This window comes from Kitasatospora sp. NPDC001540 (assembly GCF_042894345.1).
Lineage (GTDB): Bacteria > Actinomycetota > Actinomycetes > Streptomycetales > Streptomycetaceae > Kitasatospora > Kitasatospora phosalacinea_C.
The window spans coordinates 1-112,441 of the sequence record NZ_JBIAVO010000009.1 but is presented as its reverse complement, the minus strand read 5'-3'; the positions used below and the strand labels follow the sequence as shown (position 1 = coordinate 112,441).

Below are 112,441 nucleotides of genomic sequence, written 5' to 3'. Positions count from 1 at the left end.
GCGCGGGGCCCGACCGGTGCGGTTGCCGGTCGGGCCCGATCCGCTCGCCGCACGGGTGGGTTCAGGGGCTCCAGGTGCGGTGGCGGACGGTGAAGGGGCGGTCGGTGTCGGCGGCGACCGCGGCGCGGAACGGGCCCGGCACCGGGACGTCGGCCAGCCAGAGCGGGCCGGGTCCGAGCGGGGCGGCGTCGGCCAGGCGCAGCGGGGAGGGACCGGCCAGCGGGAGGCCGAGGCCCTGGGCGAGCCGTCCGCCGTGGACCTTGACGCAGGCCTCGCGGCGGCACCACAGGCGGGTGAAGCGGTCGGCGCCGTCGGCGGGGGTGGGCGCCTGGAGGACGAGCGCGGCGTCGGCGGCCGGGAAGTGGCGGCGGGCGATCCGCGCGCCGACCTCGGGGCGGGCGAGCTGTTCGACGTCCGCGCCGACCCGGCGTCCGACGGCGAGGGCCAGCAGGGCGAGCGCCCCCGAGCCGGACCAGTTGACCTGGAGCGGGACGGCGGCGGCGGGGAGGACGGGTTCGGGCTTGCCGTGCGGGCCGTAGCGCCACACCAGCTCGGCGGGGGCGAGGCCGAGCCGTTCGGCGACGAGCAGCCGGACGGCGCCGCGGGCCACCGCGAAGCGTCCGCCCTCGGCCGGGTCGTGGGCGCGGTCGGCCCGGTCGCGTTCCACGGGGTCGAGCAGGGCGTGGAGGCGGCGCACGACGTGCGGGGGCTGGTCGGTGGGGATGCTCCAGGCGTCGATGACGTCGGTGGGGCCACCGGTGCGGTGCGGGGTGTCGGGGGTGTTCACGGCAGGGTCAGCGTACTGAGTCGGCCCAGGCGCCGGTCGTGGTCGGCGACCAGCAGCGGGCGGCGGGCGGGGAGGTGGTCGGCCAGCAGGGTCCAGACGCCGGTGAAGGGCTGTCCGGGGCGGGCCGCCTCGGCGCCGTCGGGGACGCCGTGGCCGGCCAGTCCGGCGGAGAGCAACAGCCTTGCGCCGTCGCCGAGTCGGCGGTGCTCGTCGCGGGCGGTGCGCAGGGCCGGGGCGGCGTCCGGCCGGTCGTGCCGGCGCACCCGCATCCCCTCCCCCGCGGCCTCCTCGCAGACCAGCACGACGGCGCGGTGCTCGGCGGGCAGTTCCACCGGTTCGGGGGTCTCGTGGTGCAGGGCGCTCTGCTCGGCGAGCACGATCACGGCCCGGCGGCAGCCGCCGGTGCGGTGGTGGACGGCGGCCAGCCGCAGGGCGGTGAAGGCGGCGGCGCTGCCCTGGTCGCAGACGGCGAAGGCGGTCGGCTGCCCGGGGCAGTGGCGGCTGAGCCGGAGCGAGGCGGGGGCGGCGGGCCGGACGTCCGGGGAGGAGAAGGCGAGGATCAGCAGGTCCGCGGGTTCGCCCCCGGGCAGGGCGCGTTCCAGCAGCGCGGCGCCCATCTCCGCGTAGTCGTGCCCGGCGCCCGCGCTCAGCAGGTCCTCGCGCAGCGGCAGGCCGTACGGGCGGACCAGGTCGCCGGTGAAGGTGCGCAGGTCGGGGTGGAGCGCGGCGGCGGCGTGGCCGTCGAACCCGGCGGCGACCGCCCTGGTCACGCGCAGGCCTCGGATCTGGGCGGGCACCGGGTCAGTCCTCGTCGGTGTGGTGCCCGACGACGTAGTCGGTGAGGCGGTCGACGGTGCGGATGTCGTCGATGGCGAGGTATTCGACGTCGACCTGGATGGCGAGCGTCTCCTCGATGTCCAGGACGAGTTCGACGATGCCGGAGGAGGTGAGGCCGTAGTCGTCGAAGAAGCAGGCGTTCTCGGGGACGTCGGCGAGCGGGACGCCCAGCACGCGCGGCAGGACCTCCTCGATGCCGCGCCGGATGCGGTCGCGCACCTCGGGGTCGGTGGTGGCCGTCTCGCTTGCGGGCAGGGCGGATTCAGGCATGGGTGGACCGTCCGGTGGTGGGTGGATGGGTGTGGGGCAGGGGCGTCAGTGCTGCAGGACCATGGCCGCGAAGGTGGCGCCGATGCCGGCCGCGGCGATCAGGTAGGGGTCGCCGGGGCGGAGCGCTCCGCGGGTGGTGGCGGTGTGGAGGTTGACGAAGGCGTCCGCGGCGAAGCTGTGTCCGACCGCGGGGACGTTCTCCAGGAGCACCCGCTCGACGGGGAAGGCGAGTTCGCGGCAGGTCGCCCGCCAGGAGGCCTGGTTGACGTTGTGCGGGAGCAGCAGGGCGAGGTCGGCGAGGTCGAGGCCCGCCCGGTCGAGCGCGGCCCGAACGGTCTCGACCATGGTGGGCTGGTACTCCCGCTGGTAGCGGGTCATCAGTTCCGGGTCGTCGACCGGTCGGCCGTGGAACTCGGGGCGTTGGCGCACCGCGTAGGAGAGCACGCGGTTGCGCTCGCCGTCGGCGCTGACCAGGCAGGCCGTCGCGGCCTCGGCGAAGATCGTGGTGTCGGGCAGGAGTTGGGCGTCCCGGGTGAAGGTCTTCTCCCCCGCCACCACCAGGGCCAGCGCCGCCGGGTCGCCGTCGTCCGCGAGCAGTCGGCCGGCCAGGTCGACGGCCAACAGGGAGGAGGCGCAGGCCTGTTGGGTGACGGTGAACGCGTCGGCGCGGGTGAGGCCGAGGCGTTCGCCGAGCTGGTGCAGGGGGTTGATCGGGTAGGGCGCGGCGACCGGTGTGCTGCGGGCGTGCAGCAGGTACCGGACGCGGTGTTCGTTGCCGCGCAGTTCGGGCAGCGCCCGGACGGCGGGTTCCAGCAGGTCGAGCAGCGTCCCGTCCGGGTCCAGGCGCACCTGGTCCAGGCCGTGGAAGCGGCGGAAGATTCGGAGTTGACGTGGGGTAAGGCCGATCCGGGCGCCCACGTCCTCGATCGGTTCGAGTCGCGGGGGGAGGTGGACGGCCACTGCCTCCAGTGCGGTCACCCCGGTTAGTATTCCCACGCCCTGCGGGTCGCACAAGCGATCACCGCCCCGGGGCCCCCTCCCTCACCCCGTTGCCGTCGAGCCGGTGGAGCCTTCCGATGACCGATTTCCCGCCTTCCTTCGCATGCCCAGGAACCGCTTCCGAGCTGGGCTGCGCGCCGCCGCCCGGACCACCCGCCGCCCTGGACCCGGAGTTGCTGGCCGCGCTGGCCGAGGCCGCCGACGCTCTGCCCGAATGGGCACGGTCGCTGGCCCCAACGGACCGACTCGACGCCGATCTGGCCCTGGACGAGAGCGAGTTGACCGTCCTGGACGCGCTGCTGCGGGAGCGCTTCGGCGTCGACCTGGGCGCGCTGCGGGCCGGTCTCGACCTGGACGGCCTGGCCGCGCTGACCGTCGGCGACCTGGCGGAGCTGGTGCGCCGGTGAGCCGCTTCCTGCTGGTGGTGCCGCCGCTGGCCGGGCACGTCAACCCGGCGGCCGGGATCGCGGACGAGCTGGTCGCCCGCGGCCACGAGGTGGCCTGGACCGGCACCGAGTCCATGCTGCGGCCGCTGCTGGGCCCCGGCGCCCGGGTCCTCGGCACCGGCAACCGGATGTTCCGGCCGATGGGCGGCCACGGCCTGGCCTCGCTGCGCTCGCTGTGGGAGGGCTTCGTCGTCCCGTACGCCAGGTTCACCCTGAAGCCGTTGGACGCGGTGGTGCGGGAGTTCCGGCCGGACGCGCTGCTGGTGGACCAGCACACCCCGGCGGGCGCGCTGGTCGCGCACCGGTACGGGCTGCCGTGGGCGACGCTGGCGCCGGGGGCGATGGAGCTGGGCCGCCCGTACCGGCACCTGCCGCGGGTCGAGGCCTGGACGACGGGCCTGCTGGCGGGGCTGTGGGAGCGGGCCGGGCTGCCCGCCGGGGAGTTCACCGACCCGCGCCGCTCGCCGTACCTGGTGCTGGCCACCTCGGGCCGGGCGCTGCTCGGCGAGCTGCCGGAGCTGCCGCAACTCGCCCTGGTGGGGCCGGTGCTGACCGCGCGACCGGCGGACCGGGCGTTCCCGTGGGAGCGGTTGGCGGCCGGTCGGCGCACCGTGCTGGTCACCATGGGGACGATGTCGGACGCGGTCGGCGCGGACTTCCTGCACCGGACCGCGGCGGCGCTGGCGCTGCTCGCCGGGGAGGGCGTGCGGGCGGTGGTCGCCGCGCCCCGCGGGGCACTTCCGGCTGCCCTTCCGGACTCCGTGCTGGTGGTCGATCGGGCACCGGTGCTGGAGCTGCTGTCCGGCGGCCGCTTGGACGCGGTGCTCTGCCATGGTGGGATGAACACCGTGGTCGAGTCGCTGGCGCACGGGGTTCCCGTGCTGGCGGCGCCGATCCGCAACGACCAGCCGTTCGTGGCGCGGCGGGTCGCCCGGGCCGGGGCGGGCCTGCGGGTCCCGTTCGCCCGGGCCGGTGCGCCGGTGATCGCCGAGCGGCTGCGGCGGGTGCTGGACGATCCCTCGTACCGGGCGGCCGCCGAGCTGACGGGTCGTCAACTGCTTTCCGGCGGCGGCGCGTCGGTCGCCGCCGACCGGATGGCGGCGCTGGCCGCCCCCTGATACCGCCTCGCGCCCGCCGACTGCCGTCCCATGAGCGGTGGTCGGCGGGCGCGCGGCCCCGTACCCCACTCCAGCACGGGAGTTCTGGTTGATCGAGACCAAGGGACTGCGCAAGTCCTATCCGTCCAAGCGCGGCCGGGCCGTCGTCGACGCCGTCCGCGGCATCGACCTGGACGTCCGGGCGGGCGAGATCTTCGGATTCCTCGGCCCGAACGGCGCCGGGAAGACCACCACGCTGCGCATGCTCGCCACCCTGATCCGCCCGGACGGCGGCGCGGCCCTGGTCGCCGGGGCCGACCTGCTGGCCGACCCGGCCGGGGTCCGCCGCCGGATCGGCTACGTCGCCCAGGGCGGCGGCACCGCCGACGCGGTCACCGGGCGGGAGGAGCTGGTCCTGCAGGCCAGGATGTACGGCAGCCGCAAGGCCGAGGCCCAGCAGCAGGCCGCGGACGCCCTGAAGGCCTTCGACCTCGGCGAGTTCGCCGACCGCCCCTGCAGCACCTACTCCGGCGGCCAGCGCCGCCGGATCGACATCGCGCTCGGGGTGATCCACGCCCCGAAGGTGCTGTTCCTGGACGAGCCGACGGTCGGCCTCGACCCGGCCAGCCGCGGCCAGGTGTGGGCCGAGATCCAGCGGCTGCGCACCGAGGGCATGACGGTCGTGGTCACCACCCACTACCTGGACGAGGCCGACGCGCTCTGCGACCGGGTCGCGATCGTCGACCACGGCCGGGTCGTGGTGGAGGGCACGCCCGAGGCGCTCAAGCGCGAGATCTCCGGCGACGTCGTGCTGCTCGGCCTCGCCGCCGGGCAGGCCGCAACCGCCGCCGAGGCCCTGCGCGGGCAGCCCTCGCTGCACCGGCTGGAGCCGGGCGAGGAGGGTCTGCGGCTCTACCTGGACGACGGCGCGGCGGCGATCCCGCGCCTGCTGAGCGTCCTGAACGGGGCGGGCATCGTCCCCGGGACGCTCCAGCTCCAGCGGCCGAGCCTGGACGACGTGTTCCTGGCCCGCACCGGCCGCTCCATCGAACAGTCCTGACGAGAAACCCCTGGGGTCCCTTCCGTGAAGCTCGCCCGTGACACCTGGCTGGTCCTCCAGCGGCAAGTGCTGCTGATGTGGCGCACCCCGATCTGGATCGTGGTCGGCATCACCCAGCCGGTCTTCTACCTGCTGCTGTTCGCCCCGCTGCTGAAGAAGGTGCTGGCGCCGATGGGCGCCACCAGCTACGCCGAGGCGTACCAGATCTACGTCCCCGGCCTGCTGGCGGTGCTCTGCATCTTCGGCGGCCTCTACACCGGTTTCAGCCTGCTCGGCGAACTGAAGGCCGGCATCATCGAACGCTCCCGGGTGACCCCGGTCAGCCGGCTCGCCCTGCTGCTGGGGCGGGCGCTGCGCGAGATGCTCGGACTGGTCGTGCAGGCGGTGATCATCATGCTGGTCGCGCTGCCGTTCGGCCTGCGGGTCGAGCCGCTGAGCCTGCTGCTGGCCTTCGTGCTGCTGGCCCTGCTGGCGCTGATGGCCTCGGCCCTCTCGTACGGCATCGCCCTGGCGCTGCCGAACGACGCCGCGATGGCGCCGGTGGTGAACACCATCGCGCAGCCGATCGGCCTGCTCTCCGGGGTGCTGCTGCCGCTGGCGCTGGCGCCGGTGTGGCTGCAGCAGGTCGCGAAGTGGAACCCCTTCTACTGGGCGGTGGAGGGCATGCGGGCGCTGTTCTCCGGGCACCCCGGGGACGGCGTGGTCTGGCAGGGGCTGCTGATCGTCGTGGTGATGACGACCGCGGCGGTGGTCTGCTCGGCCCGGCTGTTCTCGGCCCGGATCCGGTAGCCGCGCACGACGGAGGGGAGGGGCCGCGGCCCCTCCCCTCCGTCGTGTCTCAGTGCGCGCTCGTGCTCCGGTTCGCGGCGGCGTCCCGGTCCGCGGCGGCGTCCCGGTTCGCGGCGGTCCGGACGAAGTCGGCCAGCCGGGCGACGCCCGTCTCGATCTGCCGGGCGCTCAGGGCGCTGATCGACAGCCGCAGCCGGCGTTCGCCGCCGCCCGCCGGGTAGAACGGGGCCATCGGCGTCCAGAGCACCCCGTGGTCGCGGGCGCAGCGCTCCATCGCCGCCTCGTCGGCGGTGAACGGCACCTCCAGCACGGCGAAGAAGCCGCCCTCCGGCTCGTTCCAGGACACGCCCAGCCGGTCCCGCTCGGCCGCCGGGAAGTGCCGCTCCAACTCCCGTAGCAGCACGGCCAGGTTGGCCGCGTAGTGGGCGCGGGCGGGGGCGTTGGCGGCGCGCAGGCGGCAGTCGTGGCGCAGCAGCATGCCGCCGATCACGGCCTGGCTGAGCGCCGGGGTGTTGACCGTCGTCATGCTCTTGAGCTTGGCGAGTTCGTCGGCGAGCAGTGTGGTGCGGCCGTCCGGGGCCAGCACCCGCTGGTCGGCGAGCACGTAGCCGAGCCGGGCGCCGGGGAAGCAGGTCTTGGCGAACGAGCCGAGGTGGACGACCTGGTGGCGGCGGTCCAGGGCCTTCAGGGTGGGGCGGTCGCCCTCCTCCCGGGAGAAGAAGCCGTACGGGTTGTCCTCGATCACCAGCAGCCCCTCCTCGGCCGCCGCCTCGAGCAGCCCGGACCGGGCCCGCAGCGGCATGCTGGTGCCGGACGGGTTGGCGAAGTCCGGGACGACGTAGAGCGCCCGCGGGCGGCGGCCGGAGGCCCGGACGGCGCGGGCCGCGGCGCGCACGGCCGCCGGGTCCGGCCCGCCGTCGGTCCCCTCCGGGACGGGGACGGTCGCCAGGTCGAGCAGCCGGGCCGCGCCGGTGACGCCCACGTAGCAGGGCGAGCTGACCAGCAGCACGTCCTCGGGCGTGGCGCACAGCGCGCGCAGCACCAGCAGCATGCCCTCCTGCGCGCCGACGGTCAGCACCAGCGCCGCGGGGTCGGCGTCGATGCCCTCGTCGTTGGCCAGGGTGCGGGCCACCAGGTCGGCGACGATGCCCTTGGTCGGCCCGTACTGGAACAGCGCGGTGCGCACGGCGCTGCGGCTCAGGCCGCGCTCGGCGAGGTGGGTGAGGTAGGTGTCCAGGTGGGTGTGGACGTCCTCGGGTTCGAAGAAGCCCTCGTGCGGACGGCCGGGGGCGAAGGAGAGCGCGTCCGGGTGGCGCTCGGTGACCTCGTTGAGGAAGGTCATCGCGTCCAGCAGCGGGTCGGCGAGGCTGGCGTGCAGGTCCGCCAGCGGGAGCGTGCGGGGGGCGGTGGTCATCGGAGGGCCTCGCGCAGTCGGTCGGCGGCGTACTGCTGGGCGGCTCGGCCGTCGTCGAGGACGCCGGACATCGCGAAGAAGCCGTGCGGCATGCCGTCGTAGCGGCGCAGTTCGACGGGGACGCCCGCGGCGCGCAGGGCTTCGGCGTACAGCTCGCCCTCGTCGCGCAGCGGGTCGTACTCGGCGGTGATCACGGTCGCGGGCGGCAGGCCGGCCAGCGAGGGGGCGCGCAGCGGGGAGGCCAGCGGGTGCGCGCCGTCGGCCGGGTCGGCCAGGTAGTGGCCCCAGTACCAGGCCACCGAGCGGCGGTTGAACAGCAGCGGGTCGTCGTGCTCGCGGACGGACGGGGTGTCCGCGGCGTGGTCGGTGTTCGGGTACACCAGCAGTTGGTGCCGCAGCGCGGGGCCGCCGCGTTCGCGGGCGAGCAGGGTGAGGGCGGCGGCCAGGTTGCCGCCCGCGCTGTCCCCGCCGACCGCGATCCGCCCGGGGTCGGCGCCCAGGTCGGCGGCGTGGGCGACGACCCGGTCGGCGGCGGCGAGCACGTCGTGGACGGCGGCCGGGAAGGGGTGCTCGGGAGCGAGCCGGTAGCCGACCGAGACGGTGACGCAGCCGACCGCGTTGGTCAGGCGGCGGCAGATCGCGTCACCGGTGTCGAGCGAGCCGAGCACCCAGCCGCCGCCGAACAGGTAGATCAGCAGCGGCAGTTGCTCGGCCGCCTCACCGGCCGGCCGGTAGACCCGCAGCGGCAGCGGGCCGCCGGGGCCGTCGACGGTGAGCTCCGCGACGGAGCCGACCGGCTCCGGGTTCCCGGCGGCGGCCCGGATCTCGGCGAGGTCCGCGGCCCGGGCCTCGGCGAGGGTGCGGGTGTACAGCGGGGGCGTACCGGCCGCGGCGCGCTGCCGGCGCAGGGCCTCGGCCTGGGGATGCAGTGGCAAGGGACGTTCCTGGGGTCGGGCCGCCGGTCGGCGGCGGAGTGGCGCGGTGGGGTGGTGCGGCGGCGGAGTGGCGCGGCGGGCGCGCGGTGCGGGGGCCGCGTCCGGTCAGGTGGGGGTGACGGCGGTGGGGTCGAGGTCGGTGAGGCGGGGGCGGCCGAGCAGGGCGAGGGTGTGGTCGAGTTCGGCCTTCAGGAGCTCGAGGACCCGGGCGACGCCGTTCTCGCCGTCGGCGGCGAGGCCCCAGAGGGCGGGGCGGCCGATCAGGACGGCGCGGGCGCCGAGGGCGATCGCGAGGGCAGCGTCCGTGCCCGTTCGGACACCGCCGTCCAGGAGCACGGGCAGGTTCGGCGGGAGGGCGGCGGCCACTTCGGGCAGGGCGGCGAGGGTCGATGGGGCACCGTCGAGTTGGCGGCCGCCGTGGTTGGAGACCAGGACGGCGTCGACGCCGTGTTCGGCGGCGAGGCGGGCGTCCTCGGCGGTGAGGATGCCCTTGAGGACGATCGGCAGGGTGCTGCGTTCGCGCAGCCAGGCCAGGTCGGCCCAGGTCAGGGTGGGGTCGAACTGTTCCCGGGCGTGGTCGGCGATGCCCGAACTTCCTTGTCCCGCACGGTGACTGGCGGCCGTCAGGGCCGGGTCGAGGTTGACGGCGCGGACGTGCGCGGGGATCGCGAAGCCGTTGCGGGCGTCGCGCAGGCGGCGGCCGATCCGGGGGGCGTCGACGGTGAGCACCAGGGCGCGGTACCCGGCGTCCTCGGCGCGGGCGATCAGGGCGGCGAGGGCGTCGCGGTGGCGCAGCCAGTAGAGCTGGAGCCAGAGCGGGCCGGTGGCGGCCCCGGCGATGGACTCCAGGGTGCGGCTGGCGAAGATCCCGGCGACCAGGAGCGCTCCGGCGCGGCCCGCCGCGCGGGCGGTGGCGACCTCGCCCTCGGGGTGGAACAGCTGGTGGTAGGCCATCGGGGCGATGCCGATCGGGGTCTCCAGGGGGCTGCCGAGCAGGGTGAGGCGCTGGTCGGTGGTGGAGACGTCGACCATGGTGCGCGGGCGCAGGCGGCACTGCGCGAACTGGGCGCGGTTGGCGGCGAGGGTGCGTTCGGCGCCGCTGCCGCCCTGGAGGAAGTCCCAGGTTTCGGTCGGGAGTTCGGCGCGGGCGGCGCGTTCGACGTCGGAGAGTTCCAGGGCGTCCAAGGGTCTGCCTTTCCGGGCAGGCCCCGGTCGGGCCCGCTCCGGCCCGGCAGCGTAGGAGGCGACGCCCCCAATGGTCTAGACCTTGCTTCGGCTCGAACGGCTGTGTCATGGTCGGGAGGCCGAACCGACCCCGCCGGTCGTGACCGGCGTCCTTCCAACCTCCCCTTCGTGGAGTGGTGTTGACCGGATCTCCCTCTCTCCCCGCCCTGCCCTGCGGTGCCCCGCACGACTGGGTGGACCGCTTCCTGCTGGCCGGACCTGCCGACCAGGAGTGCCTGCGCTTCGGCGCCCCCGTGGACCGCGCCGCGCTGCGCGACCTGGTCGCCGAGCAGGCCGCGCGGCTCACCGCCGCGGGCCTGGCGCGCGGCGGCACGGCCGCGCTGCGGCTGGCGCCCTCGCTCGGCTACGCCGCCGCGCTGCTGGCCTGCTGGCAACTGGGCGCCCAGGCCGTCCTGTTCGACCACCGGCTCACCGACCACGAGGTCGCGCTGGCCGTCGAACGGCTGGCGCCCCAGGTGCTGGTGGAGTCGGCGCACGGCCCCGCCGCGGCGATGCGCGGCTTCGCCGAGACCGACCCGGTGCCGGTCGCCCTGCCGGGCGGCCGACCGGCCGCGACCGGCCACGCGCTGGTGCAGCTGAGCTCGGGCTCGACCGGTCCGGCCAAGGTGATCGCCCGCACCGCCGCCGACTTGCTGCGCGAACTCGACTGCTACGCACGGCTGGTGGCGTTCCCGAAGGCCGGGGAGCGGGTCGTCCTGCTCTCCTCCGTGGTGCACGTCCTGGGCTTGGTCGGCGGGCTGCTGAACAGCCTGCACGCCCGGGCGCCGCTGACCGTCCCCGCGCGGACGACCACGGCGGGCATCCTGGCCGCGATCGCCGAGGACGACCGGCCGACCACCGTGATCGGCGTGCCGTTCCACGCCGAGCTGCTGGCCGGTGCGGCCGCTCCCCCGCCGCTGCCACAGCTGCGCCGGATGATCGTCGCCGGCGAGCTGCTCCGCCCCGGGCTGCCCGCCGCCTTCACCGCCCGGTACGGGGTGCCGCTGGGCACCATGTACGGGATGACCGAGCGCGGCGTCATCGCCACCGACCTCGACGGCACCCTGCACCCCGAGGCCGTGCCCGTCCACGGCACGGAGCTGCGCGAGGACGGCGGCGAGCTGCACCTCGCGATGGCCGCCTCCCCGTACCCCGGCCTGACCGACCCCGCCCGCTGGTCGGACGGCTGGCTGCACACCCGCGACGCGGGCCGGGTCGACCCGGCGACCGGCCGGGTCACCGTGCTGGGGCGGCGCGACTCGCAGGTCTCCGTCGGCGGCCTCAAGGTCGACCTCAACGAGGTCGAGCACACCCTCGCGGGCCTGCCCGGGGTCCGCGAGGCCGTGGTGGTCTTCGCGGACGGCGCCATCGAGGCGTACCTGGCCACCGAGGACGCCGGGAGCACCGGGGACGCCGGGACTGACGGGGCCGCCGGGGCCGCCGTCCGGACCGACACCGACCGGGCCGACGCCGTCCGGGAGGTGCTGGCCCGCGAGCTGGCCGCCTTCAAGCGGCCCCGGCAGCTCGCCTTCCTCCCGGCGCTGCCCCGCACCGCCACCGGCAAGCTCGTCCGCGACGCCGCCGCGCTGCGCGCCGCCGCCACCCCCTGACCGACCGCACACCGCACCGAACCCCGACCACCCCGTACGAGGAGCACAGCATGCAGGAGCGCATCCAGGAGTTCGTCCTCGCGACGCTCACCGAGATGAACTACGACGTCGCCGAGGTCACCGGCGACACCGACCTCGGCCCGGCCGGGCTCGACCTCGAATCGCTGGCGCTGGCCGAGCTCTCGGTCCAGGTCGAGGACGAGTTCGGGATCAAGTTCGACATGGACGAGCTGGAGACCACCGCGCTGATGACGCTCGACCAGTTCACCGCCGACGTGGCCCGCCGGGTCGCCGCCGCGACCGCCGGGACCGCTGCGACCGCCGGGACCGCCGCGTGAACACGCCCGCACCCGCGCTGCCGGACCGGGCCGCGGTGGTGGCGATGCTCGCGGCGTTCGGACAGCGGGCCGCGGAGAGCGTGCCCGAGCACCTCGGTTCGCTCGAACTCACCTGGCTGACGGCCGAGTTCGAGCAGCGCTACGGAATCGAGCTGGAGCTCTCGGACGGACAGTTCGCTGCGGTCCGAACGGTGGACGACGCCGTCACCGTGCTGTGCGCGGCCGTCCTCGCCGCCACCACCGCCGCCCCCTCCCCCGGTGGGGTCGCCCGGTCATGAGCAGCAGCGCACCGTCGGCCGGACGGCCGGTGTTCACCGGCCTCGGGGTGCTCAGCGCCTTCGGCGCCGGGCCCGCCCCGCTGGCCGCCGCGACCGCCGGGGGCTCCACCGCCGGGTTCGCCGCGGTGACCCGCTTCGACGTCGCCCGGCGCGGCACCCGGCGGGCGGCCCTGCTGGCCGATCCGCCGCCGCTCGCCGAGGCGGTGCTCGGCGCCGTCGCCGACGCCTGCGCACAGGCCGAACTCCCCTGCAGTGCACCGCTGTTGCTCGCCCTGCACAGCGACCTGCGGACCCGCGAGGTGGCCGCGGAGGTGGCGCGGGGCACCGCTGTCCTCGGCCTGGCCGGGGTGGCCCGGGTCTACACCGGCGCCTGCGTGGCGGCCGCCACCGCCGTGGCCGACGCCGCCGCGATGGTCGGCTCCGGCCGCCACCCCCGGGTGGTGGTCGCGGCCGGGCACCTGGTGGAGCCGGGCGTCTTCGCGGCCTTCGACGCGGGCCGGGCGCTGGCCCGCGACGGCGAGCTGCGGCCGTTCAGCAGCGGACGCAGCGGCACCCTGCTCGGGGACGGCGCGGCGGCCGTGGTCGTCGAGGCGGACACCGCCGCCGCCGCGCGCGGTGTCCGCCCGCTGGCCCGGCTGGCGGGCTGGGGCCGCTCGGGGGACGCCCACCACGTGTGCCGTCCGCGGCCAGACGGGGCGGGCGTGGCCCGGGCCGTCCGGTCCGCGCTGGCCCGGGCGGGGGTCGCCCCGTCCGAGGTGGGCTACGTCAACGCCAACGGCACCGGTTCGCCGATGTCGGACCTGGCGGAGGCGCGGGCGCTGCGCGAGGTGTTCGGCGCGGCGCTGGGCGAACTGCCGGTCAGCTCCAGCAAATCCGTGCACGGGCACGCCCTTGAGGCCTCCGCTCTGCTCGAACTCGCCGTCACCATCGGCGCGTTGGGCAGCGGGCGGCTGCCGGTCAACGCGAGCTGGCTGGGACCGGATCCGGAGATCGGGCTGAACCTGGTCCTGACCGGGCCCCGGCAGGAGGTCCGTCCGCGCTACGCGCTGAGCCTCAACTCGGCGTTCGGCGGCGCCAACACCGCGCTCCTGGTGGCCGCCGCGTGAACCGCCTGCGCACCCTCGCCACCGCCCGCTGGCCCGACGGCGAGCCGCCGCCCCCGCTGCCCGGCTTCTCGGCCTCGACCTTCAACCCGCTGGTCGCGGCCGTCGCCGAGCGCTGCCTGGCCGCGCACTACGGCGAGCCCGGGCCACCGCGCCGCACCGGCCTGCTGCTCGCCAGCGCCGGGGGCGACCGGGCCACCGCGCTGGCCATCGACACCGCCGCCGCGGGGCACCGGATGCCGCCGCTGCTGTTCTTCCAGTCCAACCCGAACGCCGTCCTCGGACACGTCGCCGCCCGCTGGCAGCTGACCGGCCCGGTCCTCGCGATCAGCCCGCCGGAGGCCGCCGCGCCCGGTGAAGTCCCACCGGACGCACTGGAGTTGGCCGAACTGCTACTAGCCGACGGTGACGCCGACCACGTCCTGGTGATCGCCGCCGAGCAGGCCGAGCGCACCGGGCACGCCGAGCACGCAGGGTACGCCGACCGGGCCGCCGCCGTCCTGGTCGCCGCCGCCCCCTGACCCACCCCGTCCGCACGCGTCCGTCCCCGGACGCCGCACCGCACCCGCACGGCCAGCGCCGTGGCCCATGGGAGGGACCCACACCGTGAGCACCCGCAGTATCCGCAGCCTCCTGGCGAACGACCCGGACGTCGGCGCCGGGAACGTGCTGACCAGCAGGATCGCCCTGGGCACCGGCCTCGACGACCCACTGCTGAGCTTCGACACCCCCGTGGACGGCCGCGCCGCCGGGGAGGCGTTCACCCTGCGCGGGGCCGACCGCGCCGTCCGGGCCCGGGCCGCCGCGCTGCACGCCCTGGGGATCGGTCGGCGGGACGTGGTGGTGGTGTACGCGTCCGCCGCCGCCGACCAGGTGCTGTCCTTCCTGGCGCTGGCCCGGCTCGGCGCGATCCCGGCGCTGCTCAACCCCGGGGTGGAGGGCGAGCGCGCGGCCCGCTACATCGCCCGCCTCGGCGCCGTCGGCATCCTCACCGACCCCGCGCACCGGGCCGAGCTGGCCGGGCACGACCCGGCGGCGCCCGTCCTCGCCGACGCCGCCCGACTCGCCGACGGCGACCCGGAGTCGGCGCCCGCCCCGTACCGGCACCACCCGGACGACCCGGTGGCGATCACCCACTCCTCCGGCACCACCGGGATGCCCAAGGCCGTGGTGCACTCGCACGCCAGCCTGTACGCGGCGATCCGGCACCGCGCCGCGCTTCCCCGTCCGCAGGGCATCGACCGGGTGCTGAGCGCACTGCCCGCCGCGCACGCCGCGACGCTGATCGCGCTCAATCTGGCGCTCAGCTTCCACTCCCGGCTGCACCTGATCTCGCAGCAGACCGGCCCGGCGGTGCTGGAGGCGATCGAGCGCTGGCAGCCGCAGAGCGTGTTCGGCTTCGCCACCACCTGGGCCGACCTGGCCCGGCAGGACCTCTCCGCCCGCGACCTGTCCTCGGTGGGCCTGTGGTGGAACACCGGCGACTGCGCGCACGAGGCGCACATCCGCCGCCTGATCGCGCAGGGCTCGCGCGAGACCGTCACCCGCGAGGGCCGCGGCCGTCTGCCGGGCTCGGTGTTCGTCGACGGCCTCGGCTCGACCGAGATGGGCCACTCGCACTTCCACATCACCCACGCCCCGGGCACCGAGAAGTACGGCCGCTGCGTGGGCCGTCCGCACGCCTTCGTCGACTGCGAGGTGGTCGGCCCGGACGGCGAGCCGCTCGGCCCCGGCGAGGTCGGTGAACTCGCCACCGCCTCACCGACGTTGGCGCCCGGCTACTGGAACGACTCGGTCACCACCTACCGCACCCGGCTGCGCGGGCGCTTCCTCACCGGCGACCTGATGTACCGGGACGAGGACGGCTACTACTACCACGTCGACCGGCTGGTCGACTCGGTCGACCTCGGCGGCGGCCGACGGCTGTACACCGCGATGTCCGAGGAGCGGGTGCTGGCCGACGTCCCCGGTGTGCAGGACTGCACGGTCGTCGCGGTCAAGGACGGCGGGCGGGTGGTCACCGACGTGCTGCTGCTCCTCGCGGACGGCGCCGACCGGGCCGCGGACCGCACCGCGGAGGTGCTGGCCGCGCTCGACGGGCCCACCGCCGCGACCGTCCGCTCGGTGCTGGTGGTCGACGACGCGGACATCCCGCTCGGCCCGACCGGCAAGGTCCGCAAGGTGCTGCTGCGCGAGCGCCACCTCGCCGCGTCGGCCCCTGCCGCCACGACCGCCCCCGGCGGCGCCCGGTGACCCGGGCCGGACGGCCCGGCGCCGTCGTCACCGGCATCGGGATGGTCACCTCGCTGGGCCGCGCGCCCGAGGAGGTGTTCGCCGCGCTGGCCGCCGGGCGCAGCGGCATCACCGCCGTGCCGGAGGGCCACGTCGCGCACGGCTGGCTGCCCGCCGCCGGGATCGCCCCGCACGTGGACGGCCGGGAGGTGCTGCCGCCGACCGAGACCCGCTGCGTCGACCGCTTCGTGCTGCTGGCGATGGCCGCCGCGGACGACGCGCTGGCCGACGCCGCGCTGGTGGTCGGCCGCGACGTGGACGCACGGCGCACCGCCGTGGTGCTGGGCACCGGTGGCGGCGGTCTGGAGACGTACGAGCAGCAGGCGGGCCGCCGCCGGGAGCGCGGCCGTCCCGGTGTCAGCCCGTACCTGCTGCCCGGGATGCTCTCCAACATGGCGACCGCCCGGATCGCGATCAAGCACGGCGTCCGCGGCTTCAGCACCGCGATCGTGACGGCCTGCGCGGCCGGGGCCCAGGCGGTGGCCGAGGGGCTGCGGCTGATCCGGGCCGGTGACGCGGACGTGGTGGTGTGCGGCGGGACGGACGCCTCGCTGCACCCGACGATCGTCTCCGCCTTCGCCAACGCCCGTGCGCTGGCCCAGGGTTGGGGCGACCCGGCGCAGGCGTCCCGGCCGTTCGACGCCCGCCGCAACGGCTTCGTGCTGGGCGACGGCAGCGCCGTCCTGGTGCTGGAGAGCGCCGAGCACGCCGAGGCCCGCGGCGCGGCCGGGTACGCCGAGCTGATCGGCTGGGGCGCCAGCACCGACGCCCACCACCCGACCATGCCCCGCCCCGACGGCGAGGGCGCCGCCGACGCGATGCGCGCCGCGATCGCCGACGCCGGGCTGGCCGCGTCCGAGATCGGCTACGTCAACGCGCACGGCACCGGCACCAGGCTCGGCGACCTGGCCGAATCGGCGGCGCTGCAGGCGGTGTTCGGTGCGCACCGGCCCGCCGTCAGCTCCACCAAGGGCGCCACCGGCCACCTGCTGGGCGCGGCCGGGGCGGTGGAGGCCGCCGTGACCGCGCTGGCGGTGGCCCGCGGGCTGCTGCCGCCGACCCTCAACCTGGACGAGCCCGACCCGGCGTGCGACCTGGACCACGTCCGCGGCGCCGCCCGCCCCGCCGTACTGCGGGCCGCGCTGAGCAACGCCTTCGCGTTCGGCGGCCACAACACCAGCCTGGTCTTCGGGCCGACGCCCACCCGTACCGCCCGGCGGGCCGCCACGGCCCGCCCCCTCGCCCTCGACTCCCGCTTCCAGGAGCCCAGTTGACCATCCGGACGATCACCCACGTCGAGTACCACTGCGCGGACGCCGCACGGAGCGCCACCGAGTGGCAGACCTCCTTCGGCTTCCGGCGCGACGCCGAGCAGCCGGTGTGGCGGCCCGGGGTGCAGGCCGTGCACCTGCGGCAGGGCGGCATCCGGCTGCGGCTGCTCTCCAGCGCGATCAGCGACCACCCGGTGGCCCGCTACGTCGCGCGGCACGGCGAGGGGGTGGCCGTGCTGGCGCTCGGCTGCGCCGACCCGCGGGCCGCGCTGGAGCGGGCCGAGCGGCACGGCGCCGAGGTGCTGGACCGGGACGGCGCGCTGGTCGCGGGCTTCGGCGACACCGCGCTGCGCTTCGTCGCCCTGCCGGACGACGCCGCGGGCGACGCACCGGGCGACACCCCGGACGACACCGCGGAGACCGTCGACGGCGAGCTGCTGGACGCCCTGGACCACGTCGCGATCTGCGTGCCCGCCGGGCAGTTGGCGCAGGCCGTGCTGTTCTGCGAGGCCGCGCTCGGCATGCACCGGATCTTCGGCGAGTACATCGCGGTCGGCGAGCAGGGCATGGACTCCAGCGTGGTGCAGAGCCCCTCCGGGGACGTCACCTTCACCCTGATCGAGCCGGACACCGGCCGCCGGGCCGGGCAGATCGACACCTTCCTGGCCGACCACGACGGCGCGGGCGTCCAGCACCTGGCCTTCCGCACCGGCGACATCGCCACCGCCGTCCGCACCGCCCGGGCCCGCGGCGTGGAGTTCCTGACCACCCCCGGCACCTACTACGACGCGCTGGCCGAGCGGCTCGGCGGCACCGCGATCCCGGTGGGGACGCTGCGCGAGCTGGACGTCCTGGTCGACCAGGACCACGGCGGCCAGCTGTTCCAGATCTTCGCCCGCTCCACCCACCCCCGGCGGACCTTCTTCCTGGAGCTGATCGAGCGGCAGGGCGCGGGCACCTTCGGCACCGCCAACATCAAGGCCCTGTACGAGGCCGTCGAGCGCCAGCGCGCCACCGCCACCGCCTGACCCGCCACCGCCTGACCCGCCACCGCCTGACCCGCCACCGCCTGACCCGCCACCGCCTGATCCGCCACCCGACCACCCTCCGAGGAGGCCCACCCCGTGACCACCGTGACCGAGTTCGAGCTGACCGCGGCCGAGCGCGCCCTGCTGCCCACCCCCGAGGAGGTGGCCGGCTACCGCGAGCACGGCTGGTACCTCTCCGGGAAGCTGTTCACCGACGCCGAGGTCGACGCCCTCCAGGCCGCCGCCGACGCGTACTACGCGGGCCACCGCGACCGCACCCTGGCCGTCCGGCCGCCGAACCTGGCCGCCTGGGAGCCCGCGCACGGGCCGGTGCAGCGGCACAACGACTACGTGCACCACGAGAGCGACGCGATCGGCGCGCTCCTGCGCAAGCCGCTGGTCGGCGCGGTCGCCGCGCTGCTCGCCGGGGCGGAGGAGATCCGGGTCTTCCAGTCGACGCTGATCCTCAAGCCGCCGGTGCCCGAGGAGCCGTCCAACCAGGTGCCGTGGCACTTCGACAAGCACTACTGGCACACCTCGACCTCGGAGGAGATGCTGACCGCCTTCATCCCGTTCCACGACTGCGGGGTGGAGAACGGCACCATCACCATGGTCGACGGCAGCAACCGCTGGCGGGAACTGCCCTCCGGGGAGGACGCCACCCGGCACTTCGCCCAGCGCGACCGCTCCGAGCTGGAGTCGATCCTGGCCGCCAACGCCGCCCACAACGGCGCGGAGGTCCGCAAGGTGCCGGTGGTCATCCCGCGCGGGCACGTGTCCTTCCACCACTGCCGCACCTACCACGGCAGCGGCGCCAACCTGGCCGACTTCCCGCGCCGGGCGATCTCGCTGCACCTGCAGGACGGCGCCAACGAGTACCGGCACGCCACCCGCCCGGACGGCTCCCCCGCCGCGTACAACCACGACGTGCTGGTGCGGCGCACCGCCGACGGGCGGCCCGACTACGCCGATCCCGAGATCTGCCCGGTGATCTGGCGGGGAGCCCGGTGACCCAGCACGGACCGGCCGACCTGAACCCGGCCGCCCCGGGCTCGACCGCCCCGGGCCCGACCGCCCCGGACCCGGCCGACCTGGGCTCGGCCGCCGGGCGCTACCGGATGCTGCGGCTGGTCCGCGGCTTCGAGGAGCTCGCGCTCGGTCTGGTGCGCTCCGGGGAGATCACCGGCGGCATCCACCCGTACGTCGGGCAGGAGGCGGTCGCGGTCGGCGTCTGCGCGGCGCTGCGCCCGCAGGACCGGATCACCTCCACCCACCGGGGCCACGGCCACGTGCTCGCCAAGGGCGCGGACCCGGGTCGGCTGCTGGCCGAACTCCTGGGCCGCACCGGCGGGTTGAACCGGGGTCGGGGCGGCTCGATGCACGCCGCGGACTTCTCGCTGGGCATCCTGGGCGCCAACGGCATGGTCGGCGCGGGCGGGGCGATCGCGGTCGGCGCCGCCTGGTCGGCCCGGCAGGCCGGGGAGGACCGGGTCGCGGTCGCCTTCTTCGGCGACGGTGCGCTCAACCAGGGCGTCCTGCTGGAGTCCTTCAACCTGGCCGCGATGTGGCGGCTGCCGGTGCTGTTCGTCTGCGAGGACAACGGCTACGCCACCACGCTGCCCGCCGCCAGCGCGGTGGCGGGCAGCGCCACCGGCCGGGCCGCCGCCTTCGGCATCCCCGCCGCCGAGGTGGACGGGATGGACACCGAGGCCGTCCGCGCGGCGGCCGCCGAGGCCGTCGAACGGGCCGCCGCCGGTGGCGGCCCCGGCTTCCTCAGGTGCCGCACCTACCGCTTCGAGGGGCACCACACCATGGAACGGCTGATGAAACTGCGCTACCGCACCCCCGAGGAGATCGCCGACTGGCGCGCCCGCGACCCGCTGCCGCGCGCCGCCGCGCTCCTGCCGCCCGGCCTGGCCGGGCAGTTGGACTCCTCGGTGCGGCAACAGCTGGACGCCGCGCGGGAGTTCGCCCTCGCCTCCGAACACCCGTCCCCGGAAGGCGCGTTGGAGCACCTGTACGCGGACGGCCTGCGGCCGCGGGCGGGGGCGCGGGCATGAGGCTCTCCTACACCAAGGCGCTCAACCGGGCGCTCACCGACGCCCTCGCCGCGGACCCCGCGGTCTGCGTGTTCGGCGAGGACGTCGGTGCCGGGCTGGCCGGACCCACCCTCAACCTGCTGGAGCGCTTCGGCCCCGGCCGGATCGTCGACACCCCGCTCTCCGAGCAGGCCTTCACCTCGATGGCGATCGGCGCCGCGCTGACCGGGCGGCGTCCGGTGCTCGAGTTCCAGATCCCCTCGCTGCTGTTCCTGGTCTTCGAGCAACTCGTCAACCAGGCCCACAAGTTCTCGCTGATGACCGGCGGCCAGGCCGCCGTCCCACTGACCTGCCTGGTGCCGGGCTCCGGCTCCCGGGACGGCTGGGCCGGGCAGCACTCCGACCACCCGTACGGCCTGTTCGCGCACGCCGGGGTGAAGACCGTCGTCCCGGCCACGCCCACCGACGCGTACGGGCTGCTGCGCTCGGCGATCGCCGACCCGGACCCGGTGGTGGTGTTCGCCCCGGCCGCCGCCCTGCCGGTGCGGGAGACCGTGACGTGGGAGCTGGCGCCGGTCCCGCTGGGGCGGGCCCGGATCCACCGCGCGGGCAGCGACGTGACCGTGGTCGCCGTCGGCCACCTGGTGCACGACGCGCTGGCCGTCGCCGAGGAGTTGGCCCCGGAGCTCTCCGTCGAGGTGTTCGACCCGCGCACCCTGTACCCGTTCGACTGGGCGGCGCTGGCCGCCTCGCTGGAGCGCACCGGGCGCCTGGTCGTCATCGACGACTCCAACCGCAGCTGCGGCATCGGCGCCGAGGTCCTGGCCACCGCCGCCGAGGAGATGCGCCTGGTCGCGCCGCCCCGGCGGATCACCCGGCCGGACGGCGCCGTGCTGCCGTTCGCCCCCGCGCTGGACCGCGCCGTGCAGCCGCACCGCGAGCAACTGCGGGCCGCCCTGCGCGCGTTCGGGCCGCCGCGGCCCCCGTACGGCGAGGGCCGGGCACGTTGAACCGGGCCGCCGCACTCCCCGTCCTCGCCCCGGCGCCCTACTCCGCCCTCAGCCCGGCGTTGCGCTCCGCGCTGGCCGCCTCCGCCGACGACCGGATCTTCTACGACCTGGCCGGCATCGCCCGCCGCTACACCGCGCTGCGGGACGAACTGCCGGGCGTGGCCGTCCGGTTCGCTATGAAGGCCTGCCCGGTGGACGAGGTGCTGGCCCAGCTGGCCGCGCTCGGCGCCGGGTTCGACGCCGCCAGCCCGCACGAGATCGCCCAGGCCCTGCGCACCGGCGTCCCGGCCGACCGGGTGCACTACGGCAACACCGTCAAGTCGGACCGGGGCATCGCCGAGGCGTACCGCCTGGGCATCCGGGACTTCGCCACCGACAGTCTCCCCGACGTCGCAGCGATCGCCGAACACGCCCCGGGCGCACGGGTGTTCTGCCGCCTCGCGACCAGCGGCGAGGGCGCGCTGTGGGGCCTGAGCCGCAAGTTCGGCTGCTCGGCGGCGGACGCCGTCCGGGTGCTGACCGCCGCCCGGGACGCCGGGCTGACCCCGGCCGGGCTCTCGGTGCACGTCGGTTCGCAGCAGTTGACCGCCGAGGCCTGGACGGCCGCGTTCGAGCTGATCGGCGACGTCCTGGTCGAGCTCGACCGGCGCGGCGTCCGGCCCGACCACGTCAACCTCGGCGGCGGCCTGCCCGCCCTGGGCTACGCCGACCGCCACGGCACCGCCCTCGACCCGCCGCTCGACGAGATCTTCCGGGCCGTCCGGCAGGGCGTCGACCAACTGCGCCGACTGCACGGCGGCACCCTGGACTTCGTCCTGGAGCCGGGCCGCCACCTGGTCGCCGACCAGGGCGCGATCCGCACCCACGTCTACCGGCTGACCTCCCGCGAGCAGCCGGACGGCGAGCGGGAGCACTGGCTCTACCTGGGCTGCGGGAAGTTCAACGGCCTGTACGAGATGGACCAGGTGCAGTACCGGCTGGTCTTCCCGACCCACCCGGCCGCGGAGTGCGTCCCGGCCGTGGTGGCGGGCCCGACCTGCGACAGCGACGACACCTTTCCGCACGGAGCCGCCACCGGCCTGGTGCCGGTGCCCCGGGCGGTGGCCTCCGGCGACCCGGTGTGGATCCTCTCCAGCGGTGCGTACGCGGTCAGCTACCTCACCCAGGGGTTCAACGGCTTCGACCCGCTGCCGTACACCGTGCTCACCGGCGAGGTCGTCGGTGAGGTCGTCGGTGAGGTCGTCGGCGGGGTCGCTCAGTCGGCGGAGCCCGCGGCCCGGCAGAACAGGATCTGCTTGGGCGAGGCGCTGGTGAACGGCGAGGAGTCGTAGCCCCCGTAGCGGTGCACGACGTCGAGCCCGGCCAGGCGGCACAGGGCGAGCAACTCCTCCGGGAAGAAGCAGCGCATGCTGACCTTCTTGGTGCGGACCGGCTCGCCCCCGCGCAGGTAGTCGAGGGTGAAGTGCAGCACCTGGGTGGCGGCGTCGTAGCCGGTGGCGGCGCGCACCTCCAGTTCGGCGCCGTCCAGGTCGGTGACCGACTTGTGGTGGTAGGGGGCGTCGGGGCGGCGGGCGAGCTTGGCCGGGGAGGGGTTGAAGACGTCCAGGAGCAGTGTGCCACCGGGGAGCAGGGCTTCGCGGGCCGAGGTGAGGAAGGCGAGCACCGAGTCCAGGTCGTGCAGGTGCTGCATGGCGTTGGTGGCGGAGAAGACCAGGGCGAAGCGGCGGTCGGTGCGGATGTCCCGGCAGTCCTGTTCCAGCCACTCGACGGGCAGACCCTCGGCGGCGGCGTGGCGGCGGGCGCGGGCCAGCATGCTGGGCATCACGTCGAGGCCGGTGACGTCGACTCCCGCGCGGGCGATCGGCAGGGTGATCCGGCCGGTGCCGCAGGCGACCTCCAGGACGGGGCCGTCGGCGCGCCGGGCCTGGTCGAGGAAGAACGGGACGTCGTGGGTGCGGGTGGCGAACTCCCGGTCGTAGAAGTCGGCGTCGTCGTAGACGGCGAGGTCCTGCAGCGGCTTCATCGGGCGTTCTCCGGGGTGACGGCAGGGGCTGCGGCGAAGGGGGCGGCGAGGCTGGTGAGGACGGAGCCGCCCCAGGGGGTGTCGCCGAAGGCGGTGGCGGGGAGGGCGAGCAGGCCGTGCTCGGCCAGCAGGGTCTCGGCCGGGGTGTCGACCGGGAAGAAGTAGTTGCCGAAGCTGGTGCGGGCGGCGGCCGGGATCTGCGCGCGGACGGCGGCGGGCAGCGCGGCGAGGAGGCGTTCGGCACGGTCGGCCAGCGCGGCCCCGACCTGCCGGGGGGTGTCGGCGTGCTCGGTCAACAGCCGTTCGGCGAAGCGCAGTTGTTCCTGACTGGGCGGGTCGGCCCGGAAGGCTCCGACCACGGCGCTGTCGGCGTCGGCCTCGGGCAGCAGGACGATGCCGAAGGTACGGGGCTGCAGCCAGCCCTTGGTGACCGAGTGCAGCAGGACGGCGCGGCCGGTCTCCAGCAGCCGCCGGGTGCCGGGGGCGAACGGGGCGTCCAGGTCGTAGACGGTGTCGATCAGCAGGCGGCGGTGCGGGGACTGCTGCAGCCAGGCGGCCAGTTCGGCGCACTCGGGGTCGGTGAGGTACCGGCCGAGCGGCTTGCTGGGGTTGGCGAGCAGCAGGTACTCGGGGCGCTCGCCGTCCGGCGGGGCCTGCGGCAGGACGGGGGCGGGCAGCGTCGGGTAGCTGTCGGGGGCCGTCCCGGCGGCGCGGGCCAGCTCGAAGTAGACCGGGTAGACGTCGGCGGGCAGCCACAGCCGGGCGCCGATCTCGTGCAGGTGGCGCAGGAGCAGCTCCAGGCCGTGCCGGACGCCGCGGCTGACCAGGGCGCGGCGCGACCACTGCTCCGGCAGCCCGTAGCGGCGCAGCCAGGTGCGGGCGAGGTCGCAGCGGTACACCGTGCGGGCGCCGTCACCGCCCGGGGGCTGGGGGCCCAGGGGGGCTAGCGCCCGGTAGAGGTTGGTCTCGGCGGCGTCCAGCAGGGACGGGTCGGCGTCGAGCCGCTGCCGCCGGAAGGCCTGGAACTCGTCGAACCTCATGCCGTCACCCCTTCCGGCGCCGGACGGACCGCTGCCGGGCGGACCGCTGCCGGACGGACCTCCCCCGTCGGCGGGGTTTCTGCCGGACGGGCCGCTCCCGGCAGGACCTCCAGCGGGAGGGCGCCCGCCGGGAGGATCTCGCTGGCCCGGTCCTCCAGCGAGGCGTAGCAGCGGCCGTCGGCGAGGACGTTCCAGCTGCGGACGACGCCGTGGGTGCGTTCCCAGAGCAGGCTGGGCTCGGTGTAGGCGGCGATCCGCATCGGGCGGCCGTCCCAGTTGCCGTCGAGGACCGGCGCGCCCCAGGGCAGGCGGCCGGTCTCCGCGAAGCCGTGCCGCTCGGCGAAGTCGGTGACCACGGAGAGCGAGACCTGGTGGTCGCGGCTCCAGCGGTTGGCGGCGTGGTCGTGGTAGAGCGACTCGGTGCTGGTGGAGACGTACAGCTCCTTGAAGCAGACCTCCTCGACGCCGTGCGCGGCGGCCCAGGAGAGGTAGGCGGCGACGCCCGCCTCGTCGGCGACGCCGCCGTGCTGGAGGACGCAGATCAGCCGCAGCCGCAGCCCGGGCCAGCGCTCGCGCCCCGCGCGCCAGGTGTCGGCGACCTCGCCGACCGGGGTGCGCAGCGCCATCAGCCGCTCGCTGGCGTCGTCGTCCTGGTGGTGGCGGGAGACGGCGAGGACGCTCAGGCCCGCGTCGGCGAGGGCGGCCAGCCGGTCGGCCCGGTCGGCGGGGGCGAGTTTCGCGAGGTTGTGCGCGTTGCTGATCAGGACGGTCTTGGGGAAGGCGGCGGCGCAGGCGGCCACCAGCCGCAGTTGCTGGTCGAACGGGAGCAGGGTGGGCTCGCCGCCGCCGGTGATCACGGCCCGTTCGGCGCCCGCGGCGCGGCCGCGCTCCAGCCAGTCGGCGACGGTGTCCCACGGGACCCGGGCGGGCGGCTGGTCGCTGGAGATCGAGGCGGCGGAGAAGCAGAACGAGCACTTGGCCTGGCAGGCGGCGGCGACCGGCAGGACGGAGACCGAGCGCGGCCGCAGGTCGGCGTACGCGCCCAACTGCGGCTGCAGGCCCAGCGAGGCGGCCATCGCGTCCTCGACGGTGGTCGGGGTCAGGGTGATCCGCCCGTCCGGCTCCGTGGCGGGTTCGTGGACGGCGGTCAGCCGGATGCTGTCCCGGCGCAGCTCCGCGCCGAGGCCGGTGACCTCGTTGGGGTGCAGCGCGTCGGGGTCGACGGCGGTCTCCAGCACCAGCAGCCGGTCGCCCGGTATCGCCAGCCGTTCCAGCAGGCGTCCGGCCTTGGCGGTGCCGATGCCCAGTTCCGCGCGGGTCAGCAGGTGGAACCTGTCCGGGTAGGTGCTCTCCGGGATGCCCGCCTTGCCGTAGCTGAGCGCGTACTTGTCGAAGCCCCGGGCGAAGTTCGACAGCACGATGACGTGGAAGCGCTGCTCGGAACGCTGCTGGTCGGAGCCTTGCCGGTCGGAACGCTGCTGGTCGGTGCGGTTCATCGGGCCATCATGCCCCGACCGCACGGCCGGGGGAACGGGGTTTTCGCCGCGGGCACCGACCGTTCCGGCGCCCGCGGCGGTCGCCGCTGTCGCCGGGCGTCAGGAGACGTTGACGTTGACGTCGTCGAGCACGAAGGAGGTCTGCTTGGTGTAGTCCTCGGTGCCGGTGAACTTCAGCGTGACGCTCTGGCCCGCGTAGGCGGCGAGGTCGAAGGTGCGCTGCTGGTAGCCCGCGGCGGCGTTGGTGTTGCTGTAGCTGGCGAGGGTGGTGCCGTTGGCGGTGACGGTGAGGGTGTCGAAGGCGCTGGTGGTGGAGGCGGCGCTGTCGATGTGCAGCCAGAAGCTGAGCGTGTAGGCGGCGCAGCCGGTGGGGAGGGTGACGGTCTGGGCGAGGGTGTCGGTGGTGGCGGCGCCGTAGCCGTCGAGCCAGGCGTCGTAGCTGCCGCTGTGGGCGGGTTCGCTGCTGCTGGAGTTGATGGTGCTGGTGCCGTTGCTGTTGGTCTCGGTCCAGCCGGAGGTGGAGCCGGTCTCGAAGCCGGGGTTGGTGATCAGCTGGGCGGCGGTGCAGCCGGTGCCGCCGCCCGTCCCGCCGCCGGTGCCGGTGCCGCTGTTCTGGGCGAGCCAGGCGGTGGCGTTGAGGGCGAGGGCGGCGTCGGTGCCGGCCGGGTCGTTCCAGCCGTCGTAGAGGGTGTTGCCGGACTGGCCGGTGCCGTCGTCGATCGGGGAGGAGTCGCCCCAGATGGCGACCCGGCCGCTGCCGAAGGTGGAGGTGGCGAAGGCGGCGCCGGTGGTGCCGCTGTAGCCGGTGCGGTAGAGCAGGCCCTTGACCGAGGGGTTGTCGGCGGGCTTGAGGGTGAAGGTGGTGCCGTTGCGGATGATCGAGCCGGTGACCTTGCCGAAGGAGCCGTTGAGCACCGGGTCGGTGGTGTCGGTGATCGCGCGCGGGTTGTCGGTGGTGATGTTCAGCAGGTCGACGGAGAAGCCGAACGGGTCGGTGTTGTCGACCCCGTTGCTGGTGAGCAGGTCGTTGATGATGGCCGGGGAGTCCCAGCCGTCGTTGTTGCGGTCGCTCTGGGTGTGGTCGGAGATCAGGAACAGGCCGCCGCCGTGCTGGACGAACGTCATCACGGCGGTCTTCTCGGCGGCGCTGAGCCGGATGTTGGGCTCGGGGAGCACGAACTCGTCGAAGTTGGCGAGGTCGAGCGCGCCGCCGGTGCCGTAGGTGATGGTGCTGCCCGCGGGGAGGGTCTTGAGGCTGTAGTTGCCGGTCCTCTGCAGTGCGACGCCCCAGGCGGAGACGGCGCCGGTCCAGGAGGTCTCGGTGCTGGGGTTGGCGTTCTGGGTGAGCGGGTCGGGCTGGCTGGTGGAGATGATCCAGTCCGCGTTCCCGGCGGTCTCGCCCTTGCTGTTGTCGAACAGCACCCGCTTGGAAGTGGTCACGGTGGTGGCAGTGGTCACGGTGGTGGCGGTGGTGCCGGTGGTCGCGGCGGCGGCGGGGTGCGGCTGGACGGTCGCGGCGGCGGCGGCCAGCAGCAGGCCGGCCGCGGCGAGGGCGGACGGGCGGACGGCCTTCGGAGCCCTGGTCATCTGTCGATCTCCTCGTACCGGGGGAAGGGGGCGGCGCAGGCATGTGCTACGCGCGTAGGTGCACCGGCACGGTCCCATGGTGAGGTAAGCGGGGCTTGAACGGAACACGTCGAGTCGACGGAGTGTCGGCTGACGCCGGATCAGTACGCCTGCTCCCGACGACGATGGGGCGCCCGCCGCGGGTGCTCAGGCAACACCCGTGGCGGACGCCCCGTGGGGCGGGCCGGTCCACCAACCGGCCGCCCCGGTCTCGGGGGTGCGGTCAGCCGACCGCGGTCAGGCGGAAGGACTGGGCCGGGCCGCCGGTGCAGGCCCACTGCTGGAGGAGGGCGCCGTCGGCGGTGGAGACGTCGGTGACGTCCAGGCACTTGCCGCTGTTGCGGTTGACCAACGTCCAGGCTCCGTCGGCCCGTTGGACCGGCTTGAACTGCTGGTTCGCGCCGGAGGACCACTGCCAGGTCTGGAGCTTGGCCCCGTCGGCGGTGGCGGCGCCGGTGACGTCCAGCACCTGGGCGGCCGCGGCGGCGTTGCGGTTGGTGACGCGGTAGTAGCCGCCGTCGGTGGGCGTGAACTGCCACTGCTGGTTGGCGCCGCCGCCGCACGCCCACTGCTGGACGGCGGTGCCGTTGGCGGTGCCCCAGCCGGTGGCGTCCACGCACTTGCCGGAGTTGGCGTTGGCCAGGGTGTACCAGGCCGCGCTGTCGATCGGACCGCCGGTGCCTCCGCCGCCCGTGCTCCCGCCGCTGGGCGCGCCGGGCCAGGTGAAGGTGGCGACCGCACCGGCCGGGAGGTCGTAGACCAGGGAGCGCCCGCTGTCGCTGATCGAGAAGTGCTGGGAGCCGCCGGTGGCGTTGAGCACCACCGCGCCGCGCGAACCGTCCGGGTTCAGGAAGGCGACGTCCTGCAGGCCGCCGCTGCCCTGGCTGGTGGAGCCGATCCGGTGGGCGCCGGGCTTGACGAACTTGGAGACGTGGCCGAGCACGTAGTACTCGGCGTTCTTGCTGTACGTGCCGCCGCTGACCTCCAGCACGCCGTTGCAGGTGGTGGAGCAATTGCCGTACTGCGGGCCGCCGTTGGAGTCCAACGCGACGTTCCACAGCACCGCGGTGCGGCCGCCGCTGCGCAGGTTGCGGATGACGAGGTTCTCGGTCTGCCACTTCAGCGTGCTGCTGAAGGTCTGCGCCGGGGTGGCCGCGTCGGTGCCGGTGCACTCGGTGAAGAACACCGCCTTCCCGGTGTTCGCGACCTGCTGCTCGGCCTCGGGCTGGCCGCCGTAGCAGTGGAACGCGGCGCCCTTGAGCCGGGCCACCGAGGCGTCCTGGGAGAGCACGCTCAGCGGGAAGGAGGTGTCGTCCCAGTTGTGGTCGTACGCGTAGAGGTCGGTGGACAGGCCCGCCGCGGTCAGCTTGCCGTCCAACACCTTGACGAAGTCCGCCTGTTGGGCGGCCGTCATCCCGGTGGAGGGGTAACTGGTCTGGAACTTCGGCTCGTTGGCCACCGTCAGGTCGCTGATCGGGGCGCCCGCCGCGCCGTACGCCTGGATCGCCTTGACCAGGTAGTCGGCGAAGTCGCCGTAGTTCTCCGGCTTCAGGCTGCCGCCGTTGAGCGAGCCCGAGGTCTTCATCCAGGCGGGCGGCGACCACGGGGTGCCCATGATCCGGATGTTCGGGTTGACGGCGCGGGCCTGGTTGATCGCGGGCAGGATCTCCTGCTGGTCGCGGGCGATCGAGAACGAGCCCCTGGTGTCCTCGTACGAGTAGAACGGCAGGTGCGAGACGAAGTCGGAGGCGCCCAGCGGCTGGCGCAGGTAGTTGAGGCCGATGCCGCCGCCCGTGGTGGAGAACAGGTCGCTCATCAGGGCGGCCCGGGTGGTCGTGGACAGGCCCGCCACCAGGTGCGCGGAGGACTCGGTGAACGCGGCGCCGAAACCGACCAGCGGCTGCTGCACGTCGGCCGCGTTGACCGCGATGTCCTGCGCCTGCGGGGAGGTGGCGGAGAACGGGACGGCGGCGGCCTGGGCCAGGCGACTGCCGCCGTCGGCGGTGGTGATCCAGACCTGTGCGGTGGTGTCGGCGGCCCCGGCGGCCGTGCTGCCGACGGTGGCCAGGCCCGCGGCGGCCAGCGCGAGGGCCACGGCGATCCGGGTGGGGCGGTGCGGTCCGTGCATGGACTGCTCCTCGTGGGGGGGTGGGGGTGGGGGGTGGGACGGGGCTGGGTCAGCGGTAGAGGCGGACGTCCGCGAGGCTCCACCAGCCGGGTGCGGCAGCGGTGTTGGTGATCCGCAGGTAGCGGGCCCGGGTGCTGTGCGGCAGGTCGACGGTGGTCAGCTGGCCGGTGCCGGTGCCGGTGGCCAGCGGGTGCCACGCGGCGCCGTCCTCGCTGCTCTCGATCCGCCAACCGCGGGCGTAGTCACCGAGGTTGTCGCCGCTGTCGAGGGCGATCCGGTCGAAGGCGGTGCGCCGCCCGAGGTCGATCTGCAGGTACTGGCCGGGGGCCTGGGCCTGCCCGGTGCTCCAGCGGGTGGAGCCGTCCGCGTCGATCGCCGCGCGGGCGTCGGCGGCGGCCGGCTGGGCGGTGGCGGTGGCCCCGGTGAGCGGCACCTCGCGCCGATCGGCCTTCGGCGCACCGGACTTGGGCCAGCGGAAGGTGGCGAGCGCCCCGCCGGGCAGGGTGTACTCGAAGCTCTGCCCGCCGACCGCGACGGCGAAGTCCCGCGGCGCGTCGTTCTCGTTGTGCACCACCAGCACGGTCGACCCGTCCGGGTCGGTGAACGCGACGTCGGTCAACTGCCCGTTCCAGCCGGCGTTCCGAAGCTGGTGCTGGCGATCCGGACGGCGCCAGGACGGACGAACTTCGACAGGTGGCCGATGGTGTAGTACTCGGCGCCGGTGCTCACGCCGCCGTCTCCGTGCACGGTCAGCAGCGCGGTGCAGGTGCCGCAGCCGCCGTTGTGCGGGCCGTCGTGCTCGTCCAGCGCGATGTTCCAGTTCAGCACCGACTTGGCCCAGTTGCGGGTCGCGCCGACGGTCAGGTTCCGGGCGTGCCAGGTCAGCGTCCCGCGGAAGGTCTGCGCCGCGGTGTCGTCCGGGCCGTGCGAGCCCGAGCACTCGGTGAACCAGATGCCCTTGTCCGGGTGCGCCTCGTGCAGCGCGCTCTGCGCGGACGGGTCGCCCGCGTAGCAGTGGTAGGCCGTCCCGGCCAGCCACTTGGCGGCGTCGCTGTCCAGCAGCCGGTACGGGTAGTCGGTCTCCGGGTCCTCGCCGGGCGGGGTGTTGCGGACGTCGTCCGGGTGGGTGGCCCAGTTGTGGTCGTAGCCGAGGATCTTGGTGCGCGGGCTGGCCTTCGCCAGCAGCGGCCCGAGCGCCTCGACCACCTTCTCCTCCTGCTCGGCGGTCAGGTCGGTGCCCGGGTACGCGTTGGGCTTGCGGTTCTGCGGCTCGTTCTGCACCGTCAGGTAGTCCACCGGGACGCCCGCCGCCGCGTACGCCTGCACGAACTTCACCAGGTAGCGGGCGTACGCGTCGTAGACCGCCGGGTCGTCCTTGAGCTTGCCCTCCAGCAGCGAGTCGCCGGTCTTCATCCAGGCGGGCGGGCTCCACGGCGTCGCCACCACCTTCAGCTCCGGGTTCAGGCTCCGGGCCCGGCGCAGCAGCGGCAGGATCTGCTGCTCGTCGTGGGCGATCGAGAACCGGCTCAGTGCGAAGTCGCTCTGCCCGGCCGGGACGTCGTCGTAGGTGTAGTGGGCGGCGGCGGCCGTGAAGTCGGAGGAGCCGACGGGCTGGCGCACCATGCTGATGCCGATGCCCTCGGCCGGGTCGAAGAGGCGGCGCAGCGCGGCGTCCCGGTCGGCCGGGGGCAGGGCGCTCAGGACGGCGGCGGAGGAGTCGGTGACCGAGGCGCCGAAGCCGTCCATCCGCTGGAAGGTCTGCCCCGGGTCGACGGTGACGGTGGTGCGGGTGGACGCACCCGGGTGGAACGCCACCGACGGGCGTTGGTGCAGCAGTTCGGTCCCGTCCGGGGTGGTGACCCAGACCTCGACCCCGGGGGCGGCGGGCCGGTGCGGGGGCGCCGGGGCGGCGCCCGCCAGGCCCAGGGTCAGGGCGGCGGCCGTGGCGGCGCCGAGCACGCGTCGGTACATCGGGGTCCTCTCGCTCTGCCTTCATGAAACAAAATGAAACATTTCTGACACATCTGCGTGCGTTCAGGAAACGGCACCCGCTTTCCCGCTGTCAAGGTTCGTGCATCCCTTGCGAGTTGGGAGTTGTATGATCGCCTCCATGAAACGAAACGATGAAACACATGGGTAGGCCGAAGTCGACGCGGGTCACCGTCCGGGAGATCGCGGCCGCCGCCGGGGTGTCTCCCGCGACCGTCTCCCGCGTCCTGACCGGGCAGGCCGCCGTCGCCGAGGAGACCAGAGCCGCCGTCCGCACCGCGATGGAACGGCTCGGCTCCCCCGAGCCCGCCGCCCCCCGGCGCGCCGCCCGGCCGGGCGCGGTGTTCGTCCGCTGCCCCTACCTGCTCACCGACTACTTCGGCACCATCGTCACCGCCGTCGCCGAAGCGCTCGACCGGCACGGCCGGGAACTGATCCTCAGCGCGGGCAGCTCCGCCCAGCACAACGGGGCGCTCGCCGGACTCCCCCGCCGCCGCGACCTCGCCGGAGCGCTGCTCATCCTCCCCGTCGAGGACGGCGCGGAGCTGGAGCAACTGCGCCGCCAGGACTTCCCGTTCGTCGTCGTCGACCCCCGCACCCCCGTCCCCCGCGACATCGCCGCCGTCTCCGCCTCCCACTTCACCGGCGCCCGCAACCTCACCGCCCACCTGGTCGCCCTCGGCCACCGCCGGATCGGCTTCATCAACGGCCCCGAGGACTGGCTCGCCTCCACCTCCCGCTTCGCCGGGCACACCGCCGCCCTCGCCGAGGCCGGCGTCCTCATCCCCCCGGAACTCGTCACCAGCATCGAACCCACCAGCGACTGGGGCCACACCGCCGCCGGCCGCCTCCTCGACCTCCCCGAACGCCCCACCGCGCTGGTCGCCTTCAACGACAAGGCCGCCATCGGCGCCCTCCGCGCCGCCCACGACCGCGCCCTCCGCGTCCCCGCCGACCTCTCCGTCGTCGGCTTCGACGACGACCACCTCAGCCGCACCTCCGTCCCCACCCTCACCACCGTCCGCCAACCCCTCGAAGAACTCGGCGGCCTCGCCGTCAGCCTCCTCCTCCGCCTCCTGGAGGGCACCGCCGTCGAAGCCCTGCACGTGGAACTCGCCACCGAACTCATCGTCCGCGACTCCACCGGCCCGGCGCCGCGCACCTGAGCACGCCCGGCACACTTCGCCCGCCGTCGAACCGTCACCACCCACCGACCCAACACCCGGCACACTTCGCCCGCCATCGAACCGTCACCGCCCACCACCCCACCAACCCACCGACCCAGCACCCAGCACCCAGCACCTGAGCACGCCCCGCGGGCAACCGACCGCGTTGCCGTGAGCGCAGTTCGTCGACGCGGCGGGGTTCCGCGCCCTCACCGCCGTCGGGATGTCCCATACTGGCCGGATGGACGCACCGACCGAGCCGCTCCGTGCCGTTCCCGCCGAGGTGCGGCCCTACCTGGCGGAGCTCGTCCGCCGCACGCACGCGGTGTGCGGCCCCCGGCTGACCGGAGTGGTCGCGGTCGGCTCCCTCGCGCTCGGCGACTACCGGCACGGCCGCAGTGACGTCGACGTCACGGTCGTCCTGGAGGGCCAGCCGCCGGCCGCGGTCCTGCGGGAGCTGGCCGCCGCCCTCGACCACCGGCGGCTGCCGTGCCCGGCGGCAGGGCTGGAACTGGTCGTCTACGCGGCGGAGTTCGCCCGCGTCCCGTCCGGGGAGGCGGGCTACCTGCTGGACCTCAACACCGGCGCCGAGCTACCGGGCCGGGCCGCCTTCGACCCGGCCGGGGCACCCTCGTTCTGGTACGTCATCGACCGCTCCGTGGCCCACCAGGACGGGATCGCGCTGTACGGCCCGCCCGCACCGGAGGTGATCGCGGCGCCCCGACCGGCGGAGCTGTACCCGGCGATCCGGGCCTCGGTGCGCGAGCACGACGACGGCGAGGGGCACCTGGCCGACAACCGGGTCCTCAACGGCTGCCGCTCCGTGGCCTACTGCCGCACCGGACGCTGGTTCGCCAAGCGCGACGCGGCCCGGCGGGTCGCCGCCGCGGAGGAGGACTTCCGTCCGCTGATCGAGGCCGCCGTCCGCAGCTTCGAACGCCCCCGCGCCGCCGCGCTGCCCCTGCCCGGCCCGCAGGTCCGGGCGTTCCTCGCCCGGGTGCGGGCCCGCGTCGACGAGCACGCCGCAACGACCGGCGTCTGACGGGACGACGCACCGGGCCCGACCGCTCCCTCCACCGGAGCGGTCGGGCCCGACGGGTCTCACCCCACCGACGAGTACGCGATGATGCCGCGCCGCATCCCGTCCACCGCCTTGCGGGCGGTCTTGCGGAGCTCCGCGTTGTCACCCGCCGCGTCCTGGATCTGGCCGAGGACGTCGATGAGCTGCTTCGTCCAGCGGACGAAGTCGCCCGCGGGCATGTCGGCGTCGCGCAGGACGGCGTCGAGGTCGTGGCCGAGGGCCCAGCGGTAGGCGGTCCAGGCGAAGCCGAGGTCGGGTTCGCGCTGGCCGACACCCTCGGCGGTGGAGATCTTGTGCTGCTCCTCCAGGTCGTCGAGCCTGCCCCAGATCCGGATCATCTTGCCGAGGGCGTCCTTGGCACCGCCCTCGGGGACGCGCGGGGCGACCGCGTCGTCGGACTGCCGGGCCTCGTAGACCAACGCCGAGGCGCAGGCGGCGAGTTCGGCGGCGGCGAGGCCGTTCCAGACGCCCTCGCGGATGCACTCGGAGGCGAGCAGGTCGAGTTCGCCGTAGAGCCGGGCGAGGCGCTTGCCGTCGCCGGTGACGGTGTCGCCCTGCAGGTAGCCGAGGTCGGTGAGCAGGCCGCAGACCCGGTCGAAAGTGCGGGAGATGGTGTGGGTGCGCGAGCGCATCCGGCGTTCGAGGAGTTCGGTGTCGCGGTGCAGGCGGTGGTAGCGCTCGGACCAGCGGGCGTGGTCCTCGCGCTCGTCGCAGCCGTGGCAGGGGTGCTGGCGCAGGGCGGTGCGCAGGCGGCTGATCTCGGGGTCGTCGGCGGCGGCGGCGCGGCCCTTGCGGAAGCGCTCGGGTTCGAGGTGGCCGGCCTTGGTGCGCAGCGCGGAGGCGAGGTCGCGGCGGGACTGCGGGCTGCGCGGGTTGAAGGACTTGGGGATGCGCATCCGGTCCATCGCGGCGACGGGGTGCGGGAAGTCGATCATCGCGAGGCGCTTGACCTGGCGTTCGGCGGTGAGCACCACGGGGCGCGGCCCGTCCTGGAAGTCGGGGTGCCTGGGGCCGCCGCGGCCGTGCCCGTTGCGGCTGACGGGGGGCAGCCCGGGGTCGAGGACGAGGGCGAGCCCGGCGAACTTGCCGGTCGGGACGTGGATGATGTCGCCGGGCTTGAGCTGCTCGATCGCTTCGATCGCGGCGGCGCGGCGCTGGGTGGTGCCTTCGCGGGCGAGTTCGTTCTCGCGGTCCTTGAGTTCGCGGCGCAGCCGCATGTACTCGTCGAAGTCGCCGAGGTGGCAGGTCATCGACTCGCGGTAGCCCTCCAGGCCCTCCTCGTTGCGCTGCACCTGCCGGGCGATGCCGACGACCGAGCGGTCGGCCTGGAACTGCGCGAAGGAGGTCTCCAGCAGTTCGCGGGAGCGGTGCCGCCCGAACTGGCCGACCAGGTTGACGGCCATGTTGTACGAGGGGCGGAAGGAGGACTTGAGCGGGTAGGTGCGGGTGCCGGCCAGGCCGGCCAGCGCCTCGGGGTCGAGCCCGCGCTGCCACAGGACGACGGCGTGGCCCTCGATGTCGATGCCGCGGCGGCCGGCCCGGCCGGTGAGCTGGGTGTACTCGCCTGGGGTGATGTCGGCGTGGGTCTCGCCGTTCCACTTGACGAGCTTCTCCATGACCACCGAGCGGGCGGGCATGTTGATGCCGAGGGCGAGCGTCTCGGTGGCGAAGACCGCCTTGACCAGGCCCTGGACGAACAGCTCCTCGACGACCTCCTTGAACCGGGGCAGCATCCCGGCGTGGTGGGCGGCGATGCCGCGCTCCAGGCCGTCCAGCCACTCGTAGTAGCCGAGGACGTGCAGGTCCTCGTCGGGGATGTCGCGGCAGCGCTCCTCGACGAACTGGCGGACCTTGGAGCGGTCGGCGTCCCGGTTCAGGCGCAGGCCGGAGTTGAGGCACTGCTGCACGGCGGCCTCGCAGCCGGCCCGGCTGAAGATGAAGGTGATGGCGGGGAGCAGGCCCTCGGCGTCGAGCCGGTCGATGACGTCGACCCGGCCCGGCGTCCAGACCCGGCCGGGGCGGCCGGTGGGCATCGAGCGGCCGCGGCCGCGGGCGAACCGGTCGCGGCCGCGGTCGGCCTCGGAGCGGGCGAGGCGGACGAGTTCGGGGTTGACGGCCTTGGCGGGGTTCTTCAGGCTGCCCTTGGGGCGGCCGTCCCGGTCGGGGCTGGCGAACAGGTCGTACATCCGGTTGCCGGCCATCACGTGCTGCCAGAGCGGGACGGGGCGGTGCTCGGAGACGATCACCTCGGTGCCGCCGCGGACGGTGTCCAGCCAGTCGCCGAACTCCTCGGCGTTGGAGACGGTCGCGGAGAGCGACACCAGCGTCACCGACTCGGGGAGGTGGATGATGACCTCCTCCCAGACGGCGCCGCGGAAGCGGTCGGCGAGGTAGTGCACCTCGTCCATCACCACGTAGCCGAGGCCGTCGAGGGCGCTGGAGCCCGCGTACAGCATGTTGCGCAGGACCTCGGTGGTCATCACGACGACCGGCGCGTCCCCGTTGACGGAGTTGTCGCCGGTGAGCAGGCCGACCTTGGCCTGGCCGTAGCGCTTGACCAGGTCTCCGTACTTCTGGTTCGACAGCGCCTTGATCGGCGTGGTGTAGAAGCACTTGCGGCCGCCGGCCAGCGCCAGGTGGACGGCGAACTCGCCGACGATGGTCTTGCCGGAGCCGGTCGGCGCGGCGACCAGGACGCCCTTGCCCTCCTCCAGCGTCCGGCAGGCGCGGACCTGGAAGTCGTCGAGCGGGAAGTCGTACAACTGCTGGAAGCCGTGGAAGGCGGTGGCCTGTTCCCTGGCGCGCTCGCGCGAGGCGGCGTACCGCTCGGCGGGGCTGAGCTGCTCTTCGGGCATGGGGCTGGTAGGCACTGGCGTCACCTGTTCTTCCCGTGGGTGTGGCTGGACGAGAACGCAGACGGCGACGCCTGCGGCTGCGGGGCCGTGGCCTGGGACGGCGACGGGGCGCAGCGGGTGCGTGGGGTGTGGTGATCGAGCATCTCAGCCTGAGATTACCCGTCCGGAGTGACATCAACATCAGACTTTTCCGGCAGTTTCGCAGGTGGCATGCCCGGCTCAGGACGGGTGGGCCCGGCGGGGTCCGCGCGTCCCGGGCCGCTCTCCCGCCGCGTTCCCGTCCCGCGGCTGCAGGAATCGCGTACGCGTGAACTGCTCACATCCCGAATTGCAAATGTCTTCATGTGGTTGGTGAACCGACATCGATCGGCCGTGATCGGACCAGAAAAGAAAGATTCCGATCAACACTCGGCCGCAGTGCGATCCCGTTCCTACAGTCGTGCCGAACCGATCACAGCCACGACAGGAGACAGGCGATGGCCAACCTCGAAACCGCGCTCAAGGAAGCCATGACCATCGAAGGCGCCATCGGGGTCGCCCTGGTGGACTACGGCAGCGGCATGGCGCTCGGCACCCTCGGGGACGGCGGCGAGCTCGACCTGAACGTCGCCGCGGCCGCCAACACGGACCTCGTCCGTGCCAAGATGCGGGCGATGGAAATGCTCAACCTCCACGACGACGGCATCGAGGACATCCTGGTCACCCTGACCGGCCAGTACCACCTGATCCGGCCGCTCACCACGTCCAGCGGGCGCGGCCTGTTCCTGTACCTCGCGCTCAACCGCACCCGGTCCAACCTGGCGATGGCCCGGCACCAGTTGAAGCGGATCGAGTCGACGCTGGAGGTCTGAGCGCGGGACGGCGGCCCGCGTGCCGCCGGAAAAGGGGAGGAAGCATGCCCGTACCGCTCTACCAGGCCAAGGCCGAGTTCTTCCGGATGCTCGGCCACCCGGTGCGAATCCGGGTGCTCGAACTGCTCCAGGCCGGACCGACCCCGGTGCGCGACCTGCTGCCCGAGTTCGACATCGAGCCGTCGAGCCTCTCCCAGCAGCTCGCCATCCTGCGCCGCTCCGGCCTGGTGACCGCGACCCGCGAGGGGTCGACGGTGGTGTACGCCCTGGCGGGCGCGGACGTCGCCGAGCTGCTGCGGACGGCCCGGCGGATACTCACCGAACTGCTCGCCGACCAGGGCATGCTGCTGGAGGAGCTCCGCGCCGCCCGCTGAACGCGCTCAGGGGAGCTTCTGCTCGGCCCAGATGACCTTGCCGTCCTCGGTGTACCTGGTGCCCCAGCGCTGGGCGATCTGTCCGACCAGGAACAGTCCGCGCCCGCCCTCGTCGGTGGCGGCGGCGAGCCGGACCCGGGGCGAGGTGCTGCTGGCGTCCGCGACCTGGCAGATCAGGGTCCGCCCGTACAGCAGGCGCACCCGGACCGGGGCGGCCCCGTAGCGGACGGCGTTGGTGACCAGCTCGCTGAGGATCAGCTCGGTGCCGGTCTCCAGCTCCTCCAGGCCCCAGCGGCGCAGCTCGGCGGTGGCCGCGGCGCGGACGGCGGCGACGGCCGCGGGGTCGGAGGGGACCTCCCACTCGACGGTCCGGTCCGCGGGCACGGCCCGGGTGCGCGCGACGAGCAGGGCCACGTCGTCGGCCGAGTCGGTGGGCAGCATCGCCTCCAGGACGGCCCGGCAGGTCTGCTCGGGCGTGCGCCCGGGGTGGGCGAGGGCCGCCCGCAGCCGGTCCAGGCCGACGTCGATGTCCTCGGTGCGGGATTCCACCAACCCGTCGGTGTAGAGGACGAGTTGGCTCCCCTCGGGGATGTCGAGCTCCACGGTGGTGAAGGGCAGCCCGCGCAGGCCGAGCGGCGGTCCGGCCGGGGTGTCGGGGATGTCGACCGTGCCGTCGGGGCGGACCAGGACGAGCGGGAGGTGTCCGGCGCGGGCGAGCTGGCAGCGGCGGGAGACCGGGTCGTAGATCGCGTAGAGGCAGGTCGCGCCGATGATCGCGCCCTCCCGGCCGCCCGCCGTCTCCTCCTCGTCGATCTGGGCGACCACCGCGTCGAGGTGGGTGAGCAGTTCGTCGGGGGGCAGGTCGAGCATCGCGAAGTTCCGCACGGCGGTGCGCAGTCGGCCCATGGTGGCGGCGGCGTGCAGGCCGTGGCCGACCACGTCGCCGACGACCAGGGCGACCCGGGCGCCGGAGAGCGGGATGACGTCGTACCAGTCGCCGCCGACCCCGGCGTGCGCGGGCAGGTAGCGGTGGGCGGCCTCGACGGCCTCGTGCTCGGGCAGGTCGCGGGGCAGCAGGCTGCGCTGGAGGGTGACGGCGAGCGGGTGGCCGCCGCTGATGGCGGCGGCGAGCTGTTCCTGGCTGGTGTACCGGGCCTCGAACAGGCCGTTGTTGCGGCCCAGCCGGAGGACGGCGATCCGGTCGGCGACGGCCTGGACGTCGTCCAGGTTGTGGCTGACCACGATCACGGCGCGGCCCTCGTCCCGCAGGCGGCGGATCAGGCCGAGCACCCGGACGGTCTGCTCCACGGTGAGCGCGGCGGCCGGCTCGTCGAGGAGCAGCAGGTCGGGCTCGGTGAGCACGGCCCGGGCGATGGAGACCGACTGCCGCTGGTCCATGGTGAACGTCCCCACCGGGGTCCGGACGCTGGGGAGGTTGATGGAGAGCCGCTCCAGCAGCGCACAGGAACGTTTCTCCATTTCGATCTCGCGGAGTACCCCGAACCGGCGCAGCTCGCGGCCGAGGTACAGGTTGGCCACGGTGTCCAGCCGGTCGACGAGCGACTGCTCCTGGTAGACGGTGGCGATGCCGAGCCGCTGGGCGTCGGCGGGTCGGCGCAGGACGACCGGGCGGCCCTGCCACTCGGTGTGCCCCGCGTCCGCGGGCGCGGCCCCGGAGACGACCTTGACCAGGGTGCTCTTGCCCGCCCCGCTGTCGCCGACCAGGCCGAGCACCTGGCCGCGCTCCACCCGGAGGTCGACCGCGTCGAGGGCCCTGACCACGCCGTAGTGCTTGGTGATCCCGCGCAGGGACAGCAGCGGCACCCGGGGCACTGGCCCACCTCCACAATCCTTCGCGGCCCGTCGACCCTCCCGGACACCGGCCCGCCGGGGTGCCCGCGCACGGGCTCTCCACCCTCGCACCGGCGGCGCGGACGGCGGCGGCGGGACACGCGCGGGCAACCCGTTCGGCGGGTCAGCAGGTCAGCGGGTCAGCGGGTCAGCAGGTCAGCAGGCCGGTCACGTAGTTCATGTTCGTGCCGTAACCGGCGAAGGTGCCCCACTCCCCGGCCTGGAGGGTCAGGCAGGGTGCGCTCTGGCCGTCGGTGTACTGGACGGTGACGCTGACGGCCGTGTCGCAGCCGTTGGCGACCTGGGTGTAGCGCCAGCTGGAGTAGTACTGGACGCACGCCGGAGGGGCGGTGCCCTCAGTGCTTTCGGCGGCCGAGGCGGACGGGGCGGCGGCGAGCGGGAGCAGCAGGCCGGTCGCGGCGACGACGGCGAGGACGAGGGGGCGGGGTGCGCGGCGGAGGGAGGGTGAGTTCTTCATGGCCCGAACCCTGCACCGACTCCAAAATCTTGCGCAAGTTGCTGAAAGTATTTTCAGCCATCTTCGACCCGCGACCGGACGGCCGGGTGCCAGGTGCCGGGCGCCCGGCACTCTGAGCTTGACCGGCCCCGCGTAGTACTTGCAGCAGCCGCCGTCGGACGCCTCGTGATGGTCGCTCCGCCGCTCGATGCGCCCCCGCTACCGGGTGATCAGCCCGGCCAGGCCGTCGGCCAGCCGCAGGTACTCCTCGGGGCGGTTGTAGAGCTGGGCGCTGATCCGCAGGATGCCGCCGCCCTGCCAGGGGCGGACCGCGATCCGGGTGTTCAGGGCACGGCGGACGGCCACCATCAGGGCCTTCGCGGCGTGCTCCCGCTCGGCGACGCCGGGCGGCAGCCGGACGGCGCGCATGCCCAGGCCGGGCAGTTCCGGCAGCGCCCGCAGTCCGGCCCGTTCGACCAGCAGGCGCCGGCCGTGGGCGGCCAACGCGTCGTTGTGGGCGCGCAGTCGGTCGGCGCCGATCCGGTCGAGCAGGGCGAGTCCGGCGGGGGCGGCCAGCCAGGGGGTGTAGTCGAAGGTGCCGCGCCACTCGACCCGCCGGGGGAAGCCGCGGTCGTGCTCCCACGAGTAGGTCAGCGGGCGCACCCGGGGGCGCCAGGAGCGTTCGACGGCGAGGACGGCGGCGGCGCGCGGGGCGAAGGCCCACTTGTGCAGGTTGCCGACCCAGAAGTCGGCGCCGCCCGCCGCGCCGCCGAGGTCGACCGGGAGGGCGCCGGGGGCGTGGGCGGCGTCGACCACGGTGGTGACGCCGCGGGAGCGCAGTTCGGCGAGCAGCGCGGGGGTGGCGACGGCGCGGGCGGTGGGCGAGGTGACCAGGTCGAGGACGGCGACCCTGGTGCGCGGGGTGACGGCGGCCAGGACGCGTTCGGCGACGGCCTCCGCGTCGGGGGCGTGCGGGGAGATCCGCACGCAGCGCACCACGGCCCCGGCCTCGGCGGCGCGGCGTTCGGCGGCGCGGGTGACCACGCCGTAGCCGTGGTCGGTGACCAGGACCTGGTCGCGTTCGCCGAGCGGGATCGAGTCGAGGGCGACGGCGACGCCCTCGGTGACGTTGCTGATCAGGGCGAGCCGGGAGGGGTCGCCGCCGAGGGCGGCGGCGATCTCGGCGCGGGCGCGGGCGATCCGGTCGGGGGCGTCGAGGAAGAAGCCGTCGGGGTCGCTCTCCATCTCGGCGCGCAGCTCGGCCTGGCGGCGCTGGACGGGGACGGGCAGGGCGCCGTAGGAGCCGTGGTTGAGGTGGGCGGTGCCCGGGTCGAGGGTGAACAGGGCGCTGCCGCCGCGCAGCGGGGCGGGCCGGTCGGTGCCGGTGGTGGTGCCGCCGGGCCGGTCGGTGCCGGTGGCGCCGCCGGCCCAGTCGCCGTGGGCCGTCGGCCGGGCCGGTGCCGTGCGCGGGTTCCCCGGATCCTTCATCTCCATCCTCCGAATGCTGTGTGACATTTCACACTGCATACTTCTAGCCGAACCGGACCCGGCACGGCAACCATCGGCGGGTGACTCACACCGACCCCTACCTCGCGCTGAGCGCCGCCACCGGCCGTTTCGGCTACGGTTCCCCCCGCGCGGTCACCCTCGCCGCCGACGCGAGCCGCGCCCTGTTCCTGCGCTCCACCGGCGCCACCGACCCGGTCGAGCGCCTCTGGATGTACGACCCGGCCACCGGCCGGGAGCGACTGGTGGCCGACCCGGCGGCCCTCGTCCCGGGGCGCACCGGCGCCGCCTCGGCGCTGCCGCCGCTGGAGCGCCGACTGCGCGAGCGGATCCGGCTGTGGGCGCCCGGCATCGGCTCCTTCGCCGCCACCGACGACCTCGCACAGGCCGTCTTCGCCCTGGACGGCCGGGTCTTCCGGTGCGACACCGCCACCGGCACCAGCACCGAACTCCCGGTGGCGGCACCGGCGTTCGACCCCCGCCCGAACGCCGACGGCTCGGTGGTCGCGTACGTCGCCGACGGGGCGCTGCACCTGACCCCGGGCGGCCGGATCAGCCCGGCGGACGGCGCGCTGTGGGGCGTGGCCGAGTTCGCCGCCCAGGAGGAGCTGGGCCGGCTGCGCGGCCACTGGTGGGCGCCGGACGGCACCGCCGTGCTGGCCGCCCGGGTCGACGAGTCCGCGCTGCCGCTGCGGCACTTCGCCGACCCGGCGCACCCGGAGCGGGCCGCCGAGTCCTTCGCCTACCCGCAGGCCGGCGGCCCGAACGCGGACGTCCAGCTGTGGGTGCTGCGCCCGGGCGGCGCGGCGACGCGACTGCGCTGGGACGCCGAGCAGTTCCCGTACCTGACGGCGGCGGGCTGGGAGGGCGACGGCGAGATCCTGCTGACCGTCGCGGACCGGCTGCAGCAGAACGTGCTGCTGCTGAGCGCCGATCCGGCCACCGGCGCGACCCGCGAACTGAGCCGCACCGAGGACGAGTTCTGGGTCGACCCGCTGCCCGGCACCCCGCTGCGGCTGGCCGACGGCCGGGTGCTGACCTCCGCCGACACCCCGGCCGCCCGCGGGGTCGCGCTGGACGGCAAGATCCTCACCGACGAGCGCCTGCAGGTGCGCCGGGTGGTCGGCCCGTGGCGCGACGGCCGGCTGCTGATCGAGGCGGGCGACGGCGACCCGGCCGACCAGCACGTCTTCCTGCTCGACCCGGACACCGGCGCGCTGGAGAAGCTCACCGGGGGCGCGGGCGTGCACGCGGTGGCCGCCCACGCCGGGGACGCGCTGCTGCTGACCTCGGCCTCGCCGGACGGCGTCCGCCGCGAGCTGCGAACGGCCGCGGGCCGCACCGACCTTCCCGACCTGGCGGCCGAACTCCCCTACCGCCCGCGGCCGTTGCTGGCCCGGGTGACCGAACTCGGCCTGCCCACGGCGGTGCTGTACCCGCAGGGGCACCGGAGCGGCCGCAAGCTGCCGGTGCTGCTGGACGTGTACGGCGGCCCGGGCTTCCAGGTGGTCGCCAACGAGCCGCGCCGCTGGCAGTTCAAGCAGTGGTGGGCCGACCAGGGCTTCGCCGTGGTGACGGTGGACAACCGGGGCACCCCGTTCGTCTCGCCGGACTTCACCCGGGCGATCTTCCGCCGCTTCTCGCAGGTCGCGCTGGACGACCAGGTGGCCGCCCTGCAGGCGCTCGGCGCCGCCCACCCCGATCTGGACCTGCGGCGGGTCGGCGTGCGCGGCTGGTCGTACGGCGGCTACCTCGCGGCGCTCGCGGTGCTGCGCCGCCCGGACGTGTTCCACGCGGCCAGCGCGGGCGCCCCGCCGACCGACTTCCGGCGGTACGACACCGCGTACACCGAGCGCTACCTCGGCCTGCCGCAGGACAACCCGGCCGGGTACGCGGCGGACTGCCTGATCGACGACGCGCCGGGGCTGAGCCGTCCGCTGCTGCTGATCCACGGCCTGGCGGACGACAACGTGCACCCCTCGCACACCCTGCTGCTGTCCGAGGCGCTGACCAGGGCGGGCCGGGAGCACTCCGTGCTGGCGCTGCCCGGGGTGAGCCACATGACGCCGGACGGGGTGCTGGAGCAGGTCGCCGTGCAGGAACTCGCCTTCCTACGCCGGGAACTGGGCGCCACCCCTTCCCCGTGACAGATGACATGTGAAATATTACCGGCCATCCGTTTGTCCACCCCTCTAGAGGAGCGGGTCACTTGCGCAGACTTCCCACAGCCCTCATGGCTGCGCTGACCACCGGCGCGATAGCACTGACCAGCACCCCCGCCTTCGCCCACCCCGCCGCCCCCGCCGCCGAGTTGACGGACCGTCAGGGCGCGGACGGCGCGGAGGCGCCGCCCTCCCCGGTGCCGCCGCAGGAGAGGGCCCGGCAGGCCCTCCGGGCGCAGGCCCTGGAGCAGGTCAACCAGGGCCGGGTCGCCAAGGACGGCAGGTCCGCCCCGGCCAAGGTGAAGATCGGCCGCGACTACGTCCAACTGGCCAGGCAGCGCACCGACAAGGTGTTCGTGATCCTGGCCCAGTTCGGCGACCAGGTCGACACCACCACCCAGTACAACGGGCAGGCCCGCTACGGCGGCACCCCCGGCCCGCGGCACAACGCGATCCCGAAGCCGGGCAAGGACGACACGCACACCTACTGGGAGAGCGACTTCGGCCGCGACTACTACCAGAAGATGTTCTTCGACGACACGCCCGGCGCCAACTCGATGCGCAACTTCTACCGCACCCAGTCCTCGGGCCGCTACGACCTCCAGGGCACCGTCTCCGACTGGGTGACCGTGCCGTGGAACGAGGCCCGCTACGGCTCCAACAAGGGCCCGCAGGGCGGCGGCGCCTGGACGCAGGCCCAGGAGTTCGTCCGGGACGCCACCAAGGCGTGGTACGACGGCGAGCTCGCCAGGGGCCGCACCCCGGCCGACGTCCGGGCCGAGCTCGCGCAGTACGACACCGAGGACCGCTACGACCACGACAAGGACGGGAACTTCGACGAGCCGGACGGCTACCTCGACAACGTGGTCGTGGTGCACGCCGGCGTCGACGAGACCTGGGGCGGCGGCGCCCAGGGCGCCGACGCCCTGTGGGCGCACCGCAGTTGGGCCTTCCCGGACCCGACCGGGCGGACCGGCCCGGAGGGGAACCGGATCGGCGGCACGCCGGTCGGCGACTCCGGCTTCTACGCCTACGACTACGTGCAGGCGGGCGAGAACAGCGGCGTGGGCCTGTTCGCCCACGAGTTCGGCCACAACCTCGGCCTGCCCGACCTGTACCCGACCGGCGGCGGCGACAACTCGGTCGCCTTCTGGTCGCTGATGTCCTCGGCCTCCTACCTGGGCCGGGGCAGGAACACCACCGGTGAGTACCCGGGCGACCTGGACGCCTGGAGCAAGCTGCAACTGGGCTGGCTCGACTACGACGAGGCGCGGGCCGCGACCCGCTCCAGCCACACCCTGGGCGTCAGCGGCTACCACACCGACCAGGCCCAGGCCGTCCTGGTGCACCTGCCGCCGAGCACCACCACCACCGCGCTGGCCGCCCCGTACGAGGGCGGCGCGCAGTGGTGGAGCGACACCGGCGACGCCATGGACGCCTCGCTCTCCCGCACCGTCGACCTGACCGGCGCCGCCTCCGCGGCCGCGCTGGACGCGGCCGCCTGGTGGGACACCGAGCAGGACTACGACTTCTTCTCGGTCGAGGCGTCGGCCGACGGCGGCAGGAGCTGGACGCCGCTGCATGGCACCGTCGACGGGCGGCCGATCGGCGACACCACCGCGCTGACCCCCGGCCTGAGCGGCAGCTCGGGCGGCTGGCGGCAGCTGCACGTCCCGCTCGACGCCTACCTGGGCAGCAGCGTGCAGGTGCGCTTCCACGTCACCTCCGACTCCAACACCCACGGCAGGGGCGTGCTGGTCGACGCGGTGCGGCTGACCGCCGACGGCGGGTGTGTCCAGTGACTGGTGTATCTGGTGTTGTGTGAGTTACCGTCGGCCGATGGAGAGTCGGCCGTCGAAGGCGATGTCGAAGGCCTGGAGTGCGGGCTTCCATCGCATGGTCCAGCGTTTGCGGCCGGTGCCAGTGGGGTCCAGGCTCATGACGGCCATGTAGACGCATTTCAACGCGGCCTGCTCGTTCGGGAAGTGCCCCCGGGCGCGGACGGCCTTGCGTATGCGGGCGTTCACGCTCTCGATCGCGTTGGTCGTGCAGACGACCCGGCGGATCTCCGCGTCGAACTGGAGGAACGGCACGAACTCGGCCCAGGCGTTCGACCAGAGCCGAACGATCGCCGGATACTTGGCGCCCCATTCCTCCTGGAACTCCAGGAAGCGTTCCTCGGCCGCGTCGGCGGTCGGCGCGGTGTAGATCGGCTTGAGCGCGCGGGAGATCTTGTCCCAGTCCTGGCGGGCCGCGTATCGAAACGATGCCCGCATGAGGTGGACCACGCAGGTCTGGGTGATGGCCTGCGGCCAGACCGTGCCGATGGCGTCCGGCAGGCCCTTGAGGCCGTCGCAGACGACCATGCACACGTCTTCGACGCCGCGGTTCCTGATCTCGGTGAGGACCTGGAGCCAGTACTTGGCGCCCTCGCCGCCGTCGCCGGCCCACAGACCGAGGATGTCGCGGGTGCCGTCCACGGTGACGGCCAGGGCGACGTAGATCGGCCGGTTGGCGACCTGCCCGTCGCGGACCTTCACGTGGATGCAGTCGATGAAGATCACCGGGTAGATCGCGTCGAGCGGGCGGTTCTGCCATTCGGCCATTCCGTCCATGACCTTGTCGGTGATGGTGGAGATGGTCGACTTGGACACGCTCGCCCCGTAGACCTCGGCCAGGTGCGCGGAGATGTCACCGTTTGTCAGTCCCCGCGCGGACAGGGACAGGACCATCTCGTCGACGCCGGACAGCCGCCGTTGGCGCTTCTTGACGATCTGCGGCTCGAAGCTCCCCTCGCGGTCACGTGGAACGTCGATCTCGACCGGGCCGACCTCGGTCAGCACGGTCTTGGAGCGGACGCCGTTGCGGCTGTTGCCGCTGCCCGCCCCGGCTTTGTCGTGCTTCTCGTAGCCGAGGTGGTCGGTGATCTCGCCCTCCAGGGCGGACTCCAGCACGCGCTTGGTCAGCTGCTGCAGCAGCCCGCCCTCGCCGGTCAGCTGGAGCCCGCTCGCGCGGGCCCGGTCGACCAGCTGCCCGATCAACTGCTCATCCAGGACGTCCGGCGCCAGCTCGACCGGCCGGACCTCTTCAACCGCCTCAACCGAGGCGATCACGTCGCTCATCAGGTGCTCTTCCTTGATCAGGAGATACACCGGTCACCGTACAGACCCTGCCCGCCTGTTCGGGCGGGGCGGGTCTCACTAGCCGTCGACCTGGTGCAGCTAGTGACATGAGTCGGAGATTCTTGGGTAGTTCTCCCAGCCTCCGGCCTTCGAGCCAACGGTTCCAAGTCGAGCCCCAACCTGGTGAGAAGCGGGCGCGGCTGCCGGTCAATCGAAGGAGAGATCTACCTAAAGATTTCCGACTCAGGACACTAGATGCCGTCAAGCGGCTCTGAGTTTTGGTTCTGGCGCAGCTTCCGGTTGCGGTTGGCGATCTCGTAGATCTGCGCGGTGCCGCTCTCGGAGCCCGCCGGGATCAGCTTCCACTGCTGGTGGTGGGCACCGAAGCCTTCGTAGGCGCGTTGCACCGCCGCCGCCCCGGCCGCCATCGCGGAGTGCGGCATGCGCCGGCACCGCCTCTGCACTGCTTGTTCGGTTGCCTGCTGACGGGGCTGACCGCCCCTCGATCAGGCCTGCGCGTCGAAGCCGGTGGCCCAGTAGCGGCCGTGGAGTCCCAGGTCGAGCAGCATGCGCACGACCTCTTCCACAGGGAGGGGCAGGGTCTCCTGTTCCGTCCACCAGTGCAGGACGGCGATCTGTTCCCCTACCCAGACACGGGCGAGCAGGTCGGGGTCGATGCGAGGGGTGACCTCGTTGCGCTTGGCCCGGTCGCGGAATTCATCGGCCGTGGCGCGGGCGAGGGCGTCTGTGAACGTCTGGAGCGGCTTGCCGTCGCCTTCGCCGCGCAGCACGATCCGGTAGACGTCACGCCGCTCGCGGGCGTGACGGAGCATTTCCAGGACGGGTTTGCCGGTGAAGCCGATGTAGCTGTCGGAGACGACGGGTCGCAGTCGCTCGGTGAGTTCCTCAAGCAGGTCGGCGGTCACCCGGGCGAACAGGTCTTCCCGGTCGCGGAAGTGACTGTAGAAGGTGGCGCGGCCCACGTCGGCACGCTCGGTGATGTCTTCCACGGTCAGCGAGCTGAAGCCGCGCTCAAGGACGAGAGCCACCAATGCGTCGCTCAGGTTTCGGCGCGTTCTCCGCGTGCGTCGGTCCTCGGCCATGCCTCCCCCTCCAGTCTCCTGCTGTCCATCTCGAGTCTACTTCACCCTTGACAGTCGATCGCTTACTGAACAAGCTGTCCGTAATTGCTCATCATGCCTCAGACCTGGAGCGCACGTCCGCTCGGCTGGAGAACATCCATGAACCTCGGCACCTATCTCGCCCGCAGTGCCCGCTACTGGCCCAACCAGGAGGCGCTGGTCTGCGGGAAGCGGTCCTGGACATACGCGCAGCTGGATACGGCCGCCAACAACCTGGCATCCGCACTCCTGGCCCGCGGGTTGCGTCCCGGTGACGCGGTCGCCTCGCTCGCCTGGAACCGCGGCGAGCTGGTGGAGGTGGAGTTTGCGCTCTACAAGGCCGGGCTGGTGCGCGCGCCGATCAACGCCCGTCTTGGCCGCGGAGAAATCACCCACATCCTGCGCTATGCCCCGGTACGCGTCCTGATCTTCGACGGTGCGCATCGGGAAGACGCCCTCGCCGCGATCGCCGAGGCGGGTACGGACTGTCTGCCCGTAGAGCTCGACGGTGCAACGGATGCCGCGAAGGCAGGCCTGTCCTACGCCGGACTGCTCGCCGAGGGAGGCGATGCCCCGGTCGCCGTCGAGGTCGGTGAGGACGAGCCGTGTGTTCTGAACTTCACCTCCGGCTCGACCGGTGCGCTCAAGGCCGCCGTGCAGACCTTCGGCAATCGGCTGGCCAACATGCGCAAGCTGCTGATGAATGACGAGTCGAGGCCCGGCCCCGGTACCCGTTACCTCGCCTGCGGCCCCATCACCCATGCCACCGGCATGGGCTTGCTGGCCGGTGTGTTCGGCGGATCGACCACGCACATCCTGCGGACCTGGAGCCCAGAGGCGTTCTTGGACACAGTGGAGAAGGAACGGATCACCACCACGTTCCTGGTGCCGGCGATGCTCAACATGGTGCTGTCCCAACCGGGCGCGGCTGAGCGGGAGCTGTCCAGCCTCACCAGCGTCCGCATAGGCGGAGCGCCCATCTCGCCGCAGCGGCTGCGCGACGCTGTGGCACTGTTCGGGCCAGTGGTTGCCCAGGGGTACGGGCTCGGGGAGACCACCAGCGTCGTCGCCGGGCTGATGAGCCAGGACATCGCGCGTGCCATCACCGACGACCCGGAACTGCTGCAGTCGTGCGGTCGTGCTTCGTACGACACCGAGATCCGGGTCGTGGACGAGAGCGGCCATGAGTGCGCGGCGCGCGAGGTCGGTGAGGTCATCGTGCGCGGCCCCGACTGTGTACGGGAGTACTGGAAGGACCCGGAGCTGTCCGCCGAGACCTTCCGTGACGGCTGGGTGCACACCGGTGACCTGGCCTGGATGCGCGAGGACGGCTATCTCTTCCTCGTCGACCGCAAGAAGGACATGATCATCTCGGGCGGGTTCAACATCTACTGCACCGAGGTCGAGGCCGCCCTCTACGAACACCCGGCCGTGCAGGAAGTCTGCGTCGTCGGCGTGCCCGACGAGCAGTGGGGCGAAGCCGTCAAAGCCGTGATCGTGCCCCACGAGCAGAGCGCGGTCACCGAGGACGAGCTGATCGCGTTCTGCGCCGAGCGCCTGGACAGCTTCAAAAAGCCCCGCTCGGTCGTCTTCACCGGCGAACTGCCGCACAACCGCAACGGAAAGCTCGACCGCAAGGCCGTGCGCGAGCCGTTCTGGGCCGACGCCGCCCGCCGCGTCAACTGAAGCACCTTCCCGGAACGAGGAGAGAGACCCCCATGACCTTTTCGCTGCGCCCCACCTACCAGGACGCGCGACTGGCCGGCCTTGTCGACAAGTTGCGCGCCTATCTGGACGGCGAGTTGGCCGACTACGAGCGCGAACGGGGGATCACTCCGGCCACCCGTCTGACCCGCGCCGACATCGAACCCGTCTGGCAGCGCAGCCGCGAGCTCGGCTTCTACGGAATCCACCTGTCCGAGGAGTACGGCGGGCAGAACCTGACGTACACCGAACTCGCCGCGCTCAAGGAGGAGATCGGAGCGAGCGGCCGGGTCCTCGGTCACAGCGTGCTCGGTGACATGGGCGGGCCGCTGCGGGCTGGCGACATTCTGCGCCATGCCACCGACCACCAGCTGAACACCTACTTCCTGCCCGTGGTGCGCGGCGAGCGTGCCTGCTGCTTCTCGCTCACGGAGACCGACGCGGGCTCCGACGTGCGCTCCATGCGCACCACCGCCGTCCGCGACGGAGACGACTACCTGCTGACCGGCCACAAGGTGTTCTCCTCGGCCGGCCCGTTCGCCGACTTCGCCATAGTGGTGGCCCGCATGGCCGGCACCGGTGAACAGGAGGGCGACAAAACGAAGTTCTCCGCCTTCCTCGTCGATCTCGACAGCCCCGGCTGCCGCGTCGAGGACGGCGCCACCCCGATGTCCGGCGAGCACATCGAGAGCGACATCATCCTGGACAGCTGCCGTGTGCCCGCCCGCAACCTGCTGGGCGAGGAGGGCAAGGGCATGCGCATCGCACTCGGCCGCGTCACCACCAACCGGCTACTGCACTGCCCCACCGCCCTGGGCATCGCCCGCCGCGCCCTCGACCTGACCCTGGACCGCACCCGCACCCGCAAGGTCGCCGGCGGCCAGCCACTGCTCGCCCTGCAGGCCATCCAGCACAAGGTCGCCGACATGGCCACCGAGTTCTACGCCGCGCGCTCCATGACCTACGCCGCGCTGGCAGCGCTGGACCGCGGTGAGGACGCGCGCACTGAAGCCTTCATGTGCAAGCTCTTCGTCGCCGAGTCCGCCTTCCGCATTCTCGACGAAGCCGTCCAGATCCACGGCAAAGAGGGCCTGACCCAGGGCAACGAAATCGAGTTCCTCTTCCGCAAGATCCGTATGTTCCGCATCCTGACCGGCACGTCGGAGATCCAGCGCAACGGCATAGCCCATGGCTTGGCTTTCCTCGCCTGAGCCGGCACGCCCGCCCACCGGCCCACGCTGGAAAACCAACGGCTTGGTCGGCGGGCACAGCCCGGATCCGGCGCCGCAGGAGGTGGCCCGTACGGACCAGCCACCGACCCTGACGCAACTGCCGCCCGACATCCATGACGTCGGTGATAGCCACGCCCGCGCATTCCTGCCGGGCGCCGCCGCCCCACCGCGGACGAAAGAACCGACAACGCCATCCCGCCCGAGGAACCGGGCGGCGGCTACACCACTGGCACGCCCGGGAGGGCGCCCGCCCCGGCTTCCTGCCCGCAGGTTCAGCGACCTGTAACGGCCACATTCATGGAGAGGGACCTCATGACCGCGGATACAGCGGGATCCGCCGCGCCTCCCGGGCGCGGACCACATGGCTCCCACGGAAAGAACCTGACGCTCCTGACGCTGTCCACGGCGATGGACAACGCCGAGAGCAGCGTGACCACCGTCCTCTTCCCCCTCATGCGCGAGGCGATGGGCCTCACCTCCTCGGCGCTCGGCACCCTGGTGGCCGTCGCCAAGATCGTGGGGATGCTCGCGGGTATCCCGTGGGTGCTGTTGGCCCGCAGGTTCCGGCGCAAGACCGTGCTTGCCGTGTGCTCCGGCTTCTGGGGCATCTGGGTCATCCTGGCCTCGCTGGCAGGCAACTTCACACAGTTCGTCGTTCTCTACGGCATCGCGGCCGCTGGGTTCGCCGGGGCCGGACCCATCGCCTTGGAGATTCTCGGCGATCTCTACGAGGACAATCGCCGCGGCCGGGCAACGGGCCTGCTGTATGGCGGCGTCGCCCTGATCGCCGGCGTGAGTGCGCCCTTGTTCGGTCGCCTCTCCCATCTGGACAACGCGTGGCGTTACGGCTATCTGGCCTCGGGTGTGATGTGCCTGGTCGTGGGTGTGCTGATCCTGGCGTTCCTGGACGACCCGAGACCGGCCGCACCCCAGCCGCTCGCAGGCGCCGTGGCCATCGAGGACAAGGCCCGCACCCTACGCAGCGGACTGCGGGAGCTGGCCGCCATTCGCACCTACCGCCTCATCCTTGTGCAACGGCTGTGCTCGGGCCAGAACGTCATGATGAGCTTCGGCGTGGTCTTCCTGGTCGAGGAGCGCGGCTTCTCGACGGCCACCGCGTCGGTGGTCGCGCTCCCGTTCGCGCTCGGCTATCTGTGTGGAACCCTTGCGGGCGGGCGCATCAACGACCGCCTGCATCAGCTGCGGCCTCTGAGCGGCCGGGTCGTCATGCTCCAGATCAGTCAGCTGGCCTTCGCAGGCGCCGCGCTGATCTGCCTCCAGGCGGCCTGGCACAGCATCGGTTACTTCGTCGCGATCTTCGCCGTGCTCGGACTCTTGCAAGGTCAGGTCCCCGTCGTCAACCGGCCGCTGATCATGGCCGTGGTCCGTCCCGAACTGCGGGCCCTGGCCTTCGCGATATCGGTCTCGACGGTCGAAGCCTTCGCCTACGCCGGCTACGCGCTCCTCACCGGCTTCCTGAGCGATGCCATCGGCCTGCAGAACGCACTGCTCATCGTGACGGTATTGCTGACGGCGTGCAACGGACTGGCCTCGGCAGCTCTGTACCGGCCCTACGCACGCGACAGCACAGCCCTCCTCAAGATCTCGCGCGAGGCCACGCCCGCCACCGACACGGGGAAAGACATCCCCGCCACTCCCTGACCCCGGCCGCCCCTCCCAGCACCACAGATGAAGGAACCACCGCCAGCATGAACCCCACCACATCCAGCGCCCTCATCGTCCGCAACGGCCCCCTCATCGACGGCACGGGCGCCGCCCCGGTCGCCGACGGAACGGTCCACGTCGTCGACGGCCGCATCACGTGGGCCGGCCCCGCCGCCGCCGCACCCCCAGAGCCGCAGGGCGCCCGCGCGATCGATGCCCAAGGTGGTGCCATCCTGCCCGGCTTCATCGACTGCCATGTACACCTCGCGGCGCCCGGCGGAGAAATGAGCCGCGCACAGCTCGCGGCGATGCCTGCCTCCCTGCGCACCCACCTGACCACGCCCCGCCTGCACGACACCCTGATGTCCGGCGTGACCACCGCACGCGACCTTGCAGGTCTCGACGCCGGCTTCAAGCAGGCGGTGGACCGCGGCCTGGTAGCCGGTCCGCGCCTGCTCGTCGCCGTAGCGATGATGTCGCCGACCGGCGGCCACGGCGACTTCCGCATGCCGACGGACAACGGCCCTACCGAGCCCTCCGTCAGCCGCCTTGCCGACGGCACCGCGCAGTGCGCACGCGAGGCCAGGAACCTGCTGCGGCAGGGCGCCGACCTCATCAAGATCGCGGCCTCGGGCGGTGTGGGAAGCCCCACGGACCAGCCGGACGACGAGGGCTTCACCGAGGCGGAGATCCGTACCGTCGTCGAGGTGGCACGCGCGCACCGCGGCAAGCGGGTCGCCGCCCACGCCCAGGGACGTGGCGGGATCCTCAACGCACTGCGCGCCGGAGTCGACAGCATCGAACACGGTTACGAAATCGACGACGAGATCATCGACCTGATGTTGGCCCAGGGCACGTTCCTCGTGCCCACGCTGTCCACCGCCACCACGAGCTTCGACCCGGCTGTCACCCCGGCGTGGACCGTGGCCAAGAAGAAGCAGTGGCAGGCGCGCGCGCTGGCCGCGATCCCCCGTGCCGTCGAGCGCGGCGTGAAGATCGCCATGGGCACGGACTGCGGTATCTCTGCCCATGGCAACAACCTGCGCGAGCTGGGGCACCTCGTCGACTGCGGCATGTCGCCGATGAACGCGATCCTCGCGGGCACGTCGGTGGCCGCAGAACTCCTTGGCCTGTCGGCCGACATCGGCACCCTCGAGGCAGGCAAGCGCGCCGACGTCGTCATCGCGTCCTGCGACCCACTCGCCGACATCCACAAGCTGGGGGATGCCGCGAACATCTCCGTGGTCATCAAGGACGGCTCGGTCCACAAGAACGCCTTCCAGAACTGAACCGCGACCCGACAGGAGAACCCCACCATGACCGCGGCAACCTCCCTGGCGGCGACGGCACATGCCCTCGCCGCAGACCACGACCACCACGCCATCCGCGCGCTCTACGAGGATCTGCACCGCCACCCCGAGCTCGCGCACGCCGAACACACCACTGCCGCCCGCGCCGCGAAGGAGTTGCAGGCCGCCGGAATCGAGGTGACAAAGAACGTCGGCAGGACCGGAGTCGTCGGGGTACTGCAGAACGGTCCCGGCCGGACCGTGCTGATCCGCGCGGACATGGACGCGCTGCCTGTCCAGGAGGCGACCGGACTGGCCTATGCGTCACGCGTCGCCGGGGTCATGCACGCATGCGGCCACGACGCGCACACCGCGATGCTGGTGGGCGCCGCCCAGGCCCTCGCCCGCGGTCGCCGTCACTGGAGCGGGACGGTGCTCTTCGTCCTCCAGCCGGCCGAGGAAACCGGTGAGGGAGCCCTCGCGATGCGCGCGGACGGCCTGCTGGAGCGGTTCCCTCGCCCCGACGTACTGCTCGCCCAGCACGTCAGCGCCGGACCCGTGGGGCTGGTGGCCCATGTCGAAGGACCGGTCCTGGCAGCCTCGACATCCATCGACATCATCATCCACGGACGCGGCGGCCACGGGTCACGCCCCGACACCACCATCGACCCCATTGTCATCGCCGCCGCCGTGGTCAGCCGGCTGCAGTCGATCGTCGCGCGCGAGATCGCCCCGCGGCACAGCGCCGTCGTCACCGTGGGAAGGATCAAGGCCGGCACTGCGAACAACGTCATTCCCGCGACAGCGGAGCTGGGGCTGTCCGTGCGCTCCACCACGGGCGAGGTCCAGGACCAGATCGTGACAGCGATCCGTCGCATCGTGGCGGGCGAGTGCGCGGCGGCGGGCGCCTCCACCGAGCCCGAGATCCGCATAGTGAAGTCCATGCCCGCAACGGTCAACGACACCGCAACGGCCCGCCGTATCGCGCAAACCCACCGCGAGATGTTCGGCGCCACGCATGTCATCGACCCCGGACCAGCCATGGGCAGCGAGGACTTCTCCGAACTCGCCCTCTGCCCCGACGGCACGTCGATCCCTTACCACTACTGGTTCCTGCCCTCCACCACGGCCGCAGTATGGGACGCAGCTCCGGGCGCGTCACCGCTGGAGAAGTTCGCAAAGGTTCCCAGCGCCCACAGCCCGCACTTCGCCCCCGACCCCGCGGTCCTCAGCCAAGGCGTCGCGGCCATGACCGGTGCGGTACTCGCCGAACTCAACCAGCCGACCTAGCGAGCTCGTGCACGGTAAGCGATGAGACGTCGAGGGCTCTGGCAGGCCTGGTGCTCACCTCTGCCGTCGTGGGTTCAGGTCCGCGGTCTGCTGATGTGACAGCAGGCCGGCGACGGCCTGGACGGTGTCACTGATGTGCTCGCGGCGGCCGAGGTGGCGGGCCAGTGCCCGCCAGTTCTTCAGATGGGCGATGCCGTGCTCGACCCGGCTACGGCGTGAGGAGGTTGCCTTGCGCTGGCGCTCGTACATCTCCTCGTACCAGTCCGGGGCGTTCTTCTTGAACTTGCGGTGCGGTGGTGTGACCACGCGTCCGCCTGTCTGAGTGCCGAGACCCTGGTAGCCCGCATCGGCAGGAATCTCGACTACGGGGCCGCTGGCCAGGAGCTTGACCAGCCCTAACTGACGGGCGTGGGTGATGTCCGCACAGGTGTCGGGCTGCATCACAGCACGCGGCCCTCGCCGTCCGTGACCACCATGGACTTGACGGCGTTCTGCTTGTTCCTCCCGGAGATGAAGGTGTCCCGGTCCTTGCGTCCGGCTGCCGAACGGCTGACTCGATCTCGGTGCCGTCGATGATTCCGGTCTGTTCGCCGGCGCCGAGGTGGTCGACGACCTCGGCCAGGGTCCGCAGCCGGACGCCGGGGCCGATCGTGCACCCCCGCTCGGCGAGCAGGGGCCGCACCTCGCCGATGGCCCGGGTGATGGTGGAGCGGTCCACGCCGAGCCAGCAGGCCAGCATGTCATGGGTGACCCCGTGACGGAGTTGTACGAGCGTGGCCAGGAGCCGATCGACGAACACCAGCCGGTGCTTCGCGCCGGCTCCCACACGCCGCTGCCGCGGCCGGGGCCAGCTTTGCCTGTTGACGCTCATGCCATAACGGGCCCCAGCTCCGCGACGAGTTCAGCGATCACACCGGCCGGCAGGCCCGTGATCCGACGGCTGCTGACGATTGCTGCACGAGTCACGGTCCCCACCACCCCATCTTGATCGACCATCCGTGCCCGACGTCTCACCGCTTACCGTGCACGAGCTCGATAGCAGCCGAGCAGCCTTTGGCAAGGTCGACACGCTGACTTGACAGGGAAGGGCAAGGACGCGGTCAAGCAGCACCCGCGGGCGTACCTGGTGGAGAACCGCCGCTACGCCGGGTACGGCGCCTTCCTGAGGACCGGCCCGTACAACTTCGGCTACGCGGGCGTCGCCGGGAAGACCGGCGTGATCGACACCTACCCGTACCAGGAGGGCGTGCTGGTGTGGCTGTGGGACACCGCCTACGGCGACAACAACACGGTCGACCACCTGGGCGGCGGCCTGATCCTGCCGGTGGACGCGCACCCGAAGGCGCTGCGGTTCGCGGACGGCTCGGTCACCAACGGGCGGTCGCAGCCGTACGACGCGGTCTTCTCGCTGAAGCCGACCACCTCGTTCACCCTGCACAAGGCGGGCGTGGCCACCGCGGTGCCGTCGGAGCCCGCGGTGCCGGCGTTCGACGACCACGCCGGGGTGTACGGCGACCCGGCGATCCCGCAGCTCGGGGTGAAGGTGCCGGACACCAACACCAGGATCGAGGTCGTCCGGGAGACCCAGGGCGGCAGGCTCACCACCATCACGGTGGGTCCGGCCTCCTGACCTGGGCGTGATCTACTGGAACCCGCAGGTCGGCAGCTTGTAAAGACTTCTTTCTAAAGATACCTTTAGAACATGAGCGAAGAGCTGCCGGCCGTCCGGCTCACCGACCCGCGCGCCCTGCGCGCCTACGCCCATCCCACCCGGATGGCACTGGTGGGCCTGCTCCGCCTGCACGGGCCGCTGACCGCGACCCGGGCGGCGGAGCTGCTCGGCACCGAATCGGTGGCGAGCTGCTCCTTCCACCTGCGCCAGCTCGCCAAGTACGGCCTGGTCGAGGAGGCGGGCGGCGGCCGCGGCCGGGAGAAACCCTGGCGCGCGACCGCCGCCTTCACCAGTTGGGACGCCTCCCCCGCCGACCCGGAGCAGGCCGCCGCCACCGAAGCCCTGCAACGGGCCGTGCTGGACGGCTACTTCGCCCGCGCCACCAACTGGCTGCTGCACCGCGGCGCCGACGCCCCCGAGTGGCGCGAGGCGGCCGGCTTCGGCGACAGCGCCGTCCTGGTCACCGCCGAGGAGCTGGCCGAACTCACCGCCCGCATCGAGGAGTTGACCCGCCCCTACGTGGAGCGTCTGGGCGGCTCCGGCCCGCACCCCGCGGGCGCCCGCCCCGTCCAGCTGATCCAGCTCGCCGTCCCCACCGACACCCCGGAGGGGGAAGCGCCGTGACCCTCCTCGACACCCGCCCGGCCGCCGCCGTCCGCCGCCGGATACCCGACCTGCTGCGCGAACCGGCCTTCCGCCGCTACTGGACCGGCCAGACCGTCTCCTCGCTCGGCGACCAGGTCTCCCTGCTGGTGATCCCGCTGATCGCCGTCTCCGTGCTGCACGCCGACGCCGCCCAGATGGGATACCTCTCCGCCGCCGGGTACCTCCCCTACCTGCTGCTCTCGCTGCACGCGGGCGGCTGGGCCGACCGCTACGGGCGCCGCCGCCGGGTGATGATCGCCACCGACCTGGGCCGCGCCGCCGTCCTGCTGACCGTCCCGCTCGCGTACGCGGCCGGGGTGCTGACGCTGGCGCAGCTGTACGCGGTGGTGCTGGCCGTCGGCGCGCTGTCGGTGTTCTTCAACGTCTGCAACCCGCCGCTGTTCGTCGCCCTGGTGCCCGCCGAGCAGTACCTGCGCGGCAACGCGCTGGTCAACGGCAGCCGGGCCGCCACCTACGTGGCCGGGCCCGGCCTCGGCGGCCTGCTGGTGCAACTCCTGGCCGCGCCCCTGGCGCTGGTGGTGGACGCGCTCTCCTTCCTGGCCTCCGCCGCCTTCCTGCGCGGGATCGACCCGGTCGAACCGCCGCCCGCCGCGGAGGGCCGCGGCGGCACCGCCGAGGGCATGCGCTGGATCCGGCGCGACCCGGTGATCCGGGCCACCCTGCTCGGCACCGCCACCGTCAACCTGTTCACCTTCGTCATCGGCGCGCTGTTCGTCCTCTACGCCACCCGGGAACTGCACTTCAGCGCGGGCCTGCTGGGCGCCGTGATGGCCGCCGCCGCGGTCGGCACCCTGCTGGGCGCGGCGGTCACCGGACGGCTCTCGGACCGGATCGGCATCGGCCCGGCCCTGCTGCTGGGCCTGGTGCTCTTCCCCGCCCCGCTGCTGCTGTTCCCGCTGGCGGGCGGCTCGGTCGCCGCCTCCGCGGCGCTGCTGTTCGGCGCCGAGTTCCTCTCCGGCGTCGGCGTGATGATCCTCGACATCACCGCGGGCGCCGTCTTCGCCGCCTGCATCCCCGACGCCCTGCGCTCGCGCGTCTTCGGCGCCTACCAGGCGGTCAACTACGGTGTCCGCCCGCTCGGTTCGCTGCTCGGCGGCTTCCTCGGCAGCGCCCTCGGCCTGCGCCCCGCGCTGTGGATCGCCGCCGTCGGCGCGGTCTGCTCCGGCCTGTGGGTGCTCTTCTCGCCGATCCCCCGGATGCGCGAACTCCCCGTCCAGGACGGCGCGCAGGCCCCGGAGGGCTGAGCCGCCCGCGCCGCGCCGCCTTCACCGCAACACCCCAAGAACCGCGCACCATAGCGCATTCGTGCATATGCCCGAGGGATATGGCGGAAAGTCTCGCCCTCCCGTGGCAGCGCCGGTAGCGTTGCGTCCTGGTCAGACTACCGCAGGTGAAGGCGGTGAAGGCGACGCACCGTGCCCCCGCACGGTGGGGAGGGAACGCAGTACGTGCCCGGGATCGAGGAGTGCCTTGCCGAAGCCATGGGGATCACCGGTGCCCTGGGGGTCAGCCTGGTCGACTGGACCAACGGCCTGGCCATAGGCACCGCCGGTCTCGGCCCCGACGGCGACCACGAGGTCGGCGCGGCCGACGCCACCGAGCTCGCCCGGGCCGTCACCCAGACCCCCTCGTTCGCCGACCCGGACACCGGCGCGCCGCCCGCCGAGGACGTCATCGTCACCTCGGCGGCCAACTACCACCTGCTGCGCTTCGTCCCCGCGCCCTTCGACGCCAACGTCTTCCTCTACCTGCGACTGGACCGGAACACCGCCAACCTGGCGATGGCCCGGCTGCGCCTGGCCGCCATCGCCGACCGGCTGGTGCTCTCCTGATGCGGCCCGCCGACACCCTCGTCCCGACGGCCACCGCCCTCGTCCCACCCGTGCCGCCCGTGCCGCCCGTGCCGCCCGCCCCGTCGATGCCGTCGGTGCCGCCGCTGCTGGTGGCCTCCCCGCTCTCGCTGCGCCGACCGGCGACCGCCGCCGGGCCGTTCGGACCCGCCACCGAGGTCCCCGGCCCGTACCTGACGGCCGGGCCCACCGGACCGGCCGCCGCCCCCGCGGCCGCCCGGCACCGGACCCACGCCGCCCCGCTGCCGCGCCGCCGCCGCTCCAGCTGCGCGCCCGCCACCACCTTCGAGGCCGCGCTGACCGACCTGGCCGCGGACGGCTCCACCGGCGCGCTGCACGGCCCCGGCGGCGCGGTGCACCTGGCGGGCGGGCTGGTGGTGCACGCCGAGGCGCCCGCCGCGGCGACCGTCGGGCACCTGCTGACCGGCGCCGGACGGATCACCGTGCGCGCGTGGGAGGACAGCCTGCTGCTGGGCGCCGGGCGGCTCGCCGAGTACCTGCTGGACAGCGGCCTGGTCGGCGCGGGCGAGCTCGAACTCGCCCGGCTGGCCGCCACCTTGGACGGCGCGCAGCAGGCACTGGCCCAGCCCGACGGCGAGCTGCGCTTCGACCCGGCCGCCCGCCCGGTCTTCCGGCTGGGCCGCCCGCTCTCGGTGCTGGAGCTGCGCGGCGCGGTCGGCCGCCGCCGCGCGCTGCTGGACGCCTGCTGGCCGTCCGCCGACCTGGACCGCGCCCCGCTGCGGGCCACCGGCGCCGCCCCGACCCGCCGCACCGCGGTGCCGCGCCACCGCCGGCAGGCGCTGCTGGCCGCGGCGGACGGCACCCGCACCGCGCCCGAGCTGGCCCGGCTGCTGGGGCGCTCCACCTACGGCACGCTGCTGGACGTCCGGCAGTTGGCCGCCGCGGGGCTGCTGACCGCCCCCCGGCCGGCCGCCGTCCCCGACCCACCCCCGACCGCCGTCCCGCCCCCGGCCGCCGTGCCGCCGGCCGCGCTGCCGGACGTGCTGCTGCCGCCCGCGCCGCGCTCCCACGACTCCTCGGACCCGGAGGTGGGCCTGCTGCTCCGACTACGCGCCGCCCTGGAGGCCCTGTGACCGCCACCCCGTTCGCCCGACCCGTCCCGCCGACCGAGTCATGAAGCGGACCTTTCGACAACTGACCGCGAGGAGGACCCCCGTGCTGCCGGAAGCCGAGGTGAAGGCCGAACTGCAGGGCCTGCGGGCGAGGATCCCGCACCTGACCGGTTCGCTGGTGGCGACCATCGACGGCCTGGTGGTGGCGCACGACGCCGCCGCTCTGGAGGCGGAGGGCGTGGCCGCGCTGACCGCCGCCGCGCTGGGCGTGGGGTCGCGGCTCACCGAGGCGACCGGGCAGGGCGCCTTCCGGGAGCTGATCACCCGCGGCGAGCGCGGCTACACCGCGACGTACGCGGCGGGCGCGTACACGGTGCTGACCCTGCTGGCCGGTTCGCAGGCCAACGTGGGGCGGCTGCACCTGGAGGCCCGCCGGGCCGGGGCCCGGATAGCGGCCCTGGCCGACGCCGACCTCGACCGGACGACCTTCTGACCCCCGACGCTCATCCCATCCCACGGCGCACCCGTCGCACCAGAGACCTGACGGGGCGTCAGTTCCTTTCACGGAAGAGGTACTTGGAAAAAATGGCTGCTGTGGAAACTGCACTGAAGGACCTGATGGCCGCGATCGACGGCACCATCGGCGTCGCCCTGGTCGACTACAACAGCGGGATGGCGCTGGGCACCATCGGCGGCGGTCCGGAGCTGGACCTGAACGTCGCGGCCGCGGGCAACACCGACGTGGTGCGGGCCAAGCTGCGCGCGATGGAGCTGCTGAACCTGAACGAGGCGATCGAGGACATCCTGATCAGCCTCTCCACCCAGTACCACCTGATCCGGCCGCTGACCTCGCGCACCGGCAAGGGCCTGTTCCTGTACCTGGCGCTGGACCGGAACCGGGCCAACCTGGCGATGGCCCGGCACCAGTTGAAGAAGATCGAGGCCGACCTGGAGGTCTGAGGCCCCGGCCCCTCCCGGTCCTACCTGCGTCCTACCTGCGCAGGGTGAGCAGACCCCCGGTGGGGACGCGGACGGACAGCTCCGTCCCCCCGACCGGGGTCTGCGCCCGGGCGACCGTCCCGCCCCGGCAGTCCTGGACCAGCAGGTCGACGGTGCCGGGGGCGCGGTCGAACCCGATCCGCACCAGGGTGTCCTGGTCGGCGTTGGCGACCAGCAGCAGCTCCCACTCGCCGCGGGCCCGCAGCGGCAGCGGCGCGTACCGGCCGAAGGCCAGTTCGGCGCCGTTCCGGGCCTCGATCACGGGGTAGGCCAACTCGGGGCGGTGCGGGCGCAGTTCGCCGCGCTGGAGCAGGGTGCGGTGCTCCTTCATGACGCTCAGCCAGAAGGCCAGGGCGGTCAGTTGCCCGGCGCTCTGGGCGGTGAGGTCGACGGAGACCTGGGCGGTGGCGAACAGCACCGACTGGAGCAGGACGGCGATCTGCTCGGGGCTCTCCTGCGGGTGCCAGGTCAGCGGGTCGGCGTGCACGGCGAGCGGTCCGGCGGTGAGCCGCAGGTCGGCGGTGCGGACGCGGTTCTCGACCGCGCCATGCGGGCAGTCGGTGGCCCGGACCATGGTGGCGTAGGGCCACAGGCCGGGACCCTGGTAGTCCTGGCGGTGCTCGACCAGGACGTCGGGGCGGGCGGCCCGCAGCCGGGCGTCGAGTGCGGCCAGCAGGCGCTGCACGCCCTCCGCGACGGTGACGCAGTCCGCTTCCGGCGTGGCGGTGTCGAGGGCGGCGCCGGGCGCGGTGCCGGGCGCGGGCCGGTGGGCGAAGGCGTCGATGAAGTCGATCTTGAGGCCGTCCACGCCGTGCCGTTCGACGGCGGCGGCGAGCCGTTCGACCTGGTGGGCGCGGACGGTGGGGCTGCGCGGGTCGAGCAGGAAGGTCTCCAGCGGCGGCAGGTGGGCGAGGGTGTGCCCGGCCAGCCGCTGCGCGGCGGCGCTGCGGTCGCCGACGAACGGGAGGGCGTACCAGAGCAGGTAGGTGAGGCCGAGGGCCCGGATCCGGCGGACGTGTCCGGCGAAGTCGGGGAAGTCGCGCGGGGCGGGCCGCCAGTCGCCGGTGGTGGCGTAGGAGCGGGTGCGCTCGTCGGTCTGCCAGCCGTCGTCGACGATCAGCGTGCGGAAGCCGAGCGGGGCGGCGAGTTCGGCGAGGCGTTCGACGTCGGCGGAGGTCATCGCCAGGTGCAGCGCGTACCAGGTGCAGAAGACCGGCTCGAACGCGGCGTCGGGGACGGGCCGGACGGGGGCGAGGGTGGCCCACCAGGCGGCCGACTCCCGTACGGTGTCGGCGAAGTGGCGTCCGCTCAGGTCCAGGCGCAGGGCGAGGCGCGGGCCGTCCTGCTCGACCCACCAGCTGTAGCGGCCGGTCTCCTCGACGGCGCCCTCGCCGATGGTGACGGGGCGGACGAGTTCGCCGACCGCGAAGGTGCACAGGGCGGCGTCGCCGGGGCCGACCAGGCTGCCGACGGGGGCGCCCTTGGGCAGCGAGGCCTCCCGGGGCGTGGCCCAACTCGGGGGCAGCCAGCGGGTGTTGGCGTGGGGCGTCCAGTAGCCGGTGGCGCCGGTGCAGGGCAGTTGCCACTCGATCCGCAGCCGGGCGCCCGGGGCGTCGGTGGCGGCCTCGACCAGCAGCACGCCGGGGCCGCCCGGTGCGGTGACGGTCACGGCCGGTGCGGTGTCGCCGCCGACGGCGGTGACCCGCAGCGCGAGCGGTCCGGCGTCGACGGTGCGGGTGGTCTCGGTGCGGCCGGACGGCGGTGCGGAGCCGTCCCAGGACAGCGCGGTCACGCGGTGGTTCCTTACGTCGTGGGCGGGTCGGTCGCGGTGGGGCTACGCCTCGGGGAAGTGGCAGGCGACCTGCCGCCCGGGCCCGTGGAGGGCGAGCGGCGGGGCCTCGGTCCGGCAGAGCTCCCGCGCCTTGGGGCAGCGCGGGTGGAAGGTGCAGCCGCCGGGCGGGTCGGCGGGGCTGGGCGGGTCGCCGAGCAGCACGATGCGTTCGCGGGCGCGTTCTGCGGCGGGGTCGGGCAGCGGGACGGCGGAGAGCAGCGCCTTGGTGTACGGGTGGGCGGGGTGGTCGTAGACCTGCCGCTGGTCGCCGATCTCGACGATCCGGCCGAGGTACATGACGGCGACGCGGTGGCTGATGTGCCTGACCACGGCGAGGTCGTGCGCGATGAACACGTAGGCGACGCCGAGTTCGGCCTGGAGGCGTTCCATCAGGCCGACGATCTGGGCCTGGATGGAGACGTCGAGCGCGGAGACGGGTTCGTCGGCGACGACGAGTTCGGGGCGGGTGGCGAGGGCGCGGGCGATGCCGATGCGCTGGGCCTGGCCGCCGGAGAACTGGTGCGGGTAGCGCTCCAGGTGTTCGGGGGCGAGGCCGACGAGCCGGACCAGGTCGCGGACCTCGGCCTGGATCTTCTGCCTGCTCTCGCCCTGGGCGCGCAGCGGTGCGGCGACGATCTGCTGGACGGTCTGCCGCGGGTTGAGCGAGGCGAACGGGTCCTGGAAGATCATCTGGAACCGGCTGCGCAGCGGCCGCAGCCGGTGCTGCGGGGTCCGGGTGATGTCCTGGCCGCGGAAGCTGACCGTCCCGGCGGTGGGGTCGAGCAGCCGCACCAGCATCCGTCCGGTGGTGGACTTGCCGCAGCCGGACTCGCCGACCAGGCCGAGCGTCTCGCCGGGCCGGACGTCGAAGCTGACGCCGTCGACGGCGCGGACGCCGGGGCGGCGGCGCAGGGTGCCGCGCGGGCCGGGGAAGGTCATGCCGAGGTCGCGGACGCTGAGCAGGGCGTCGGGGGCGCCGGGGTCCGCGGCGTCGGTGAGCGGGGCGGTCTCGGTGGTCATGCGGTCACCTCGTCGTGGACGCACGCGCTGCGGTGGCCGTCGGCGACGGTGCGCAGCGGGGGGCGCTCGCCGGTGCAGCGGGCATCGGGTCGGGCCGCGTGGACGGCGCAGCGCGGGTGGAAGGCGCAGCCGGCGGGCGGGGCGAGCAGGGAGGGCGGGCTGCCGGGGATGGAGCGCAGTTCGGTGCCCCGTTCGGCGTCGAGGCGGGGCAGCGAGTCGAGCAGGCCGCGGGTGTAGGGGTGCCGGGGGGTGCGGAAGAGGGTGTCGGCGGGGGCCTGTTCGACGGCGGATCCGCCGTACATGACGAGCACGTCGTCGGCGACGCGGGCGATGACGCCGAGGTCGTGGGTGATCATGACGATGCCGAGTCCGCGTTCCCGCTGCAGGCGCATCAGGAGTTCGAGCACCTGGGCCTGGACGGTGACGTCGAGGGCGGTGGTGGGTTCGTCGGCGATGACCAGGTCGGGTTCGCAGGAGAGGGCGAGCGCGATCATGGCGCGCTGGCGCATGCCGCCGGAGAACTGGTGCGGGTACTCGTCGGCCCGGCGGGCGGGTTCGGGGATGCCGACGTCGCCGAGGACGTCGACGGCGCGGGCGAGGGCGGCCTTGCGGGTGCCGCCGAAGTGCTCGCGGTAGGCCTCGGCGATCTGGTCGCCGACGGTGAAGTAGGGGTGCAGGGCGGTGAGGGCGTCCTGGAACACCATCGCCATCCGGCGGCCGCGGAGCCTGCGGAGCCGTTCGTCGGGGGCGCCGACGAGTTCGGTGCCGTCGAGCCGGGCGGAGCCGGTGACGGTGGCGCCCCGGTGCAGGCCCATGACGGCGAGCGAGGTGACGGACTTCCCGGAGCCGGATTCGCCGACGATGCCGAGGGTGCGGCCGCGTTCGACGGTGAAGTCGACGCCCTTGACGGCCCGGACGGGGCCTTCCTCGGTGGTGAACTCGACCGCGAGGTCGCGTACTTCGAGCAGCGGGTGGGGGGTCATGACAGCCTCGCCCTCGGGTCGATCCAGGCGTAGACGAGGTCCACGACCAGGTTGGAGCTGACGATGAAGAAGGAGGCGAGCAGGGTGATGCCCATGATCACCGGCTGGTCGGCCTTGTTGAGGGAGTCGGCGAAGAGCTTGCCGATGCCGGGGAGGCTGAACAGCGATTCGGTGATGAGGGCGCCGGCCAGCAGTCCGCCGAGGTCCATGCCGAGCATGGTGGCGACGGGGGTGAGGGCGGGGCGCAGTCCGTGCCGGCCGACGACGCGGCGCTCGCGCAGGCCCTTGGCGCGGGCGGTGCGGACGTACGGTTCGGCCATGGTCTCGATGACGGAGTTGCGGGTCATCCGGGCGTAGATGGCGGCGTACAGCAGGGCGAGGGCGATCCACGGGAGGATCAGGTTGGTGACCCAGCCCGCCGGGTCCTCGCCGAAGGCGATGTAGCGGGGGTAGGGGAGGATCCCGGCGACGGTGACGACCAGGTAGAGCAGGATCATCGCGGTGAAGTAGACCGGCAGGGCGGCGATGCCGATGGTGCCGACCATCAGGGTGCGGTCGAGCCAGGTGCCGCGGCGCAGGGCGGAGAGCACTCCGGCGCCGACGCCGAGGACGAGCCAGAGGACGGCCGCGCCGAGGGCGAGCGAGACGCTGGTGGGCAGCCGGTCCGTCATGAGGTCCCAGACGGGCTGGGCGGACTGGAAGGAGTAGCCGAAGCAGGGGAAGTGGCACTGGACGGCGTACGGGCCGGTGCCGTAGGAGCGGCCCGCGAAGACGGCGGTGACGTAGTGCCAGAACTGGACGAACAGCGGGTCGGCCAGGCCGAGTTGCTGCCGGACGAGTTCGATCCGCTCGGTGGAGCAGTCCTTGCCGCAGAACTGGGCGGCGGGGTCGCTGGGCAGCAGGTAGAAGACGGCGAAGGTGAGCGCGCAGACCGCGAGCAGGGTGGCGGCCATCGCGAGCAGGCGCCGCAGCAGGAATCCGATCACGTCCGGCCGCCCTTCGGGTCGAGGGCGTCCCGCAGGGCGTCGCCGACCAGGGTGAAGGCCAGGACCACCAGGAACAGGCAGGCGCTGGGCAGGACGAAGAACATCGGGTCGACCTTGTAGTAGAGCACCGCGTCGGAGATCATCTGGCCCCAGGAGGGCGTGGGCGGGCGGATGCCCACGCCGAGGAAGGACAGCGCGGCCTCGGTGCCGATCAGGCCGGGGACGGCGAGGGTGACGTAGACGATGACGGTGCCGGTGAGGTTGGGCAGGATCTCGCCGAACAGGATGCGGCGGTTGGTGGTGCCGCTGGCACGGGCGGCCTCGACGTACTCGCGGTGCTTGAGCGAGAGGGTCTGGCCGCGCACGACGCGGGCGATGTAGGGCCAGGAGAACAGCGACATCACGCCGATCAGCAGGAGCACCCGGTTGACGTCCCGGGCGACGGAGAGCAGCGCGATCATGAAGATCAGGCTGGGGAAGGACATCATGACGTCCATGGAGCGGCTGATGACGGCGTCGGTGCGGCCGCCGAAGTAGCCCGCGGTGATGCCCAGGACGGTGCCGATCAGGGTGATCAGCAGGGCGGAGACGCAGGCGACCAGCAGGCTGATCTGGGCGCCGTACAGCAGCCGGGCGAAGACGTCGCGGCCGAGCATCGGTTCGACGCCGAGCCAGTGGTCGGCGCTGACGCCGCCGAGGGGGCCGCGGGGCAGGCCGCCGAGGTAGGGGTCGACGGCCTTCTTGTCGACGGCGTCCGGGGTGGTGCCGCTGATCGCGGTGAGCACCGGGGCGAGGAGGGCGGCGAGGACGAAGAAGGCGATGACGGCGGCGCCGGCCTTGGCGGTCCTCTGGCGGCGCAGGCGGTGCAGGGCGAGGGCCCGGGGGGAGGCGGGGGCGGCGGGGGCCCGGGAGGTGTCCGGGGCCCCCGCTCCCCCGGCCGGGGCCGGGGCGAGCGGGGTGGTCATGGGGGCAACTCCCGCCTTACTTGACGGACTTGAGGCCGATGGTGGCGTAGTCGATCTGGGCGGACCAGATCGGCGAGCCGAAGGCCCCGGCGACGTTGGAGCCGACCAGCAGCGGCTTCTTCTGCCACACCAGCGGGACGGCGGGCGAGGCGTCCATGATCCTGGCGTCCAGGGCGAGCCAGGCGGCGTTGGCCTGCTGGAGGTCCGACAGGTCGGCGATCCGGTCGAGTTCGGCGTTGACCTCGGGGTCGTTGTACCGGGTCATGTTGCCGTTGTTGCCCTTGTCCTTGACCTGCCGGCCGTCGTAGATCATCGGCAGGAAGGTGGCGGCCGACGGGTAGTCGGGACACCAGCCGAGCTGGGCCAGGCCGGGCTGCTTGTCCTTGTCGCCGACGATGGAGTTGACGGCGGTCGGGTCGACGGTGGTGATGGTGACGTTCACGCCGACCCGCTTCAGGGCGGCCTGGACCGCCTCGGCCTGCTGCTTGCCGCCGGTGGAGGTGACCATCTCGGTGTCGAAGCCGTTCGGCAGGCCCGCCTCGGCGAGCAGTTGCCTGGCCTTCTCCGGGTCGCCCGCGGGCTTGATCATGAAGTGGTCGACGGGGGCGCCGCTGGTGAGCGCCGGGGGCAGGTAGGTGGTGGCGACGTCGGTGAACGCCGGGCCGCCCATCGCGGCGGCGAAGGACTCCTTGTCCACCGCGTACTGCATGGCCCGGCGCACCTTGGCGTTGTCGAACGGCGCCTTGGTGGTGTTCATGTCGAGCATGGTGGTGCAGCCGCCGTTCTCGCTGACCAGCCGCTTCTTGACCTCCGGGTTGGTGAGCACCTCGGACATCTTGGCGGGCAGCAGGTCGACGTAGGAGACGGCGTTCTTGTCGTCGCCCTGGTCGGCGATCAGGCGGTCGGCGATGCCGGTGCCCTTGAGGGTCTGGTCGACGACGATCTTGTCCGGGTACGCCTTGCGCACCGGGTCGGAGTTCGGGTCCCAGTGGGTGTTGCGGACGAGCACCATGCGCTTGCCCCGGTCGTAGCTCTCGATCCTGTACGGGCCGGAGGAGACCGGGTGGTTGGAGTAGTTGGCGCCGGTCTCCTTGGCCTGCGGGACGGGCGAGAAGGTCGGCAGGGTGGCGGTCTGGGCGAACTCGGCGACCGGGCGCCTGAGGTGGAAGACGATGGTCCTGGCGTCCGGGACCTCGATGGACTCCTTGCCCAGCCGCTTGCCGCCCAGCGGGCCCTGGTAGCCGTCGACGCCGGCCAGGTAGCGGGCCGCGTAGTCGGGGCCGCCGGCCAGTTCGGGGGAGAACGAGCGCTCGACGTTGTACTTGATGTCCTCGGCGACGATCGGGGTGCCGTCCTCGTAGGTGAGGCCGTCCTTCAGGTGGAAGGTCCAGGTCCGGGCGCCGTCGCTGGGGGTGCCGAGGTCGGTGGCGAGGTCGGGTTCGACCTTGAGGCCCTCGGCGCCGGGGGCGGCCCTGAAGGTGGTCAGGGTGCGGTAGAGCATCCGGACGCCGACGTCCATGACCGGCATGGTCCAGTTGCGGGCCGGGTCGAGCTGGTCGAAGTCCTGGTTCGACAGGATGGTGAGGGTGCCGCCCTTCACCGGCGTGCCGCCGACGATGCCGTTGCCCTCGGTGACCACGCCCTGCTGGTCGCCGCTGCCGTGGTCGCCGCCGTTGCCGCCGCACGCACCGAGGCCGAGGGTGAGGGATGCCGCGATGGCCGCCGCGAGGGCGGCGTGGGAACGCCTGTTCATGTGCAACTCCGGGAATGGGGGCCGGTCTGCCGTTCAACGGGGGATCTGTGCCGCCCGGGGTCTGGCCCGCTCTGAGGTGTGACCCGTAACATAGTAATGTGAAATTGCACTGCGCAACGGAGGGGCGGGACCGTTACCGACCCGTGTCGTTGCGAGACCCGCCCAGGTGGTGCAACTTCCCTGCCCGACAAGCACGTTGACCCAGACCAGCCAGGTCAGAGGAGCCCCCGACGATGGCCGACCAGCCCACCCTGAACACCGGCAGCCACGACCTCCCGGTCACCCCCGCACTGGAGGCCTACATGGCCGGCCAGTGGGCCGCCACCCCGCTGCCCGCCGACGAGCGCGTCCCCGGCCACCCCCACTTCCCGGCCCGCCGCGACAGGCTCGCCGTCGCCTTCCCGGGCGAGCGACTCCTCGTCCCCGCCGGGCAGTTGAAGGTCCGCAGCAACGACTGCGACCACCGCTTCCGCCCGCACAGCGCCTACGCCCACCTCACCGGCCTGACCGGCGAGGAGCAGGTCGGCCACGTCCTGGTGGTCGAGCCCGACGGCGAACCCGTCCTCTACCTGCGCCCCCGCTCCGACCGCTCCGGCGGCTCCGCCGAGTTCTACCGCGACCGCCGCTACGGCGAGTTCTGGGTCGGCCGCCGCGCCGACCTCCGCGAGGCCGCCCAGCTCACCGGTCTGCGCACCGCCCACCTCGACGACCTGCCCAAGCTGTTCACCGGCTCCGTCCCCACCCGCGTCCTGACCGGCGTCGACCCGGTCCTGGACGCCCTGGCCGACCGGCCCCGGGCCGAACACACCCTGCGCGACGGCCAGTTGGCCGCCGCCCTGGCCGAACTGCGGCTGGTCAAGGACGCCTGGGAGATCGAACAGCTCCAGCTCTCCGTCGACCACACCACCGCGGGCTTCGCCGACGCCGTCCGCGCCCTGCCCGCCGCCCTGCGCCACCACCGCGGCGAACGCGTGATCGAAGGCGCCTTCAACGCCCGCGCCCGCGCCGAGGGCAACGGCACCGGCTACGAGACCATCGTCGCCTCCGGCGCCCACGCCTGCGTCCTGCACTGGATCCGCAACGACGGCCCGCTCGATCCCACCGCGCTGCTGCTCCTCGACGCCGGGGTCGAGACCGACACCCTCTACACCGCCGACATCACCCGCACCCTCCCCCTCTCCGGCACCTTCACCCCCGCCCAGCGCGACGTCTACGACCTCGTCCTCGCCGCCCAGAGCGCCGGCATCGCCACCCTCCGCCCCGGCGCCTCCTTCCGCGAGTTCCACCGCGCCGGCATGCGCGTCATCGCCGAGGGCCTCGCCGAGTGGGGCCTGCTCCCGGTCTCCGCCGAGGAGGCCCTCCACGAGGACTCCGGCCTCTACCGCCGCTACACCCTCTGCGGCAGCGGCCACATGCTCGGCCTCGACGTCCACGACTGCGCCAAGGCCCGCGCCGGAACCTACCTGGACGGCGTCCTGGAGGAGGGCATGGTCCTCACCGTCGAACCCGGCCTCTACCTCCAGCCCGACGACCTCACCCTGCCCCCCGAACTCCGCGGCATCGGCGTCCGCATCGAGGACGACCTCGTCATCACCGCCGACGGAGCCCGCCTGATGTCCGACGCCCTCCCCCGCGAGGCCACCGCCGTCGAATCCTGGATGGCCGACCTCCTGAGCTGAAATCCCGACGGCGAACGCGACACCAGGAAACGCACCACCGGGAAACGCGACACCAGGGGCGCGAGGAACTGCGCGGCCAACCGATCCCCCACAGCCAGATCGCGACGCAGGACAGCCGGTTGCACTATCCCGCGACCCCGCTGACGTGCCACTTCCGCAGCGCGCAGTTCTCCGCGCCCCTACCTTCACCCCCTCCGCAGCGCGTCCCGCCACAACTCCCGCGTGACCTCCGCCGCGCCGCCCTCGCGGGCCTCGCGGTGGGCGGTCCCCGCCCAGAGGTGCATCGCCGTCAGGTCCTCCGCCCGGCTCGCGGCAGCCCTGAGCGGCTGGGTGAGGTGGTGCACCTCCGGATACGCCGCCGGGGCGTGACCCTCGTGCCGCTCGATGAAGGCGTTGCGCAGCCCGCGGGCCGGGCGCCCGGTGAACGCGCGGGTGACGGTGGTGGCGTCCAGCTCGACGAGGGCCCGGCGGTGCGCGGCGGAGGCCCCGGACTCGTCGGTGCGCAGGTACGCGGTGCCGAGCTGGACGCCCGTCGCACCCGCCGCGAGGGCCGCGGCGATCGCCGCCCCGCTGCCCAGCCCGCCCGCGGCGATGAGCGGAAGCGACGTCACCTCCCGCACCGCGCCCAGGAGTTGCAGCAGCGGGAGGGTGCCGGGCGGGTCCTCGGCGCGGTGGGTGGCCCGGTGCCCGCCGGCCTCGGGGCCCTGGACGACCAGGGCGTCGAGGCCGAGCGCGGTCGCGGCGCGGGCCTCCTCGGGGCTGGTGACGGTGCCGAGTTGGCGGATTCCGGCCGCGCGGACGGCGGCGGCCTCGGCGGGTTCGGGCAGGCCGAAGGTGTACGACAGCCACGCGACGCCCCGGGCGGGGCCGTGCAGCAGCGCGTCGAGCTTGGCGTCCCAGTCGTCGCGGTCGGGCGGGATCACGGCGGGCAGTTCGACGCCCCGCCGCACCGCCTCGGGCCGCAGCCGTTCGCGGTAGGCGTCGACCGCTCCGGGCGCGGCGGGCGGGCCGGGGACGAAGAGGTTGACGCCGATCGGCCGGTCGGTCAACTCCCGCGTCCCGGCGACCTGTCGGCTCATCTCCTGCGCGTTCCGGTAGCCCGCGGCCAGGAAGCCGAGGCCGCCCGCGCCGTTGACGGCGGCGACCAGCGCGGGGGTGCTCGCCCCGCCCGCCATCGGTGCGGCGACCAGTGGCACCGTCCAGTCGAAGCCCATCGCGTCCCTCCGCCTCTCTTCTCTCCCCACCGCACCCGCCGCAACCCGGCCGGTCCTGCTGCGCGTCCACCCTACGTCCGCGGTCGAACCGTCCTCGACGCGACGGCCTGCTACGGTGGCGCGGCCGTCCGGAGCACAGGAGGGGTGCGCGTGGGGATCGACCGGTTCGGACCGAGGGCGCGGGCGGCGCTGGCGGGCGCGGCGCTGGGGGTGGTCGCCCTGCTGGAAGCATGGGCGGCGGTGCTCTCGGAACGCAGCTGCGAGTACCCCCTCTGCCTGCCGGACACCGAGTTGTGGCTCGCCGTGACGGCACCGCTGGTGTTCGTCGTGCTCGGCCGCCTGCTGCTGGGCCGCGCCGGGGTGGAACGGGTGTGGAGCACGGTGTACGTCGCGGGCGCGCTGTCCGTGCTGCTGCTGCGCCCGCTGACCCTGGTGACCTTCGACCTGCCGCACCCGTGGCTGCTGGCCTCCCCGTACCTGGCGGCCTGCTTCGCCGCCGCCGCCCACCTCTGCGGCCGTTCCGCGTCCCGCCTCTCGCGCCTCCTGCTGGCGGTCGGCCTGGCCGCGACCGTCCTGGTCGCCTTCCTCGCACCCTTCCCCGACGGCTCCACGCCCGTGCCCGCACCCCCCACCACCGCCGACGCCCTCCCCCGATGACCCCTCCCCCGGCGACCCTTCCCGCCCACCACCGCGCCTACCGCTACGTCGGCCCGCCGGACATCCGCGACGCGGCCCGCAGCGCCCCGCCGGGGACGCCGGTCGCCTCGGCCGCGGAGCTGTCCGCCTGGCTGGGCCGGCAGCCGGACCCGGCCGGACCGTTCACGTACACGGTGGGGACGGACGGGGTGCTGCGGCTCGCGGACCGGCGCAGCGAGCACGTGGCGTGCGCGGGCGGCGGGGCGGTGCTGGCCGCGGGCGAGATGGGCTTCGCGGCGGTGGACGGGGGCGGCCACCGGGCGGTGGAGGTGTCGAACCTGTCGACCGGCTACTGCCCGGACACCGCGTGCTGGCCCGCGGTCGCGGCGGCGCTGGAGCGGGCCGGGGCCGGGCACCCGGGCGGTCTCACCCACCCGGTGGTGTTCCGCCGGTGCCCGGCCTGCGGGGAGGTTTCCGTGGTGCAGGAAGGGTTCTTCGTGTGCGTCTTCTGCGATTCCGACCTGCCTTCGCGGTGGAACGTCGCCCCGCCGGTAGCGTGACGGGCGTCACACCGGCCCCCTGTCACACCCCGGGTGGCTGCGGGGTCAGACCTTGTAGAAGCACGGAACACACCACAAGGAGCCACCACCGTGGACGCACGTCTCAACTACTTCGGCAACCCGCTCGGCGCGAAGTTCCTCAAGCACATCAACTCGGCCGGTCACGCCCTGGGCCTGTCCGCCCTGCCGATGAGCACCCAGGAGCTGGTGAAGATCCGCGCCAGCCAGATCAACGGGTGCGGTTTCTGCACCGACATGCACACCAAGGACGCCGCGCACGCCGGGGAGACCCAGCTGCGGCTCAACCTGGTCGCCGCCTGGCGCGAGGCCAACGTCTTCACCGAGGCCGAGCGGGCCGCCCTGGAGCTCACCGAGCAGGGCACCCGGATCGCGGACGCCGCGGGCGGCGTCAGCGACGAGGCCTGGGCCGAGGCCGCCAAGCACTACGACGAGGAGCAGCTGACCGCGCTGGTCGGCCTGATCGCGCTGATCAACGCGTACAACCGGGTCAACGTGCTGATCCGGCAGCCCGCCGGCGACTACGTCCCGGGCCAGTTCGCCTGATCCACCGGCAGCCGGACGTCCGGGCCCGCCCGCACGACGGGCCGGGACGTCCGCCCCGCCCCCCCCCACGCTCAGGCCAGTTCGCGACCGGCCAGGGCCGCCGCCTCCCGGGCGGCCCGGTCGCACCCGGCCAGCCGCAGCACCGCGTCGGCCACGGCCGCCCCGACCTCCGCCGTCCCGTACCCGCCTCCGGCCTCGCCGCCGCTCCCGTCCCCGCTCCCCCGCCCCCGGTCGCGGACCACCGCGACGCCGCCCTCCACCAGGCCCAGCAGCAGGTCGCAGCGCAGCTCGCGGCCGGGCTCGTCCGGGGCGATCAGGCGCAGCAACTCGCCGTACGCGGCGCGGAGTCGGGCGCGGGCTCCGCGGAACCCGGCGAAGCGCTCGCCGCGCACCTCGGGCAGTTGGTAGAGCGCGCCGAGGTTGTACAGGCCGCGGTGCAGCAGCGCCGCGTCGGCCGAGGCCAGCGCCCACAGCCGGGCGGCCGGGTCGGCCCCGGGGCGGGCGAGCAGCGCGGTGGCGAGTTGCAGCGAGGGCTCGACGGTGGACTCCAGCAGGGTGGCGAGGATGTCCTCCTTGCGCGCGAAGTAGTGGTACATCGACGCCTGTCGCAGCCCGGCCTTCTCCGCCACCGCCCGGGTGGTGGTCGCCGCGTAGCCGTTCTCGGTGAACAGCTCCGCGGCCGCGGCCAACACCTGGTCGCGGGGCGACAGTTCACTCTCCGAGGGCCCCAGCGCACGGGGCCGCCCGACCCGCGCGGACGGGCGGGGATGCTGGGCAACCATGCCCCGAATCCTTCCACACCCCCGCCCCTCCCCACCCCTCCACCACCCCTTCACCGCCCGGCGAGCAGGGCCGCGGCCGCCCGCAGCTCCGCCTCCCCCTCCCGCCCGCTACCGCCCGCTCCGGCCCGCTCCGGCCCGCAGCGCCGGAGAGTCCTCCCCGGTGGCCGGCAACTCGGCTGCGGCCCACGGCAGTTCGCCGGACGGAACCCATCCGGCGGCCTGCCTCAGGGCGAGTTCACGCACCCGCCGCACCACCCGCCCCCACTCCTCCCGCGACCCCCGCCGCCCCCGTCCGGACGACCGGGATCCACAGCTGCGCCTGCGACTGCTCCGGGTCGTCCTGCACCGGCCGGACGCGCAGGATCTCCGGGCCGGGCCGGTACTCGTAGGGGTTGGACGGGATCCACCGGGCCGCCACCTCGGCCCACATCTGCTGCAGCGCCTGCGGGAACGGCCCGGTGTTCTCGAACACCGCCCAACTGCCCGCCGGGCACTCCAGCACGTCGAGGTCGGCGGGGACCTCGGCGGCCCCGCTCACCACCGCGTGGTAGTAGTCCAGCAGGCTGCCCTCCGCGAAACCGTCCGGCCCGTCCGCCCCGACCAGCCCGTCCGGCCCGACCCCGGGCAGTCGTACGGTCGCCGACACCACGCCCTCCGGGTCCTGGTCGGAGAGCGCGGCGATCCGCCGCGAGGTCTCCGCCGGGATGCTCCGGACGTGCTCGAGGATGTGCGGGTTGACCCCCTCGTGGATCAACGGGACCCGGGCCTTCTTGCCCACGACCCGGAACGCTTCCTTCTCCACGATGCGGTACCGCATGGTGGTACTCCCTTCGACGACGAGTCGGAAGGACAGCCGGGGCTGCGCGTTCAGCACCGCGCCGCTGCGCCGCGCCTCGCCGGGGCCGACCCCGTGCAGGGCGCGGAACGCCCGGGCGAAGGCCTCCCCCGAGCCGTACCCGTAGCGCACCGCGACGTCCAGCAGCGACGGCTCCCCGGCCAGCACCTCGGCCGCCGCGACGGTCAGCCGCCTGCGCCGCACGTACTCCGACAGCGGCATCCCCGCCAGCGACGAGAACAGCCGCCGGAAGTGGTACTCCGACGTCGCGGTGATCCGCGCCAGCTCGGCCACCTCCAGCCGCCCGTCGAGGTGCTCCTCGACGTGCTCCATCGCCTGGTTCAACCGCTCCAGCACCCGGCTCCCCTTCCCTTTCCTTACCGCCGACCCTAGGGACCGCCGCCCCCGCCGCACCCGACATCCCCTGCCCGCTCCGGTCGGGTCCCCGGCAGGGGCGGGCGCCCGCTCAGCGCCCCGCGGCGCGGACCAGACCGGCCGAGAGGCCGGCCGCGATGGCCGAGGTGCGGGAGTCCACGCCGAGTTTGTCGTAGATGTGCACCAGGTGGGTCTTGACCGTCGCCTCGCTGATGAAGAGCCGCTTGGAGATCTGCCGGTTCGGCAGGCCCTCGGCGAGCAGTTGCAGGATCTCCGTCTCGCGCGGGGAGAGCGAGGGGCGCCCGGCCCGGACGCGGCCGAGGAGGCGGGCGGCGACGGGCGGGGCGAGGACGGTCTCGCCGCGGGCGGTGGCGTGGACGGCGGCGGCGAGCTCCTCGGGCGGGGCGTCCTTGAGGAGGTAGCCGGTCGCCCCGGCTTCGACGGCGGCGAGGATGTCGGCGTCGGTGGAGTAGGTGGTGAGGACCAGGACGGCGGGCGGGTCGGGCAGCGCGGTGATCCGGCGGGTGGCCTCGACGCCGTGCATGCCGGTGCCCATCTGGAGGTCCATCAGGACGACGTGGGGGCGCCGCTCGGCCGGCAGGGCGGCGAGCAGGTCGAGGGCGGCGGCGCCGTCCGCGGCCTCGCCGACGGCGGCGACCTCGGGCAGGTCCTCCACCACGGCGCGCAGGCCGCGCCGGACCACGGGGTGGTCGTCCACCACCATCACCCGGATCACCGTCGCACCCCCGCCGCGGAGAACCGTCCGGCCTCCGAGCGCGCTCCGTCCGCCACCCGCTCGACGGACGGGGGCCGATCGGCGCGCAGCGGGAGCGTCGCGGCCACGGCGGTGCCCTCGCCGGGGGCGGACTCGACGGTGAGGGTGCCGCCGAGGGCGGCGATGCGTTCGTGCATGCCGTGCAGCCCGAAGGAGCCGGGGGCGGGTGCGGTGGCGGGGTCGAAGCCGGTGCCGTCGTCGTAGACGTCGAGGGTGACGGCGTCGTCGAGGTAGGCGAGGGTGACGGCGACGTGCGCGGCGTGGGCGTGCCGGACGGCGTTGGCGAGGGCCTCCTGGGTGAGGCGCAGCAGCGCGACCTCGGCCTCGACGGGCAGCGGGTACGGCTCGCCGTCGCGGTGGAAGGCGGCGTCCGCGCCGTCGGCGAGGCGGCGCAGGGCGTCGGCGAGGGTGGTGCCGTCGAGCGCGGGCGGGGTGAGGGCGTGGACGAAGCGGCGGGCCTCGGCGAGGTTGGCGGAGGCGGTGCGTTCGATCTCGTCGAGCAGCGGTGCGGCGGCGTCCGTACCGCCGCCGTCGGCGCCCCGGGCCTCGCGGGCGAGCAGGACGATGCCGGCCAGGCCCTGCGCGAGGGTGTCGTGGATCTCGCGGGCGAGGCGCTGGCGTTCGGCGAGGCGCCCGGCTTCGCGCTGGCTGGCGGCGAGTTCGTCGCGGGTGCGGACCAGGTCGTCGATGAGCTGCTGGCGGGCGCGGCTCTCCCGGTAGAGGGCGGCGTAGCCGTACGCGGTGAGCAGGGCGACGGCGAGTCCGGCGAGCGGGCCGATGACCTTGGCGGTGGTGAGCCCGCCGGGGGTGGTGGTCTGGGCGGCGAGGACGGCGGCGGTGAGGGCGGCGACGGCGGGCAGGGCGTAGCGCGGCGGCAGGACGTGCAGGCAGACGAAGTACAGCGGGAAGGCGAGGTAGCTGAACTCGGGGTGCTGGAGGGTGAGGGCGATCCACAGCGCGGCGACGGCGAGCAGCCAGGCGGCGCCGAGGGTGCGCGAGGTGCGGATCCGGCGCAGGACGCCCCCGGCGGCGTACCCGGCGGCGAGCGCCCCGGCGGTGGCCCATCCGGCCGGGCCGAGCGCCCCGTCGGCGGCGGCGCGGGCGAGCAGGACGGCGAGCAGGGCGAGGAACAGGCCGTGCACGGCGAGGCTGGCCAGGCGCAGCGCGGGCGTCGGGCCGGCCGGTGCGGCCTGCGGTTCGTTACGGGGCACGCCTTCCGAGGGTACGGGGCGCAGGTCGGCCCGGGGGCCGCCGCGGCATCAACCCTTCGATGGATTTCCGGGTGCACCCCTCGGCGGGTACGGGCTCCGTCCGTCTCCCCGATGGCAGCGGGGCCGCGCCGGTCCACGCTGGAACCGCCTTCCCCTCCCGCTCCCCTCCGAAAGGTCTCCCGTGTTCGTCGCCCTGCGTGACATCCGCTTCGCCCGTGGGCGGTTCGCCCTGATGGGCGCGGTGGTCACCTTGATCACGACCCTGGTGGTGTTCCTGTACGGCCTGACCGGCGGCCTGGCCTCGGCGGCGTCCTCGGCGGTCGCCGAACTCCCGGCGGACGGCGTGGTGTTCGGCGCCCCGGCGGGTGCGGACGCCGAGGTGTCGTTCGCCTCCAGCACGGTGTCGCCGAGCCAGCGGGCGGCGGTGGCCGCGGCGGGCGCGGGCGAGGTGCACCCGCTGGGGGTGGCGATGTCCCGGCTGACGGCGGACGGCGGCGCGGCCTCGGTGAGCGTGCTGGGCACGGACGCGGCGCTGCTGCCGCCGCTGGCCCGGGGCGCGGCCCCGGCGGACGGCGAGCTCGCGGTGGGCGCCGACACGGCCGCCGCGTACCACCTCGCCCCGGGCAGCCGGGTGACGCTCGGCGCGCAGCGGTTGACGGTCTCGGCGGTCACCGAGGCGCGTTCGCTCTCGCACGCCCCGAGCGTGTGGACCACCCCGTCGACCTGGCAGCGGGTCTCCGGCCAGCAGCAGCCCACCGCCCTCGCGCTGCGCGGCCTCCCGCACGGCCTCCCGCACGGCCTGCCCGCCGACCTGCGGGCGGTGTCGCTGGAGGACGCGCTGGCGGGCGTCAACGGGTACGCGGCGGAGCAGGGCAGCCTGCAGCTGATCCAGGGCTTCCTGTTCGCGGTGAGCGCCCTGGTGGTGGGCGCGTTCTTCACGGTGTGGACGGTGCAGCGCCGCCCGGACATCGCGGTGCTCAAAGCCGTCGGCGCGTCCAGCGGCTACCTGGTGCGGGACGCGCTGGCGCAGGCGGCGGCCGTCCTGCTGGCGGGTGCGCTGCTGGGCGGGGCGCTGGGCGCGCTCGGCGGGGTGTTCGCCTCGGCCGCGGTGCCGTTCGACGCGGGCGGCCTGACGGTGGCCGTCCCGGTGGCCGCGATGGTGCTGCTGGGCCTGCTGGGCGCGGCCCTCGCGGTGCGCCGGATCACCGCCGTCGACCCGCTGGCCGCCCTGGGCGCCCACCGATGACCCCCACCGATGACCCCCGCCGATGACCACCCACCCCACCCCGGAAGGCCCCGCCGTGACCACCACCGCCACCGCCACCGCCACCTCCCCGCGCACCGGCACCGGCCTCGCCCTGCGCGCCGTGACCCTCAGCTACCCGGACGGCGGGAGTCGGCTGACCGCCTTGGACGAGGTCGAACTGACCGTCGCCCCGGGCGAGTTCACGGCCGTCGCGGGCCCGTCCGGCTCCGGCAAGTCCAGTCTGCTGGCGGTGGCCGCGACGCTGCTGCGCCCGGACCGCGGCGAGGTGCTGGTCGACGGCGTGGACGCGGGCGCGCTGGGCGAGCGCGAGCGCACCGCGCTGCGCCGCGAACGCCTGGGCATCGTCTTCCAGCAGTCGAACCTGCTGGCCTCGCTGACCGCCGTCGAGCAACTGCTGGTCCTGGAGTCGGTGCGCGGCCGCCGCCCGGCCCGCTCCCGCCGCCGGGCCGAGGACCTGCTGGAGTCGGTCGGCCTGACGGGCCCCGAGCAGCGCCGCCGCCCGCACCAGCTCTCGGGCGGCCAGCGCCAGCGGGTGAACATCGCCCGCGCCCTCTTCGGCAGCCCGTCCGTCCTGCTGGTGGACGAGCCGACCTCGGCCCTGGACCACGAACGCGGCGCCCAGGTCGTTGAACTCCTCGCCGAGGTGACCCGCACCCACCGCACCGCGACCGTGATGGTCACCCACGACCGCGAGCTGCTGGGCCGGGCCGACCGCGTCCTGGAGATGCACGACGGCCGCCTGTCCGGCTGAGCCCGGCCGATCCCGTCCGCTCCCGGCCGGACCCGCCCGAGGAGCACCGAGCGCACCGAGCCCAGCACGCCGAGCCGAGCACGCCGAGCCGGGCGCACCGAACCGGGCGCACCGAGCCGGACGCACCGAACCCGCCCCGGCCCGGACTCACTTGCCGGTGATGCTCCACGCGCCGTCCCCGGCCTCGCCGCTGCCGCCCGGAGCCAGCGCGGCCCACTCGGCGTCGCCGAGGCCGAGGGCCGTGCGGAGGTAGGCGGAGACCGCGTCGGCGAGGAGGGCCACGCGCTCGGGGTCCTCGTCGGTGGTCTCCGCGACCTTCTCCCCGGCGATGCCGCCCATGGTGTGCTCGGCCCCGGCGAGGGTGAGCAGGCTCTTGGGGGCCGGGCTGAGGTGGTAGGCGTCGGTGAACCACTCCGGCCCCCGGGTGGTGAGCTGCGACCGGTCCTCGCCCCCGGCGACGATCAGGGCCGGGGTGGTCATGGTGGAGAAGTCCGGCTTCATGAACGGGAGGTGCTCGGCGGCGAACGGGGTGAGGGTGTCGCCGGTCCCGGCCGCGGCGATCAGCGCACCGGCCGACACCGCGGGGTGCGAGAAGTCCTCGCCGGGGACGCCGTCGGCGTCGAGCACGCGGGCCCCGAGGAGGGCGCCCGCAGTCTGGGCGCCCCAGGAGTGGCCGACCACGGCGGTGCGCCCGGGGTCGGCGCGGGTCTCCAGGTCGGCCTGGGCCAGGAGGTCGCCGAGGTGGTCGAGGACCGCGTGGAGGTCGGCTATCCGCACGCGCCAGACGGTGGCGAAGCGCGGGTCGTCCCAGCCGATGGCGTTGCGGCGGGAGTCCAGGTGGGTGGGCTGCACCACGACGAATCCGGCGGCGGCCCACCGGTCGACGAGGGGCCCGTACCCGTCCAGCGACCAGGCGTTGCCGTGGGAGAAGACGATCACGGGCAGGTCCCGGCCCGTCCGGGGGGCGGTGACCCGCACCTGCAGGTCGGTGCCGCGACCGGGCGCGGGAACGGTGAGGGGCTTGACCGAGACGATCTGCCGGTCACGGAAGTGGGCATGGGTGTGGGAGGACATGGGGGGACCTGGGCTCTCTCCGGGGACGGCTCTGCCATACTTTGACGGAGCAACGTTCCGCCAACTTAGCGGAACATTGTTCCGCGAGTAAAGGGGAGCCATCCGTGCCGGAGTCGGTCGGGGTACGCCAAGCACAGGCGCAACGCACGCGCCGCGGCCTGCTGGAGGCAGCCGCGGCGGTCTTCGTCGAACAGGGCGTCCAGGCGCCGGTCCGCGACATCGCCGTGCGCGCCGGCGTCGGCGTCGGCACGCTCTACCGGAACTTCCCGACCCGCGCGGACCTCGTCACCGCCGTCTACCGGCACCAGATCGACGCCTGCGCCGCCCTCGCCCCGCAGCTCCTGGCGGAGTCCGACTCGGCGTTCACCGCACTGAGGCGGTGGACGGACGCGTTCGTGGACTTCCTGGTGACCAAGCACGGCCTCGGCGCGGCCCTGGGCTCCGGTGATCCGGGGCTGGAGAACCTCCACGTCCTCATGCTCGACACCCTGGTCCCGGCCTGCACCGCACTACTGGACGCGTGCGCCGCCGAGGGCGGACTCCACCCCGGCCTCACCGCCTACCGGCTCATGCGCGCCGTCGGGAACCTCTGCATCACCGGCCCCGACTACGACCAGGCCGACGCCCGGCACATGGTCGCCGTCCTCCTCGCCGGATGCCGCACCCCGGCCTGACCCGCACCCCCCGACCGACCCCTGACCGGCCCTGACCGCCCCCGACCGCCGCCGACCGAGCCCCCCGGCCCGGCCTCCCGCTACTGCTGCGCGGCGGCCCGGTCGCCGGCCGCCCACAGGTGGCGGATGTGACCGAGGTGCCGGGTCATGCACTCCTGCGCGGCCTCGGCGTCGCCGGTCAGCAGCACGTCGAGCAGTTCGAGGTGCTCCTCGGCGGAGGTGACCAGCTCGCCCTGCCGGTCGAGCCGGTTGAGGCCGTAGAGGCGCGAGCGCTTGCGCAGGTCGCCCACGGTCTCGACCAGTCGGGCGTTGCCGGCCAGGGCGAGCAGGTCGAGGTGGAACTGCCGGTCGGCCTCCAGGTAGCCGATCAGGTCGTGCTGGCGGGCGGCCGCGACGATGGCCTCGGCTTGCGGGCGCAGCGCCTCCAACTGTTCGGCGGTGGCGGTCCGGGCGACCTGGCCGACGGTGGGGACCTCGATGAGCGCGCGGATCTCGGTGTACTCGTCGAGGTCCCGGTCGGAGAGCTCGGTGACCCGGAAGCCCTTGTTGCGGACGGCCTCGACCAGGCCCTCCCGGGCCAGGTCGAGCATCGCCTCGCGGACCGGGGTCGCGGAGACCCCGAAGTCGACGGCCAGGGTCGGGGCCGAGTAGACCACGCCCGGGCGCAGCTCGCCGGAGATGAGTGCCGCACGCAGGGCGTGGGCGACCTGGTCGCGCAGCCGCTCCTGGACGGAGATGAGGTTGCGGGGCTTGAGGTCGGCCATGGTGTTCCTCCGGAGGTCCAATAGGGCCCCATTGTACAATGTCACGTTGCGGAGAGTGAATGCCCCACGTGCGACGGTCGCCGTCCGTGTCCGCGCGCCGAGGCGCTACCCCGCCACCGCGTGCTGCGCCGCCGCCACCGCCAGATCCTGCCACGCCATGCCCACGCTCTTGAAGAACCTGGGTCGATCATGGCGGACGACGGCCCTCCCGGTGACCAGTTCGGCCAGATTGGTCAGCCGCTCGGCCCCGACCCCGGCCAGCAGCAGGTCCCCGGCCTCGCGCAGCGCGACCTTCCGGGCCTCGACGAACAGGTCGGCGCGGCCGAGCAGTTGGGCGTCCACCTCGCGGGCCCGCGGCTCGTGCGAGCCGACCGCGGCGACCACCGCCCGGTCGGGCACCAGGGCGCCGTCGAACAGCGGGGTGCGGGCGGCGGTGCAGCACACCACGAGGTCGGCCCCGGCGACCGCCCCCGGCGTCCCGACGGCCGCCTCCAGGCCGAACCCGGCGGCCCGGGCGGCCAGTTCGGCGGCCGGGCCCGGCCGCCGGGCCACCACCGTGACCCGCTCCAGCCCGGGCAGCACGGCCCGCAGCGCCGCCGCGTGGCCCAGCGCCTGCGGCCCGGCGCCGAACAGCACCAGGTGCCGGGCGCCGGGCGCGGCCAGCGCCCGCAGGGCCAGCGCGGTGACGGCGGGGGTGCGCAGCGCGGTGAGCGCGGCCCCGTCCAGCAGGGCGAGCGGCTGCAGGGTGGGGCCGTCGAGCAGCAGGTACGACCCGGTGATCCGGGGCAGCCCGGCCGCCGGGTTGCCGGGCGCCACCCCGGCGACCTTCACCCCGGCGTACCGCCCGGTCGCGGCGGGCATCAGCAGCAACTCCCCGGCCGGGACGGGCACGCCCACCCGCGGCGGGCAGGCCTCCACGTCCAGCCCGTCCAGCAGGGCCCGCTCCAGCGCGTCCACGGCGGCCGGGAAGTCGAGCGTCAGCTCCAGCCCCGGGGCGGTCACAGCAGGAAGCCCGCGCCGAGGGCGTCCTCGCCGTCGAGGACGAAGCGGTGCTCGCCGGTGCGGTGGGCGGTGCCGGTGACCTCGGTGACCACCCCGCCGTCCTGCGTCCCGCGGACCCGGCCGGTGAAGACGGTGCCGATGATCGAGTCGTGGCGCAGGGCTCGGTCGCCGCCGAGGGCGCCCTCGTCGGCGAGCAGGGCGAGCCGGGCGGAGGTGCCGGAGCCGCACGGGGAGCGGTCGATCTGGCCGTCGGCGAAGACGGTGACGTTGCGCTGGTGCGGGCCGGCCGGCGTGTCGGGCAGTTCGTCGTACAGGATGACGCCGTAGACGCCGTCGCGGTGCCCGGCGAGCGCCTCGTGGCCCTCCAGCGCGGCACGGACCTCCCGTCCGGCGGCGGTGAGTTCGGCCAGCCGGTCGGGGACGACGGACAGGCCGAGCGCGGCGGCGGGCAGCGAGGCGTACACCGCGCCGGAGTGTGCCAGGTCGACGGCCACCGGGCGTCCGCCGACGGTCAGTTCGACCTTGCGGGCCAGCACCCGGGTCGGCACGTTGCGGAAGGTCACGGCGGTGGTACGGCCCCCGCTGCGGTGCACGGTGGCGCTGACCCGGCCGGAGGGGACGTCGATGCGCACCAGCGCGGTGCCGTGCTCGGGGGCGGCGACCAGGCCGGTGTCCACCGCCCAGGCGCCGAGCGCCATGGTGCCGTGGCCGCACGCCGTCGAGTAGCCGTCCTTGTGCCAGAACAGGACGCCGAAGTGCGCCCCGCCGTCGTCCGCGGGGACGACGAACCCGCCGTACATCCCGGCGTGCCCGCGCGGTTCGCGGGTCAGCAGGCGGCGCACGTCGTCCAGCGCGCTGGGGCGCGGCGAGGTCGCGGTGCCGCCCGCGCCGATCGCGATCGAGCGGCGTTCGGCGACGGTGTCGCCGGGCACCGGCGGCAGGCCCGCGACGACGATCCGGAACGGCTCGCCCGCGGTGTGGTAGTCGGTGGTCGAGATCTGCTGCATCACTGCTCCCCGGCGGGCAGCACGCTGACGGTGCGCGAGGCGGTGTAGAAGTCGAGCGCGGCCCGGCCCTGCTCGCGGGAGCCGTACGAGGCGCCCTTGGCGCCGCCGAACGGCAGGTGGAAGTCGACGCCGCTGGAGGGCGCGTTGATCCGGATCATGCCCGCGTCCAGCCGGTCCGCGGCGGCCAGCACCGCGTCCAGGGCGCGCGAGTGGACGGAGGTGGAGAGGCTGTGCCGGGTGTCGTTGGCCAGCGCGACGGCCTCGTCCAGGTCGGCGGCGGGCAGCAGCACGGCGACGGGGCCGAAGAACTCCTCCGTCAGCAGCGGGTGCCCGGCCGGGACGCCCTCCAGCAGGGTCGGCTCCAGGAACCAGCCCGCCCGCTCGGCCCGCGCCCCGCCCGCCAGCACGGTCGCGCCGCCCGCGCGGGCGGTGTCGATCGCGTCGGTCAGCCGTTCCAGCGCCTGCCGGTTGATCACCGGGCCGCAGGAGGTGCCGGGCGCGGACGGGTCGGCGGCCGGGGTCTGGTCGAGCGCCTTGGCCAGCGCCTCGGCCAGCGGCTCGTACGCGTCGCCGACGGCGATCACCCGGCTGGTGGCGGTGCACTTCTGGCCCGCGTAGCCCGCGACGGCGCCCGCCAGGTGCGCGGCGGCCTGCGCGATGTCGGCGTCGGGCAGGACGAGGGCGGCGTTCAGGCCGCCCATCTCGGCCTGTACCGGGATGCCGCGCCCGGTCGCCCCCGCGATCACCGAGCGCCCCACCGCGGTCGAGCCGGTGAAGGAGACCACGTCGGCGCCGCCGATCAGTGCCGTCCCCACCTCGGCACCGCCCGGCACCACCGTCAGCACGCCCTCGGGCAGGCCCGCCAGCTCGGCCAGCCGCAGCGCCACCGCGACCGCCTCCGAGGACGGCTTGAGCACCACCGCGTTGCCGACAGCCAGCGCGGGCGCGGCCTTCCAACTGGGGATCGCCAGCGGGAAGTTCCACGGCGTGATCAGCCCGGCCACCCCGTACGGGCGGCGGCGGGTCAGCAGCAGGCCCGGCCCGGCGGCGGGCTCGTGCACCTCACCGGAGGCGGCGAACGGCGCCTGCGCGTAGTAGCGCCAGATCGCCACCGTGCGGGCGACCTCGCCGCGGGCCTCGGCGACCGGCTTGCCGACCTCCCGGACGACCAGCCCGACCAGCTCGTCGGCGGCACCCTCGATCGCCGCGGCCGCCGCGGTCAGCGCGAGCGACCGCCCGGCCGCCCCCAGCGCCCACCAGCCGCGCTGCGCCCCGCGCGCGTCCGCGAGCGCCGCCGCGACGCCCTCGGCCCCGGTCGACGGCACCGAGGCGACCAGGTCGTCGGGGTCGGCGGGGTTGTACGAGTCGATCGTCGTCATGCTCAGTGACCTTTCAGGCAAAGGGAGTCGGCGGAGCGCCGAGGCGCGGCGCCGTCACAGCAGGAAGCCGGCCGGGAACGGGTCCGTCGGGTCGAGGAAGTACTGCGCGGTGCCGGTGACCCAGGCCCGGCCGGTGACGGTCGGGACGACGGCGGGCCGGCCGGCCACGGTGGTCTCCTCGACCAGGCGGCCGGTGAAGGTCGTCCCGATGAAGGAGTCGTTGCGGAAGTCGGCGCCGATCGCCAGCTCGCCGCGCGCGTGCAGCTGCGCCATCCGCGCGGAGGTGCCCGTCCCGCACGGCGAGCGGTCGAACCAGCCGGGGTGGATGGCCATCGCGTGCCGCGAGTGCACCGCGTCCGAGCCGGGCGCGAGCAGTTGGACGTGGTGGCAGCCGTGGATGGACGGGTCCTCGGGGTGCACCGGCCGGTGCTCCTCCGCGGCGTTGATCGCGTCCATCACCGCCAGCCCGGCGGCCAGGATCTCGTCCTTGCGCCCGCGCTCGAACGGCAGTCCGAGCTGCTCCAGCGGCAGGATCGCGTAGAAGTTGCCGCCGTACGCGAGGTCGTAGCCGACCGTCCCGTACCCGGGCACCGCCAGCTCCCGCCCCAGCGCGACCGCGTACGAGGGCACGTTGCGGAGGGTGACGGCGACCGCGGCCCCGTCCTCCACCCGGACGTCGGCGACCACCAGCCCGGCGGGGGTGTCGAGGCGCACGGTGGTGACCGGTTCGACCACCGGCACCATGCCGGTCTCCACCAGCACGGTGGCCACGCCGATGGTGCCGTGGCCGCACATCGGCAGCAGCCCGGAGACCTCGATGTACAGCACCCCGAAGTCGGCGTCCGGCCGGGTGGGCGGCTGCAGGATCGCGCCGCTCATCGCGGAGTGGCCGCGGGGCTCGTACATCAGCAGCGTGCGGAACCCGTCCAGGTGCCGCTGGAAGTGGGCGCGCCGCTCGGCCATGGTGGCGCCGGGGATCGTGCCGAAGCCGCCGGTGACCACCCGGGTGGGCATGCCCTCGGTGTGCGAGTCGACGGCGTGGAAGACGTGACGGGTCCGCATCGCGGTGCTCTCCAGTCAGCTGGCGGGGACGGATCGGGGCGGCGGCGCGGGTGGTTACCGGTGGCCCTCGGCGAGCGCCTTCTCGGTCGCGGCGCGCACCGCGGCCTCGGCCTCCGGCTCCAGCGGCAGGCGCGGGGCGCGGGTCGGACCGCCGGGGCGGCCCGCGAGGTCCATCGAGAGCTTGATGGACTGCACGAACTCGGTCTTGGAGTCCCAACGCAGCAGCGGGTGCAGCGACTTGTAGAGCGGGACGGCGGTGGCCAGGTCGCCGGAGACGGCGGCGCGGTACAGCGCGGAGGTGGCCGCGGGCAGCGCGTTCGGGTAGCCCGCGATCCAGCCGACCGCACCGGCGATCGCCAGCTCCAGCAGCACGTCGTCGGCGCCGATCAGCAGGTCCAGGCCCGGCGCCAGCTCGCCGATCTCGTAGGCCCGGCGGACGTCGCCGGAGAACTCCTTGACCGCGACGATCGAGCCCTCCGCGTGCAACTGCGCCAGCAGCGGGGGGACGAGGTCGACCTTGGTGTCGATCGGGTTGTTGTACGCGACGACCGGCACCCCGACCTTCGCCACCTCGGCGTAGTGGGCCCGCACCGCGGCGTGGTCGGCCCGGTAGGCGTTCGGCGGCAGCAGCAGCACCGACCCGGCCCCGGCCCCGGCGGCCTGCTCGGCCCACCGGCGCGACTCCGCGCTGCCGTACGCGGCGACCCCGGGCATCACCCGGGCCCCGTCCCCGGCCGCCTCGACGGCGGTGGTGACGACCTTGGCGCGCTCCTCGGGCGTGAGCGTCTGGTACTCGCCGAGCGAGCCGTTGGGGACGACGCCGTCGCAGCCGTTGTCGATCAGCCAGCGGACGTGCTCGGCGTAGGCGTCGTAGTCCACCGTGAGGTCGTCCCGGAAGGGCAGCGTGGTGGCGACCATGATGCCGCGCCAGGGGCGGGCGGGGTCGTGGGGCGTGCGGGTCATGGGAATCTCCCTCGATATGATGTGTGACATTTTACAAACAGGCGAGCTGAGCCCACAAGAGGGCCCCGCCCACCCGAACCGATCCGGCCCGCGCCCGAGGCGACGACTCCGCCCCCGGCGCCGGCCCCGCCGGTCACCGCCCGACCGCTACCCCCGGCCCGACCGCTCCGGTCCCGACTCCGGCCCCGGATCCGCCAGTTGCGCCAGCGGCACCGGACAGGAGAGCGGTCGGCCGTCCGGCCGCCCCGCCCCGCCGCCGGACAGGCGGGCCACCGCGGGCCCGCACATCCGGCCCTGGCACCAGCCCATCCCGGCCCGGGTGAGCAGCTTGACCGTCCGGGCGTCACCGGCGCCGAGCTCCTCCACGGCCGCCCGGATCTCGCCCGCCGGGACTTCCTCGCACCGGCAGACGTCGGTGTCGTCGGTGACCCAGCCGGTCCAGTCCGGCCCGGGCGCGTGCGCGGCGGCCATCAGCGCGGCGAACGCGCGCCGCCGCCGCCGGACGGCGCTCTCCCGGGCGGGCGCGGGGCGTCCGGCCACCGCGTGGGCGGCCAGCACGCCCTCGGCGAGCGCCAGGTCGGCGCCGCCGACGCCGCAGGTCTCCCCCGCGGCCCACAGCCCGGGCACGCTGGTGCGCTGCTCGGCGTCGACCGCGAGGGCGACCGCGCCGTCCGGCCCGGTGACCGTCGCGGCGCCGAGCTCCGTGGCCAGTTCGATCTGCGGGACGAGCCCGTGCCCGATCGCCAGCGCGTCGCACGCGATCCGCCGTTCGCTGCCGGGCACCGGCCCCCACCGGGCGTCCAGCCGGGCCACCGTGACGGCGGTGACCCGGTCGGTGCCGTGCGCCTCGACCACGGCGCTGCCGCGGCGCAGCCGCACGCCGTGCCGCAGCAGCCGGGCGCCGTGCGCGGCGCCCTCGGCGAGCTTCCCGGGGTTGCCGGCCAGCACCGGCAGCCCGCGGGCGTAGCCGAGGTACGTGGCGGCCTCCACGACCACGGGGACCCTCGCCCCGGCCGAGACCAGCGAGGAGGCGGCGGCCAGCAGCAGCGGGCCGCTGCCGGCGACGACGATCCGGCGCCCGGGCAGCACCAGGGAGGACTTGAGCATCGCCTGCGCGCCGCCCGCGGTCACCACGCCGGGCAGCGTCCAGCCCGGGAAGGGCAGGTGCCGCTCGTGGGCGCCGGTGGCCAGCAGGACGGCGCGGGCCGGGACGGTGGCCCGGTCGCCGGCCCCGGGGCCGCGGGTGGCGTGCAGGCGCCAAGGGCGCTCCTCGTCGCCGGGGACGCCCGCCTCGGCCGCCCACACGTGGTGGCCGGGCAGGTGGTCGACCAGCGGCCGGGCGGCCAGCCGGGCCCGCAGCCGGGCGAACACCGCCCAGCCGTGGTGCAGCTTCTCCGGCCGGGCCGCGCCCAGTTCGGGCGCGGGGTGCCGGTAGTACTGGCCACCGGGGCGGCTGCCCGCGTCCACCAGCGCGACCCGCAGGCCGAGCCCGGCGGCGGCGTCGGCCGCGGCCAGTCCGGCGGGCCCGGCGCCGATCACCGCGAGGTCGTAGCAGGAGCCCCGGCGGCCGCCGGACGGCTCAGACTTCGAGGTCGGCATGGCCGTGCCCCTCCTGGGTGGTGACGGTGTCGCCGTGCTCGGCGGGCAGCAGGCACAGGCGCTGGTTGGGGCGGCCGTTGACGGTGGCCAGGCAGTCGAAGCACTGTCCGATCCCGCAGAACGCGCCGCGCGGGCGGCCGGTGCCGCGGGTGGTGCGCCAGGCGAGCACGCCGTCGGCCCACAGCGCGGCGGCCAGCGTCTGCCCGGGCAGTGCGGGCACCGGGCGTCCGTCGAACAGGATGGTGCGGGCGGGTCCGGGTTCGGCGCCCACCAGGTCGAGCGGGTCCATGGCTGCTCCTCGCCTCCGGGTCTCTCGTACCTCGCGCCCCGCCCCGTTCACGGCTCCTCCCCCGTGCCCTCGAACCGCTCGGGACGGAACGGCGCGAGGTCCAGCCCCGGCTCCTCCCCGAGCAGTCGGCGGCTGATCAGCAGCCCGGTGGCGGGCGCCAGGCCGATGCCCGCGCCCTCGTGCCCGCAGGCGTGGTGCAGACCGGGGACGCGGGCGTCCGGGCCGATCGCGGGCAGGTGGTCGGGCAGGTAGGGACGGAAGCCCCGGTAGGCGCGCTGGACCTGGACGGTGCGCAGCACCGGGAAGAGCGCGGCGGCCTGGGCGGCGAGCCGGTGCAGCACCCCGGGGGCGAGGGTGCGGTCGAAGCCGACCCGCTCGCGGCTGGCGCCGATCAGCACCGGCCCGGCGGGGGTGCCCTCGACCACGGCGGAGGACTGCAGGTCGGCCGAGCCGGAGGCGACGTCGGCGACGTAGTCGGCGGCGTAGACCTTGCGCCGGACGATCCGCGGCAGCGGTTCGGTGACGAGGACGAAGCCGCGCCGGGGCAGCACCGGCAGCCGGACCCCGGCCAGCGCGGCGAGTTCGCCGCCCCAGGTGCCCGCGGCGTTGACCACGGCGGGCGCGGCGAGTTCGCGGCGCCCGGTGACGACCCCGGTGACGCTGCCGCCGGGGCCGCGCAGCAGGCCGGTGACGGCCTCGCCGAGGTAGCGGTCGGCGCCGGAGGCGCGCAGCAGGTGGGCGGCGGCGAGGGCGGGCTGCACCTGGGCGTCCTGCGGATACAGGTAGCCGCCGGGCAGCCCCTCGGCCAGGTGGGGTTCGAGGGCGCGCAGTTCGTCGGCGGCGACCGGGACGGCCTCCACCCCGACGGCGCGCTGCCGCGCGGCGAGGCCGTGCAGCGGGTCGAGGCCGGCGGGCCGGGTGGCGACCACCAGGCCGCCCTTGGGCTCGTACTCGACGCGGGCGCCGAACTCCTCGGCGAGTTCGCGCCACAGCCGGGTGGAGAGCAGGGCGAGGTCGAGTTCGGGGCCGGGCTCCTTGTCGGAGACCAGCAGGTTGCCCTCGCCCGCGCCGGTGGTCCCGCCGGCCACCGGTCCGCGGTCCACCACGGCGACCTTCAGGCCGGAGCGGGCCGCGTAGTAGGCGCAGGCGGCGCCGACGACACCGGCGCCGACCACCACGACGTCGTAGGGGGTTCGCTTGAGCACCTCAGTAATATGTCACATGTCTTGAAGCACGGGCAAGCCCCCCACCAGCACCGATCTCCCCCGCCGGGCCCGGGAACGCGAACGGCCCCGGACCACAGGGGTCCGGGGCCGTTCGACGGTTCAGCCGCTCAGTCGCTCATCAGGTGATGTCGTCGTCGATCTGGTCGCGGCGCGCCGCCGGGATCGGCGCCGGCGCCTCCACCGGCTCCACCCCGCCGACCGACTCCGCCCCCGCCACGCTCTCGACCGTCAGGTCGACCTGGGAGGCCTCCTCGTCGCTCAGCCCGGCGTCGGGGTTGCGGGCGGCCTTGCGCTTGTCGTTCACCAGCGAGATGCCGACCGCGATGAAGTACAGCGTCCAGATCGGCGCGGCCAGCGCCAGCATCGACACCGGGTCGGCGGACGGGGTGGCGAACGCCGCGAACACGGTGATGCCCATCACCATGGCGCGCCACCAGCCCAGCATCCGCTTGCCGGTGAGCACCCCGACCAGGTTCAGCATCACCAGGAACAGCGGCAGTTCGAAGCCCGCCCCGAACACCAGCACCATGCGGGTGACCAGGTCGAGGTAGTCCTCCACCGGCACGATCGAGGTGACGCCGTCCGCGACGAAGCTGATCAGCATCTGCGCGGTCATCGGCATGACCAGGTAGGCGAAGGCCGCACCGGCGAGGAACAGCGGGGTGCCGATGGCCAGGAAGGAGATCGAGTAGCGCTTCTCGTGCTGGTGCAGACCGGGCGCCACGAACTTCCACAGCTGGTACAGCCAGACCGGGGTGGCGGCCACCACGCCGGCGGTGAGGCTGACCTTCAGCACCAGGGTGAACGGCGTCAGCAGACCGATGTTGGAGACCTGCGCGCAGTGCTCGTCGCCCGGCACCGGGTGCCCGTCCGGACCGCAGGCGGGCAGCGGGGCGATCAGGAAGTCCAGCAGCCGCTTGTTGAAGAACGCCGCGACGATCGTGAAGAAGATGATCGCCAGCAGCGACTTGACCAGCCGGTTGCGCAGCTCGCGGAGATGGTCGGCGAGCGCCATCCGCCCCTCAGGGTCCTTGGCCGCTTTGGTCGTCTTGCTCAACCCGGTCCTCGAATCGTGCGCTCGTCGTAGTCGGAGTGGTGCGGGAGCCCGACGCGGTCGTTCAGGCGGCCCGGTCGGTGCGGGACGCGCCGGGGGCGGCCTTGACCACCCGTTCCGGCTCGGCGGCGGGCCGCGCGGCCGGGGCGGCGGACGCGGGCGCGGCGGCCTCGCGACCGGAGTCGAACTCCCGGCGCAGCGCCTTGCCCTCGCTCTTGAGGATCCGCAACGACCGGCCCAGCGCCCGCGCCGCGTCCGGCAGCCGCTTGCCGCCGAACAGCAGCACCGCGAACACCGTGACCAGCAGCAACGAGCCGGGCGAAAGGAGACGCATCTCCGGAGCACCGCCTTCCTTGTCCGGGAGGTCCGGGAGGCAGGACTCCCCCTCTGCGGGCGATGGTAGCCGCTCGGGGTGTCGCGGCGGGAACCCGGTCCCCAACGATCGGGTACCGGTCACCCGCCCGCCCGGCAGCACCGCCGGAAGCTCCTCGGCAGCACCTCGGCGGCACCGCCGGAAGCGCCTCAGTCCGCCTCGCCCGCCCGCTGCAGCGCGGCGACCGCGCCGTCCACCTCCCGGGCCAGCGCCCGGGCGTCCAGCCACAGCCGCAGCCCGAGCACGCCCAGCACCAGCAGGCCCGCGGTGGAGAGCAGGACGGCCCCGACCAGGGTCCAGTTCACGTGCGGCGCCTTCCTATCCGTCCACCGGCAGCAGCCGCATGGTGTGCACGCCCGCCTCGGTGAGCGCGGCGACGATCTTCTCCCCGGCGATCTTGCGGACGGACGCCCCGCAGGCCGGGCAGGTGAAGCCGTAGAAGGTCCGCTCCTTGCTGGCGCCGAGCGCCAACCGGAACTCGGCGGCCGGGAGTTCGACCTTCTCCCGGCACTGCGAGCAGTACACCTTGAATCTGGTGCCGTCGGTCACGTGGTTCAGACCTGTCCGTCCCGGTAGTGCTCCAGCGCGGCCAGCGCGGCGGTGCGGGCCTGTTCGGCGAGCTGGACGGGGGCGGTGATCCGGCCGTCCCGGCCCAGGCGCAGGGCGAGGGTGCGCAGCCCGGCCGGTTCGGCCGAGCGCAGGGTGATCCGCAGGCCGCCGTCGGGGAGTTCCTCGGCGCTGTCGTGGGTGTAGTACTCGGCGACCCACCGGCCGCCGGGGCCGACCTCGACCACCACCTGCGGGTCGTCCGCGGTGGGGGCGACCAGCCCGGCGGACAGGTCGCGGGGCTGCAGGCGGGGCGGGTTGGCGGGCTCGTCCAGCACCTTGATCTCGGCGATCCGGTCGAGCCGGAAGGTGCGCCGGTCCTCGGAGGTCCGGCACCAGCCCTCCAGGTAGGTGTGGCCCTCGGTGACCAGCCGGATCGGGTCGACCTCGCGCTCGGTCAGCTCGCCGCGGCCGTGCGACCAGTAGCGCAGCCAGATCAGCCGGCCCTCGCTGAGGGCGCGGTCGATGTCGGCGAAGACGGTGCCCTCGGCCTCGAAGGTGACGCCGATCCGGGCGGCGGACTCGGCGTTCTCGCCCGCCGCGTCCTCGATCTTGGCGACGGCCCGGGTGAGCGCCTGCCGGTCGCGCTCGCGCAGCCCGGGCAGGCCCGCCACGGCGCGGGCGGCGACCAGCAGCGCGGTGGCCTCGTCGGCGGCCAGCCGCAGCGGCTGGGCAACGTCGTCCACGTTGTGCCACCAGATCCGCTCGCCGTCGGTGTCGATGTCGAGCAGGTCGCCGCCGCGGAAGGACGTCCCGCACATCGGCAGCACGTTCAGGTCGCCGATCAGCTCCCGCTCGGTGATCCCGAACGCCCGCGCCACCTCGGCCACCTCGGCCCCGGGCCGCTCGCGCAGGTAGGTGACCAACGACAGCATCCGCCGCGTCTGGTCGATCGCGTTGCTCATGCCTGCACCTCCGCGAGACCGGCCACGGCGCGCAGCCGGTCGATGACGTCGGCCCGCAGGTCCTCGGGGCCGATCACGATGACGTCGGGGCCGTACTCGGCCAGGTCGGCGCCCAGGCCGTTGCCGTACGGGATGTCCAGCTCGTCCCAGTCGGCGCCCACCGGCCGGGTCTCCAGCGCGCGCTGGCGCAGCGGGTAGGCGGCGCCGGAGCGCACCTTGACCCGCGCCACGGCGGTCGCGCCCTCGCCCGCGAACCGGGCGACCACGGCCCGGACGTCCACGTGCTCGGGCACCTCGCCGGTGAACGCGCCCGCCCGGGAGCGGACCTTGCCGGTGATCCGGGAGAGCCGGAACACCCGGGCCGAGCCGCGGTCGCGGTCGTAGCCCGCCAGGTACCAGTGGCCGCGCCAGCACTCCAGCGCCCAGGGCTCGACCGAGCGCGGCTCGGCGGTCGCGGCCCCGGCCTTGCGGTAGTCGAAGGTGACCGGGCGCCGGTCGCGGGCGGCGGTGAGCAGCGGCTCGAACGCGGCCTCCCGGCCGGGGATCCGCGGCTCCAGCGCGCCGTGCTCGCGGTCCTCGGCGAACGGGACGCCGGCGGCGCGCAGCTTCTGCAGGGCGCCGCTGGCGGCGCCGGACATCTTGGCCTGCTGCCAGACCCGGGCGGCCAGCGCCAGCGCGGCGGCCTCCTCGGCGTCCAGGGCGATCTCCGGGAGGCGGTTGCGGTCGCGCCGGGCGAGGTAGCCGATCTCGCCGTCGAGCGCGTTCTCGTCCACGTCGATGATCAGTCCGAGTTCCCGCAGGTCGTCCTTGTCGCGCTCGAACATCCGGTTGAAGGCGTCCTCGGAGCCCTGCTGCCAGGCCTCCCGGTACGCCTCGACGGATTCGCGCAGCTCTTTCTTGGAGAGCGGACGCCGGGTGTTCATCAGGCACAGGGCGAGGTTCATCAGCCGCTCTGCCTTGGCGATCGCCATCGCTGACCCTTCCTCCGATCGGGGGTGACCTGCCTGACCGTACCGGTACGGGCACGTTCAGAGAAAGCCGGACCCCCGGCTCCGTGCGGAGCCGGGGGTCCGGTGGTGCGTCCGAGGTCAGACGCCCAGCAGGTCCACCACGAAGATCAGGGTGGAGCCGGCCGGGATGAGCGGGCTCGGCGACTGGTTGCCGTAGGCCAGGTGCGGCGGGATGACCAGCTCGCGGCGGCCGCCGACGCGCATGCCCTCGACGCCCTGGTCCCAGCCCTTGATGACCCGTCCCTTGCCGAGCGGGAACTTGAAGGTCTGGCCGCGGTTCCAGGAGGCGTCGAACTCCTCGCCGGAGGCGAAGGTGACACCCACGTAGTGGACCTCGACGGTCGCCCCGGCCTTGGCCTCGGCGCCGTCGCCGACCACGATGTCGCGGATCTGGAGCTCGCTCGGGGCGTCGCCGCCCGGGAAGTCGATCTCCGGCTTGGTCAGGCTCACGATTGCTCTTCTCGTTCGGTTGCGTGAACGGGGTTCATCCTAGGCGCACCGACGGCGCGTCAGCTGTCGCCGCCGACGCCCGCGTCCAGGATGTCCACCACGAACACCAGGGTGGAGTTGGCCGGGATGCTGTCGCTGGCCTTGTCCTTGTAGCCCAGCGAGGCGGGGATGACCAGCTCGACCCGGCTGCCGATGTTCTGGCCGACGATGCCCTTGTCCCAGCCCTCGATGACGCTGCCGGCGCCGGTGGTGAAGGTGAACGCCTGCCCGCGGTCGAGCGAGGAGTCGAACTTCTTGCCGTCCTTGTAGAGCACGCCGGTGTACTGCACCAGCACCTTCTCGCCGGACTCGATCTTGCGGCCCTTGCCCTGGATGAGCACGTGGCTCTTCAGGTCGGTCGGGTCCGCGGCGCCCGGGACGGGGGTGATCTCGGCGGGCTTGTTGCCGTTGTCCTTGACCTGCGGGAAGTCCGCGGGCGGCGGGGTCACGTCACCGGAGACCACCGCGTTCGGCGTGGTGGACTGCCGGATGTCCAGCACGAACACCAGGCTGTCGTTGCCCCCGATGCCCAGTTGCTGGCTGCCCTGCGGGCCGAACGCGGCCGCGGGCGGGGCGACCACCAGCAGGCGGCTGCCGGCCTTGTGGCCCTCGACGGCGTTGTCCAGCGCGGCGATCAGCGACCCGGCACCGGCCTGGTACAGCTGCGGCTTGCCGTTCTGCTCCCCGTACGAGCCGGGGATCTCCTTGCCGGTCTGCCAGTCCATCGCGGTGTAGTCGACGGAGACCCAGTTGCCCTTCTCGACCTTCGCGCCGTTGCCCGCGGACAGCTCCTTGACCACGAAGGTGCCGTCGGGCGCGTCCTTGGGCAGCGTGATGGTGGCCTTGGTGCCGAAGTCGCCGGAGACGGTGGGCAGCACCTTGGCGTTGTCCTTGATCGGCGGCACCGGCTGCTGGGTCGGCGCGTCCGAGGCGGCCGCGCTGGGGCTGGCCGTCGCGGAGTCCGCCTTGGCGGCGGGCTTGTGGCCGCCGTCCTTGTTGACGTAGTACAGCGTCACGCCGGAGGCGATCAGCAGGACCGCCAGGACCGAGCCCAGGATGACGCCGAGCCGGCCCACCCCGCCCGGGTCCTCGTCGTACCCGGCCTCGGAGAGCGGGACCTTGCGCTGGTTGGACGCGAAGAACTGCGGGACCTGATCGGCCTTGGCGTCCGGGTTGACCGGGTTGACCGGGTTGGTCGGCGGTGCCCAGCCCGCCTGGGTCAGGATCTCCGCGGGGACGACGATCGACTCGCGGTCCAGGGGAGGCTTGTTCCCGGTGTTGTCGGCCTCGCCCGGGCTCGACGCTTTCTCAGACATGACTCCCCATTCGACTCGCCCGACGACGCGTGTACCACTGGTGCGGGGCAGCAGTATGCCAGGTCGGCATGAGAGCCGTTCGAGCCGGTCCGCGCCCCGCTGTCAGGCGGTTCTCAGACGGCTGCCAGGATGTCGATCACGAACACCAGGGTGGAGTTCGCCGGGATCGACCCGCTGGCCTGGTCGCCGTAGCCCAGCGCGGGCGGCACCACCAGCAGCACCCGGCTGCCGACGGTCTTGCCGACCAGCCCCTGGTCCCACCCCTTGATCAGGCTTCCGGTGCCGACCTGCAGCGCCTGCGCGCCGCCGTGGTTCCACGAGGAGTCGAACTGCTTGCCGTCGGCCCAGGTCACGCCGGTGTACTGGACCAGCAGCGTCTGCCCGCTCTGCACCTCCGGGCCGGTGCCCTTGACCAGGACGTACTGCTGCAGGTCGGTGGGCGGCTGCTGGCCGGAGGGGACGGTGATGGTGGGCGCGGCCTTGCCGTTGTCCTTCACCTGCGGGGCGTTCGCGGGCGGCTGGGTGAGGTCCCCGGGGATGGTGGTGTCCTGCGGCGTCGCGCTCACCACGTCCAGCACGAACACCACGGTGTCGTCCTTGCCGACGCCCAGCGCGCTCGACCCCTGGCTGCCGAACCCGGCCGCGGGCGGGGCGACCACCAGCAGCCGGGAGCCCACCTTCTTGCCGACCACGCTCTGGTCGAACGCGGGCACCAACTGCCCGCTGCCCGCCTGGTAGAGCTGCGGCTTGCCGCCGGAGTCGTAGGAGCTGGAGAGGTCCTTGCCGCTGGTCCAGTCCTTGACGGTGTAGTTGACCGTCACCCAGTCGCCCTTCTTGACCTCCGCCCCGGAGCCCTCGCTCACGACGCTCACCACGAAGTCGCCGCTCGGCTGCCCGGACGGCAGCGTGATCGTCGCCTTCGAGCCGAAGTCGCCGCTGACGGTCGGCATCGGCGAGGCGGAGGCCACCGGGCTCGGCACCTGGACCGCGGAGGCCGAGGAGGCGGGGGGCGTCGTCGCGGTGGACTTCCCGGAGCCGTCCGAACTGCTGCATCCGGCGATCAGCACGGCGGTCAGGGGGACGGTGAGCAGGCAGGCGATTCGACGCATGGCGTCAGCCTATGACCCGATTCGTCCGGTCCGTCGGAGGCGCTCGGCGCGCCCCCGACGGACCGTCACGGCCGGTCGGTCACATCCCGGCGATCAGCTTCTCCACCCGCTCGTCGACCGAACGGAACGGGTCCTTGCACAGCACGGTGCGCTGCGCCTGGTCGTTCAGCTTCAGGTGCACCCAGTCGACGGTGAAGTCGCGGCGCTGCTCCTGGGCGCGCTTGATGAAGTCGCCGCGCAGCCGGGCCCGGGTGGTCTGCGGGGGCACCGACTTGCCCTGGAAGGTCAGCAGGTCGGTGGTGACCCGCTGGGCCTGGCCGTTCTTCTGCAGCAGGTAGAACAGGCCGCGGCGGCGGTGGATGTCGTGGTAGGCCAGGTCGATCTGGGCGACCCGCGGGTTGGACATGGTCATCTGGTGCTTGGCCCGGTACTTCTCGATCAGCTGGTACTTCATGATCCAGTCGATCTCGGTGCCGACCTTGGCCAGGTCCTCGCTGCGCACCGCCTCCAGGGTGCGGCCCCACAGGTCCAGCACCCGGGCCACGGTGCCCTCGTTGAGGCCCTTGCGGTCGGCGAACTCCAGCGCCTTGGTGTAGTACTCCTCCTGGATCTCCAGCGCGGAGGCCTCCCGCCCGTTGGCGAGCCGGACCTGGTGGGTGCCGGTCAGGTCGTGGCTGACCTCGCGGATCGCCCGGATCGGGTTCTCCAGCGTCAGGTCCCGCATCACCACCCCGGCCTCGATCAGCCGCAGCACCAGGTCGGTGGCGCCGACCTTGAGCAGCGTGGTGGTCTCCGACATGTTGGAGTCGCCGACGATGACGTGCAGCCGCCGGTAGCGCTCGGCGTCGGCGTGCGGCTCGTCGCGGGTGTTGATGATCGGACGGGAGCGGGTGGTCGCCGAGCTGACGCCCTCCCAGATGTGCTCGGCCCGCTGGCTGACGCAGTACACCGCGCCGCGCGGGGTCTGCAGCACCTTCCCCGCCCCGCAGATCAGCTGCCGGGTCACCAGGAACGGGATCAGCACGTCCGCCAGCCGGGAGAACTCGCCGTGCCGGGCCACCAGGTAGTTCTCGTGGCAGCCGTAGGAGTTGCCGGCCGAGTCGGTGTTGTTCTTGAAGAGGTAGACGTCCCCGGCGATGCCCTCCTCGTGCAGCCGCCGCTCCGCGTCCACCAGCAGGCCCTCGAGGATCCGCTCGCCGGACTTGTCGTGCGTGACCAGCTCGGTGACGTCGTCGCACTCGGGGGTCGCGTACTCGGGGTGGGAGCCGACGTCGAGGTAGAGGCGGGCGCCGTTCTTCAGGAAGACGTTGCTGCTGCGGCCCCAGGAGACGACCCGGCGGAAGAGGTAGCGGGCCACCTCGTCCGGCGACAGGCGGCGCTGGCCCCGGAAGGTGCAGGTGACGCCGTACTCGTTCTCCAGCCCGAAAATTCGACGGTCCATGTGCGACTCTTCTCTGTCCGAAGCTCGGTGGAACCCCTCGGTGGCGGTGGGTGGACCGTCGGGCGGCCCGCCGGGACCGGCGGGCCGCCCGGGCGGTCATTCGGTGTCGGCGCTCGCGTCGCCCTCGTCCTCGGCGGCGGCCGACTCGTCGCCGCTGAGCAGCCGGGCCAGCTGGCCGCCCAGGATGCGCTTGAACTTCCGCTTCTGGGGGCGCTGGCGGTCCAGCACGGCGACCTCCAGCTGCTCCGGCGTCAGGGTGCGGGGGCTGCCGCCGTTGGGGTCGCGGGCCAGGCCGTCGACCGCGAGCTTGAGCGCCTCCGCCAGGCCCAGGCCGGAGCGGTGGCGCTGGCCGAGGTAGTTGCCGATGGAGTCGGCGTTGCCGCCGACCACCACCGCGTTCTTCTCGTCCACCACCGAGCCGTCGGGGGTGAGCCGGTAGATCTGGTCGTCGGCGTCGGTCCGGCCGACCTCGGCGACGATCAGCTCGACCTCGTAGGGCTTCTCCCCGACCGAGGAGAAGATGGTGCCGAGGGTCTGCGCGTACACGTTGGCCAGGCCGCGGGCGGTGACGTCGGCCCGGTCGTAGGAGTAGCCGCGCAGGTCGGCGTAGCGGACGCCGCCGATCCGCAGGTTCTCGAACTCGTTGTAGCGGCCGACCGCGGCGAAGGCGATCTTGTCGTAGATCTCGGAGACCTTGTGCAGGGCGCGGGAGGTGTTCTCCGCGACGAAGACGATGCCGTCGGCGTAGGTGAGCACGACCACGCTGCGGCCGCGGGCGATGCCCTTGCGGGCGTACTCCGCGCGGTCCGCCATGGCCTGCTGGGGCGAGACGTAGAACGGCGTGGACACCGCCGGTCTCCCTTCGGGTGGTTGGGGCGGACTCAGAGGAGCGGGGCCTGCGGGCCGTTCGGGTGCTCGCGGCGCTGGTCGGTGATGGAGACCGCGATCGCGGCGACCTCGTCCTCGTCGAGCCGGCGGAAGCCGTCCTCGGTGATCAGCGTGACGATCGGGAAGATCTTGCGGGCCAGGTCGGGCCCGCCGGTCGCCGAGTCGTCGTCGGCGGCGTCGTACAGCGCCTGGACGGCCAGGGTGGCGGCCTGCTCGCCGGTCAGCCCCGCCCGGTAGAGCTTCTTCATCGCGCCGCGGGCGAAGACCGAGCCGGAGCCGGTGGCGGCGAAGCCGGAGCGCTCCTCGGAGCGGCCGCCGGTCACGTCGTAGGTGAAGATCCGGCCGCGGCCGAGGTCGAGGTCGTACCCGGCGAACACCGGGACGACCGCGAGTCCCTGCATGGCCATCGCCAGGTTGGAGCGGATCATCGTGGTGAGCCGGTTGGCCTTGCCCTCGAACGAGAGCACGGCGCCCTCGATCTTCTCGTAGTGCTCCAGCTCCAACTGGAACAGCCGGACCATCTCGACCGCGAGGCCGGCCGTGCCGGCGATGCCGACGGCGCTGTACTCGTCCGCCGGGAACACCTTCTCGATGTCCCGCTGGGCGATGACGTTGCCCATGGTGGCGCGCCGGTCACCGGCCAGCACCACGCCGCCGTCGAACACCGCGGCGACGATGGTGGTGCCGTGCGGGGCCTCGACGGTCATCCCCTCGGGGAGGGAGCGCCGACCGGGCAGCAGGTGGGGCGCGTGGCTGTCGAGGAAGTCGAGGAACGAGGAGGAGCCGGGGGTGAGGAAGGCGGCCGGCAGACGCCCGGTGCCACTGAGGTTGGCTTCCACACGTGTCCTTCCGGATCGAAGATCGAAAGTTGCTTGGTGCCCCGGACCCTACCCGTTTCGGGGGCCGGTTCCACGCTTCCTTCGGGAGATCTGCGGGAACACGAGGCCGCAGGCGCGCTCAGGGCACACCTGCGGCGCTCGTGCTGCTGTTTTCGGCGTGCGCGGGGGGCTCCCCCGGCTACTCGCCGCCCTTCTGGACGAATCCGCGCACGAAATCCTCCGCGTTGGATTCCAGGACCTCGTCGATTTCGTCGAGTACCGAGTCGACGTCGTCGTTGAGCTTTTCCTGCCGCTCCTTGAGGTCGTCGGAGGCCTGAGTTTCCGCGGCCTGCTCCTCGACCTCCTCGGAGGAACGGTTGGCCCGCTGCTGGCCGCCGCCGGTGTCCTTCTCCGCCATTTCCCTCACCCCGCTCGTTCGGTGTTCTCGTTCAACGCTGGCTGCTCACCGGAATGATTCCCCGTCGGGGAAATGTTCACCCCCGGTGATCGAAAAGTTACCCGCCGGAGAGGACGCGCACCAGGTCCTCGGCGGTGCGGCACCGGTCGAGCAGGTCCTTGACGTGCTCCCGGGTGCCGCGCAGCGGCTCCATGGTCGGCACCCGCTGCAGGCTGTCGTGGCCGGGCAGGTCGAAGATCACGGAGTCCCAGGAGGCCGCGGCCACGTGGTCGGCGTACTGCTCCAGGCAGCGGCCGCGGAAGTAGGCCCGGGTGTCGTCGGGGGGCTGGTGGACGGCCCGGCGGACCGCCTCCTCGTCGAAGAGCCGCTCGAACCGGCCGCGCGCCTCCAGCCGGTTGTACAGGCCCTTGTCGGCCCGCACGTCGCTGTACTGGAGGTCGACCAGCTGGAGCCGGGGGCTGTCCCAGTCCAGGCCGTCGCGCTGCCGGTAGCCCTCCAGGAGCTCCTTCTTGGCGATCCAGTCGAGCTGCCGGGACAGGCTCATCGGGTCGCGCTCCAGGCGGCCCAGCACGTCCTCCCAGCGGGCCAGCACGTCCAGGGTCTGGTCGTCGGCGTCCTGCCCGTGACGGTCCTCGACGTACTTGCGGGCCAGTTCGCAGTACTCCATCTGGAGCTGGACGGCCGTCAGGCGGCGGCCGCTGCGCAGCTGGACCAGCTGCTTGAGGTCGGGGTCGTGGGAGACCCGGTGCAGGGTGCGCACGGGCTGGTCGACGGCGAGGTCGACGGCGATGAAGCCGTCCTCGATCATCGACAGGACCAGGGCGGTGGTGCCGAGCTTGAGGTAGGTGGAGATCTCGGAGAGGTTGGCGTCGCCGATGATGACGTGCAGTCGGCGGTACTTCTCGGCGTCGGCGTGCGGTTCGTCGCGGGTGTTGATGATGGGCCGCTTGAGGGTGGTCTCCAGGCCGACCTCGACCTCGAAGTAGTCGGCGCGCTGGCTGATCTGGAAGCCGTGCCCGCCGCCCTCCTGACCGATGCCCACCCGGCCCGCCCCGCACACCACCTGGCGGGAGACGAAGAACGGGGTGAGGTGGCGGACGATGTCGGCGAACGGGGTGGCCCGCTGCATCAGGTAGTTCTCGTGGGTGCCGTAGGAGGCGCCCTTGTTGTCGGTGTTGTTCTTGTAGAGCAGGATCCGCTGCCCGTTGGGCAGCTCCAGGGCCCGTTCGGCGGCCGCCGCCATGATCCGCTCGCCCGCCTTGTCCCAGAGCACCGCGTCGCGCGGGTTGGTGACCTCGGGCGAGGAGTACTCGGGGTGCGCGTGGTCGACGTAGAAGCGGGCGCCGTTGGTGAGGATGACGTTGGCCAGGCCGATGTCCTCGTCGGTGAGCTGGCTGGCGTCCGCCACGTCCCGGGCCAGGTCGAAGCCCCGGGCGTCGCGCAGCGGATTCTCCTCCTCGAAGTCCCAGCGGGCGCGGCGCGCCCGGTGCATCGCCGCGGCGTACGCGTTGACGACCTGGGACGAGGTGAGCATGGCGTTGGCGTTGGGGTGGCCGGGCACGGAGATGCCGTACTCGGTCTCGATCCCCATCACGCGCCGTACGGTCATGCGGCCCTCCTGACCTTTGGGTCCTGCTGGGTCCTGCTGGGTGCTGCCGGTGCAGACGCGCCGTCCGGCTGCGGAGCCCTGCCGAGCGCCGCAGCCGGACGGGGTCGTGCGGGTGCTACAGGTACTGCCCCGTGTTGGCGACGGTGTCGATGGAGCGGCCGGACTCGGCGCCCTGCTTGCCGGTGACGAGGGTGCGGATGAAGACGATCCGTTCGCCCTTCTTGCCGGAGATGCGGGCCCAGTCGTCCGGGTTGGTGGTGTTGGGCAGGTCCTCGTTCTCCTTGAACTCGTCCACGCAGGCGGCGAGCAGGTGGGAGACGCGCAGACCGCGCTGGCCGTGGTCGAGGTAGTCCTTGATGGCCATCTTCTTCGCCCGGTCCACGATGTTCTGGATCATGGCGCCGGAGTTGAAGTCCTTGAAGTACAGGACCTCCTTGTCACCGTTGGCGTAGGTGACCTCCAGGAAGCGGTTCTCCTCGGTCTCCGAGTACATCCGCTCGACCACCGACTGGATCATGGCGGCGACGGTGACCGACACCGAGCCGTCGTGCTCCTTGAGGTCGTCCGGGTGGAACGGGAGGGTGTCCTTGAGGTACTTGGAGAAGATGTCCTTGGCCGCCTCGGCGTCCGGCCGCTCGATCTTGATCTTGACGTCCAGGCGGCCGGGCCGCAGGATCGCCGGGTCGATCATGTCCTCGCGGTTGGAGGCGCCGATGACGATGACGTTCTCCAGGCCCTCCACGCCGTCGATCTCCGCCAGCAGCTGCGGGACGATGGTGTTCTCCACGTCCGAGCTGACGCCGGAGCCGCGGGTGCGGAAGAGCGACTCCATCTCGTCGAAGAAGACGATGACGGGCGTGCCCTCGCTCGCCTTCTCCCGGGCCCGCTGGAAGACCAGGCGGATCTGCCGCTCGGTCTCGCCCACGTACTTGTTGAGCAGCTCGGGGCCCTTGATGTTGAGGAAGTAGCTCTTGCCCTGCGGCCGGCCGGTCACCTCGGCGACCTTCTTGGCCAGCGAGTTGGCCACCGCCTTGGCGATCAGCGTCTTGCCGCAGCCGGGCGGGCCGTAGAGCAGGACGCCCTTGGGCGGCCGGAGCTCGTACTCCTTGAACAGGTCGGCGTGCAGGTACGGGAGCTCCACCGCGTCCCGGATCTGCTCGATCTGGCCGGAGAGGCCGCCGATCTGCCGGTAGTCGATGTCCGGGACCTCCTCGAGGACCAGCTCCTCGACCTCGGACTTCGGCACCACCTCGTACACGTAGCCGGAGCGGGGCTCCAGCAGCAGGGCGTCGCCCGGGCGGAGCGTGACGCCCTGGAGCGGCTCGGCGAGCCGCACCACGCGCTCCTCGTCGGTGTGGCCGGTGACCAGCGCGCGGTCGCCGCCCTCCAGCACCTCCTTGAGCGTGACGATCTCACCGATCCGCTCGAACGCCATCGCCTCGACGACGTTCAGCGCCTCGTTGAGCATCACCTCCTGGCCGCGGCGCAGCTCGTCCAACTCGACGTTGGGGCTGACGTTGACCCGGAGCTTTCGGCCCCCGGTGAAGATGTCGGCCGTCCCGTCCTCGTTCTTCTCGAGGAAGGTGCCGAATCCGGCCGGCGGCTGGGCGAGCCGGTCGACCTCCTCCTTGAGGGCCACGATCTGGTCGCGGGCCTCGCGCAGGGTCGCGACGAGCCTCTCGTTCTGGGCGGTCACACCGGCCAGATTGTTCTGCAGCTCGACGATCCGCTCCTCGAGCATCCTCGAACCACGGGGCGAATCGGCGAGCCTGCGCCGAAGGACGGCGATCTCCTGTTCGAGGTAGGAGACCTGCGCGGCCTCGTCGGACCCCCGTGCGGGCCTGCCGGCGCTGCGGTCGTACTCGTCATCGTGGGCTGCCACGGTCCTCACCTCCTCCTGGGGGAGCTGGACGACCCAAACCTACCTGGGACCAGGGCGATGTAAACCCCTTAGTGATCAGAAAGGCGGGTCGGGCGTGTCCGGTTGTTCGCCCTGCGTGCTTCCCCTCTTGGTAGAGGAGATGCCCACCGCTCAACGGTTCAAAGCAGCGCGGATGTATCGTGACAGGAATGTCCCCGAATACGGGGCGACGAGAGCAGAAACGGCAGGGGCAATGGCGGGGACGGGCGAGGCACTCGAAGTCTGGATCGACCAGGATCTGTGCACCGGCGACGGCATCTGCGCGCAGTACGCGCCCGAGGTGTTCGAGCTCGACATCGACGGGCTCGCCTACGTCAAGGGCGAGGACGACGAGTTGCGCCAGCAGCCGGGCGAGACCGTCCCCGTGCCGCTGACGCTCCTTCAGGACGTGGTCGACTCCGTCAAGGACTGCCCCGGCGACTGCATCCACGTCCGCCGGGCGGCGGACGGCGTCGAGGTCTACGGGCCGGACGCGGACTGACGCCCGTTCGGCCCCCTGACGGGCGCTCGGGCGCTCAGGCCCCGTGCACCGGCGACTTGGTCTCGGTCTTCGTCCAGGCTCCGGCGGAGCGGGTCCAGACCAGTTCGACCTGCAGGTCGGGCGAGAAGCGGGGCACGTCCGGGGAGGAGTAGCCGCGGGCCTTCGCGCGGATCGAGCCGTCGCTGCGGACCGTCAGTTCGGTGACGGTCAGGCCCTCGGCGTCGGGCAGCAGCGGCACCGGGGCGCCGTCGGCGCCGACCAGGAACACCCCGTCCGGCGGAGTGCCCATGTCCGCCTGGCAGTGCGCGGCGGCCACGGTCACCGGCTTCCCGTCCAGCACCGCGGACGCCTTCAGGCTCACCGTGACCGGGAACGGCCCGCACTCCAGCGGCAGCCGGACCTTCGCCAGGTCCACCTCCGGCAGCGGCGAGGCGGTGGGCAGCGGCTCCGCGACCGGCCCGTCGGCCGCCTGCTGACCGCCCGTCACCGCCCCGGTCGCCGAGGTCGCCCCCAGCGCCCCGCCCACCACGGCCGCGCAGCCCGCCGCGACCAGCACCCAGTGCTTCAACCCCGACCGCGCGTGCCCGGGTATCCGACGCTCCGTCACCACGAGACTCCCCTTTCCGGTCCGCGCATCCTTCCACACGGCCGGGCATCGCGTGCAGGCAGGGGCGCGGGGGACCGCGCGGGGCGGGAGACGCCGACGGCCAGGTCGCGAGGAGGGCAGTGACCTGCCGTTCCCTCGCGACCTGGCCGTCGGTGCGTGGTCGCTCGCGCGGTCGGTGCTACTCCGGGAGTTCCCGCGCCTCGTGCGAGGCCGCCTGGCGCTGCGCCTTGCGGATGGCCGCGCGCTCGGCGAGCGAGAGCTCGGTGTCGGGGCCGGTCTCGTAGTCCTCGCCGTAGGAGCCCTTCGCGGGGCGGCGGCGGCGCAGCGGGGGCTCGACGCCGTCGGCGAGGCGGCGGGCGGTGAGCAGGAAGCCGGTGTGGCCGATCATCCGGTGGTCCGGGCGGACGGCGAGGCCCTCCAGGTGCCAGGTGCGGACCATGGTCTCCCAGGCCTGCGGCTCGGTGAAGGTGCCGTGCTCGCGCAGCGCCTCGACGGTGCGCGACATCTGGGTGGTGGTGGCCACGTAGCAGCAGATCAGGCCGCCGGGGACGAGCGCCTTGGAGGCGACGTCCAGGCACTCCCAGGGGGCGAGCATGTCGAGGATGACGCGGTCGACGTCGGTCTCGACCAGGTTGTCCTGGAGGTCGCCGACGGTGAGCTTCCAGGCCGGGTGCGGCCCGCCGAAGTAGCGCTCGACGTTGCCCCGGGCGATGTCGGCGAAGTCCTGGCGGCGCTCGTAGGAGGCGAGCGAGCCGGTGTCGCCGACGGCGCGCAGCAGGTAGGTGGAGAGGGCGCCGGAGCCGACGCCCGCCTCGACCACCTTCGCACCGGCGAAGATGTCGGCCATCGCCAGGATCTGCCCCGCGTCCTTGGGGTAGATCACGGCCGCGCCGCGCGGCATGGAGAGGACGTAGTCGGGGAGCAGGGGGCGCAGCGCGAGGTACGGGACGTTGCCCGTCGTGCGGACGACCGTGCCCTCGGGAGCGCCGATCAGCTCGTCGTGCGGGAACATACCCTTGTGGGTGTGGAACTGGTTCCCGGCCTGGAGCGTGAACGTGTAGTGGCGGCCCTTGGGGTCGGTCAGCTGGACCTGGTCCCCGACCTGGAAGGGCCCGCGTCGGCGGGTGGCACCGGTCGGTTCGGACATGGGGGCCATCCTACGGGAGCCGGAGGGCTGCCCCCGACCACATGATCACTCCGCTCCGGCGGCCCGGCCCTGGAGGGCGGCGGTGAGCCTGCGCTCCAGGTCGGTGAGGGAGAGCACGCCGTAGACCGAGCCGTCGGGGCGGACCACCAGGTACTCGGTGGCGGGGGCGCGGCGCAGGGTGTCGAGGATCTGTTCTCCGGCCAGGTCGACGGGGACGGTCAGGCCGGGTTCGAGGTCGCGGGAGACGGCGCTGACGGCGATCCAGGGGCGGCGGTGCTCGGGGACGGCGCTGACCGCGGACTCCTTGACCACGGCGGTCGGCTCGCCGCGTCCGTCGACCACCACGATCGCCCCGGCGTGCGCCTCGCGGGCCCGGCGCATGGCCTCGCCGAGCGGGGTGTCGGCGGGGACGTCGATGCTGCGGCGGGCCATCTCGCGGACCTTGAGCCGGGGCAGCACCTCCTTGAGGCGGGCGTTGCGCAGCGAGTTGCCGGCGCCCTGCCAGATGATGAAGCCGAGGATCGCGGCGAGCACGCCGTCGACCATGGCCTCGGTGGCGGAGCGCTCGACGTCCTGGGAGGAGCTGAAGATCGGCAGGCCGAGGACGACGGCGACGGCGAGGGCGCGGCCGACCCAGACCGCGGCCAGGGTGCCCTTCATCGGCTTGCCGGTGAGCGCCCAGACGACGGCGCGCAGCATCCGGCCGCCGTCCAGCGGGAGGCCGGGGAGCAGGTTGAAGGCGGCGACGACCAGGTTGGAGACCATCAGTCCGGCGAGCAGCACGCCGGGGACGGTGGCGGGTTCGACGGCGCGCAGGCCGAGCCAGAAGGCGCCGCCGAGCAGCAGCGAGAGCAGCGGGCCGACGAAGGCGAGCCAGAACTCGCGCCAGGGGCGGTCGGCCTCCTTCTCGATCTCGGAGACGCCGCCGAGGAACTGGAGCTGGATCCGGCGGACGCCGAGCTCGTAGCGGAGGCCGACCAGGGTGTGGGCGAGTTCGTGGACCAGCACCGAGCCGTAGAAGGCGACGGCGAAGGAGAAGGCGAGCAGGTAGCGGGCGCCGCCGAGGTCGGGCAGCACGTCGGCGAGGCGGCTGCCGAAGATCCAGGTGATCAGCGCGGCGACCAGGAACCAGGACGGGGTGACGTAGACGGGCACGCCGAACGGACGGCCCATCAGGATGCCGCCGCGCGGCTGGTCGTCGGGCTTCGGCTTCTCCGGTGCCCGCCCCTCGGTGTCGTTCACCGTGCTCCTTCCGTCCCGCCGTCCGCTGGTGCCTCGTACGCTACGTGATCTCGCCCCGGGAACGGCGGCGCACCCCGCCCTCCCTTCTCCTATACCCAGCCTCCGCGACCCGTTCGCCTCCGGTGTCGGTCCGGTGCAATAGGGTCGTGGCATGCAGCAGACCGACCCCTCGCCCGCCCCGCGTCCGGCCGCCCGGCCGACCGGGCTGTCGCCGTCGCGGGCGGGTGACTTCATGACCTGCCCGCTGCTGTACCGGCTGCGGGTGATCGACCGGCTGCCGGAGCCGCCGTCCGCGGCCGCGACCAGGGGCACGCTGGTGCACGCGGTGCTGGAGCGGCTGTTCGACCACCCGCCGGCCGAGCGGACGCCGGAGCGGGCGCTCGGGCTGCTGGGCCCGCAGTGGGAGCGGTTGCTGGGGGAACGGCCGGAGCTGGCGGAGCTGTTCCCGGGCGAGCCGGAGAAGTTGGCGGGCTGGCTGGGGGACGCCGAGAAGCTGGTGGAGAAGTGGTTCCGGCTGGAGGACCCGACCCGGCTGCACCCGGTGGAGCGGGAGCTGTACGTGGAGACGGCGCTGCCCTCGGGCCTGCTGCTGCGCGGGTACATCGACCGGGTGGACGTCGCGCCGTCCGGCGAGGTGCGGCTGGTGGACTACAAGACCGGCCGGGCGCCCTCGCGGGACTTCGAGGGCAAGGCGATGTTCCAGATGAAGTTCTACGCCCTGGTGGTGTGGCGCTGGAAGGGCGTGGTCCCCAAGCGCCTGCAGCTGGTCTACCTGGGCGGCGGCGGGGACGTGGTGACGTACGACCCGGACGAGGCGGACCTGCTCTCGGTGGAGCGGAAGCTGGAGGCGCTGTGGGAGGCGATCTCGGCGGCGGTGGCCACCGGTGACTTCCCGGCGACGCGCAACCGGCTGTGCGACTGGTGCGACCACCAGGCGTCCTGCCCGGAGTTCGGCGGCACTCCCCCGCCGTACCCGCTGCCACTGACCACTGTGACCAATCCCGGCAAGGAGTCGTAGGTTGACGATCCGTGTGCTGCTGGTGGACGACCAGCCGCTGCTGCGTACCGGTTTCCGGATGATCCTGGAGGCCGAGCCCGACCTGGTGGTGGTCGGCGAGGCGGGCGACGGGCAGCAGGCCCTGGACCAGGTCCGCGCCCTGCAGCCGGACGTGGTGCTGATGGACATCCGGATGCCGCGGATGGACGGCGTGGAGGCGACCCGGCGGATCTCCGGTCCGGACCGGGACGGACCGGCGAAGGTGCTGGTGCTGACCACCTTCGACCTGGACGAGTACGTGGTGGAGGCGCTGCGCGCGGGCGCCAGCGGCTTCCTGCTGAAGGACGTGCCGGCCGAGGAGCTGGTGCAGGCGATCCGGGTGGTGGCGGACGGCGCGGCGATGCTGGCCCCGTCGGTGACCCGCCGCCTGCTGGACATGTACGCCACCAAGCTGCCCTCGGGCGACGAGACGCCGCCGCAGGCGCTGACGGTGCTGACCGAGCGCGAGGTGGAGGTGCTGCGGCTGGTGGCGCGCGGCCTGTCGAACGCGGAGATCGCCGCCGAGCTGTTCGTCTCGGAGACCACGGTGAAGACGCACGTCGGCCACGTGCTGACCAAGCTGCAACTGCGCGACCGGGTGCAGGCGGCGGTGTACGCCTACGAGAGCGGCCTGGTGCGCCCGGGTTCGCTGTAGCCGCCGCGGACGGCCGAACGGCCCGTCGCCCCCGAGGGGGCGGCGGGCCGTCGGCGTCCTGCCGGGGTCACTTCGCGGTGCGGCCGATCTCCCAGAACCGGAACACGCCGGTGTTGTCCATGGTGCTGTCCACGCCGGTGATGCCGGGGCGGTAGACGTAGAAGGACTTGTTCTGGAACAGCGGCACCATCGGGACGGCGTCGGCCAGGATCTTCTGGATCTGGTCGTAGGCGCCGCCGCCGGAGCGGTCGGTGAGCTTGATCGACTCGGGGACCAGCTTGTCGCTGATCTGGGGGTTGTTCCAGCCGTTGTGGTAGGCGCCGCCGTCGACCACCAGCGGGCTGATGTAGTCGTCGGCGTCGGCGTAGTCGGGGGTCCAGCCGACGGTGTACGCCTGGTAGCTGCCGTTCTTCCACCCGGCCTGGTAGGCGGTCCAGTCGGGCTCCTGCTGGACGGTGACCTGGAACAGGCCGCCGTTCTCCAGCTCCTGCTTGACGGCCTCCAGCTCGGCGGCGCCGGCCCGGGCGCGGGACCAGGTCAGGGTGAGCTTGACCGGGGTGGTGACGTGCGCGTTGTTCAGGATGCGCTTGGCCTTGGCCGGGTCGGGCTCGCCGTACTTGTCGAAGAAGGCGGTGTTGTGGCCGGCCAGACCCGCCGGGACGACCGAGTACAGCGGCTGCACGGTGCCCGCGTACACGTCCTGGGAGATCGCCTTGCGGTCGATCAGCTGGGCGGCGGCCTGCCGGACGGCCTGGTTGCCGCCGGTCTCGTCCTTGGTGTTGAACACCAGGTAGCGGGTCTCGCCGGAGGCGCCCTCGGCGACCCGGAGGGTGCCGGTGCCCGCCATGTCGTCGGACTTGATCTTGGCGGCCACGGAGGGGTCGAGGCTGTTGTCGGTGAGGTCGACGGCGCCGCTGTCGAGGGCCGACTTCAGCTCCTCGGGCTTGTCGAAGTAGCGCACCGTGAACTTGTCGTTCTTGCGCTCGGCGGCGCCCTGGTAGCCGGGGTTGGCGCTGAGCTGGATCTTGCTCGGCGCCTTGCCCTTCATCTCGACCGAGTCGATCTTGTACGGGCCGGAGCCGATCAGGGAGGTGTTGCCGAGCAGCTTGTCGGCCGGGAACACCTGGTGGTCGACGATGGCACCGGCCGCGGAGGCCAGCTTGGCCGGGAGCACCGCGTCGGGGCTCTCCAGGTGGAAGGTGACCTGGCGGTCGCCGGAGACGTCCACCGAGGCGATGGTGGACAGCAGCGGGCCGGGGCCGGACGGGTCGGCGATCTTCTTGACCCGGTCGATGGAGAACTTGACGTCCTGGGCGGTCAGCGGGTGCCCGTTGGAGAACTTCAGGCCGCTGCGCAGCGTGCAGGTGTAGGTGAGCGCGTCGGCGCCGGTGAACTGGCAGGACTCGGCGGCGTCGGGCTGCGGGACGGTCGCGCCGGAGGGGAAGCTCAGCAGCGACTGGAAGGCGTTGTTGAGGACCAGCCAGGAGCCCGCGTCGTACGCACCGGCCGGGTCCAGCACGCTGGTCGCGTTGGTGGTGCCCATGGTGATGGTGCCGTCACCGCCACCACCGGCGGCCTTCTCGACGGAGGCGCAGCCCGCCACCGTGGTGGCGACGAGAGCGGCGCAGCTGAGCGCGGCCAGGCGGTTGGGGGTGGTCATGCGGGGTGGTCTTCCTCACTGCGTGCGGCCGGCTGTCGCCGGTGCCCGCCGCCCGGCGCCGGGGTGGGGCGGGGCCGCGGGACTGCTGCGGCCGCGCGTGCCCGTCCTCCCCGGTTTCCGGGGTGGGTGGCGGCGCGGCACGGGGACTCGAACGCGCCTTAGCGTGCCATATCGCCTCCGGGGGGTCACCGAGGGTTCGGACGGTGGTCCCGGCGGGTTCGGAGGCTCTTGCCCCGGCAGTCGACGAGTTGTCAGCCAATGCCCGTTTTCACCCGCGGCGGCGGACACGTTCCGCATACCACCGGACGCGGAACGAAACCGGCAAAGGGTGCGAGGGAGACGAAGCTCACACCCGGGCGGCGGCCAGGGTGCGCAGCAGGCCGAGGTCGACGTGTTCCAGCGAGGGCAGCACCAGGCGGCCCGGGGCGGGGTCGATCGCGGCGATGGACGGGACGGCGATCACCGGGCAGCCCGCCGCCTCCGCGGCGGCGACGCCGGTGGGGGTGTCCTCGATGACCACGCAGCGGGCCGGATCGGCGCCGAACCGGGCGGCGGCGGCCAGGTAGGGATCGGGGTGCGGCTTGGTCCGGGCGACCTCGTCGCCCGCGACGGTGAAGGCGAAGTGCTGGGCGCCCAGGCTGCGCAGCACGATGTCGATGATGTGCCGGTGCGAGGCGGACACCAGCGCGGCCGGGACGCCGTGCGCGTCCAGGGTGTTGAGCAGCCGCTCGGCGCCGGGCATCAGCGGGACGCCCCCGGCCAGCAGGTCGACGAAGCGCTGGTTGATCAGGACGGTCAGCTCGGCCGGGCTGAGGGTGACGCCGGTCCGGGTGATCAGGTAGTCGATCACCCGGGTCATCGGGCCGCCGACCACGTGGGTGCGGTCCTCGGCGGTGAGCCGGTGGCCGAGTTCCGCGAACAGGTCGACCTCGGCCTGCCACCAGAAGTCCTCGGTGTCGACCAGGGTGCCGTCCATGTCGAGCAGGACGGCGTGCAGGCCGCTGTCCTCGCCGTCTCCGCCGATGCGGACCGGGGTCGAGACCGTCGTCATGCGCGCCGTCCTTCCTGGTGGGTGGCCCGGCGCGGGTGCGTCCGGGGATGGCACGGGCCGGCCCGCTGGTCAGCGGACCGGCCCGTTTCAGGATCATCAAGAATACGCCCGCCCGGTGGGATTGCACCGGTCGGCGGTGCGGCGAACGGATGATCCCCGGCTGAAGGATTACCTGGCGTTGAAGTACTTGGCTTCGGGGTGGTGGACGACGATGGCGTCGGTGGACTGTTCGGGGTGGAGTTGGTACTCCTCGGAGAGGATCAC

The 112,441-nt window shown here is 73.6% G+C and carries 107 protein-coding genes and 1 pseudogene; 44 read left to right on the top strand and 64 right to left on the bottom strand.

Annotation, left to right across the window (positions count from 1 at the left end; genetic code table 11):
* Positions 1-61 precede the first annotated feature (61 nt).
* Genes ACFY00_RS14035 through ACFY00_RS14020 form a run of 4 tightly spaced genes read right to left on the bottom strand, consistent with a single transcriptional unit; the run spans position 62 to position 2,872 of the window.
* Positions 62-787: a 4'-phosphopantetheinyl transferase family protein gene (locus ACFY00_RS14035; RefSeq protein ID WP_388030892.1), complete on the bottom strand. Its 726-nt coding sequence runs from the start codon at positions 785-787 to the stop codon at positions 62-64.
* A complete protein-coding gene (locus tag ACFY00_RS14030) occupies positions 784-1,584 on the bottom strand; it encodes a hypothetical protein (RefSeq protein ID WP_388030890.1) in 801 nt (266 codons plus the stop codon). Before ACFY00_RS14030 ends, ACFY00_RS14035 begins: the two co-directional genes overlap by 4 nt.
* A gap of 4 nt (positions 1,585-1,588) precedes the next feature.
* Positions 1,589-1,894: an acyl carrier protein gene (locus ACFY00_RS14025; RefSeq protein ID WP_388030889.1), complete on the bottom strand. Its 306-nt coding sequence runs from the start codon at positions 1,892-1,894 to the stop codon at positions 1,589-1,591.
* Positions 1,895-1,939: 45 nt separating this feature from the next.
* Complete coding sequence (locus tag ACFY00_RS14020; protein ID WP_388030888.1) at positions 1,940-2,872, bottom strand: 3-oxoacyl-[acyl-carrier-protein] synthase III C-terminal domain-containing protein; 933 nt, start codon at positions 2,870-2,872, stop codon at positions 1,940-1,942.
* Positions 2,873-2,970: 98 nt separating this feature from the next.
* On the opposite strand from ACFY00_RS14020, the gene ACFY00_RS14015 reads away from it, so the two are divergent.
* From ACFY00_RS14015 to ACFY00_RS14000, 4 genes are all read left to right on the top strand, one after another.
* The gene (locus tag ACFY00_RS14015; protein WP_388030886.1) at positions 2,971-3,300 is read left to right on the top strand and encodes a hypothetical protein; all 330 of its coding nucleotides are present in this window, start codon (positions 2,971-2,973) and stop codon (positions 3,298-3,300) included.
* Positions 3,297-4,457, top strand: coding sequence for a glycosyltransferase (locus ACFY00_RS14010; protein WP_388030883.1), 1,161 nt, complete (start codon positions 3,297-3,299; stop codon positions 4,455-4,457). Before ACFY00_RS14015 ends, ACFY00_RS14010 begins: the two co-directional genes overlap by 4 nt.
* Positions 4,458-4,545: 88 nt before the next feature.
* Entirely contained in the window at positions 4,546-5,496 is a 951-nt protein-coding gene (locus ACFY00_RS14005; protein ID WP_388030880.1) for an ATP-binding cassette domain-containing protein, read from the top strand.
* A 24-nt stretch (positions 5,497-5,520) separates the two neighbouring features.
* The gene (locus ACFY00_RS14000; RefSeq protein ID WP_388030879.1) at positions 5,521-6,285 is read left to right on the top strand and encodes an ABC transporter permease; all 765 of its coding nucleotides are present in this window, start codon (positions 5,521-5,523) and stop codon (positions 6,283-6,285) included.
* 49 nt (positions 6,286-6,334) lie between these two features.
* Here ACFY00_RS14000 and ACFY00_RS13995 read toward each other — a convergent pair whose 3' ends face one another.
* From ACFY00_RS13995 to ACFY00_RS13985, 3 genes are all read right to left on the bottom strand, one after another.
* Positions 6,335-7,699 (bottom strand): PLP-dependent aminotransferase family protein, encoded by a 1,365-nt coding sequence (locus tag ACFY00_RS13995; RefSeq protein WP_388030876.1) that lies wholly within the window; start codon positions 7,697-7,699, stop codon positions 6,335-6,337.
* Positions 7,696-8,634, bottom strand: coding sequence for an alpha/beta hydrolase (locus tag ACFY00_RS13990; protein WP_388030875.1), 939 nt, complete (start codon positions 8,632-8,634; stop codon positions 7,696-7,698). The genes ACFY00_RS13995 and ACFY00_RS13990 overlap by 4 nt, the downstream gene beginning before the upstream one ends.
* A 105-nt stretch (positions 8,635-8,739) precedes the next feature.
* On the bottom strand, positions 8,740-9,819 hold the full coding sequence (locus ACFY00_RS13985) for an alpha-hydroxy acid oxidase (RefSeq protein WP_388030872.1): 1,080 nt from the start codon (positions 9,817-9,819) through the stop codon (positions 8,740-8,742).
* A gap of 176 nt (positions 9,820-9,995) precedes the next feature.
* On the opposite strand from ACFY00_RS13985, the gene ACFY00_RS13980 reads away from it, so the two are divergent.
* From ACFY00_RS13980 to ACFY00_RS13925, 12 genes are all read left to right on the top strand, one after another.
* On the top strand, positions 9,996-11,468 hold the full coding sequence (locus ACFY00_RS13980; protein ID WP_388030868.1) for a class I adenylate-forming enzyme family protein: 1,473 nt from the start codon (positions 9,996-9,998) through the stop codon (positions 11,466-11,468).
* 50 nt (positions 11,469-11,518) lie between these two features.
* Positions 11,519-11,806 (top strand): acyl carrier protein, encoded by a 288-nt coding sequence (locus ACFY00_RS13975; protein WP_388030866.1) that lies wholly within the window; start codon positions 11,519-11,521, stop codon positions 11,804-11,806.
* Complete coding sequence (locus ACFY00_RS13970) at positions 11,803-12,084, top strand: acyl carrier protein (RefSeq protein WP_388030864.1); 282 nt, start codon at positions 11,803-11,805, stop codon at positions 12,082-12,084. Before ACFY00_RS13975 ends, ACFY00_RS13970 begins: the two co-directional genes overlap by 4 nt.
* The gene (locus ACFY00_RS13965; RefSeq protein WP_388030862.1) at positions 12,081-13,190 is read left to right on the top strand and encodes a beta-ketoacyl synthase N-terminal-like domain-containing protein; all 1,110 of its coding nucleotides are present in this window, start codon (positions 12,081-12,083) and stop codon (positions 13,188-13,190) included. The genes ACFY00_RS13970 and ACFY00_RS13965 overlap by 4 nt, the downstream gene beginning before the upstream one ends.
* Positions 13,187-13,708 (top strand): hypothetical protein, encoded by a 522-nt coding sequence (locus ACFY00_RS13960; RefSeq protein ID WP_388030860.1) that lies wholly within the window; start codon positions 13,187-13,189, stop codon positions 13,706-13,708. The genes ACFY00_RS13965 and ACFY00_RS13960 overlap by 4 nt, the downstream gene beginning before the upstream one ends.
* A gap of 85 nt (positions 13,709-13,793) precedes the next feature.
* Positions 13,794-15,440, top strand: coding sequence for an AMP-binding protein (locus ACFY00_RS13955; RefSeq protein ID WP_388030857.1), 1,647 nt, complete (start codon positions 13,794-13,796; stop codon positions 15,438-15,440).
* Complete coding sequence (locus tag ACFY00_RS13950; RefSeq protein WP_388030855.1) at positions 15,437-16,753, top strand: beta-ketoacyl-[acyl-carrier-protein] synthase family protein; 1,317 nt, start codon at positions 15,437-15,439, stop codon at positions 16,751-16,753. Before ACFY00_RS13955 ends, ACFY00_RS13950 begins: the two co-directional genes overlap by 4 nt.
* Positions 16,750-17,778, top strand: coding sequence for a 4-hydroxyphenylpyruvate dioxygenase (gene hppD, locus ACFY00_RS13945; protein WP_388030853.1), 1,029 nt, complete (start codon positions 16,750-16,752; stop codon positions 17,776-17,778). The genes ACFY00_RS13950 and hppD overlap by 4 nt, the downstream gene beginning before the upstream one ends.
* A 96-nt stretch (positions 17,779-17,874) precedes the next feature.
* Positions 17,875-18,789 carry a phytanoyl-CoA dioxygenase family protein gene (locus ACFY00_RS13940; RefSeq protein WP_388030851.1) on the top strand — a complete coding sequence of 305 codons (915 nt, stop codon included), beginning with the start codon at positions 17,875-17,877 and terminating at the stop codon, positions 18,787-18,789.
* Positions 18,786-19,838: a thiamine pyrophosphate-dependent dehydrogenase E1 component subunit alpha gene (locus ACFY00_RS13935; RefSeq protein ID WP_388030849.1), complete on the top strand. Its 1,053-nt coding sequence runs from the start codon at positions 18,786-18,788 to the stop codon at positions 19,836-19,838. Before ACFY00_RS13940 ends, ACFY00_RS13935 begins: the two co-directional genes overlap by 4 nt.
* Positions 19,835-20,827 (top strand): alpha-ketoacid dehydrogenase subunit beta, encoded by a 993-nt coding sequence (locus ACFY00_RS13930; protein ID WP_388030848.1) that lies wholly within the window; start codon positions 19,835-19,837, stop codon positions 20,825-20,827. The genes ACFY00_RS13935 and ACFY00_RS13930 overlap by 4 nt, the downstream gene beginning before the upstream one ends.
* Before the next feature lie 59 nt (positions 20,828-20,886).
* Positions 20,887-22,158 (top strand): type III PLP-dependent enzyme, encoded by a 1,272-nt coding sequence (locus ACFY00_RS13925; protein WP_388031093.1) that lies wholly within the window; start codon positions 20,887-20,889, stop codon positions 22,156-22,158.
* Here the strand turns inward: ACFY00_RS13925 and ACFY00_RS13920 are convergent.
* The 7 genes from ACFY00_RS13920 to ACFY00_RS13890 all read right to left on the bottom strand — a co-directional run bounded on the left by ACFY00_RS13920 (position 22,083) and on the right by ACFY00_RS13890 (position 31,111).
* Positions 22,083-22,850, bottom strand: coding sequence for a class I SAM-dependent methyltransferase (locus tag ACFY00_RS13920; protein ID WP_388030846.1), 768 nt, complete (start codon positions 22,848-22,850; stop codon positions 22,083-22,085). The two genes, ACFY00_RS13925 and ACFY00_RS13920, sit on opposite strands and share 76 nt — an antisense overlap.
* Positions 22,847-23,890, bottom strand: coding sequence for an aminotransferase class I/II-fold pyridoxal phosphate-dependent enzyme (locus tag ACFY00_RS13915; RefSeq protein ID WP_388030844.1), 1,044 nt, complete (start codon positions 23,888-23,890; stop codon positions 22,847-22,849). Before ACFY00_RS13915 ends, ACFY00_RS13920 begins: the two co-directional genes overlap by 4 nt.
* Positions 23,887-25,386 carry a radical SAM protein gene (locus tag ACFY00_RS13910; protein WP_388030842.1) on the bottom strand — a complete coding sequence of 500 codons (1,500 nt, stop codon included), beginning with the start codon at positions 25,384-25,386 and terminating at the stop codon, positions 23,887-23,889. Before ACFY00_RS13910 ends, ACFY00_RS13915 begins: the two co-directional genes overlap by 4 nt.
* 99 nt (positions 25,387-25,485) lie before the next feature.
* Positions 25,486-26,973, bottom strand: coding sequence for a hydrolase (locus ACFY00_RS13905; RefSeq protein ID WP_388030840.1), 1,488 nt, complete (start codon positions 26,971-26,973; stop codon positions 25,486-25,488).
* A 262-nt stretch (positions 26,974-27,235) separates the two neighbouring features.
* The gene (locus ACFY00_RS13900; RefSeq protein ID WP_388030838.1) at positions 27,236-29,140 is read right to left on the bottom strand and encodes an RICIN domain-containing protein; all 1,905 of its coding nucleotides are present in this window, start codon (positions 29,138-29,140) and stop codon (positions 27,236-27,238) included.
* A 49-nt stretch (positions 29,141-29,189) separates the two neighbouring features.
* Positions 29,190-29,759 carry a discoidin domain-containing protein gene (locus tag ACFY00_RS13895; RefSeq protein WP_388030837.1) on the bottom strand — a complete coding sequence of 190 codons (570 nt, stop codon included), beginning with the start codon at positions 29,757-29,759 and terminating at the stop codon, positions 29,190-29,192.
* On the bottom strand, positions 29,756-31,111 hold the full coding sequence (locus ACFY00_RS13890; protein WP_388030835.1) for a glycoside hydrolase: 1,356 nt from the start codon (positions 31,109-31,111) through the stop codon (positions 29,756-29,758). Before ACFY00_RS13890 ends, ACFY00_RS13895 begins: the two co-directional genes overlap by 4 nt.
* Positions 31,112-31,272: 161 nt before the next feature.
* Here ACFY00_RS13890 and ACFY00_RS13885 point away from each other — a divergent pair, with 161 nt between their 5' ends.
* Entirely contained in the window at positions 31,273-32,295 is a 1,023-nt protein-coding gene (locus ACFY00_RS13885) for a LacI family DNA-binding transcriptional regulator (RefSeq protein ID WP_388030833.1), read from the top strand.
* A 241-nt stretch (positions 32,296-32,536) separates the two neighbouring features.
* The gene (locus ACFY00_RS13880; RefSeq protein ID WP_388030831.1) at positions 32,537-33,337 is read left to right on the top strand and encodes an aminoglycoside adenylyltransferase domain-containing protein; all 801 of its coding nucleotides are present in this window, start codon (positions 32,537-32,539) and stop codon (positions 33,335-33,337) included.
* A 59-nt stretch (positions 33,338-33,396) separates the two neighbouring features.
* Here ACFY00_RS13880 and ACFY00_RS13875 read toward each other — a convergent pair whose 3' ends face one another.
* A complete protein-coding gene (locus ACFY00_RS13875) occupies positions 33,397-36,231 on the bottom strand; it encodes a DEAD/DEAH box helicase (protein ID WP_388031091.1) in 2,835 nt (944 codons plus the stop codon).
* 476 nt (positions 36,232-36,707) lie between these two features.
* Between ACFY00_RS13875 and ACFY00_RS13870 the strand changes: the two genes are divergently transcribed.
* Entirely contained in the window at positions 36,708-37,082 is a 375-nt protein-coding gene (locus ACFY00_RS13870) for a hypothetical protein (protein ID WP_388030830.1), read from the top strand.
* A 44-nt stretch (positions 37,083-37,126) separates the two neighbouring features.
* Entirely contained in the window at positions 37,127-37,456 is a 330-nt protein-coding gene (locus ACFY00_RS13865) for a helix-turn-helix transcriptional regulator (RefSeq protein ID WP_176191456.1), read from the top strand.
* A gap of 6 nt (positions 37,457-37,462) precedes the next feature.
* Here the strand turns inward: ACFY00_RS13865 and ACFY00_RS13860 are convergent, their stop codons facing one another.
* The 3 genes from ACFY00_RS13860 to ACFY00_RS13850 all read right to left on the bottom strand — a co-directional run bounded on the left by ACFY00_RS13860 (position 37,463) and on the right by ACFY00_RS13850 (position 41,258).
* Positions 37,463-39,238 (bottom strand): SpoIIE family protein phosphatase, encoded by a 1,776-nt coding sequence (locus ACFY00_RS13860; RefSeq protein ID WP_388031088.1) that lies wholly within the window; start codon positions 39,236-39,238, stop codon positions 37,463-37,465.
* A gap of 217 nt (positions 39,239-39,455) precedes the next feature.
* Positions 39,456-39,785, bottom strand: a complete 330-nt coding sequence (locus tag ACFY00_RS13855) for an alpha-amylase (protein ID WP_388030828.1) — start codon at positions 39,783-39,785, stop codon at positions 39,456-39,458.
* Between the two features lie 198 nt (positions 39,786-39,983).
* Positions 39,984-41,258 (bottom strand): aminotransferase class V-fold PLP-dependent enzyme, encoded by a 1,275-nt coding sequence (locus tag ACFY00_RS13850; RefSeq protein WP_388030827.1) that lies wholly within the window; start codon positions 41,256-41,258, stop codon positions 39,984-39,986.
* 74 nt (positions 41,259-41,332) lie between these two features.
* Here ACFY00_RS13850 and ACFY00_RS13845 point away from each other — a divergent pair, with 74 nt between their 5' ends.
* Together ACFY00_RS13845 and ACFY00_RS13840 are read left to right on the top strand one after the other, a co-directional pair.
* Positions 41,333-43,417: a prolyl oligopeptidase family serine peptidase gene (locus ACFY00_RS13845; protein WP_388030826.1), complete on the top strand. Its 2,085-nt coding sequence runs from the start codon at positions 41,333-41,335 to the stop codon at positions 43,415-43,417.
* 86 nt (positions 43,418-43,503) lie between these two features.
* Positions 43,504-45,234 (top strand): immune inhibitor A domain-containing protein, encoded by a 1,731-nt coding sequence (locus tag ACFY00_RS13840; protein WP_388030825.1) that lies wholly within the window; start codon positions 43,504-43,506, stop codon positions 45,232-45,234.
* A gap of 24 nt (positions 45,235-45,258) precedes the next feature.
* On the opposite strand, the gene ACFY00_RS13835 is transcribed toward ACFY00_RS13840, so the two are convergent.
* The 3 genes from ACFY00_RS13835 to ACFY00_RS13825 all read right to left on the bottom strand — a co-directional run bounded on the left by ACFY00_RS13835 (position 45,259) and on the right by ACFY00_RS13825 (position 47,657).
* Entirely contained in the window at positions 45,259-46,554 is a 1,296-nt protein-coding gene (locus ACFY00_RS13835; RefSeq protein ID WP_388030824.1) for an IS256 family transposase, read from the bottom strand.
* Positions 46,555-46,805: 251 nt separating this feature from the next.
* Positions 46,806-46,997, bottom strand: coding sequence for a hypothetical protein (locus ACFY00_RS13830; protein ID WP_388030822.1), 192 nt, complete (start codon positions 46,995-46,997; stop codon positions 46,806-46,808).
* 63 nt (positions 46,998-47,060) lie between these two features.
* Positions 47,061-47,657 carry a TetR/AcrR family transcriptional regulator gene (locus ACFY00_RS13825; RefSeq protein ID WP_388030819.1) on the bottom strand — a complete coding sequence of 199 codons (597 nt, stop codon included), beginning with the start codon at positions 47,655-47,657 and terminating at the stop codon, positions 47,061-47,063.
* A 138-nt stretch (positions 47,658-47,795) separates the two neighbouring features.
* On the opposite strand from ACFY00_RS13825, the gene ACFY00_RS13820 reads away from it, so the two are divergent.
* The 5 genes from ACFY00_RS13820 (at position 47,796) to ACFY00_RS13800 (ending at position 54,855) form a co-directional block, all read left to right on the top strand.
* Positions 47,796-49,361 carry a class I adenylate-forming enzyme family protein gene (locus ACFY00_RS13820; RefSeq protein WP_388030818.1) on the top strand — a complete coding sequence of 522 codons (1,566 nt, stop codon included), beginning with the start codon at positions 47,796-47,798 and terminating at the stop codon, positions 49,359-49,361.
* Between the two features lie 32 nt (positions 49,362-49,393).
* A complete protein-coding gene (locus ACFY00_RS13815; RefSeq protein WP_388030816.1) occupies positions 49,394-50,590 on the top strand; it encodes an acyl-CoA dehydrogenase family protein in 1,197 nt (398 codons plus the stop codon).
* A 318-nt stretch (positions 50,591-50,908) separates the two neighbouring features.
* On the top strand, positions 50,909-52,273 hold the full coding sequence (locus tag ACFY00_RS13810) for an MFS transporter (protein ID WP_388030814.1): 1,365 nt from the start codon (positions 50,909-50,911) through the stop codon (positions 52,271-52,273).
* A 47-nt stretch (positions 52,274-52,320) separates the two neighbouring features.
* Entirely contained in the window at positions 52,321-53,565 is a 1,245-nt protein-coding gene (locus tag ACFY00_RS13805; RefSeq protein ID WP_388030812.1) for an amidohydrolase family protein, read from the top strand.
* A gap of 27 nt (positions 53,566-53,592) precedes the next feature.
* Complete coding sequence (locus tag ACFY00_RS13800) at positions 53,593-54,855, top strand: amidohydrolase (RefSeq protein WP_388030810.1); 1,263 nt, start codon at positions 53,593-53,595, stop codon at positions 54,853-54,855.
* Between the two features lie 54 nt (positions 54,856-54,909).
* Here ACFY00_RS13800 and ACFY00_RS13795 read toward each other — a convergent pair whose 3' ends face one another.
* Positions 54,910-55,296: a transposase family protein gene (locus tag ACFY00_RS13795; RefSeq protein WP_388031107.1), complete on the bottom strand. Its 387-nt coding sequence runs from the start codon at positions 55,294-55,296 to the stop codon at positions 54,910-54,912.
* Between the two features lie 271 nt (positions 55,297-55,567).
* A pseudogene (locus ACFY00_RS13790) lies at positions 55,568-55,726 on the bottom strand (transposase family protein); the annotation flags it as partial.
* A 204-nt stretch (positions 55,727-55,930) separates the two neighbouring features.
* Between ACFY00_RS13790 and ACFY00_RS13785 the strand changes: the two are divergent.
* The 7 genes from ACFY00_RS13785 to ACFY00_RS13755 all read left to right on the top strand — a co-directional run bounded on the left by ACFY00_RS13785 (position 55,931) and on the right by ACFY00_RS13755 (position 61,076).
* On the top strand, positions 55,931-56,485 hold the full coding sequence (locus ACFY00_RS13785) for a hypothetical protein (RefSeq protein ID WP_388030809.1): 555 nt from the start codon (positions 55,931-55,933) through the stop codon (positions 56,483-56,485).
* A gap of 72 nt (positions 56,486-56,557) precedes the next feature.
* Complete coding sequence (locus ACFY00_RS13780; RefSeq protein ID WP_388030807.1) at positions 56,558-57,151, top strand: winged helix-turn-helix domain-containing protein; 594 nt, start codon at positions 56,558-56,560, stop codon at positions 57,149-57,151.
* Positions 57,148-58,437, top strand: a complete 1,290-nt coding sequence (locus ACFY00_RS13775) for an MFS transporter (protein ID WP_388030805.1) — start codon at positions 57,148-57,150, stop codon at positions 58,435-58,437. The genes ACFY00_RS13780 and ACFY00_RS13775 overlap by 4 nt, the downstream gene beginning before the upstream one ends.
* Positions 58,438-58,641: 204 nt before the next feature.
* Positions 58,642-59,025, top strand: a complete 384-nt coding sequence (locus ACFY00_RS13770; RefSeq protein ID WP_388030804.1) for a hypothetical protein — start codon at positions 58,642-58,644, stop codon at positions 59,023-59,025.
* Positions 59,025-60,137 carry a hypothetical protein gene (locus tag ACFY00_RS13765; protein WP_388030801.1) on the top strand — a complete coding sequence of 371 codons (1,113 nt, stop codon included), beginning with the start codon at positions 59,025-59,027 and terminating at the stop codon, positions 60,135-60,137. The genes ACFY00_RS13770 and ACFY00_RS13765 overlap by 1 nt, the downstream gene beginning before the upstream one ends.
* Before the next feature lie 82 nt (positions 60,138-60,219).
* Complete coding sequence (locus ACFY00_RS13760; protein ID WP_388030799.1) at positions 60,220-60,609, top strand: roadblock/LC7 domain-containing protein; 390 nt, start codon at positions 60,220-60,222, stop codon at positions 60,607-60,609.
* A 92-nt stretch (positions 60,610-60,701) separates the two neighbouring features.
* Positions 60,702-61,076: a hypothetical protein gene (locus ACFY00_RS13755; RefSeq protein ID WP_285737700.1), complete on the top strand. Its 375-nt coding sequence runs from the start codon at positions 60,702-60,704 to the stop codon at positions 61,074-61,076.
* A 31-nt stretch (positions 61,077-61,107) separates the two neighbouring features.
* Here ACFY00_RS13755 and ACFY00_RS13750 read toward each other — a convergent pair whose 3' ends face one another.
* Genes ACFY00_RS13750 through ACFY00_RS13725 form a run of 6 tightly spaced genes read right to left on the bottom strand, consistent with a single transcriptional unit; the run spans position 61,108 to position 68,653 of the window.
* Positions 61,108-62,907: a glycoside hydrolase family 36 protein gene (locus tag ACFY00_RS13750; RefSeq protein ID WP_388030797.1), complete on the bottom strand. Its 1,800-nt coding sequence runs from the start codon at positions 62,905-62,907 to the stop codon at positions 61,108-61,110.
* A 42-nt stretch (positions 62,908-62,949) separates the two neighbouring features.
* A complete protein-coding gene (locus ACFY00_RS13745) occupies positions 62,950-63,966 on the bottom strand; it encodes an ABC transporter ATP-binding protein (protein WP_388030795.1) in 1,017 nt (338 codons plus the stop codon).
* Entirely contained in the window at positions 63,963-64,949 is a 987-nt protein-coding gene (locus ACFY00_RS13740; RefSeq protein ID WP_388030793.1) for an ABC transporter ATP-binding protein, read from the bottom strand. Before ACFY00_RS13740 ends, ACFY00_RS13745 begins: the two co-directional genes overlap by 4 nt.
* Complete coding sequence (locus ACFY00_RS13735; RefSeq protein WP_388030790.1) at positions 64,946-65,935, bottom strand: ABC transporter permease; 990 nt, start codon at positions 65,933-65,935, stop codon at positions 64,946-64,948. The genes ACFY00_RS13740 and ACFY00_RS13735 overlap by 4 nt, the downstream gene beginning before the upstream one ends.
* Positions 65,932-66,900: an ABC transporter permease gene (locus tag ACFY00_RS13730; protein WP_388030789.1), complete on the bottom strand. Its 969-nt coding sequence runs from the start codon at positions 66,898-66,900 to the stop codon at positions 65,932-65,934. Before ACFY00_RS13730 ends, ACFY00_RS13735 begins: the two co-directional genes overlap by 4 nt.
* 16 nt (positions 66,901-66,916) lie before the next feature.
* Positions 66,917-68,653, bottom strand: a complete 1,737-nt coding sequence (locus ACFY00_RS13725) for an ABC transporter substrate-binding protein (RefSeq protein ID WP_388030787.1) — start codon at positions 68,651-68,653, stop codon at positions 66,917-66,919.
* A gap of 233 nt (positions 68,654-68,886) precedes the next feature.
* Here ACFY00_RS13725 and ACFY00_RS13720 point away from each other — a divergent pair, with 233 nt between their 5' ends.
* Positions 68,887-70,332 carry an aminopeptidase P family protein gene (locus tag ACFY00_RS13720; RefSeq protein WP_388030784.1) on the top strand — a complete coding sequence of 482 codons (1,446 nt, stop codon included), beginning with the start codon at positions 68,887-68,889 and terminating at the stop codon, positions 70,330-70,332.
* A 185-nt stretch (positions 70,333-70,517) separates the two neighbouring features.
* Here ACFY00_RS13720 and ACFY00_RS13715 read toward each other — a convergent pair whose 3' ends face one another.
* Positions 70,518-71,546: a nitronate monooxygenase gene (locus tag ACFY00_RS13715; RefSeq protein ID WP_388030782.1), complete on the bottom strand. Its 1,029-nt coding sequence runs from the start codon at positions 71,544-71,546 to the stop codon at positions 70,518-70,520.
* Positions 71,547-71,696: 150 nt separating this feature from the next.
* Between ACFY00_RS13715 and ACFY00_RS13710 the strand changes: the two genes are divergently transcribed.
* The 3 genes from ACFY00_RS13710 (at position 71,697) to ACFY00_RS13700 (ending at position 73,306) form a co-directional block, all read left to right on the top strand.
* On the top strand, positions 71,697-72,203 hold the full coding sequence (locus ACFY00_RS13710; RefSeq protein ID WP_388030780.1) for a hypothetical protein: 507 nt from the start codon (positions 71,697-71,699) through the stop codon (positions 72,201-72,203).
* Positions 72,200-72,742, top strand: coding sequence for a hypothetical protein (locus ACFY00_RS13705; RefSeq protein ID WP_388030778.1), 543 nt, complete (start codon positions 72,200-72,202; stop codon positions 72,740-72,742). The genes ACFY00_RS13710 and ACFY00_RS13705 overlap by 4 nt, the downstream gene beginning before the upstream one ends.
* A 90-nt stretch (positions 72,743-72,832) precedes the next feature.
* Positions 72,833-73,306, top strand: a complete 474-nt coding sequence (locus ACFY00_RS13700; RefSeq protein WP_388030775.1) for a carboxymuconolactone decarboxylase family protein — start codon at positions 72,833-72,835, stop codon at positions 73,304-73,306.
* Between the two features lie 71 nt (positions 73,307-73,377).
* On the opposite strand, the gene ACFY00_RS13695 is transcribed toward ACFY00_RS13700, so the two are convergent.
* The 4 genes from ACFY00_RS13695 to ACFY00_RS13680 all read right to left on the bottom strand — a co-directional run bounded on the left by ACFY00_RS13695 (position 73,378) and on the right by ACFY00_RS13680 (position 77,284).
* Entirely contained in the window at positions 73,378-74,088 is a 711-nt protein-coding gene (locus ACFY00_RS13695) for a TetR/AcrR family transcriptional regulator (protein ID WP_388030774.1), read from the bottom strand.
* A 235-nt stretch (positions 74,089-74,323) separates the two neighbouring features.
* The gene (locus ACFY00_RS13690; protein WP_388030771.1) at positions 74,324-75,280 is read right to left on the bottom strand and encodes a helix-turn-helix domain-containing protein; all 957 of its coding nucleotides are present in this window, start codon (positions 75,278-75,280) and stop codon (positions 74,324-74,326) included.
* A gap of 109 nt (positions 75,281-75,389) precedes the next feature.
* Positions 75,390-76,034 (bottom strand): response regulator, encoded by a 645-nt coding sequence (locus tag ACFY00_RS13685; protein WP_388030769.1) that lies wholly within the window; start codon positions 76,032-76,034, stop codon positions 75,390-75,392.
* Positions 76,031-77,284 carry a sensor histidine kinase gene (locus ACFY00_RS13680; RefSeq protein WP_388030766.1) on the bottom strand — a complete coding sequence of 418 codons (1,254 nt, stop codon included), beginning with the start codon at positions 77,282-77,284 and terminating at the stop codon, positions 76,031-76,033. The genes ACFY00_RS13685 and ACFY00_RS13680 overlap by 4 nt, the downstream gene beginning before the upstream one ends.
* Positions 77,285-77,465: 181 nt before the next feature.
* On the opposite strand from ACFY00_RS13680, the gene ACFY00_RS13675 reads away from it, so the two are divergent.
* Positions 77,466-78,530 carry an FtsX-like permease family protein gene (locus tag ACFY00_RS13675; RefSeq protein WP_388030764.1) on the top strand — a complete coding sequence of 355 codons (1,065 nt, stop codon included), beginning with the start codon at positions 77,466-77,468 and terminating at the stop codon, positions 78,528-78,530.
* Between the two features lie 22 nt (positions 78,531-78,552).
* A complete protein-coding gene (locus tag ACFY00_RS13670) occupies positions 78,553-79,302 on the top strand; it encodes an ABC transporter ATP-binding protein (protein WP_388030761.1) in 750 nt (249 codons plus the stop codon).
* Between the two features lie 147 nt (positions 79,303-79,449).
* On the opposite strand, the gene ACFY00_RS13665 is transcribed toward ACFY00_RS13670, so the two are convergent.
* Positions 79,450-80,376 (bottom strand): alpha/beta hydrolase family protein, encoded by a 927-nt coding sequence (locus ACFY00_RS13665; protein WP_388030758.1) that lies wholly within the window; start codon positions 80,374-80,376, stop codon positions 79,450-79,452.
* 104 nt (positions 80,377-80,480) lie between these two features.
* Here ACFY00_RS13665 and ACFY00_RS13660 point away from each other — a divergent pair, with 104 nt between their 5' ends.
* The gene (locus tag ACFY00_RS13660; RefSeq protein WP_388030755.1) at positions 80,481-81,050 is read left to right on the top strand and encodes a TetR/AcrR family transcriptional regulator; all 570 of its coding nucleotides are present in this window, start codon (positions 80,481-80,483) and stop codon (positions 81,048-81,050) included.
* Positions 81,051-81,130: 80 nt separating this feature from the next.
* Here ACFY00_RS13660 and ACFY00_RS13655 read toward each other — a convergent pair whose 3' ends face one another.
* The 24 genes from ACFY00_RS13655 to arc form a co-directional block, all read right to left on the bottom strand.
* A complete protein-coding gene (locus ACFY00_RS13655) occupies positions 81,131-81,814 on the bottom strand; it encodes a GntR family transcriptional regulator (RefSeq protein ID WP_388030753.1) in 684 nt (227 codons plus the stop codon).
* 105 nt (positions 81,815-81,919) lie between these two features.
* Positions 81,920-82,816, bottom strand: coding sequence for an ornithine cyclodeaminase family protein (locus tag ACFY00_RS13650; RefSeq protein WP_388030751.1), 897 nt, complete (start codon positions 82,814-82,816; stop codon positions 81,920-81,922).
* A complete protein-coding gene (locus ACFY00_RS13645; RefSeq protein ID WP_388030750.1) occupies positions 82,813-83,823 on the bottom strand; it encodes a proline racemase family protein in 1,011 nt (336 codons plus the stop codon). The genes ACFY00_RS13650 and ACFY00_RS13645 overlap by 4 nt, the downstream gene beginning before the upstream one ends.
* Positions 83,823-85,202, bottom strand: coding sequence for an aldehyde dehydrogenase family protein (locus ACFY00_RS13640; protein ID WP_388030748.1), 1,380 nt, complete (start codon positions 85,200-85,202; stop codon positions 83,823-83,825). Before ACFY00_RS13640 ends, ACFY00_RS13645 begins: the two co-directional genes overlap by 1 nt.
* Positions 85,203-85,256: 54 nt before the next feature.
* Complete coding sequence (locus ACFY00_RS13635; protein ID WP_388030745.1) at positions 85,257-86,264, bottom strand: proline racemase family protein; 1,008 nt, start codon at positions 86,262-86,264, stop codon at positions 85,257-85,259.
* A 54-nt stretch (positions 86,265-86,318) separates the two neighbouring features.
* Positions 86,319-87,227: a dihydrodipicolinate synthase family protein gene (locus ACFY00_RS13630; protein ID WP_388030742.1), complete on the bottom strand. Its 909-nt coding sequence runs from the start codon at positions 87,225-87,227 to the stop codon at positions 86,319-86,321.
* A gap of 147 nt (positions 87,228-87,374) precedes the next feature.
* Positions 87,375-88,826, bottom strand: coding sequence for an NAD(P)/FAD-dependent oxidoreductase (locus tag ACFY00_RS13625; RefSeq protein ID WP_388030739.1), 1,452 nt, complete (start codon positions 88,824-88,826; stop codon positions 87,375-87,377).
* A complete protein-coding gene (locus tag ACFY00_RS13620) occupies positions 88,807-89,115 on the bottom strand; it encodes a (2Fe-2S)-binding protein (protein ID WP_388030737.1) in 309 nt (102 codons plus the stop codon). Before ACFY00_RS13620 ends, ACFY00_RS13625 begins: the two co-directional genes overlap by 20 nt.
* A 47-nt stretch (positions 89,116-89,162) precedes the next feature.
* Positions 89,163-90,320, bottom strand: a complete 1,158-nt coding sequence (locus ACFY00_RS13615) for an NAD(P)/FAD-dependent oxidoreductase (RefSeq protein WP_388030735.1) — start codon at positions 90,318-90,320, stop codon at positions 89,163-89,165.
* A 139-nt stretch (positions 90,321-90,459) separates the two neighbouring features.
* Entirely contained in the window at positions 90,460-91,356 is an 897-nt protein-coding gene (gene tatC, locus ACFY00_RS13610) for a twin-arginine translocase subunit TatC (protein WP_388031086.1), read from the bottom strand.
* Between the two features lie 103 nt (positions 91,357-91,459).
* Positions 91,460-91,729 (bottom strand): Sec-independent protein translocase subunit TatA, encoded by a 270-nt coding sequence (gene tatA, locus ACFY00_RS13605; protein ID WP_388030734.1) that lies wholly within the window; start codon positions 91,727-91,729, stop codon positions 91,460-91,462.
* Positions 91,730-91,917: 188 nt separating this feature from the next.
* Positions 91,918-92,073, bottom strand: a complete 156-nt coding sequence (locus ACFY00_RS13600; protein ID WP_388030731.1) for a hypothetical protein — start codon at positions 92,071-92,073, stop codon at positions 91,918-91,920.
* A 13-nt stretch (positions 92,074-92,086) separates the two neighbouring features.
* The gene (locus ACFY00_RS13595; RefSeq protein ID WP_285737731.1) at positions 92,087-92,317 is read right to left on the bottom strand and encodes a hypothetical protein; all 231 of its coding nucleotides are present in this window, start codon (positions 92,315-92,317) and stop codon (positions 92,087-92,089) included.
* Positions 92,318-92,322: 5 nt separating this feature from the next.
* Entirely contained in the window at positions 92,323-93,279 is a 957-nt protein-coding gene (locus tag ACFY00_RS13590) for a helix-turn-helix transcriptional regulator (protein ID WP_388030728.1), read from the bottom strand.
* Positions 93,276-94,250 (bottom strand): helix-turn-helix transcriptional regulator, encoded by a 975-nt coding sequence (locus ACFY00_RS13585; RefSeq protein WP_388030726.1) that lies wholly within the window; start codon positions 94,248-94,250, stop codon positions 93,276-93,278. Before ACFY00_RS13585 ends, ACFY00_RS13590 begins: the two co-directional genes overlap by 4 nt.
* A gap of 117 nt (positions 94,251-94,367) precedes the next feature.
* Entirely contained in the window at positions 94,368-94,739 is a 372-nt protein-coding gene (locus ACFY00_RS13580) for an FKBP-type peptidyl-prolyl cis-trans isomerase (protein ID WP_285737734.1), read from the bottom strand.
* Between the two features lie 59 nt (positions 94,740-94,798).
* A complete protein-coding gene (locus ACFY00_RS13575; protein ID WP_388030723.1) occupies positions 94,799-96,094 on the bottom strand; it encodes an FKBP-type peptidyl-prolyl cis-trans isomerase in 1,296 nt (431 codons plus the stop codon).
* Between the two features lie 113 nt (positions 96,095-96,207).
* The gene (locus ACFY00_RS13570) at positions 96,208-97,203 is read right to left on the bottom strand and encodes an FKBP-type peptidyl-prolyl cis-trans isomerase (RefSeq protein WP_388030722.1); all 996 of its coding nucleotides are present in this window, start codon (positions 97,201-97,203) and stop codon (positions 96,208-96,210) included.
* A 79-nt stretch (positions 97,204-97,282) separates the two neighbouring features.
* Positions 97,283-98,644, bottom strand: coding sequence for a Pup--protein ligase (gene pafA, locus ACFY00_RS13565; protein ID WP_388030720.1), 1,362 nt, complete (start codon positions 98,642-98,644; stop codon positions 97,283-97,285).
* Between the two features lie 96 nt (positions 98,645-98,740).
* Entirely contained in the window at positions 98,741-99,493 is a 753-nt protein-coding gene (prcA, locus tag ACFY00_RS13560; protein ID WP_388030717.1) for a proteasome subunit alpha, read from the bottom strand.
* A 32-nt stretch (positions 99,494-99,525) separates the two neighbouring features.
* On the bottom strand, positions 99,526-100,371 hold the full coding sequence (gene prcB / locus ACFY00_RS13555) for a proteasome subunit beta (RefSeq protein ID WP_388030715.1): 846 nt from the start codon (positions 100,369-100,371) through the stop codon (positions 99,526-99,528).
* Between the two features lie 178 nt (positions 100,372-100,549).
* Positions 100,550-100,768 carry a ubiquitin-like protein Pup gene (locus tag ACFY00_RS13550; protein WP_176191407.1) on the bottom strand — a complete coding sequence of 73 codons (219 nt, stop codon included), beginning with the start codon at positions 100,766-100,768 and terminating at the stop codon, positions 100,550-100,552.
* A gap of 97 nt (positions 100,769-100,865) precedes the next feature.
* Complete coding sequence (gene dop, locus ACFY00_RS13545; protein ID WP_388030713.1) at positions 100,866-102,377, bottom strand: depupylase/deamidase Dop; 1,512 nt, start codon at positions 102,375-102,377, stop codon at positions 100,866-100,868.
* 115 nt (positions 102,378-102,492) lie between these two features.
* A complete protein-coding gene (arc, locus tag ACFY00_RS13540) occupies positions 102,493-104,259 on the bottom strand; it encodes a proteasome ATPase (protein WP_388030711.1) in 1,767 nt (588 codons plus the stop codon).
* A 232-nt stretch (positions 104,260-104,491) separates the two neighbouring features.
* Between arc and ACFY00_RS13535 the strand changes: the two genes are divergently transcribed.
* On the top strand, positions 104,492-104,779 hold the full coding sequence (locus tag ACFY00_RS13535) for a ferredoxin (RefSeq protein WP_285737743.1): 288 nt from the start codon (positions 104,492-104,494) through the stop codon (positions 104,777-104,779).
* Positions 104,780-104,813: 34 nt separating this feature from the next.
* Here the strand turns inward: ACFY00_RS13535 and ACFY00_RS13530 are convergent, their stop codons facing one another.
* From ACFY00_RS13530 to ACFY00_RS13520, 3 genes are all read right to left on the bottom strand, one after another.
* Positions 104,814-105,386 (bottom strand): hypothetical protein, encoded by a 573-nt coding sequence (locus ACFY00_RS13530; RefSeq protein ID WP_388030708.1) that lies wholly within the window; start codon positions 105,384-105,386, stop codon positions 104,814-104,816.
* 178 nt (positions 105,387-105,564) lie between these two features.
* Positions 105,565-106,533, bottom strand: coding sequence for a tRNA (adenine-N1)-methyltransferase (locus ACFY00_RS13525; RefSeq protein WP_388030705.1), 969 nt, complete (start codon positions 106,531-106,533; stop codon positions 105,565-105,567).
* A gap of 45 nt (positions 106,534-106,578) precedes the next feature.
* Entirely contained in the window at positions 106,579-107,775 is a 1,197-nt protein-coding gene (locus ACFY00_RS13520; RefSeq protein WP_388030703.1) for a site-2 protease family protein, read from the bottom strand.
* 151 nt (positions 107,776-107,926) lie between these two features.
* Here ACFY00_RS13520 and ACFY00_RS13515 point away from each other — a divergent pair, with 151 nt between their 5' ends.
* Together ACFY00_RS13515 and ACFY00_RS13510 are read left to right on the top strand one after the other, a co-directional pair.
* Entirely contained in the window at positions 107,927-108,793 is an 867-nt protein-coding gene (locus ACFY00_RS13515; RefSeq protein ID WP_285737747.1) for a RecB family exonuclease, read from the top strand.
* A 1-nt stretch (position 108,794) separates the two neighbouring features.
* Entirely contained in the window at positions 108,795-109,466 is a 672-nt protein-coding gene (locus tag ACFY00_RS13510) for a response regulator (protein ID WP_388030701.1), read from the top strand.
* Between the two features lie 67 nt (positions 109,467-109,533).
* Here ACFY00_RS13510 and ACFY00_RS13505 read toward each other — a convergent pair whose 3' ends face one another.
* Positions 109,534-111,126, bottom strand: coding sequence for an ABC transporter substrate-binding protein (locus tag ACFY00_RS13505; protein WP_388030699.1), 1,593 nt, complete (start codon positions 111,124-111,126; stop codon positions 109,534-109,536).
* Between the two features lie 346 nt (positions 111,127-111,472).
* Positions 111,473-112,177 (bottom strand): HAD family hydrolase, encoded by a 705-nt coding sequence (locus tag ACFY00_RS13500; protein WP_388030696.1) that lies wholly within the window; start codon positions 112,175-112,177, stop codon positions 111,473-111,475.
* Positions 112,178-112,441: the final 264 nt, after the last annotated feature.

What these genes read in the sequence shown, in the direction of transcription:
- ACFY00_RS14025 (WP_388030889.1), bottom strand. Translation starts at nt 1,894, where the DNA reads ATGCCTGAATCCGCCCTGCCCGCAAGCGAGACGGCCACCACCGACCCC.
- ACFY00_RS14015 (WP_388030886.1), top strand. Translation starts at nt 2,971, where the DNA reads ATGACCGATTTCCCGCCTTCCTTCGCATGCCCAGGAACCGCTTCCGAG.
- ACFY00_RS13995 (WP_388030876.1), bottom strand. Translation starts at nt 7,699, where the DNA reads ATGACCACCGCCCCCCGCACGCTCCCGCTGGCGGACCTGCACGCCAGC.
- ACFY00_RS13975 (WP_388030866.1), top strand. Translation starts at nt 11,519, where the DNA reads ATGCAGGAGCGCATCCAGGAGTTCGTCCTCGCGACGCTCACCGAGATG.
- ACFY00_RS13965 (WP_388030862.1), top strand. Translation starts at nt 12,081, where the DNA reads ATGAGCAGCAGCGCACCGTCGGCCGGACGGCCGGTGTTCACCGGCCTC.
- ACFY00_RS13930 (WP_388030848.1), top strand. Translation starts at nt 19,835, where the DNA reads ATGAGGCTCTCCTACACCAAGGCGCTCAACCGGGCGCTCACCGACGCC.
- ACFY00_RS13920 (WP_388030846.1), bottom strand. Translation starts at nt 22,850, where the DNA reads ATGAAGCCGCTGCAGGACCTCGCCGTCTACGACGACGCCGACTTCTAC.
- ACFY00_RS13915 (WP_388030844.1), bottom strand. Translation starts at nt 23,890, where the DNA reads ATGAGGTTCGACGAGTTCCAGGCCTTCCGGCGGCAGCGGCTCGACGCC.
- ACFY00_RS13910 (WP_388030842.1), bottom strand. Translation starts at nt 25,386, where the DNA reads ATGAACCGCACCGACCAGCAGCGTTCCGACCGGCAAGGCTCCGACCAG.
- ACFY00_RS13905 (WP_388030840.1), bottom strand. Translation starts at nt 26,973, where the DNA reads ATGACCAGGGCTCCGAAGGCCGTCCGCCCGTCCGCCCTCGCCGCGGCC.
- ACFY00_RS13900 (WP_388030838.1), bottom strand. Translation starts at nt 29,140, where the DNA reads ATGCACGGACCGCACCGCCCCACCCGGATCGCCGTGGCCCTCGCGCTG.
- ACFY00_RS13890 (WP_388030835.1), bottom strand. Translation starts at nt 31,111, where the DNA reads ATGTACCGACGCGTGCTCGGCGCCGCCACGGCCGCCGCCCTGACCCTG.
- ACFY00_RS13885 (WP_388030833.1), top strand. Translation starts at nt 31,273, where the DNA reads ATGGGTAGGCCGAAGTCGACGCGGGTCACCGTCCGGGAGATCGCGGCC.
- ACFY00_RS13880 (WP_388030831.1), top strand. Translation starts at nt 32,537, where the DNA reads ATGGACGCACCGACCGAGCCGCTCCGTGCCGTTCCCGCCGAGGTGCGG.
- ACFY00_RS13875 (WP_388031091.1), bottom strand. Translation starts at nt 36,231, where the DNA reads ATGCCCGAAGAGCAGCTCAGCCCCGCCGAGCGGTACGCCGCCTCGCGC.
- ACFY00_RS13870 (WP_388030830.1), top strand. Translation starts at nt 36,708, where the DNA reads ATGGCCAACCTCGAAACCGCGCTCAAGGAAGCCATGACCATCGAAGGC.
- ACFY00_RS13865 (WP_176191456.1), top strand. Translation starts at nt 37,127, where the DNA reads ATGCCCGTACCGCTCTACCAGGCCAAGGCCGAGTTCTTCCGGATGCTC.
- ACFY00_RS13855 (WP_388030828.1), bottom strand. Translation starts at nt 39,785, where the DNA reads ATGAAGAACTCACCCTCCCTCCGCCGCGCACCCCGCCCCCTCGTCCTC.
- ACFY00_RS13850 (WP_388030827.1), bottom strand. Translation starts at nt 41,258, where the DNA reads ATGGAGATGAAGGATCCGGGGAACCCGCGCACGGCACCGGCCCGGCCG.
- ACFY00_RS13840 (WP_388030825.1), top strand. Translation starts at nt 43,504, where the DNA reads ATGGCTGCGCTGACCACCGGCGCGATAGCACTGACCAGCACCCCCGCC.
- ACFY00_RS13835 (WP_388030824.1), bottom strand. Translation starts at nt 46,554, where the DNA reads ATGAGCGACGTGATCGCCTCGGTTGAGGCGGTTGAAGAGGTCCGGCCG.
- ACFY00_RS13830 (WP_388030822.1), bottom strand. Translation starts at nt 46,997, where the DNA reads ATGCCGCACTCCGCGATGGCGGCCGGGGCGGCGGCGGTGCAACGCGCC.
- ACFY00_RS13825 (WP_388030819.1), bottom strand. Translation starts at nt 47,657, where the DNA reads ATGGCCGAGGACCGACGCACGCGGAGAACGCGCCGAAACCTGAGCGAC.
- ACFY00_RS13820 (WP_388030818.1), top strand. Translation starts at nt 47,796, where the DNA reads ATGAACCTCGGCACCTATCTCGCCCGCAGTGCCCGCTACTGGCCCAAC.
- ACFY00_RS13815 (WP_388030816.1), top strand. Translation starts at nt 49,394, where the DNA reads ATGACCTTTTCGCTGCGCCCCACCTACCAGGACGCGCGACTGGCCGGC.
- ACFY00_RS13810 (WP_388030814.1), top strand. Translation starts at nt 50,909, where the DNA reads ATGGAGAGGGACCTCATGACCGCGGATACAGCGGGATCCGCCGCGCCT.
- ACFY00_RS13805 (WP_388030812.1), top strand. Translation starts at nt 52,321, where the DNA reads ATGAACCCCACCACATCCAGCGCCCTCATCGTCCGCAACGGCCCCCTC.
- ACFY00_RS13800 (WP_388030810.1), top strand. Translation starts at nt 53,593, where the DNA reads ATGACCGCGGCAACCTCCCTGGCGGCGACGGCACATGCCCTCGCCGCA.
- ACFY00_RS13795 (WP_388031107.1), bottom strand. Translation starts at nt 55,296, where the DNA reads ATGCAGCCCGACACCTGTGCGGACATCACCCACGCCCGTCAGTTAGGG.
- ACFY00_RS13780 (WP_388030807.1), top strand. Translation starts at nt 56,558, where the DNA reads ATGAGCGAAGAGCTGCCGGCCGTCCGGCTCACCGACCCGCGCGCCCTG.
- ACFY00_RS13765 (WP_388030801.1), top strand. Translation starts at nt 59,025, where the DNA reads ATGCGGCCCGCCGACACCCTCGTCCCGACGGCCACCGCCCTCGTCCCA.
- ACFY00_RS13755 (WP_285737700.1), top strand. Translation starts at nt 60,702, where the DNA reads ATGGCTGCTGTGGAAACTGCACTGAAGGACCTGATGGCCGCGATCGAC.
- ACFY00_RS13745 (WP_388030795.1), bottom strand. Translation starts at nt 63,966, where the DNA reads ATGACCACCGAGACCGCCCCGCTCACCGACGCCGCGGACCCCGGCGCC.
- ACFY00_RS13740 (WP_388030793.1), bottom strand. Translation starts at nt 64,949, where the DNA reads ATGACCCCCCACCCGCTGCTCGAAGTACGCGACCTCGCGGTCGAGTTC.
- ACFY00_RS13730 (WP_388030789.1), bottom strand. Translation starts at nt 66,900, where the DNA reads ATGACCACCCCGCTCGCCCCGGCCCCGGCCGGGGGAGCGGGGGCCCCG.
- ACFY00_RS13725 (WP_388030787.1), bottom strand. Translation starts at nt 68,653, where the DNA reads ATGAACAGGCGTTCCCACGCCGCCCTCGCGGCGGCCATCGCGGCATCC.
- ACFY00_RS13720 (WP_388030784.1), top strand. Translation starts at nt 68,887, where the DNA reads ATGGCCGACCAGCCCACCCTGAACACCGGCAGCCACGACCTCCCGGTC.
- ACFY00_RS13715 (WP_388030782.1), bottom strand. Translation starts at nt 71,546, where the DNA reads ATGGGCTTCGACTGGACGGTGCCACTGGTCGCCGCACCGATGGCGGGC.
- ACFY00_RS13705 (WP_388030778.1), top strand. Translation starts at nt 72,200, where the DNA reads ATGACCCCTCCCCCGGCGACCCTTCCCGCCCACCACCGCGCCTACCGC.
- ACFY00_RS13695 (WP_388030774.1), bottom strand. Translation starts at nt 74,088, where the DNA reads ATGGTTGCCCAGCATCCCCGCCCGTCCGCGCGGGTCGGGCGGCCCCGT.
- ACFY00_RS13670 (WP_388030761.1), top strand. Translation starts at nt 78,553, where the DNA reads ATGACCACCCACCCCACCCCGGAAGGCCCCGCCGTGACCACCACCGCC.
- ACFY00_RS13665 (WP_388030758.1), bottom strand. Translation starts at nt 80,376, where the DNA reads ATGTCCTCCCACACCCATGCCCACTTCCGTGACCGGCAGATCGTCTCG.
- ACFY00_RS13655 (WP_388030753.1), bottom strand. Translation starts at nt 81,814, where the DNA reads ATGGCCGACCTCAAGCCCCGCAACCTCATCTCCGTCCAGGAGCGGCTG.
- ACFY00_RS13645 (WP_388030750.1), bottom strand. Translation starts at nt 83,823, where the DNA reads ATGCAGCAGATCTCGACCACCGACTACCACACCGCGGGCGAGCCGTTC.
- ACFY00_RS13640 (WP_388030748.1), bottom strand. Translation starts at nt 85,202, where the DNA reads ATGACGACGATCGACTCGTACAACCCCGCCGACCCCGACGACCTGGTC.
- ACFY00_RS13635 (WP_388030745.1), bottom strand. Translation starts at nt 86,264, where the DNA reads ATGCGGACCCGTCACGTCTTCCACGCCGTCGACTCGCACACCGAGGGC.
- ACFY00_RS13630 (WP_388030742.1), bottom strand. Translation starts at nt 87,227, where the DNA reads ATGACCCGCACGCCCCACGACCCCGCCCGCCCCTGGCGCGGCATCATG.
- ACFY00_RS13625 (WP_388030739.1), bottom strand. Translation starts at nt 88,826, where the DNA reads ATGCCGACCTCGAAGTCTGAGCCGTCCGGCGGCCGCCGGGGCTCCTGC.
- ACFY00_RS13620 (WP_388030737.1), bottom strand. Translation starts at nt 89,115, where the DNA reads ATGGACCCGCTCGACCTGGTGGGCGCCGAACCCGGACCCGCCCGCACC.
- tatC (WP_388031086.1), bottom strand. Translation starts at nt 91,356, where the DNA reads ATGGCGCTCGCCGACCATCTCCGCGAGCTGCGCAACCGGCTGGTCAAG.
- tatA (WP_388030734.1), bottom strand. Translation starts at nt 91,729, where the DNA reads ATGCGTCTCCTTTCGCCCGGCTCGTTGCTGCTGGTCACGGTGTTCGCG.
- ACFY00_RS13590 (WP_388030728.1), bottom strand. Translation starts at nt 93,279, where the DNA reads ATGAGCAACGCGATCGACCAGACGCGGCGGATGCTGTCGTTGGTCACC.
- ACFY00_RS13585 (WP_388030726.1), bottom strand. Translation starts at nt 94,250, where the DNA reads ATGGCGATCGCCAAGGCAGAGCGGCTGATGAACCTCGCCCTGTGCCTG.
- ACFY00_RS13575 (WP_388030723.1), bottom strand. Translation starts at nt 96,094, where the DNA reads ATGTCTGAGAAAGCGTCGAGCCCGGGCGAGGCCGACAACACCGGGAAC.
- ACFY00_RS13570 (WP_388030722.1), bottom strand. Translation starts at nt 97,203, where the DNA reads ATGCGTCGAATCGCCTGCCTGCTCACCGTCCCCCTGACCGCCGTGCTG.
- pafA (WP_388030720.1), bottom strand. Translation starts at nt 98,644, where the DNA reads ATGGACCGTCGAATTTTCGGGCTGGAGAACGAGTACGGCGTCACCTGC.
- ACFY00_RS13550 (WP_176191407.1), bottom strand. Translation starts at nt 100,768, where the DNA reads ATGGCGGAGAAGGACACCGGCGGCGGCCAGCAGCGGGCCAACCGTTCC.
- dop (WP_388030713.1), bottom strand. Translation starts at nt 102,377, where the DNA reads ATGACCGTACGGCGCGTGATGGGGATCGAGACCGAGTACGGCATCTCC.
- ACFY00_RS13535 (WP_285737743.1), top strand. Translation starts at nt 104,492, where the DNA reads ATGGCGGGGACGGGCGAGGCACTCGAAGTCTGGATCGACCAGGATCTG.
- ACFY00_RS13525 (WP_388030705.1), bottom strand. Translation starts at nt 106,533, where the DNA reads ATGTCCGAACCGACCGGTGCCACCCGCCGACGCGGGCCCTTCCAGGTC.
- ACFY00_RS13515 (WP_285737747.1), top strand. Translation starts at nt 107,927, where the DNA reads ATGCAGCAGACCGACCCCTCGCCCGCCCCGCGTCCGGCCGCCCGGCCG.
- ACFY00_RS13505 (WP_388030699.1), bottom strand. Translation starts at nt 111,126, where the DNA reads ATGACCACCCCCAACCGCCTGGCCGCGCTCAGCTGCGCCGCTCTCGTC.
- ACFY00_RS13500 (WP_388030696.1), bottom strand. Translation starts at nt 112,177, where the DNA reads ATGACGACGGTCTCGACCCCGGTCCGCATCGGCGGAGACGGCGAGGAC.